Below are 113,976 nucleotides of genomic sequence, written 5' to 3'. Positions count from 1 at the left end.
CATGGCTCAGTTTGCAGTAACGCGCCAGCGCCCACATCGGAAAATACAACCCGTACCCCGGGCAAGTCATTTTTTATACGCGCATTGCGCTTAAAACTGCGCCCTTGCAGCAGTGACTGACTGCCTTCCGCTTATTGCCGGTCCCGCAGATAACGCGCGAGCCCCTTGACGAAGTTTCGCCAATAGGTTTTGATTGGTTACGTTATCTTTCGAATCGAAACTTACCAGCCCATGTCGAAGCGCAATACACCACAACGTCGCCATAACATCCTCGTTTTGCTCAATGAGCAGGGTGAAGTGAGCGTGGATGAGTTGGCCAAACGTTTCGAAACCTCGGAAGTTACGATTCGCAAGGATCTGGCGGCACTTGAAAGCAATGGTCTGTTGCTGCGCAGGTACGGTGGCGCGATCACCATGCCACAGGAACTGGTGGCGGATCTCGGCCAACCGGTTTCCAAGTACAAGCAAGCCATCGCTCGCGCCGCCGTCACGCGGATTCGTGAGCATGCGCGCATCATCATCGACAGCGGCAGCACCACGGCGGCCATGATCCCGGAACTCGGCCAGCAACCCGGCCTGGTGGTCATGACCAATTCGCTGCACGTGGCCAACGCCTTGAGCGAATTGGAGCACGAACCTGTGCTGTTGATGACCGGCGGCACCTGGGACCCTCATTCCGAATCCTTTCAAGGGCAGGTCGCCGAGCAGGTACTACGCTCTTACGACTTCGACCAGTTGTTCATCGGTGCCGATGGCATCGATCTGGTGCGTGGCACCACCACCTTCAACGAATTGCTGGGCTTGAGCCGTGTGATGGCTGAAGTCGCCCGGGAAGTGGTGGTGATGGTGGAGGCCGACAAGATCGGCCGCAAGATCCCCAACCTGGAACTGCCCTGGAGCAGCGTCCATACCCTTATTACCGATGATCGCCTGCCGCTGGAGGCACGGGATCAGATTCAGGCTCGCGGTATCAACTTGATTATCGCGGCTGTCAGTCAGGAGAAATAGCATGTGTGGAATTGTCGGCGCAGTCGCAGAACGTAACATCACCGCCATCCTGCTCGAAGGTCTGAAGCGCCTGGAATACCGTGGCTACGACAGCGCCGGTGTGGCGGTCTTCACTAACGACGGGATCCTCGATCGCGTTCGTCGTCCGGGCAAGGTCAGCGAGCTGGATCAAGCCCTGGCGGAGGCGCCACTGATCGGTCGCCTGGGCATCGCCCATACCCGTTGGGCAACCCATGGCGCCCCTTGCGAACGCAACGCCCACCCGCATTTCTCCGGGCAGAACCTGGCCGTTGTGCACAACGGCATCATCGAGAACCACGAAGCCCTGCGTGAGCAATTGAAGGCTCAGGGTTATGTGTTCACCTCGGATACCGATACCGAAGTCATTGCCCACCTGCTGGCGCACAAACTCAAGGATCTGCATGACCTGACCGTGGCCCTCAAGGCGACCGTCAAAGAATTGCACGGTGCTTACGGCCTGGCGGTGATCAGTGCTGATCAGCCCGATCGTCTGGTCGCCGCGCGCAGTGGCAGCCCGCTGGTGATTGGCCTGGGCCTGGGGGAAAACTTCCTCGCTTCCGACCAACTGGCCCTGCGTCAGGTCACCGACCGCTTCATGTACCTGGAAGAAGGCGATATCGCCGAGATCCGCCGCGACAGCGTGCAAATCTGGGACATCGACGGTAAAGCCGTCGAGCGTGAAGCCGTGCAGTACGGCGACAATGCCGAATCCGCTGAAAAGGGCGAATACCGCCACTTCATGCTCAAGGAAATCCACGAGCAGCCTACGGTCGTGCAACGTACGCTGGAAGGGCGTCTGAGCCAGCAACAAGTGTTGGTGCAGGCCTTCGGTCCGGAAGCGCCCGAGTTGTTCGCCAAGGTTCGCAACGTACAGATCGTTGCCTGCGGCACCAGCTACCACGCCGGTATGGTCGCCCGTTACTGGCTCGAAGAGCTGGCCGGAATCCCGTGCCAGGTCGAAGTCGCCAGCGAATTCCGCTATCGCAAAGTCGTCGTTCAGCCTGACACCCTGTTCGTGACCATCTCCCAGTCCGGCGAAACCGCCGACACCCTGGCCGCCCTGCGCAACGCCAAGGAGCTGGGTTTCCTCGCCAGCCTGGCGATCTGCAACGTCGGCATCAGCTCGCTGGTGCGTGAATCCGACTTGACCCTGCTGACCCAGGCCGGTCGCGAAATCGGCGTGGCCTCGACCAAAGCCTTCACCACTCAGTTGGTCGGCCTGTTGCTGCTGACTCTGTCCCTCGGTCAAGTGCGCAATACATTGGCTCCCGGCGTCGAAGCCACGCTGGTGGAAGAACTGCGTCGCTTGCCAACCCGTCTGGGCGAAGCGCTGGCGATGGACAGCACCGTGGAAAAAATCGCCGAACTGTTCGCCGACAAGAACCACACCTTGTTCCTCGGTCGCGGCGCGCAATACCCGGTAGCGATGGAAGGGGCCCTGAAGCTCAAGGAAATCTCCTACATCCACGCTGAAGCCTACCCGGCCGGTGAACTGAAGCACGGTCCGTTGGCGCTTGTGGATAACGACATGCCAGTGGTCACCGTGGCGCCGAACAACGAACTGCTGGAGAAGTTGAAATCCAACCTCCAGGAAGTCCGCGCCCGTGGCGGAGAGCTGATCGTCTTTGCTGATGAAAAAGCCGGCATGACCAATGGCGAAGGTACCCACGTGGTTCAGATGCCGCACATCCACGACATCCTGTCGCCAATCCTCTACACCATCCCGCTGCAGTTGCTGTCGTACTACGTGGCGGTGTTGAAAGGCACCGACGTTGACCAGCCGCGTAACCTGGCGAAGTCGGTGACGGTGGAATAAGTTATCCACAACTGATGCAGAAGTGGTTTTAGAGAATTAAAACTGTCGCAGGACCTGGTGAGGCCATCACGACGGTCTCCTGCGACAGTTTTGACGCTCTAGGGCATCATGCCTGGCCAGCGTTTTGGCTGACAGAGACAGCCCTGCGCTTCCTTCATCGAAGGCTCAAACCTAAGAATTCCGAGTATCAAACTGTCCTCAGTTCATGACTGATGGCTCGGGCGAGACGTTGCTGGGCTACAGCAAATGGTCCAATCCTGCTGCTGAGTCTTTCGCCGCCACAATCAGCCTCTCTTCCTCCCATCCCTCCCGTGCCGCCGCCGACAGACCGAGCATCGTTACGGCGACATAGTCCACGATCCGCTTTGGCTCCGGGACGTCGCTCGCTTTGAGAAAACTCAACACCCGGTCACGGTTTTCGCCCGCAATCTGTGTAGCAGCGGTGCCCCATTCCGTTGTCCCAGCCTTGGCGTGTTCGAGAATGAAGCAGCCCCGCCGATCAGGATGGGCGGCGTAAGCATGCGCGGCAGCCACAAGCATGTCGCCCAAGGCAATCCTGGGCGATTGGCCGGGGATCAGGAAGCGATCCAGCGGCACTACGGTGGCGGAGTAGTGTTTCAACGCGCCCTTGAAAAAAGCTGATTTGCTGCCGAACGCAGTATAGAAGCTGGGCGCAGTGATCCCGATTGCCTCAGTCAGCTTGGCGACGCTCACATTTTCGTAGCCGTACTGGTGAAACAGATGCTGTCCGACTTGGATCGCCGCGTCGAGCTCGAACTCGCGCGGCCGGCCACGGGATCGCTTAATTACGTTAGTGTCCATTACAAAAACCCTTTACTTCTGATGGCTCGCATTAATATAGTGGTTAATAACGTAAATAACCACTTCCTCCATAGCCAAGGCTTCAGGCGGGGGATTCCATCAGATTTAAAGGCGGATCATGAAACAGTCCTCATCACTAATCCCGATCGAAAGGACAGCCAATAAAAGCTCGGCCCTGCCCGTCTCGGCATTGTCCGGTCTCGCAGCCAGTGGCTTCCTCTGCATCGTTACCGAGACGCTCCCCGCAGGCCTGTTGCCACAGATAGCCACCGGCCTCCGGGTCTCTGAAGCTATCGCAGGGCAGCTTGTTGTTATCTACGCGATTGGATCGCTGTTGGCAGCGATCCCACTCACGAGTTTGACGCAAGGCTTTCGTCGAAGACCGGTGCTGCTCGCCGCGATCATCTGCTTTGTGATCGGCAATACGTTGACAGCGCTGTCCGAATCTATTGGCGTGGTGTTAATTGCGCGCTTTATCGCTGGGTGTGCAGCGGGGCTCGCATGGGGAATGCTCGCTGGCTATGCGCGCAGCATCGTGCGTCCGGATCAGACTGGACCCGCAATGGCGGTAGCCATGGTGGGGGTCCCATTGGCGCTGGCGCTGGGTGTTCCTATGGGCACGTTCTTGGGGGGCTTGGTAGGCTGGCGCGGATCGTTTTTAACCCTTACAGCGTTGGGTGTCATGTTGCTCGCGTGGATCATCGCGAAAGTACCCGACGCTGCGGGTCGCACTGGCGACAATCGCCCCTCGATACTTAGCGTCATTGGTACGAAGGGCATCATACCGATCCTGCTCGTCATTCTGACCTGGATGACAGCTCACAACATTCTCTACACCTACATTGCGCCCTTCGCAACAGCTGCTCATTCGCGCATAGATCTCGTCTTGCTTGCATTCGGAGTTAGCTCGCTGCTCGGCATTTGGATCGTCGGTCGCCTGGTAGATCGCATGCTCCGCCGAATGACACTTCTAGCGATCGGCTCGTTCGCCCTGATTGCAGCCCTCCTGAGTATTGCAGGAGAACAAAGCACCGTTGTCTACGCCGCTTCCGTTATCTGGGGCCTGGGCTTTGGTGGGGCTGGGGCGATGATGCAGACGGCGTCGGCAGACGCGGCCGGCGATGGCGTGGACTTGGCGCAGGCAATGGTGACAACTGCGTGGAATTCTGCGATCGCAGCCGGTGGAGCGCTCGGCGGAATGTTGCTCACGAGCGGGGGGACACCCATGCTGCCGCCCGCTGTATCTGCACTCGCATTGCTCGCCTTCGTGATCGCCCTGTTGGCACGTCATTTCGCCTTTCCCCCTGGTCATCGCGCTCAGGCACGCCGTTGACCTGGTCCAGATTTATAGTCCAACAGAAGGCAAAAAACGTATGAAGAAGAATGCGATCGCGCTTGCATTTGCCCTTTCGGCATTTGTCACTGTCGTTGCGCCGATTCAGGCTGCACCGCACCCAATCAAAGCTGTCGCACAGGAGGAGTTTCCGATCCCCGACGGGTTTACCGGAGGATACGAAAAGGTTGACGGAGTGAATTTACATTTTGTGCGCGGGGGTAAAGGCCCGCTCGTCCTGCTTGTCCACGGATTTGGACAAACATGGTATGAGTGGAATCGCCTGATGCCGCAGCTTGCGGAGCACTATACCGTCGTAGCAGTCGATCTGCCTGGTCTTGGGCTGTCAGATCCACCGCAAACGTCTTACACCGGCGTGGACATCTCAGAGTATCTCCACAAACTCGCCAAACGTTTGAGTCATGACAAGCCCTTCTACCTTGTTGCCCACGATATAGGCATCTGGAACAGCTATCCGATGGTCGCGCGTTATCCGATGGATATTGTTAAGGCGGCCTTCCTCGAGGCGACAATTCCTGACGACACGCTTTACTCGCTCCCAGCGTTTGTCTCGACCGGAGAGGCCCCGGGCTGGCACCACAGTTTCTTCGCGGCCTCCGATCAACTGGCTGACGCGATGGTTAAAGGGAACGAGAGGTTGTTCCTCACACATTTCATCCGTCACCATGCGAGCAATCAAGAGGTGTTCACCGATGACCTGGTAGACAGTTATGTACGCTCATACTCGAAGGCCCAGACCTTCCACAGCGCGTTTGAATATTACCGAGCGCTACCTCGGTCGATTGTGCAGAACCAGGAACTGGCGAAAACCAAGGTAACGATGCCCGTTCTTGCCGTTGGTGGTGGCGGTAATGGCGGATTCGGCGACCAGCAGCCGGAGAACATCCGTCGGTACGCTGCCAACGTTGAAGCGCATGTGTTACCCGGCTGTGGCCACTGGATTCCAGAGGAATGCGCGCCAGCGCTGAACCCTTTGATCAAGTCGTTCTTGGCGCGGCCATGAGGGAGTAAGTAGCGGCGGTATCAACAGGGCCTAAGTGGGCCTGTACTCCTCGTTGATGATTCATGTCCCGCCGGCGGAGTTGGTCAACGTAGCTCAAAGCCTTGTCGTTCCTGGCTGCGACAGTTTTAATTCTCTGAATCCACTTATAGAGGTCGCTGCGGAGTGCCTGATGACGGCTGTTAAACACAGCCGCTCAGGGCACAAATTCCACCCGCAGCCCTCTGCTCGCACTGCGACCCTGATCATCGCTGACGCGCAATTGATACATCCCGGACTTGCCCGGCCGCCAATTCAGCGCGGTCTGCGGCGGGCCTTGGCCGATCAGCGTCTGATCGGCAAACCAATAGAGATTTAACGCATCACTGGCTGCATTGGCGCTCAGGGAGATGCTGTCCTGTGGCTGGGAAAGACGCAGCTGATAGCTGACCTGGGTGAGGGGCGACCTGATTTGTGGCGCCTCGCTCTGATCGCTGACGGCGTTGGGTTGGCAGTTTTTGACCACGTTGGGCGGGGCGCGCCGGGGCAAACCGGCGGCGCGGTACAGGCGTTGCACGTCGCTGGGCCAGAACTCGAAGACTTCTTCGCGGGTGTACTGCGGATCGAATGGCGCGCAGGCGGCTTTGCCGGTGCGGGTGTCGATCAGCATCGGGCGGTGCAGGTTGGACACGCGGATTGGAGAGACGCCGGGGATGTACCAGGTTTTGCGGGTCGATGGGCACCAGCGGTTGGGCAACTCACCGGACGCGGCGCAGATGTCGATTCGTGTCAGCCCGGCAGGCGGTTTGTCGACTCGATCCGCCACCGTCGGCAATGCCAAGGGCAGGGCGTCGGCGATGCGAAAGAACAGCGGTGCAGCGGTTTTCGCACCAATGAACGCCGGGTTGGGGCGACCGTCGAAGTTACCGACCCATACCACCAACACGTACGGCCCGACGATGCCCGCGCTCCAGGCATCATGGAACCCCCATGACGTGCCGGTTTTCCACGCGGTACGCCAGTGACGGCCGCGACTGTCGGCGGGTAAACCGTCGGGGCGCGGGTTGCGTCTGAGCATGTCACGCACCATGAACGCGGATTGCGGTGTCAGCAACGCAGCCCCGCTGCTCTGGGGTTGTTCGTTCAGATAACGCAGCGACCGCAAATGGCCGTCGCCAGCCAGCATCAGGTACAACCGCGCCAGCTCCTCGGCGGTCATCTCGCCGCCGCCCAGGGCCAAAGCCAGACCGTAATGACTTTCTCCGCGCAGCCCTTTGATCCCGGCCTGTTGCAAAAAACCATACAACGACGGGGATTTGACCTGGCCGGCCAGCCAAACCGCTGGAATGTTGCGGCTGCGAATCAACGCATCGCGCGCGGTCAGTGGGCCGACAAAACTGCCGTCGAAATTTTCCGGCTGGAAGTAACCGAAGCTACTCGGCATGTCCTTGAGGATGCTCATCGGGTGGATCAGTCCCTGGTCCAGCGCCAACCCATAGAGAAACGGCTTGAGGGTCGAGCCGGGAGAGCGCCGCGCCAGTATGCCGTTGACCTGTCCATGCAGGGCTGTGGATAAGTAGTCCGCCGAGCCGACCAGTGCCTTGACGCTCTGATCGCGGCTGTCCACCAGGATTGCCGTGGCGTTTTCGACGCCGGTGCTTTTGCGCTCAGCGATAAAACCTGAGATCAGACGTTCCAGCAACTGCTGCAAAGGCAAACTAAGCGTGCTGTTGAGCTCGTTGCCAGCCTGGGAGGCCAGCAACTGTTCGCTCAGGTGGGGTGCCAGAAATGGAATCTGCGAACGGTTGCGCGCCTCCAGCGGCAGCTCCAGCAAACTGCTGTTGCGCGGATCGTCCGGATAGGCCTCGCGCCAATCCGCCATCAATCGCAAGCGCGCGTTCTGCAGCGATGGCCCGAAACTGGCGCGGCGTCCCGGTTGCTGGGGAATCACCGCCAGCGCCAGGGCTTCGGACAACGACAACTGCGCCGCCGCTTTGCCGAAGTAAATCCGGCTGGCCGCTTCGGCGCCTTCGATGTTTCCGCCCATCGGTGCCAGATTGAGGTAGGCCTCCAGAATCTCGTGTTTGCTGTAACGCGCCTCCAGCCACAAGGCCAGGGCCATTTGTTGCAGCTTGCCGGGGATCTGCCGGGTGTTGAGGTCCCACAGGCGTCGCGCCAGTTGCATGCTCAACGTCGAACCGCCCTGACGCTGACCCCCGCTATAAGTGGCCGTGGCCGCGCGCAGCAGCGCCGGAGGATTGATCCCCGGATGCCAGTAGAAGTTGCGGTCTTCCTTGAGCAGCAGCGCCTCGACCAACGACGGCGAGATGCGCTCCAGTGGCAGCCAGAGTCGATACTGGCCGTCGGCGGCCAGGGTCATGCGCAGCAGCGATCCGTCGTCCGCCAGCACTTGGCGCGATGAGGACATCGCTTCGGCCAGCAGTGCATGGGGCCACACTCTTAGCCCCAGCAAAACCACCCCCACCGCTAATCCAATCGCCAGCAGGGGTTTGAATCGTCGCACCGGGTTGCTCAAGGTTTGACGATTTCAAGCTGACCGACTTTGCCACGGCCTTGCAGAGTGGTCTCGTACATACCTTCGGCGTAGGCCGGTGGCGTGTTGAAGGTCCCGGCATTGGTGGCACGCACACGGTAGACGAAGGTGCCGACATCGCGTCGCGCCGTACCGTAGAACACCACGCGATCATCGCGCACGTCGATGTAGTCCGGATGCCAGTCACTCAACGCGCTTTCACCGACAGGAGGCTGCCAGGCTTCGGATTCTTCGCTGTCTTCGGAGTATTGCGACTCCTCGTCTTCCTCGCTGGCCGCTTTTGGCTCCGGTGGCAGGCGATACACCGGCTCGACCCCACCCGGCAGCAAATCGACGATCGCCACTTGCTGGACTTGATCACGGTCGGTGGCGCGCAGTCTTAGGCGCACCAGGAACTCATCGCCGACACTCACTTTGCTGACTGCTTTGCCGTCCAGGTCGAGGTATTCGTGGATGATCTCCAGGCCATTGTTGATTGGCTTGAGGGTGCCGCGATCAAACCCGGCCTCGCTGAACATGTAGAACGCGGCCGGGCCGTCGGTTTTTTCCATCAGCAGTTTTTTCGTGCCGACCGGTACGGCAGCGCGAGGCGGCTGACCCGCCATTTCCAACAGTTGTTGCTGCTTGTCGCCCAACCACGCCGAGGCCTTGAGGGTCATGTCGCTTTGCGCGCGCTGGCCGTAGTTGTCCAGGCCTCGCAACAACAGCGCGGCGGACAGCGAGTTGTAACGCTGCTCGTTGAGGCGCTTGCCGAGTTTATCCAGCAGGTTCACCGGTACATCGTCGAGCAACTCCGGGAAATGGCGGCTGAGCAAATGCAGGTGCTCGGCGTCGTGCACCAACGGGTCGTAATACAAACCGTCGCTTTCCCAGCCGTCGGCGATGGTGCGCCACGGGATCTTGCGGAACAGCGCATCGGCCTGACTGTCCTGCTTGAGCAATTTGTAGCTGGCGGCGAGGTATGCGGCGCCCAAATCGTTTTTCCAGGTGTCCTTGAAGTAGGTTTGGTAACGCTCGCGTATATCGCTCAAGGCGCCACTGGCCAGAATCCCCTGGCGGCTCAACAAGTAACTGGCGTACGCGCGGTTGCGCAACTCCGACCGGCCTTCGCTCGGGCCGTTGGCCAAGTCGGTGAGGTAGGCGTTGGCGCGCACCAGCAGGTCTTCCGGTACCGGCAAGCCACGCTCCTTGGCTTCGATCAGGAAGTCGGTGGCGTACAGGCTGGCGTATGGCGCGACGTCCGGGCTGGCCGCCCACAGGCCAAAACCGCCGGCCTGATTCTGCCGCTGACGGAGCATCCGCACCGCGCCGGCAAAGGCTTGTTCCGCTTCGGGTGCCGTGCCGCCCCAGATCAACGCCGGCATCGCCTTGGACACCAACTGCTCGGTGCAGGCGTAACCGTAGTCATCCAGGTAATGCTTGAGGCCATTGGCCCAGACCAGCGGCGAGGCGGCGACCCCCACTTGCACATTGCGCAGTTGCGGGAACAGGTCGCGGGTGAGTTTCAGCTCTTTGCTGGCGCTGTCGAAACGGCCGAGGCTGAGGGCCACCCGGTGCTCGCTCAACGGCCGGATCGAGGTGGTTTCCGCGACCTGGATACGTTTGCCGTCCGGCAGCACCGCGATAAAGCGCAAATCCGCCGAGCCGAGGTTTTCCAGGACCTTGATGCGGAACTCCGCCACGCCTTCCTTGCGCGGTTGCAGCTCCAGGGTGTTGTTCTGAGCGCCTTCGACTTTCAGCCCGCTGCTGGTTTGCAGCTCGAATTTCACCTTGGCCGCCGTGTCGAGGTTGCTGAACACGCCGGCGCTGACGCTGAACACATCGCCGGGCGCAACAAACGCCGGCACGTTCGGCGTGATCACCAGTGGCCCGCGCACATCGGTGGTGGCTTCACTGACGCCGACGCTGTCGGCATCCACTGCAACGGTAAACAGATGCAGCTTGCCGTTGAAGCTGTCTGGAACCTGGTAATGCAGAACGGTTTCCCCGGCCGGCAAGTCGACCAACCCTGACCACCAGGCCACGGGTGGCTGGTGTTTGCGCTTGAACGGGTTGAGGTGAGAAGCCAAGGCGTTTTCGGTATCGCCGCCCGGCGCTGCGCCACTGAGCAAGCGGCTGAATTCCGGCAGGATCAGGTCAAGAATCTGACTGGTGCCGACTTCCAGCGCGCGTTTCTGGAAGAAGTGACTCAGCGGGTCCGGCGCCTTGTAGCGCGCGACTTGCAGGATGCCTTCGTCCACCGCGTAGACCACGGCGCGGGAAGGTCGGTCAGCCGTGACTTTGATATCCAGCACTTGCCCCGGCTCGATTTTCGTCGGGCCTTCGACCTTCAGCGCCATGCGCCGTGCATCGAGGTTGATGCTGAACGGCACCACGCCGTAGGACAGTGGGCTCATATAAACCTCGGACGAACCGATGTCCCGCACGAACTGCACGTTGATGTAGGCGTTGCCTTCAATCCCGGCGGGCACACGGATGTGCTGCACGCTGTTGGTGCTGTCGGCCTTGAACCATTGCTGGGTGTAGACCTTGTCACGCTCGATGGTGATCAAACCGGCACCGGTGTAAGGCGCGCGAATGCTGATCGCAATCTCTTCGCCAGTGGCATAGCTGCGCTTGTCCAGGCGCAATTGCAATTCAGCGTTGCGCTCCAGGGAACGCGAGGTGTTGGCGCGCCCGGCGACGCTGTAGTCGATGGCGTTGAGGACGTTGCCGTTGGGGTCCTTCAATTGCAGGGTGTAATCGCCGGGGGTGGCGGTGTTAAGCGTCTGTTGGGCGCCGCCCTTGCCCAAGGCCAGGGGCGCGGCAGGTTGGCTGATGTTCTTGACCCGGGACTCGTATTTGTAGGTGCCGTTGGCTTGTTTGATCAACACCGAGACATAGCGATGTTCCACCAGTTCGGTGCTCAGACCATCCACTGCCCGTGGCGAGAGGTCCGGCGCGATGGCCAGCCATTGCACTTGGCGCAGGGTGTCCTTGGCGACGTAGCCGAGGGCATCCTGGCTTCTCACGCCCACCAGATAAGGCGCGGAGGACACCAGCAGACTGCTTTGGGCCGCGACGTTACGGCCACCTTCGGCTTCATAGACCTGGGTCATGACTTGCAGGCGATAGGTGCTGTTGGCAAAGCGTTGCAGGTCGAGGTCGAGCACTGCCTGGCCGTTATCGTCGGCCTCGGCCTCCGCCAAGTCCTCGGAACTGGCTTCTTCCAGGGCATCGCGTAGGTGGAATCGATAATCGGGGTAACGATCAAACGCCGCCGCTGTGGGGTTCAGGGACATTTTTGCTGTCACACGGCGACCCGCCGCCGGGGCACCGAACAGGTGCAGGGCGGTGACCTTGGCCACCACTTGGTCGGGCGGAATCCAGCCGACAACCGGTGTGTCATGCAGGGTCAGGCTGACCTTCATGCGGTCCGGCTCGAAGTCGCGAACCTTGAAGCTGACGCTGCCCAGGTCGGTGCGCGACTGCTTCTCACCGATCAGTTGCAGGGTCGCGGTGTAATCTCCCGCTGGCGCGACTTCGCTGCTGGCGAAATCAAAGCTTTCAAAACCTGAGGCCGACAGTTTGAGGGGCTGGCGAATGACTTCCATGCCCCGTGGGTCGAGGATTTTCAGCTCCACCGGCAGGCCTTGCAAACCTCCTTTCCAGTTGCCGCTGCGCACGATCATGCTCAGGTGAGCCGTTTCGCTGGGGCGATAGAGGCCACGGTCGGTAAACAGGTAGGCGCTCAAGCGCTCGGTGGCGCCGTCTTCTTCCAGGCCGCCGACGTCGAAACGTGACAGGTCCAGTTGCTGGGACTGGCGGGCAATCGGCAGGAAAGACTGGTCGTTGCCGCGGGTCACCACGTACATCAGCGGGGTTTTCTCACGGCGCAACTCATCGAGTTTGGCGAAGTGCACATGGCCGTCGGCGTCGGTTCTGCCGCTGCTCACCGGCAAGCCGTTGCGGCCAATGATGTCGACCTGGGCCTCGGTCACGGGCGAGCCATTGCCGATGGATTGCACGTAGACATCATGGCTGCCGTCGCTGGAGCGTTTGGCGATGATCCCCAGGTCGGTCACCACAATGAAGCGCAGGTCGTCGGTGGTGTTGCGTGAATAGCGGTCGAAAGTTCGTTCGGACGGCTCGTCCTGCGAACTCAACTTGAGCACGAAAATACCCCGGCGCCCGCCATTGGCGTTGAGGTAGCGGCTGAGGTCGACGTTGTCGTAAACGGTCTTCGACGGGTCGGCGGCGGACAGTGGAATGTCCAGCGACATGCGTTCGACCATCCGGTCGAAATAGTCATTGCTGAAGTTGGGCCGGGCGAAGCTGCCGCTGCTCTGGTCCACCAGGTGTTGCAACTGGTTGGGCAGCAAACGGGCGATTTCCACATGGGCGCCGGGTACGCCACGGGCCATGAAGCCCAGGCGTTTCTCGCCGTTGAGGCTCAGCAGTGCGCCGTCGGACATGAACTGCAACGTGCGCGGGTAGGCCGGCATGCTTACCAGGGACGCCGTTGGATTCTTCGCCAGATAACCGCCGATGGCTTCGAGGTTGGCCGGGACGCGCACGTACAACGCACGACCCGCCGGCGCCTTGAACTTGAAGGCGTGCTGGGTGTTGAGTGGCTCGATGCTCGGCACGTGGGTCAGCGTGACCTTGGTGCTGCGGGCCAGCAGTTTTTCGTCGATATCTTTGGTGTACCAGGGCGTTTGATCGTCGGCGAGTTTTTCCGGCAGCAGCCAGGCTTGCACCTTGCCGGCCAGCATTTCGTCGGCCACGGCGCTGGAACTGCTGAACATGATCACGGGTTCAGGCTCGCCACGGTCGTTGTCGACGAACAGAACCTCGGCATTGCCGAAGGTCAGGCGATAGCGACCCGGCACGACGACTTCAGTGATTAGCGGTGCAGGGCTGACGTTGCCGCCGTCCCGGGCCTTGATGCCTTCATCGAGCTTGATCATCACTGAAACGCTTTCCAGCGGTGTCGCGAGGGCGGCGGAGCGGATGTAGGCGTTGAGTTTGTGTTCGTCGAAGCTGATCTCAGGCTTGTTCGGGGCCTGGGCATCGCGATAAGCCAAGCCTTTACCGAGGGTGACTGTCACGCGTTTACGCAAGCTTTCTTCGTCCACCGGGTGGGTGAAGCGAAAGGTCGCGACGTGCTGTTTCAGCGTCGGGTTGACCGGATCTTGATACAGCTCGCTTTGGGTCAGGCGGCCGCCAAAGGATGAGGTGGTCACCTTGCTACTGTATTGGTTCAGCAGCACGCCATCGGCCAGCAGGTTTTTCTTCGCGAGGTCGAGGCTGTACTCGGCGTTGATCGGCCAGTCCTGATCCGGTACGAACACCAGGTTGCGATCATCGGCCCAGCGCCAGTTACCTTTGACGGCGGGTTTGAGGATGATGCCTTTGGTGACCGGTTTACCGATGTCCTGCAACGGCGCCACGGATTCATTGAAGCGGATTTGCAGGTGATCGATGGTGGGCGGCGTTTCGGTGTAGACCGTCAGGTTCGGCGAGTGCACCGAATAGGTCACGGTGTGCGGTTGCGGCAGGTTGGAATACCAATGCCAGCCGTAAAACCCGGCGGCCACCAGCAGCGCCAGTCCCAGCCCGGCACCGGCAATCTGCTTTGGATAAGGCCGCGCCTTGTGCCCCAGCGCTACCAGACGTTTGCCAAGGGCCGGCAGCCAGGCGGGCGGCTGCCATTGACCAAAGAGCGATTTAAGCAGCCAGCCCAAGAGGCTGAAAAGCGCACCCATGACTGTTAAAAAAACACCGAAAAAACGGCGGCTGGTTTTTTTGAACGAGTCGAACATGATGCGCATCCTTGGCAAAGTGCGCATATCCTACACGCGAACCTCCAAAGTGTTGCGAGGCTTTTATCTCAAGGCTTTCAGGTCCACCAATACCGCACCAAATGAAAGAAAATCGGCGCTGCAAAGCACACTGAATCCAGCCGATCCAGCATGCCGCCATGCCCTTCGATCATGTGCCCCCAATCCTTCACGCCGCGATCACGCTTGATCGCCGACATCACGATGCCGCCGGCAAAACCCAGCAGGTTGATCAGCAGCGCGATCAAGAACGACTGCCACGGGTTGAACGGCGTGGTCCACCACAAGGCTGCGCCGATCAGCGACGACAGGAGCACGCCGCCGACGAAGCCTTCGACGGTTTTTGACGGTGACAGGTTGGGTGCGATTTTGTGTTTGCCGAACAGCTTGCCGCACACGTACTGCAGCACGTCCGACAGCTGGACCACGATCACCAGGTAGGCGATGAGCAAGAGGTTGCGACCTTCATAGCCGACGATGTCGAGGGTCAGCAGGGCGGGTACGAACGACACGCAGAACACTGCGATCATCAAGCCCCACTGCACTTTCGAGGCGCGTTCGAGGAAGTGCGTGCTGTCGCCGCCCAGCGAGGCAAGGATCGGCAGGAGCAAGAACACGTACACCGGGATGAAGATCGAAAACAGCCCGTACCAGTCGAAATAGATCAGCAGGTATTGCAGCGGTAGCGCCAGGTAAAACGCCGCCACCAACGCGGGATAGTCGCTGCGCCGGGTCGGCGTGAGGGTGAGGAATTCACGCAGGGCGTAGAACGACACTGCGTAAAACAGCAGGATCACCGCGCCGGTGCCCAGCCAGAAGGCAATGCCGATTACCACCACCATCACCCACCAGGCGTTGATGCGGGCGTTGAGGTTGTCGACCACCGCATTCGGCGTGCCGCGGGTGCGCAGTTTGAGAATCAGGCCAATCAGCGAGGCCAGCACCAGAATCATGCCGATCCCGCCGAACAGCATCAGGGTTTGTCGATCCATGTCAGGAATGCTCCGGGGCGAGGGCCAGCAGGGCGTCGCGGCTGCGGGTCAGGAAGTGCTCTTTGCTCTCGTCTTCTTCCAATTGCAGCGGAGCACCGAAACTGGTGGTGCACAGCAGCGGCAATGGCAGCACCCGGCCTTTGGGCATGACTCGATTGAGGTTGGCGATCCACACCGGAATCACCTGGGCCTGTGGGTAACTTTTGGCCAAGTGGTACAGGCCGCTTTTGAATGGCAGCAAGCCGTCCTCCAGATTGCGCGTGCCTTCGGGAAAAATGATCAGCGAATCGCCGTTTTCCAGGGCATCGAGCATCGGCTGCAACGGGTTATCCACAGGGTCCTTGCGTTCGCGATCGATCAACACGCCGTTAAACACCCGGCTGATGATGTAGCGGCGCACGGCGCTTTTATTCCAATAATCGCTGCCGGCCACCGGTCGCGTCAGTTTGCGCAGGGCCGGAGGGAGCGAAGCCCACAGCAGCACGAAATCGCCGTGGCTGCTGTGGTTGGCGAAGTAAATCCGTTGCACCGGTTCCGGCGCGCAGCCCATCCACAGGCTGCGGGCGCCGGTGACGGTGCGGGCCATGGAGGTGATGAGGGTGGCGACCACAGGTTCGAACATGAATGATTTCCTTATCCGGCGAAGGACAGCCAAGGGCTGGCCAGGATGACCGCCAATGCGGGCAGTACCTGCGCGAGCAGTAGGACCGCCTGGTTACGCAGCAGTTTCAAAGCCCCGCGTTGACGTTCGGCCCAAGGCCGGCCGGCGCGGCTGGCCGGTTGCAGTCCGAGGCTTTGCAGGGCCTGGTCGAGGGCTTGAGTGCGGTCTTGCGGTGCGTCAGCGTCGCGGGCGATAAGCGCAAACAGGTCAGCATCGAAGGCCACTCGAAACGCCCAGTATTTTTGCAACAGACCCACGACGATCAGCCAGGCACTGAGGCTCACGCCCAGCGTCACCGGGGTGATCAGCAGCAGTTGCAGCAATCCGAACAACAGCCCCAGCACGGTCAGCCATGTGGATAACTGATCGAGGGTGCGGCCCCGGCGCAGCAGGCTGGCAACCACCTGCAATTCCATATCAACCGGCATAGGCGTTCTCCAATGCTTGGCGATGGGCCGGGTGCAACACCACGTTCGGGCGTGCGGCGCGGATCATCGCGACGGCGGCATCGACGTTGGTCGCTCGACCGCTGTGCAACAACCACGCGGCGACCGCCGTGGCGCTGCGCGAATAACCCAACGCGCAGCAGACCAGCAGCGGGCCTTGCTGGCGCAGTTGTTCAATGGCTTGGGCCGCGGCGAGGCATTGCTCGGCATTCGGTGCCGTCAGGTCGAGGACCGGGATGCTTTGATAGGCGCGGCCTCGTGGATTGAGCGGCAGCTCGGCGCAGAGATCGACCACGGCTTTGAACGGCGCCAACTGATCCGCGTCGGGCAGCCTGCCGAGCCAAACGTTATCCACAACCTCATTGGGTTGTGGATGTTTGCGGGTCCACAGCCGTGAATTGATCCACGCCGCCGCGACGTAAGGCGCGAACAACCAACGGGCGGCCGGGCTCAGGCGTCCGTCGGCGCGTTTCTGAAACCCGGCAGCGTCGAACAGTGCGTAGTTCAGCGCCACCAACAGCAACGCGACGGCAGGCCAGATCAGCCACAACCATCCACCGCCGAGGGCAAAGGCTGGAATCGCGAATATCGCGGCACCCACGCCGTAACGCAGGGCCAGCCGCCAGCGCTTCGAATCCTGGGCCAGTCGCAGGCTGCTCAAGGGACTCGGCCGATCCAGCGGCCACAGCCACACGCACAGCCAGCCGGCGAGGGCGCCTGTGGGTAAGTCGATAAAGTGATGTTGATAAGTGGTCAGCACCGAAATCCCGATCAGCGCAAACCAACCGTGCACCAGCCAGCGCCACACGCCTTGCGAGTGCCGTTGGTACATGACCCACAGAATCACCAGCAGCGCGATGTGCAGCGACGGCGCCTGATTGAACGGTTTGTCGAACCCCGCCAGCACTGCGAACAGCCAGCCGAATACGCCGTCCAGTTCCGGCCGCTCGAAGGTGAAGCGCAACGGCCACAGCAGGAAGCAACTGACCGAAATCACCTGAGCGCTGAGCAGGCGCAGCGCGTGGCGCTTGAGTTCATGGCGGCTGTCGGGCAGCAGCAGCGAAAAGCCGTACAGCAGATCAATCGTCCAGTAGGGCACGATGGTCCACGCCCAAAAAGGCATGGCGCTTTCCCAGTCGAAAACGAAAGTGCCGACGTCGCTGCGCTGGTTCGTCACCCAGGTGGCAAAGCCGTAGCTGGCGAAAAACAGCGGCGCCAGCAACAACAGCCAAAGCACGGCTGGTTTGAGCAAACCCGGTTCTCGGGGGGCCGCCACCATCATTGCACCCGTTGCGCGAGAGACACGGTAAAGATCCCCCATTCATCCACACGCTGGGTGATTTTGCGGAAACCCGCGGCTTCCACCAGTTGATCCATTTCCGCCTGGCTGCGCCGACGCATGACCCACGCCTGTCCCTGACGGTGACTGGTGAGGGCGCGGGCGATCAATTCCAGCTGCGGGTGCCACGGTTGACCGGTGTAAACCAGATAACCACCAGGCTCCACGGCTTCGGCCAGACCGGCCAGGGAGCCGCCGACCATCGTGTTGTCGGCAAACAATTCATACAGCCCCGAAACCACCGCCAGTGTTGGCTTGGGTTCCAGCGCCGCCAGATCGGCGCGGTCGAACGCATCGCCTTTGACGAATTGCGCAATGTCGGCCAAGCCTTTATCGCGGATCAGCGCACCGCCGTCCCGTACGTTAATGTCGCTGTAATCGCGCAGCAGGATCGATTCCGGCAACGGATTGACGCCTTGCAAGGCTTCAAGAATGTAGCGGCCATGGCCGGCGGCGATGTCGACGATGCGCACCGGGCGGCCTTCGTCGCGCAGTTTGCCCATGGTCAGGCGCAGCAATTCTTCGACGTTGAGTTTGCGCTGGCGAATGCCACGCCAGCCGATGGAGTTCAGGTAGTTCTGATCAATCATCCGCCCGAGCCCGCCCTTGCCGGTGGGCTGGTTGCGGTACACGTAATCGAGGGTGCTGCCGGAGTCGAAACCGGTGTCGAAGCCCAATTTCACGCCATCGGACAATTTGCTGCCCAGACGCATGCTGGCGCGGGTCATGCGCCAGTACAGATCACGCAACGAGTTGTGCGGCAGTGGGGCGGCGAGGGATTCGGATTCGGCGCAGGTCAGGCCGATTTTGTCAGCGTCGAGCAAGGACGCGCGGTCCAGCGGGTAGTCGAAGTTTTGCAGGATAAAACGCTTGGCGCTGGCCACGGCCACGGCGCGATCACGCTCACCGAGGGTGTCGTGGAAGAAGCCCGGGAGGATGTGTTTTTCCTTTTTCAGGCTGCCCAGGCGTTCGAAAAACTGTTCCTGGGGTTTGCGGTGGACCACAAAGTCCGAGCCGGAAATCAGCAATTGAGTCGGCACCTGAATCGCCTGGGCGTCAGCCACCACACGGTCGGCGGCTTCGTACAAGCCGAGCAGCACATTCACCGAAATCGCCTTGGTGATCAGCGGATCGCTGTCGTAGGACGACACGCGTTCCGGGTCGTGGCTGAGAAACTTCGCCTTGACGTAGCTGTTGACGAAAAAGTTGCCGCGAAACTTGCGCATCAGCGCCAGGCCCGGGCGGGCGAACGGCACGTAGAGCTTGACCTTGAACGCTGGCGAGGCGAGCACCAGTGCACGAATGCGCGGCGCGTAGTCGTGGACCCAGGTTGAGACGATCACCGCGCCAACGCTCTGGGCGATCACCGCCATGTTTTCTTCGTCGATCTCGTAAGTCGCGCTCAGGTGATCGCAAAAGGTCTGCACGTCACGCACGCTGGTGGCGAAACTCGGGCTGTCGCCGCGCGCACCAGGTGATTGGCCATGGCCACGGGCGTCCCAGGCAAAGAAGTCGAAACCCGGCAGGTCCAGTTCTTCCACCAAGTGGGCGATGCGCCCGGAATGTTCATGGCCGCGATGAAACAGCAGCACTGCCTGGCGCGGTTCGCCCGGCGTGGCGCCGGTGGCCGGCCAGTGACGATAGAACAGCTCGACGCCGTCGTGGGTGGTGAAGGTCTGCTGCTGGGTTTCGCGCATTGCATGCTCCATATGCTAGAGGGTCCATCTGCTGGGGACGGCTTTACGCCGAGGGAACGTTTTCCTGCACTTCTTTAAGGCCCTGACGGACCCGGTTGACCAAGGTGTAAGCCAGCAGGACGGCGACCACCCCAAACACAACGTTAATCCACAACGCGCTGATCCAGCCAATAGCGATGCCGGTGGCCAGGACGCCCAGGACAAATGCCCGATCGCTTTTGCCCATCGGGCCGTCATAGCGCCGCGACGCGCCGACCATTGGCCCGAGGACGCCACTGTACTCGCTGAACAATGCCAGCAGCGTGACCGACAGCACAATCAATACGCTCACGTCGGCAATCAGCGCAAACGGCAGGATCAGCGCGCAGTCGGCGACGATATCGCACAGCTCATTCAGGTAGGCGCCGAGACGCGACTGTTGGCCGAATTCCCGGGCCAGCATGCCGTCGATGGCGTTCAGCGCCATGCGCAGGATCATCCACACGGGAATCAGCACGAACACCCACAGGTGCTGGGCGAAACAGGCAATTGCGACGCCCACCACTACCGAAATCACCCCGGCCAGCACGGTAATTTGATTGGCGGTGGTGCCGTTATCGAACAAGCGTTGCACCAGCGGTCGCAACAGATTCTGGAACGCCGGTTTGAGTTGGTAAATGGAGGGCATCGGGGGATGGTCTCGGCAATTGAAAGCGTGAACGTTCAGGGTTATACGTCACAATAATCAGAATGCCACTAAAACCCGTCTTTCAGCGAATCCAGGGCCTGTCGGAAATCCTCGGTCCCGCGTTTTTCAGTGCTCAGGAGTCAACCGATGGACCGATTCCAGGAAATGCAGGTATTCGCCGCCGTCGCCCAGGCGCAAGGCTTTTCGGCGGCGGCGCGGCGTCTGGGGATGTCGGCGGCCAGCGTCACCCGCGCGGTGGCGGCGCTGGAGAAACGCATCGGCACGCTGCTGCTGACACGCACCACCCGCAGCGTGCATTTGAGCGAAGCGGGCCAGCGTTACCTGGAGGATTGTCGGAGAATTCTGGCCGAGGTGCAGGAAGCCGAGGATTCGGCGGCGGGCAGTCATACCCAGCCGCGTGGGCAACTGACGGTTACCGCGCCGGTGTTGTTCGGTGAGATGTTCGTGACGCCGCTGATGGTGGGTTATCTCGATCAATTTCCTGAAGTCACCATCAACGGCGTGCTGGTCGATCGTGTGGTGAGCATGGTCGAGGAGGGAATTGATGTCGCTGTGCGCATTGGTGAACTGCCGGACAGTAATCAGCACGCGATTCGGGTCGGCGAGGTGCGGCGGGTGATTTGTGCGTCGCCGGCCTACCTGAACGCTCATGGACGGCCTCGGCATCCTGAAGAGTTGTCCGGAGCGCGGGTTGTCGCCCCGTCGTCCATCGGCCAACAACGTAGCTGGCCCTTTCTCGATAAAGGCCAGTCGTTGAGCGTTCGTCCTGACCCGCAACTGGTGGTCACGACCAACCAGGCCGCCATCAATGCCGCTTGCGTGGGCCTGGGGTTTACCCGCGTCCTGTCCTATCAAGTGTCGAGCAAAGTCGCGGCCGGTGAGCTGGAAATCGTGTTGGCGGACTTTGAATTGCCAGCGCTGCCCATTCACGTGGTGTACCAGGGCGGGCGCAAGGCCCCGGCGCGGATTCGTAGTTTTGTCGATTTTATGGTCAAGGCACTGCGCGAACATCCGGCTTTGGGCTGATGGCACAAACCCCTCTGGGAGCGGGCTTGCTCGCGAAAGCGGTGGATCAGCCAACATCCCTGTTGAATGAAAAATAGCATTCGCGAGCAAGCCCGCTCCCACAGGGATGGTCATGCAGGCTTGGCTTTATTGCACTGACTGAAATAATGGATTGCGAATGCTGGTTATTCTGTTGTTTTAGTGACAGGTAGATGATGGCTGCCATCGGTGCTGATCAATCTTTGAACGGCACCACCACCCAGCGGAGTCGATCATGCACGCCATCAAACTCTACAACTTCCCTCGTTCCGGCCACGCTCACCGTGCGGAGCTGATGCTGTCCCTGCTGCAACTGCCGACCGAGCTGATCCTTGTCGATCTGGCTAAAGGCGCGCACAAGCAGCCGGAATTCCTGGCGCTCAACTCGTTTGGCCAGGTGCCGGTGCTGGACGATCAAGGCGTGGTGCTGGCCGACTCCAACGCCATCCTGGTGTACCTGGCGCAGAAATATGGCAACGGCCGCTGGCTGCCGACGGATCCGGTCGGTGCAGCAAAGGTTCAGCGCTGGTTGTCGGTGGCGGCCGGGCCGATTGCTTTTGGTCCCGCCAGAGCGCGGTTGATCACGGTGTTTGGTGCGTCCTTCAACGCTGATGAAGCGATTACGCGTTCACATGACCTGCTCAAGGTGATGGATCAGGAACTGGCCCACAGCGAGTTTCTGGTGGGCAATGAGCCGACCATCGCTGACGTTTCCGCTTACAGCTACATCGCCCATGCACCGGAAGGCAATGTGTCGCTGGCAGATTACGCCAACGTGCGCGCCTGGCTGGCGCGGATCGAAGCCTTGCCCGGGTTTGTCGGCATGCCGCGCACCGCCGCTGGCCTACAACAAACAGCCTGATAATCGCTTTCGTTAACGCTGCGCCTTGGGTGCAGGGGAGAGGCCGTTATGGAACATTCACCGTGGCATGCCGGCGAGAGACAACTGCAGGAACACGTGGGTGTCGCCGAGCGAATGGACACCCTGGGTCGTAGGGTGATTCGCAGCGAGATGCCGGACCAGCACCGTCAGTTCTATCAGCAACTGCCGTTCATGCTGTACGGCGCAGTCGATGCCGACGGTCATCCCTGGGCCAGCATTCTCGAAGGCCCACCGGGTTTCGCGCATTCTCCTGCACCCACTGGGTTGCAGTTCGAAAGTCTGCCGGCCGCCGATGACCCTGCGCAATTGCGCGATGGGGCTGCTATCGGCTTGCTGGGCATCGAATTGCACACCCGACGGCGCAACCGCCTGAATGGCCGGGTTGGTGCCATGACCGCGAGTGGCTTCGGTGTCACGGTGGAACAATCCTACGGCAACTGCCCGCAGTACATTCAATTGCGCCAGTTTCGTTCGGTGCCGCTGGCGGACCCGGCAACCCGCATCGCCGAGCACCTCGGCGAACTGGATGACGCGGCCAGAGCGGTGATCGCCCAGGCCGACACGCTGTTTGTCGCCAGTTATGTAGACGTCGATGGCCAGCGCTCGGTGGATGTGTCCCATCGCGGTGGCCAGCCTGGTTTCGTGCGCATCGAAGGCAATCGCCTGACGATCCCGGATTTCGCCGGCAACCTGTTTTTCAACACCTTGGGCAACCTGCTGATTAATCCAAAGGCCGGTTTGCTGTTTATCGATTTCAATTCGGGTGACTTGCTGCAACTGAGCGGTCGTGCCGAAGTGATTCTCGAAGGCCCGGAGATCGAAGCTTTCCAAGGCGCCGAGCGGTTGTGGACGTTCGAGGTTGAACGTCTTGTGCGGCGCCCGGCGGCGTTGGCCCTGCGCTGGCGTTTCGACGGCATGTCGCCGAACAGCTTGATGACCGGCAACTGGGAACAGGCCGCCGCGCGCTTGCAGGCCCAAGCCCTGGGTGACGCCTGGCGGCCGCTGCGGGTGGTGCGCATCGAAGCGGAAAGCCAGAACATCCGCTCGGTCTATCTGGAACCTGCCGATGGCGCCGGGTTGCCGGTGTTCCAGGCCGGGCAGCATTTGCCGTTGCGCTTTCACATTGGCGGCGAAACGCACATCCGCACCTACAGCCTGTCGAGCGCGCCGTCCGACGACTTTTTCCGTATCAGCGTGAAGCGTGACGGGCTGGTGTCGTCCCACGTGCATGAACAGATTCGCGTTGGCGATGTGCTGGAGGCCCGCGCGCCTCAGGGGCATTTCACCGTGGTGCCTCACGAGCGTCGGCCACTGGTGCTGTTGGCCGCCGGGGTCGGCATCACGCCGTTGCTGTCGATGGTGCGCGAAGTGGTTTATCAAGGCTGGCGCACACGGCGCATCCGGCCGACCTGGTTCTTCCAGAGTTCGCGGACCTTGGCGGACCAACCGTTTCGCCAAGAGCTGGACCGCTTGCTTGAAGGTGCCGGCGATACGGTTCGGGTGCTGCGCCTGCTCAGCCAACCGGAACCCGAGGCGCGGGAGGGCGAAGATTTCGACGTGACCGGGCGTATCGACACGGCGTTGCTGCAATCGATCCTTGAGGTGGAGGACTACGACCAGTTGGACTTTGTCCTCTGCGGTCCGGGAAGTTTTACCCAGGCGCTGTACGACAGCCTGCGGGAATTGGACATCCGCGATTCGAGGATTCACGCCGAGACGTTTGGCCCGTCGACGCTGCGCCGGCGCCTGGACCCGGACGCTGTCGTCATCGAACAGCCGCCGGCCGCTACAACCTCAGTGCCGGTAGTGTTTCAGCGTTCGGCCAAAGAGGCGCGCTGGCAACCCGACGGCGGCAGTTTGCTGGAGTTGGCGGAAAGCCGTGGCCTGCGCCCGGAATTCAGTTGCCGCGGTGGGTCGTGTGGCACCTGCAAAACCCGCTTGATCAGCGGTCAGGTGAATTATCCACAGCCGCCGGCGGAAGTGCCGGATGAGGGGCAGGTGCTGATTTGTTGTGCGATTCCGGCGCAAGGTCCGCAGCCACTGGTGCTCGACCTATAACCACCACAAAAACCCCTGTGGGAGCGGGCTTGCTCGCGAATGCGGTGTGTCATTCAACGATGATGTTGGCTGATCCACCGCCTTCGCGAGCAAGCCCGCTCCCACAATTGATTCGCGGTGTCTTCAGAACAGGGTTCAATCCCACGCCAGTCAGGCATAGGACAGGGATTTTCCTTCCAGCAACTCCTGATACAACGCCGTCCACTTGCGGCCCATTTCGTCGGCGGTAAACAGCTGCCGATACCGCGCTTCCGCCTTCACCCCCATTGCCGCCGCGCGAACCGGGTTTTCCCACAGGGTACGCATCGCTTCGCGGAACGCCTGTGGATTACTCGGCGGCACCACCAGCCCGGTTTCGTTGTGGATGTTGATGTAGCTGGTGCCGGTGCCGATCTCGCTGGAGATCATCGGCTTGCCATACATCGCGCCTTCCAGCAGCGAAATGCCGAACGCTTCGGAACGCAGGTGCGAGGGGAACACGATGGCGTAGCTCAGTTGCAGCAGCGCCACTTTGTCTTCGTCCCCCAGTCGCCCGAGGAAGTGAATATTGCGCAGACCCAACGCCTGGGCCTGGGCGTGCAGCTCTTTTTCCAGCGGCCCGGCGCCGACGATCACTACCGGGTAATCCACGTCTTTCAAGGCGTCGAGCAGGATGTGCAGACCCTTGTAGTAACGCATCACCCCCACGAACAGAAAAAACTTATCCCCAAGCTTCTGCCTCCAATGGGCCATGCGTTCGTTGTCAGGCTGTGGATAACCGGCCTTGTTCAAACCGTAGGGAATCACGCGGGTCTTGTCCTGAAACTGCTGCAACACTTCACTGGTGTGCAGGTAGTTGGGCGAGGCTGCAACGATTCGGTCGGCGCTGGCGAGGAAGCGGTTCATCAGTGGCCGGTAGAGTTTGAGCAGTTGTTTCTGGCGAATGATGTCCGAGTGGTAAGTGACCACGCAGGGCTTGTTCATGCCGCTGGCGAAGTGCACCAGGTCCATGAACGGCCAGGGGAAGTGGTAATTGACCACATCCGCTTCTGCCGCCAGTTCGCGAAACTGTTTGAACACGCTCCAGGAGAACCCTGTGGAAGCGAACTGAATGTCGAGTTTGGCCCGGTGCACTTCGTGATGGCCGAGTCGCACCACCGGCGGTGTCGGGTCGCTGCTCAGCGTCAGCACCTGGCCCTCGATGCCGTGATTCGCGCCGCTTTCGCAGAGCTGGAAGATCACTTGTTCGATGCCGCCCACCGAGTCAGGCAGGTACGTCTTGAAAAAATGAAGTACGCGCATTTAACCTCCCAAAGCCTGACGGTAGGCGCGGGCTGTGATCTTCGCGCAACGCTCCCAGGAAAAAAGCTTCGCTTGTTGTAGTCCCGCTTCTCGGCATGCCTGCCAATGCGTTTTATCGTCGATCAATCGGCTCATGGCGTCGCGCAAGCCTTGTGGATCGTCCGCCTCAATGTAGTTGCCCGCCGCACCGGCGACCTCTGGCATCGCCGAATGCCGCACCAGGATCACCGGCGTGCCGCTGGCCATGGCTTCCAGTACCGGCAGGCCGAAGCCTTCATAGATCGATGGAAAAATCAGTGCCCGGGCCCCGGCCAGCAGTTGCGCCACTTGCTCGTCGGGCAGGTAACCGAGCAAACACACATGCCCGGCGGCCAGTGCCTGGCGCAGTTCTTCGCTGAATTGTTCGTGTTGCCAGCCGGCCATGCCGACGATCAACAGCGGAAACTGTTGGCGCTGCGCCTCTGGCAGCAGGGCATGAGCGCGCAGGGCCAGGGTCAGGTTTTTGCGTGGCTCCAGGGTGCCGACACACAGGAAATATTCCCGCGCCTCGACCCCATGGGCCTTGAGGACCGCGTCGATCTCCGCGCTTTCACGGGGATGAAAGCGCGCCGCAACACCCAGCGGCGCGACGATGAAACGCTCGGCCGGCAGTGCGAAATAGTCCCGGGCCTCGTCGGCAATGAACTGCGAGTCGGTCAGAATCAGCCGCGCCTGTTGCACGCCGTCGGCCAGGCGCCGTTCGATCTCGCGCAAGCGTGCCGGCGGTTGCGTCTCGGGGTAATGCAGGTGCGTCAGGTCATGCAAGGTGATGATCGTCGGGCCGTCGAACGACAGCGGCCACAGGCTCGGCTCGTGATAGAGGTCGATGGCCCGCGAGCGGCCTTGATCGAAGCGTTTCTGCGCCAGCCAGCGGCGTGCCTGGTAGGCCCCGGGAATTTGCCGCAGCAACGGCGACAGTCGCGAGTAGCCGGGCATCGCCGCTTCGGGCAGCGAAGTGCTCCAGCCCCAGCCGTGGAACAGCGACAGCTCGACGTCCGGTTCGCAGGCGAGGGCACCCACCAGTTCGGCGACGTAATGGCCGATGCCGGTGCGCGGGGCCTGGAGTATCCGGGCGTTAAGGGCAATTCGCATGCTGACTCTCAGGCTCAGGATTTTCAGGCACTGAAACCGGACTGCTCAGGTTGCGTTCGATCCGCTCCACCAATTGCGCACTCGCCTCACGCCAGCTCAGCCAACGCCAGTGCTCCAAGGCCAGCGGTGCCGGAAACACCCCGGTGCGCTCCATGTCGATCACCAGATCGGTCAGGCTTTGCGGGTCCATCAGATCGAAATACGCCATGTAGTCACCGCCGATTTCCCGGAACACCGGAATATCGCTGCCCATCGCCGGCAGGCCACGCTGCATGGCTTCCACCAGCGGCAGCCCGAAACCTTCGACATAGGACGGGAACACCAGCGCCGTGGCGTGGGAGTAGGCGTGCTCCAGACTCTTGTCCGAAAGCGAGTTGAACATGAACAAGCGGCGGTTCAGCTCGGGATGCTGGCGGATGCGCTCGACCAGTGCGTCACACTTCCAGCCAATCTTGCCGGCAATGCACAACCTGGCGTTGGACCCGGCGGCCCAGGCGCGTTCAAAGGCGTCGAGCAGGTAGGCATGGTTTTTCCGTGGTTCGATGGTGCTGACCATCAGGAACACGGGTTTGGGTGTCTTGAACATTTGCAGCAAGCCGCGATCGACTTCCGAGTCGGCGTCACTCAAATCCAGTTCGGAACCGAGGTGGAAATAGTCGAACCAGCGCTGCTGCACGTGTTGCGCGCCGATGCGGCGCAGCATTTCCTCGCGCACCTGATCGCGGATGGTGGTGGAAATTGCCACGTACCCATCGGCGGTACGGGCGATCCAGTCGAACCAGTCGTTGAACACCTTGACCAGCCCGGCGTCGCAAAACTGTGGGTGGGTCAGCGGGATCAAGTCGTAAATCACCGACACGATGCCCACCCCGTCACGCTTGAGTTGCTCGGCCAAGGGGAAAAAATTGGCGTGCCACGACGAGTCGAGCAACACCAGTTGATCACCGGCCCGATGCTGCAACGGCACGCAGCGCTCAGGGACTGGCTTGCCCTTGAGCACGCGGTCGAGCAGGCGCATCGGCAGGCTCAGGCAGGCAAACGCGAGGAGGCGACAAATGACGTACAGCACTCGCCGGGCGAAGTGCGACTGGCTGAACGGGCGACGCCGCTCCACTGCGCGGTGGCGCAGCCAGAACAGGTTGGCCCACTGTTCGAGCTTCACCCGCAGGCTCGTCAGATTAACTTTTGGCGTCTTCAGCGGCGCCAGGCTTTTCACCTCATACAGCGCGCCATCAAGCATCACCACGGGAATGCATTCGCGCTGTGCGTCGGCCTCTGGCAGTTGCTGGATGACGTTGCGCACCACTCGCTGGATGCCCGAGTTGGCGTTTGGATGTTCGAAGACGTAGGTGCACTCCACCAACAATCGGGTCATCGCGACACCTCCGGGTCTGCCGTTTGCACAACGGTTTCGCTGGAACGGCTGATGGTGGTTTGTGCCTCCAGCCACGAGCAACCGACGAAATCTTCCTGGCGATTGTTGATCACGTGGAACACCAGTCCGTAGTCGCGCCATTCGAAGTTGCGATCCAGGTGCGAGTCCAGGCGCGACAGGCTCAGGGCGATCGAGTAATTGCCCTTGCCCAGGCGCATGTCGAAGGCGAAACGGAAGGTCACGCGCTCGCCGGCACTCAGGTCGGTGATGGCTTTGTCCAGGCGATGAGTGTTGATCCCGTAAATCGCCTGGCCGAGCCGATCCTTGATCATGAAACCCAGGATCAGGCGTTCGATGTCCTTGCGAACTTCGGTCTGCACTTCCAGCACCATCGGCTGGCCGACCTCCGCCACTTCCACGGAACGGCCCTGGGCATCGAGCAGGCGCACGCTGACAATCCCCGCCTCGCCGGTGCCGGAAATGGTTTGCACCTGACCGTTGGCGAGCATTTCCTGGCGCACGGTCTGGCCTTCGCGCTGGGCGAGCATGGCGTTGTAGTAGTCCATGACTTCTTCGGGTTTGCCGCGCATGGCCATGCGTCCGCCTTCCAGCAGGATCGCGGTGTCGCAGATCGACTGAATGGCCGAGCGGTCATGCGACACGATCAGCAGGGTGGTGCCGGCCTTGCGGAAGTTACGGATGCGGTCGAAGCTTTTGTGCTGGAAATAGGCGTCGCCCACCGACAGCGCTTCATCGACGATCAGGATGTCCGGGCGCCGCGCCGTGGCGACGCTGAACGCCAGGCGCATCTGCATGCCGCTGGAATAGGTGCGCACCGGGTGGTCGATGGCTTCGCCGATTTCGGCAAAGCTTTCGATTTCCGGCATCAAGGCTTCGATCTCTTCAACCTGCATGCCCAGCAACTGGCCGGCCATGAAAGCGTTCTGCCGACCGGTGAAGTCCGGGTGAAAACCCATGCCCAGTTCCAGCAGTGCGGCGACTCGACCCTCCAGTTGAATCTGCCCGCAGGTCGGCTGGGTGGTACCGGTGATCATCTTCAGCAGCGTGCTTTTGCCCGCGCCGTTGACGCCGACGATGCCCACGGCTTCACCGGGCTGGATCTCGAAATCGACGTCTTGCAGGATCCAGTGCAAGTGATGACGGGTGCCGGAAAACGGCACCATCCATTCGAGCAGGCGGCTCCAGCGATTCGGGTACTGTTTGTAGGCCTTGCCCAGGCCTGTAATGCGGATATGCCCCATCAGAGTTCGTCCACCATTTCACCGACACGCTGACGGAACATTCGCAACGCCAGGCCGCAGAACAATAGCCCGATCACCAGCAGCGGGATCAGCGAGTGCCAGTTGGGCCATTGGTTGTAGAGGAAGACGTTCTGGTAACTGGTCATCAGCGCGGTCATCGGGTTGAGTCCGATCACGTGCTGGATGCCTGGCGGCAGGATCGAGATCGGGTACACGATCGGCGTCAGCCAGAACCAGAATTGCAGGAGGATGCCGAAAAACTGCCCGACATCGCGAAAGAACACATTGAGAATGCCGAGGATCATCCCCAGCCCGGCGGCAAAGATCACTTGCAGGATCAGCAGCGGAATCAGCGCCAGTAAAGCCATGCCCGGCAAGCGTCCGCTGATCAGCAGGAAGCCGAAGAACAGCCCAAGGATGATCCCGAAATTGATGCCGGCATTGAGCAGGGCGATCACCGGCAGGCAGATGCGCGGGAAGCTGATTTTCTTCAGCAGGTTGGCGTTTTCCAGAAACATGCTCTGGCTGCGGCTGGTGATTTCCGAGAACAGGCCCCAGGTCAGCAGGCCGGCGCACAGGTAGACGCTGTAGGCCAGGCCATCGTCCACGCCCGGCAAGCGGGCGCGCATGATCTGGGAAAAGATCACCGTGTACACGACGATCATCGACAGCGGATTGAGCACGGTCCACAGGGCACCGAACAGCGAATTGCGATACCGCGACTGGAATTCCCGCTTGACGCTGCCGAGGATGAAGCCGCGGTAATTCCACAGCGAGCGGTACAGATTAAGCAGCATTCAAACCGTCCTGCCGTATTGATCTTCGAAGCGGACGATATCGTCCTCTCCCAGGTATTCGCCGCTTTGCACTTCGATGATCACCAGATCGATGACCCCCGGGTTTTCCAGGCGATGCTTGTGTCCGGCGGCAATGAAAGTGGATTCATTCTTCGCCACCAGATGCGTGCCGGTGCCGTTGTTGGTGACCTTGGCCATGCCTTCGACCACGACCCAGTGTTCGTTGCGGTGGTGGTGCATTTGCAACGACAACTTGCCACCCGGCTTGACCACGATGCGCTTGATCTTGAAGCGCGTGCCTTCCTCCAGCACGGTGTACGTACCCCATGGCCGGCTGACGGTGCGGTGCAGGCGATAGGCTTCGTGCTGTTTGTCCTTGAGCTGCTTGGCCACCCGGCGCACATCCTGGGCGCGGTCGGCGTGAGCCACCAGCACGGCGTCGGCGGTGTCGACGATGATCAGGTTATCCACACCCACGGCGGCCACCAGCCGACCTTCGCTCTGGACGAAGTTGTTGTGGCTGTCGACAAAGATCGCGTCGCCGCTGGCGCGGTTGTTTTGCGCGTCCGGCGGTATCAAAGCGGCCAGCGCACCCCAGGAACCGATGTCGCTCCAGTCGAAACCGGCGGGCACCACCACCACTTTGTCCGAGCGCTCCATCAAGGCGTAGTCGATGGAGATGTCAGTAATCTCGGCAAACAGCGTCGGCGACAATTCCTGTTGCAGGCAACCGCCGGTTTCCACGGCTGGACTCTCGGCCATGCAGGCGCGGGTCTGTTCCAGTAAGTCAGGGGCGTGGATTTGCAGCTCGGCCAGCAACGTGGCCACCGAGAAGCAGAACATCCCCGAGTTCCACAGGAAGTTGCCGCTTTCCAGGTAATGGGTCGCGGTTTGCAGGTCGGGTTTTTCGACGAAACGCTGGACCTTGGCCGCGCCTTTGTCGTCCAGCGGTGCGCCGGTCTCGATATAACCGAAGCCGGTTTCCGGCGCCGTCGGCACCACGCCGAAGGTCACCAGGTGACCGCTCCTGGCCAGTGTCACGGCGTGCTCGACGGCATTCTGCAGGGCATCGACATTGACGATCAGGTGATCGGCCGGCATCACCACCATGATCGCCTCGTCACCGTGCAAGGCTTGCAGCGACAGCGCCGCTGCCGCGATGGCCGGGGCGGTGTTGCGGGCCGTCGGCTCAAGCAGGAAGTGGCCGCGATGACGGGCCATCTGCGCGTCGTGGTAGTGATCCTTGCTCTGGAAGTAATACTCGCGATTGGTCACCGTGACGATGTCGCCCCAGCCATCGAGCAGGCCCGCCGCACGGCGATAGGTCTTGCCCAGCAGCGACTGGCCATCGGGCAACAGCATGAACGGCTTGGGGTGTCCTTCGCGGGACACTGGCCACAAACGGGTCCCGGCACCGCCGGAGAGGATCACAGGAATCAGCATGGCCTACTCCTTGGCGACGCGTTTCATGTCCGCATCCATCATCATGCGGATCAAGGTATCCAGATCGGTTTTTGGCTTCCAGCCCAGTACGCGCTGGGCCTTGGCCGGGTTGCCGAGCAATACGTCGACCTCGGCCGGGCGGAAGAATGCCGGGTCGATCTTCACGTAATCGCGGTAGTTCAGTCCAATGTGATCGAAGGCGATCCGGCACATTTCGCGCACGGTGGTGGTCACGCCCGTGGCGACCACGTAATCGTCGGCCTTGTCCTGTTGCAGCATCAGCCACATGGCTTCGACATAGTCGCCGGCAAAGCCCCAGTCACGCTTGGTGTCGATGTTGCCCAGGCGCAGCTCGTTCTGTTTGCCTTGCTTGATGCGCGCGGCGGCGTCGGTGACCTTGCGGGTCACGAACTCGATGCCGCGCAGCGGGGATTCGTGGTTGAACAGGATCCCGCTGTTGGCGTGCAGGTTGAAGCTCTCGCGGTAGTTCACGGTGATCCAGTGGCCGTAGAGCTTGGCCACGCCGTAAGGGCTGCGCGGGTAGAACGGGGTGTTCTCGTCCTGCTGCTCGGCCTGGATCAGGCCGAACATTTCGCTGGTGGACGCTTGATAGAAACGCGTGTGCGGACTGAATTGGCGGATCGCTTCCAGCAGGTGTGTCACCCCCAGGCCGTCGACGATGCCAGTGGTCACCGGCTGATCCCACGAGGCGGCAACGAAACTTTGCGCCGCGAGGTTGTACACCTCGTCCGGCGCCGACTTGATCACCGCGCGCTGCACCGAGCAGGCATCGGCCATGTCGCCGTCCAGGTAAACGATGTCGCCCTCGACCCCCATTTCGCGCAGGCGCCAGCGTGAGTCGCTGCTGCGCCGGGCCACCAGGCCATGGACCTTGTAACCCTTGTCGAGCAGCAGTTTTGCCAGATAAGCGCCGTCCTGGCCGGTGATACCTGTGATCAGTGCACTTTTTGTCATTCTTCTTTCACTCGTTTCTCCCAGTCGGACAGGATCGCCCGCAGGGATTGTTGTGTTGTGATTTCAGGTGTCCACCCTGTGGTCTGGGCGAGCCTGGCATGGCTGCCACAGACGCGACGCTGATCCGCGCGGCGAAGACGTGCAGGGTCCTGAATCAATTGCATGTCGACCTGAGCGAGGTCCCCCAGCTGTTCAATCAAACTGCGGATGCTTTGCTCGCGCCCCGAGCAAATGTTGTAGACCTGACCCGGCGTGCCTTTTTCCAGCAGCGCCAGGTAAGCCGAGATCACGTCGCCGACATCGAGGAAATCGCGGGTGACGTCGATGTCGCCGACTTCCAGTTGCGGTGCCTGCAGGCCTTGTTTGATTCGGTTGATTTGCCGTGCGGCGCTGGCGATGACGAAGCTGTCTTTCTGCCCGGTGCCGATGTGGTTGAACGGACGCGCCACCAACACTGGCCAGCCCTCGCTCAAGCCCCATTGCAGGCTGAGGAATTCCGCCGACAGTTTGCTCACGGCGTATGGGTTGCGCGGGCAGGGTGGCTGGAGTTCGGTGATCGGCAACTGGGCTTCGCTGACCTGGCCGTAGACGTCGCCGGAGCTGACGTAGAGGAAGGTGCCGCTGAAGCCGCGCGTCTTGAGCGCTTGCAGCAGGTTCAGGGTGCCGAGCAGGTTGATGTTCAACGTGCGTGCCGGATCTCGGAAGGCTTCGGGAACGAAGGTCTGGCCGGCCAGGTGAATGACCGCGTCAGGCATCTCGGGCCACAGGCCTTCGAGGCTGTCCGGGTCGCCGAGGTCATACCGGGAAGGGACAGGCAGTAGCGCCCATTCCGAGGTATCCGACTCCAGACGTGACTGGATGTGTTGTCCTACGAATCCACTCAGACCCGTAACGAACAGACGCTTTTTCAAACAGCAGCCCCTTGGTCATACATTTCGTCCTATCCCCACAGGCTTTAAGGAGATGTCTTACAGACCGGGTGGATTCATTGGTCGAAAGACAGGCGAAATGCTTTGTTGTAGTTGTTTGGTAGCCAATCTGTGCCAATTGCTCGGCAATTTCAACAGGTCCAACCGTGACTGGTCAGTTCTCGTTAGCGTAGCCCGATTTATTCTCGTCGGGCGGTTCACGAATACGCGACGGATGTGTTTAGAATGCCCCTCGTCACGATTATCCAGAGTTCGTCCGGGGTGTTACGAAAGTTGTCCCAGTCCCCGCGAAGCTGACCATTAAAACAAGAACGTAGACGGGCAAGAAGACGATGGACGACGACCGGCAGACGCCGACTCGATCCGTGGCTTTGCCGTCATAGTGTGGGGCTGCCGGGACGGCGGTTTCATCGTGGGATGCCATGAATTTCATTCTTTACTCTGACGTCAACGACGGCTCCATCAGCCAGAGCCTCGGACGTCCCGAATACAGTTACTACTTCGTGCTCAAGGCCTATCGCCCGGTGCTCGAAAGTCTTGGTCGGGTGCATGTGGTGTCGTCGTCTGCCGAAGTCGACCCGCTGTACCGGCAACTGCAACAGGCCGGTCAGGAGTGCCTGTTCCTCTCGTTCTCCCCTCCGCATAAAACCCCGACCGACCTGCAATGCCCGATGGTGTGCGTGATTGCCTGGGAGTACGACTCGATCCCGACCGAGGACTGGGACAGCGATCCGCGACATGACTGGAGCCAGACCCTGGCACGTCATGGCCGGGTGATTACCTTGTCCAGCCACACTGCCCAGGCCATCCGCCGGGCTCTGGGTGAAGATTTCCCGGTGTTGGTGCTGCCGACGCCGTTATGGGAACGCTTCGCCGAAGTGCGTGAGCAGTATCCGAGTACGCCGGTCAATCCGGGCAGCACCTTGCAGATCAAGGGCTGCATCATCGACAGCCGGTCGATGGGCTTGTCGGCCGATGGTTTGATCGCGCCGATATTCAATGAGCAGGAACTGGAAACCCGCGGCCTGAGTGTTGAAGAGCCGGAACCCGAGCCGGAACCAGAACCCGTGGCGCCACCGCCACTGACCCTGCAGCGAAGGGCGTTCATCACCAAGCATTACTTGCGTGAAGGCTACCGGGCCGTGACCAGCGAATCCGAGCATTCGCCGCTGTTTTTGCTCAAACACAACCTGCTGCTGTGGTATCGCGAAGCGGTGCGCGATCTGGTGCCGGTCGCTGCCCGCAAACAGCTTTACCGGTTGCGCACGCCAGAGTCATTGCCCGAACCAGCACCAGAACCACAATCAATCCCCGAACCATTGCCGCTGGCGACCACCGTCAGCGAAGCGATGGAGCAGGCCGAGCACCCGCAAGCCTTGCTGCCCGACACCAGCGAACGGGTCGAGATCGAGGTCAGCGGCGTGGTGTATGTCAGCGTGTTCAACCCCGAAGACGGGCGCAAGAACTGGCATCACCTGATCACCGCATTCTGCTGGGCCCTGCGCGACGCCGAAGACGCCACGCTGGTGCTGAAGATCACCCAGAACGACTTGTCGACCTACTACGTGCACTTGATCACGCTGCTGTCGCAACTCTCGCCGTTCGCCTGCCGGGTAGTGGTCATGCATGGCTATCTGGAAGACGAAGAATTCGCCCGGCTCTACGGCGCGGCGAGTTTCTACGTCAACGCGTCGCGCTGCGAAGGTTTGTGCCTGCCGTTGATGGAGTTCATGTCCTGCGCCCGGCCGGTGATTGCGCCGAACCACACGGCGATGGGCGACTACATTGATGAGCGGGTCGGGTTTATCGTCAAGTCCAGCCATGAGCCGACGATCTGGCCGGAAGATGCGCGCATTCTCTATCGCACCCTGCGTCATCGCCCGGACTGGGGCTCGTTGAAAGCGGCCTATGCAGACAGTTACGCCATGGCCAAAAACCAGCCGCAGGATTATCAGGCGATGGCCGCTGCGGCGAATGAACGCATGCGCGATTACTGCGGTTTTGCCCCGGTGCAGCAGCGACTTTCAGAGTTTTTCGGGCTGACACCGGGCAGCGCAACCACGCCGTTGAAAGCCGAGGCGGGGACCGCATCATGCTGATCATCATTCATTCGGAAACCAACAAGAGCAACATCCAGCAGAACCTCGGACGGCCGGAGTACAGCTATTACTTCGTGCTCAAGGAATTCCGCCCGGTACTGGAGCGACTCGGGCAAGTCATCGAAGTCAGCAACCCCGACGAACTGGTCGATCGCTTGTATTTCGACTGCTTGAGCCGTGGCGAGGACTGCATTTTCCTGTCGTTCTCACCGCCCCATCGCACGCCGATTCATTACGCCTGCCCGACCGTGCCGTTGTTCGCCTGGGAGTTCAGCACCATCCCCACCGAAAGCTGGCAGGGCGAACCCCGCCACGACTGGCGGGTGGTGTTGGAGGCGTGCGGCATGGCGATTACCCATTCGACCTTCACCGTCAACGCCGTGCGGGAAGTGATGGGCGCCGACTACCCGATCTGCGCCATTCCCGCTCCGGTGTGGGACCGCTTTGCGGCGCGGGGCGAGCAACTGGCCAAGCGCGCGGTGGTCGAGCCGGTGCAACTGAACTTGCGCGGCTTGTTGATCGACAGCCGCACCGTGGATTTGCGCGCTTACGGCCCGCCCGCGTTATGCGAAGGCACCCCGCTCTCGTTCGATGGCCCGCCCCGGGACTGTCAGTTGCAGCTCGAAGGCGTGGTCTACACCTCGGTGTTCAATCCCTACGACGGGCGCAAGAACTGGCAGGACATGCTCAGCGCGTTCTGCACCACGTTCCGCGACACGCCCGATGCGACGCTGGTGTTGAAACTCACCCACCATGACATCGCCAACGCGCTGAACGACATGCTGCACCACCTCTACAAGAACCAGTCGTACCAGTGCCGGATCGTGCTGATCCACGGTTATCTGGCCGATGTGGATTACGAACGCCTGGTCGAGGCCACCAGCTACGTGGTGAACAGCTCGTTCGGCGAAGGGCAGTGCCTGCCGCTGATGGAGTTCATGTCCTGCGGCAAACCGGCGATTGCGCCGCTGAACACGGCGATGGCCGATTATGTCGACAGCGACAACGCGTTCATTGTCGAATCCACCGACGAACTGACAGCCTGGCCTCACGACCCTCGCGCGGCGTACCGCACCCTGCGTTACGTGACCGATTGGGATTCGTTGTGCACGGCTTATCGCGTCAGTTATGACGTGGCGAAAACCGATGCCGAGCGTTATGCGCGGATGTCGGCCCACGCGGTGCGCAGCCTGCAGCGATTCTGCAGCCAGGCCAGCACCGAACAGCGTTTGCGCACCTTCTTCGAACAGCGGCTGGAGCGTGCCAAGACGCTGCCCGTGGAAGCCTCGGGCGCATGATCCGGCGCTTGCTCGCACGCCTCTGGCCAGCGCCGCTGCCGGCGCCCGTCCCAGCCCCAGCCCCGGTCGCCAGTGTGTCGCCACGGGATATCGGACTGCATGACGCGATCCTCGACGGCTGGTTCTTGAACGACACTGGCGAACTGCTCAAGGGCTTTGCGATTACCGCAGACGACACCCTGCTGGACGTCGGTTGCGGTGAAGGCGTGGCGACGTTGTTTGCGGTGCGCCAGGGCGCGTCGGTGATTTTCACCGACAGCGAACACGACAAGGTCCGCGACCTGGCCCGGCAAGTGGACGCGCAGTCGGATAAACAAAATCTGGGACTGGTGAGCAACAGCTTGCCATTGCCGCTTGCCGACGGTTGTGCGAGCAAAGTCGTGTGCATGGAAGTGCTCGAACACATCGATCAGCCCGAGCCGTTCATGGCTGAACTGGTGCGCATGGGCCGCCCCGGGGCGTTGTATCTGCTGAGCGTGCCGGCCCCGGTGGGCGAGCATTTGCAAAAGGGCATCGCGCCCGCCAGCTATTACCAGTCACCCAATCACGTACAGATTTTCACCCCCGAGCGGTTTGCCGCGATGGTGGAAGACGCCGGGCTGGTGATCGAGCATCGCCAGGCCAGCGGGTTTTTCTGGGTCATGGGCATGATCTTTTTCTGGGCCAGCGAGCGTGCGGCCGGGCGCGACCTGAGTGGTGCGGTGCGCGACCGGATTCAGGCGCCATACCCGCCGTTGATGGAGAGCTGGGCGAAAACCTGGCAGGACTTGCTGGCGCAACCCAACGGTCTGGCGATCAAGCAGATGCTCGATCAGTTCATGCCCAAGAGCCAAGTGATCATCGCCCGCAAACCGCTGGATGCCGACGACGCGATGGGGAGAAGTGCATGAGCAGTAGACGCATCATGGACATCGAGTTGTTGCGCGGCATTGCGGTGCTCGGTGTGTTGTTCCACCACCTGCAAGGCAGCTTGTTCACCGACATCGTGCCGTCGCTGGAACGCATCCATGCCTGGGCGCAGCCGTGGTGGGGCGTCGATCTGTTTTTCGCGATCTCGGGTTTCGTGATTGCCCGTAGCCTGATCCCGGCCTTGCAAGGTTGCAGCACCCGTCAGGAATACTGGCAGCAGACGCGCAACTTCTGGTTGCGTCGGGCCTTTCGATTACTGCCGTCGGCGTGGCTGTGGCTGGCGCTGATGCTGCTGGCTTGTCTATTTATCAACCAGTCCGGGGCGTTTGGCACGTTGCACGCCAACTTGCAGGCGACGCTGGCCGGGGTAGCGCAGTTTGCCAACTTCCGCTTTGCTGACAGCTTCTATCGCTATGAATACGGCACCAGTTTCGTCTACTGGAGCCTGTCGCTGGAGGAGCAGTTTTACTTGCTGTTCCCGCTGCTGATCCTGGTCTGTCGCAAGCACTTGGTCTGGGCCTTGCTGGCGCTGGTCGCGGTGCAATTGTTTACCTTGCGCACGCCGATCCTGATGGTGGTGCGCACCGACGCATTGGCCCTCGGGATCCTGTTGGCGATGTGGAGTGCGCGGCCGGGTTATGCGCGCTGGGAACCAACCTTCTTGCGCCGGCCGTGGGCGGGCGTGTCGGTTTTGTTGCTCGTGGCGCTGGCGCTGAGTGTGATGGCTACCGATCGCTTTACCTTCACTAATTACCGGATTGGCGCGATTGCCGTGCTCAGTGCGGTGCTGGTCTGGGTCGCGTCTTACAACCGCGATTACCTGATGCCAGCGGGTGTGCTGAAGAATCTGATGGTGTGGATCGGCAGTCGCTCCTACGGGATTTACCTGATCCACATCCCGGCTTATTTGCTGGTGCGTGAAATGATTTTCCGCTTGCAGGCGGCCGGTTTGCCGAGCCCGGCTGGTCACCCGATCCTGACGATCCTCATCGCGGGCGGGTTGATCTCCCTGTTGAGCGAATTCAATTACCGCTTCGTCGAAATGCCCATGCGCAATCGCGGCGCCTCGCTGGTGCAACGTCTGAGCACGTCCCGAACCGCCGTCCCATCCTCTGGAGCTACCTCATGCTGAGGCTTTTGAAGAAACTCACGGCGGGCACGCCCGCTCCTGTTCCTGCCGCCTCGCAGCCCGAGGCGCCGGTTGCGCCGGTCGCGAACAAGGTCGACCCGTACATGCTCGGCCTGCGCGATGCGGTGCTCAGCGGCTGGTTCAACCAGCAAACCGGCGAGTTGTTCACCGGTTTCCCGGTCACCGTCGAGGACACGTTGCTGGATGTCGGCTGTGGTGATGGCGGCAACGTGCATTTCTGCGGCATGCGCGGGGCGAAGATCATCATTGCCGACATCGACGCGGCCAAGGTCGAAGCGACCCGCCAGCGCCTGGGCGATACGCCGGCCCGGGACGTCGAATGCCACGTCACCGACTGCAATCCGCTGCCGATTGCCGATGCGACCGCCACCCGCGTGGTGTCCACCGAAGTCATCGAGCACGTCGACGACCCGGCGCAGTTCCTCGCCGAACTGGTACGGGTCGGCAAGCCGGGGGCGCTGTATCTGCTCAGCGTCCCGCATCCGAGCTCCGAAGACCTGCAAAAAGACATCGCCGCGCCGGAGTACTTCCAGAAACCGAACCACATTCGCATCATCAGCGAAGAGCAGTTCAAGGCAATGGTCAGCGATGCCGGGCTGGAAGTGCTGAGCCACAGCCAGTATGGGTTTTACTGGTCGATGTGGATGTTGTTGTTCTGGGAAGCCAAGGTCGATTTCAGCAATGCCGACCACCCGTTGCTCAATCACTGGGCGGATACCTGGCATGCGATCCTCGAATCACCACGGGGCGCGCAGATCAAACAATCGCTGGATGCGGTGGTGGCGAAAAGTCAGGTGATCATCGCCCGCAAGCCTTGAGCCGATTCACTGTGGGAGCGGGCTTGCTCGCGAAGAGGGAGTATCAGTCACCGTAAATGTTGCCTGACACACCGCATTCGCGAGCAAGCCCGCTCCCACAGGGTTTTGTGTACGCTGTAGGCCTGTGTTTGTAGGGTCAGGGATGTCATGCCGTTCTTTTTTCGCCTGTGGGCACTGTTTGCCGCGTTGACCGTGCTCAACGGCTGCAACCAACCCGACGCACCACCACTCGACCAACAACTTTACGTCTGGCAACGGCAATGGACCCCGGCCCATGAAGCCGCGCTGCGGGACAGCCGCGCCGATTTCTCGACCTTACGCGTGCTGGCGTTGCAGGCCTTTCCCCAGGACGGCTGGCGCCGGGCGCGGATTGATCCACTGCTGCTCAAACGCGATGGTCGGCCGCTGATTGCGGTGATTCGTCTGGATGGCCAGCTCAAGACGCTGGATCAGGACGAGGTCATTGCGCAGATCCAGCAACTGCTCGGTGATTGGCAAACCCAAGGCCTGACCCTGGCCGGGGTGGAGATCGATCACGATGCCGGCAACGCTCGACTACCGGCTTATCGGACCTTTCTCACGCAGTTGCGCAGCGTGTTGCCGGCGACGTTGCCGCTGAGCATCACTGCATTGCCTGCCTGGCTCGATAGCCCTGAATTGCCCGGGTTGTTGGCGACGGTCGATAGCAGCGTGTTGCAGGTGCACGCGGTGAGTGACCCGCGCCGAGGCTTGTTCGACGCGGACCAGGCCAAGCAGTGGGCCAAGGCCTGGAGCCGGATCACCACCAAACCCTTCTATCTGGCGCTGCCGGCCTATGGCGTGGCGTTGTTGCCAGAGACGGGCGGTGCGCCGGTGGTTGAAAGCGAAGTGACCATTGAGCGCGCAGGCAAGCGCCGAGAATTACTCGCCGATCCACAGCAATTGAGCACGCTCGGCAGCGAGTTGCGTCAGCATCCACCGGCCCATCTGGCCGGGCTGATCTGGTTCCGCCTGCCGCTGGCCGGCGACCGTCGGGCCTGGAGCCTGACGACGTTGGGCGCCGTGGCTCGCGGTGATGCGTTAAGCAGTCATCCGCGCTTGCTACTCTCCGAACAAAACGGCCTCTATGACATCGCCGTCACCAATCAGGGCAATCTCGACAGCGCCTGGCCCGAGCGCCTGACGCTGGCGGTGCAAGGGTGTGACGGCGCCGATGCGCTGGCTGGTTATGCGTTGCAACAAAGCCCGGATCTGCTTACCTTCACCCGCCTGCGCGACGGTCGAATGCCAGCCGGCGGACAGCGCGCCATCGGTTGGGCGCGTTGCACACATATTGATCAAGGAGGTTCGAATGTTCACCCGTAACTGGCCACGCCATCTGCTCTGCCTGAGCCTCAGTTTTCCACTGGGTTCGGCGTTGGCCTGTGGGCCGGACTTTCCGATGCGCCTGCTGGATGACCGGGAGCAGTCACTCGCGGAGCTGCCGGAAAGTAACTTCCGCTTCGAGGTCAATCGCCTAGGACACGCCATCGCCGGGTTGAAAAATGCAACGGTGGCGACCAATACCCCGGGCGACAGCTACGGCGATGAGCCGTCTTACACCGATCAACGTGACAAGGCTGAACAGACTGGTTTGACCGCTGAGCAGCAAGCGCTGGTCAAGCAACTGCGCACATTGACCGATGCTCATCAGGTGGAGATCGAGGGTGCGAGCCTGCCGGTTGATCTGCGGCTGTACCTGGCGGGCGCCGTAGCGTTCAACGCCGAGGATCATCAGCTCGCCGCTGAATACTTCCAGAAAGTCCTGGCGCTACCCGCCAGTCAACGACCGTTGCGCAGCACCTGGGCGGCGTATTCACTGGGCCGGGCGCTGTATGAAATGAGCGCCGAGGCGGGCGCCGGGCCGGATCTGTTGGCTCAGTCGCAGAAAGCTTTCGAGCAGACCCGCCAATTCAGCATCGACGGCTTCAGCGACCCGTTGGAGCTGGGCATCGCCAGCCTCGGTGAAGAGGCCCGGGTGGTGCGTACGGCGGGCGACTGGAACCGTGCGATCGAACTCTACGCCACGCAAACCATTCACGGTTCGCCGGTGGGTTACTCCTCGCTCAAGCAGTTGATGGCCGAACTCACGGCGCTGCCCGATGATCAATTGGCCGTGTTGCTCAAGGGCAAAACGGTGCAGCAATTGGTCACGGCTTCTCTGATCAGCCGCGTCGGCTGGTCATTTGGTGAACAACCGCCGGGCGAGAAAAAACTGATCGCGCTGCTGCAAAACAGCACCCGCGGCAGCTTGGATAACGCCGATCGGCTGGCTGCGGTGAATTATCAGCAGGGCGACTACGCCAGCGCCAAGGCCTTTGTCGAGCACGCGGGCGACGGCGGCCTGGCCTGGTGGATACGCGCCAAACTGGCGCTGCGCGAGGGCGACAAAACCGCTGCCGCCGCAGCCTATGCGAAAGCGGCCCAAGCGTTCCCGCAAAGTGAAGCCTGGGGTGAGGCACGCATCCCGGAATGGGACTACAACGATGTAGTCGTTAAGCCCAATTGCCGGGTCGAGGGTGAAAGCGCGATCCTCGCCCTGCAACGCGGTGAATATTTGCAGGCTTTCGATCAGCTCTATCGCAGCCAGGGCGTGTACTGGCTCGACGCGGCAACGGTCGCCGAGCGGGTGCTGACCGTTGATGAACTCAAGCATTACGTCGACACCCAAGTGCCGGCAGTACCGCCGCTGACTCAGCAGGATCGCGACAACTATGTGCCGTTGCCGGTGGCGGCGAAGCTGCGCGATTTGCTCGGGCGGCGGTTGTTGCGCGAAGAGCGTTACGACGAGGCGCCGGGCTATTTTGATAACGCCGATCTGCAAGCGAAGGCCAGGTTTTACGGGCAGATGCGTCAGGAAGCCGAATCCAAATGGTGGCCGACCCGCCGTGCGTTCGCTTACTACCAGGCCGCGAACACGGCTCGCCACGATGGGATGGAGCTGTTGGGCTACGAGATGTCCCCGGATTACGCGACCTTCGACGGCAATTACAGCCTGGAGATTCCCGAGCTCAAGGTCGGCCCGTTAATCGCCGAGGGCGAGGTGCAGCGCCAGCAGGCCACGCTGGCGAAACCGGATGAGCGCTTCCATTACCGCTATGTCGCGACGGCCCTGGCCAGCAAAGCCGCTGATCATCTGCCCCACAGCAGTCAGGCGTTTGCGGCGGTGCTGTGCAAGGCGTCCAACTGGGGCACCAGCCTGGAAGAGCAAAGCGCGCTTTATCAACGCTATGTCGAGCAGGGTCCGTATGTGATCTGGGCCGGTGATTTCGGGCATCAATGCCAGGAACCGGACTTCCAGAACACCGACAAACGCTACGTGACCCAGTTCATGGACAGTCTGCGTTCGACATTGCGACCGTACAAACGGGCGCTGCAAATTGCTGGCGTGTTGCTGGTGACGGCGGTGGCCCTGTTGCTGATCAATCGCCGGCGTCGTCGCCAAAACCAGTAAGGCTCATGCCTGTTGAACGAAGGTCAGCCGCAGGGCGAAACCGATCAACAGGCTGCCAAACAGCCATTGCTGTACGCGTTGGGCCGATGGACTGCGTTGCAGCCAACGGCCGAGCGCGGCGCCGACCAGTGCGTAGGCGCTGTCGAACAGCAAACCGACGCCGACCAGCGTCACGCCGAGGATGGCGAATTGTGCGAGCACCGGGCCGGCCTGAGGATTGATGAACTGCGGCAGCAACACCGAGCAGAACAGCAGTGCCTTGGGGTTGAGCAGGTTGGTCAGCAAACCGCGCTGGATTGATTCGCGCCAGCGCGGTTTTTCCAGCGTTGCGCCGGTGCCATTCAGGTTCGGCAGCATCGTGGTGCGCAGGCACTGAATGCCGATCCACAACAAGTACGCGGCCCCGGCCAGGCGCACCACATCGAAGGTCCAGGGCGCTGCCTTGAACAACGCTGCCAGCCCCAGCGCCGCCAACGCCACATGACAACCCCTTGCGATCCCGAGGCCAATCGCCGTGGCCAACGCCGCGCCTTTACCCTGGCGGGCGCCGGTTTGCAGCAGCAGGATCATGTCCGGGCCGGGCAACAGATACACCACCGCCAGCGCCATGAAAAACAGCCAGAGACCTGCCATGTTGCACCCCGTTCGTTGTCGATTTGGTAGGAGCAGTCTAGGGCGGGAGGGCAGGGCAGGTGCTTGCGTAGTTCACTTCTAAAACCTTCTCGATTGGCATAACCTGCCACGTTATGACGTGAACACCATCAGGATCTGCCAAGCCATGAAACTGGACGCCTACGACCGCAAGATTCTCGCCGCCCTGCAACGGGACGGTCGCCTGAGCAATGTGCAACTGGCTGACGAGATCGGACTGTCGGCGTCGCCGTGTTTGCGCCGGGTGCGGATGCTCGAAGAGGCGGGGGTGATTCGCGGCTATCAGGCCAATCTCGATCGAGACGAAGTGGGGCTGGGGCTGACGGTGTTTGTCGGGGTCAAGGTTGAACGCCATAACGATGAACAGGCCGAGGCGTTTCGCCTGGCGGTGACGGCGTTGCCCGAGGTGATTTCGGCGTTCCTGGTGTCCGGTGAATCGGATTTCCTGCTGCAAGTGGTGGTGCCTGATCTGCGCGCCTATGACCGGTTTCTCACCGGGCGATTGCTGAAATTGCCGGGGGTGAGTGATATCCGCAGCAACTTTGCGATTCACACGGTGAAGACGCCAGGGGCGTTGCCTCTGGAGCATTTGCCGCTTTAGACCGCGTCGCCTGCTTCGCGAGCAAGCCCGCTCCCACACTGGATCTGTGGCATGCACAAAACCCATGTGGGAGCGGGCTTGCTCGCGAAAGCGGCCGAACTGGCGACCTATATCTATGAGACTGCCAGCTACATCTGCGTCGCCATCCCCTCCACATTCATCGCCGCCTGGCGCAACGCCTCGGACCGCGTCGGGTGCGGGTGGCAGGTCAGCGCGATGTCCTCGGCCGAGGCGCTGAACTCCATGGCCACGCAATATTCGCCAATCATTTCACTGACACTCGGACCGACCAAATGCACGCCGAGGATTTCGTCGGTGCGTTCATCGGCCAGCACTTTGGCGAAGCCTTCGGTCTCGTGGTTGATCTTCGCCCGGCTGTTGGCGGTGAACGGGAATTTGCCGACTTTGTAGGCACGGCCCTCGGCCTTGAGCTGTTCTTCGGTCTTGCCGACGCTGGCCAGCTCCGGTCGGGTGTAGATCACGTTGGGAATCAGGTCGTAATTGACCTCGCCGGCCTTGCCGATGATCTGCTCGACGCAGGCCATGGCTTCGTCTTCAGCCTTGTGCGCGAGCATCGGCCCGGACGTGACATCGCCGATCACCCAGACGCCAGCGGCTTCGGTGCGGTGACCCTTATTGGCGAGCATGCCGCGTTTATCGGTGGCGAGGCCGACGTTCTCCAGCCCCAGGCCTTGGGTGTAAGGCCGGCGCCCGATGGCCACTAGCACGTAATCGGCTTCGAGCAATTCGGCGGTGCCACCGGCGGCGGGTTCCACGCTGAGCTGCACGCCGTTGGCCGAGGTGGTGGCGCTGGTGACTTTCGAACTCAACTTGAAGCTGATGCCTTGCTTGGTCAACGAGCGTTGCAAGGTTTTGCCGGCCTCGCCGTCAACGCCGGGGCAGATCCGGTCGAGAAATTCGACCACCGTCACCTGAGCGCCCAAGCGCCGCCAGACCGAGCCCAGCTCCAGGCCGATCACTCCGGCGCCGATCACCACCAGATGCTTCGGTACTTCGGCCAGGGACAACGCGCCGGTGGAGTCGAGGATGCGCTTGTTATCAATGTCTACGCCGGGCAGGGGAGTGGGCTCGGAGCCGGTGGCGATGATGATGTCCTTGGCGCTCAGCTCGGTCTTGCCGCCCGCGCTGTCGGTCACGGTGACCTTGCCCGGCCCGTCGATATGGCCCCAGCCCTTGATCCAGTCGACTTTGTTCTTGCGAAACAGAAACTCGATGCCTTTGGTCAGCCCGGTAACGCTTTCATCCTTCTGCTTCATCATTTGCGCGAGGTTAAGCGTTGGTTTGACCTCGATCCCCAGGTTGGCGAATTCAGCGCCCATGGCCGCGTCGTAGAGTTCGGAGGCATGCAGCAGCGCCTTGGACGGCATGCAGCCGACGTTAAGGCAGGTGCCGCCGAGGGTGGCGCGGCCTTCGACGCAGGCGGCTTTGAGGCCCAATTGGCCGGCGCGGATCGCTGCGTTGTAACCGCCCGGGCCTCCGCCCAGAATCACGACGTCATAAGTGCTCATGGATGTACTCCTGGATTGAAAAGGGCTGGATCGATAAACCTAGCTGCTGGTAAAAATTACGAACGTAATATGTGCGTTCCGAAGCATTTCGGTCAAGGCTTCAGCTAAGCGACAGGTTGCGCATCTTTAGATACAGCTATTTAGAACGGAAATTTCACCACTATCGTTATAAGGTAACGAGATGTGACGGGGTTCGACGTCAGCAACGATAAACACTGGGGTGGTATGCAAGTCGATCTTGATGTCGATGGAACGCAAGTAGCCGGGTTGCCGCGCTTTCAGCAGGCGCTTTTTCACGGGCGGCGATTGCGTCAGTACGCGATTGGCTTGAGTGCCTTGGCCGCGGTGGGGCTGGTGCTGGCGTTTTTTGTCGCGCTGTTTGCGCCGCAGTCGTTGTGGGGCGCGCTGCTGGTTAACCAAAGCGCCGGGTTACTGGTGCTGGTCGCCGGCCTGCAATCGGCCTGGTGGGTAACCGAATGGCGTGCGCGGGCGATGAGCCCGATTGTGTCGGTGCCGGTTATCGTCGAGGAAGAAGCTGTCGCTCCGGTGGGTTGGTACGAACGCTTGCTGGATCGCATCAGTCAGCGCTGGGTGCACCTGCTGGCGCAGATTGGTGCGTCGACGTTCTGGCTGATCGGCTGGGCAGTGTTGACGTTGTTCAGCATCGAGCAAGTCTGGAATCTGGCCCTGACGCCCGCCATGCTGGGCTTGTCCGCCAGTGTCGGCGCTGCGCTGTCATTGCTGCTGGCCTTCGGTTTGCTGGTGCTGGAGCGGCAACTGGCGCAGGAAAATATGGCTGAATGGCCCGAAGCCGGTTCGTTGGCACAGTTGACCCGTGTCGCGATTATTTGTCTGGTACTGAGCGCGCTGTGTCTGTTGTTTGGCAATGACACCTCGGTCTGGCCCGTGCGTCTGGCGGTGTTGATCGGATTGCTGCCGGGGTTGGTGGCCGTCGAGTTGTTGCTGCGTGCGCTGTTGTCGCTGTTCAGTCCGCAACGTGAAAACCTTGAGCCGGCGTTGCTGGCGCGCAGCTTCGTCGCCGATATGCTGCGCTGGCCGCCACAACCGTTGCTGGCGTTGCAGCACGAATTGCACAACCGCTTCGGCATCGACCTGCGGCAAATCTGGGCGTTCACCTACATGCGCCGGGCATTTTTTCCGGTGCTGGCGGTGGTGGCTATTGTCGGTTGGTCGCTGACCGGCGTTCACGAAATCCCGTTGCAAGGGCGTGGCATCTACGAACGATTTGGCAAACCGGTTGAGGTCTTCGGCCCTGGTTTGCACGCAGGTTTGCCGTGGCCGTTGGGTCGGGTGTTGAGCGTTGAAAACGGAGTGGTTCACGAGTTGGCCACCAGCGTCGGCGAAGCGTCGGCGCCCGTGGTCGCTGAACCTGCTGAAGGCCCGGCCCCGGCGATTGCCAATCGCTTGTGGGACGCCAGCCATGTGAACGATAAATCCCAAGTCATTGCCAGCAGCCGCGCCGACAAGCAGAGCTTCCAGATCGTCAACATGGACGTGCGTTTTGTCTATCGCATCGGCCTGAGCGATAAAGACGCGCTAGCCGCGACCTACAACAGTGCCGATGTCCCCACGCTGATTCGCAGCACAGCCAGCCGGATTCTGGTGCATGATTTTGCCTCGCGCACCCTCGACGGTTTACTCGGTGAAGACAGGGTAGGGCTGGGCGACGAGATCGGTCGGGCAGTGCAGGGCGACCTGCAAAAACTCGACAGCGGCGTGGAAATTCTCGCCACCGTGGTTGAGGCGATTCACCCTCCGGCCGGTGCCGCCAATGCATATCACGCTGTGCAAGCTGCGCAGATTGGCGCCCAGGCATTGATCTCCCGCGAGCGCGGCGCGGCAGCAGAGGCGACCAACCAGGCGCAGTTGCAGGCCAGCATCGCCCGCGATCAAGCCACCGCCAACGCGCGTGAAATCAACGCGACGGCGCAGGCTTCGGACTTGCGCTTCAGCGCTGAGCGCAAAGCCTACGCCAGTGCCGGCCAAGCCTTTGTGCTGGAGCAGTATTTCAGTCAACTGACCCAGGGCCTGGCCAACGCCAAGCTTTTGGTTCTCGATCATCGCCTGGGCGGCAGCAACAACGCGCCGACCATCGACCTCCGTACATTTACGCTGCCGGCTGACCCTGCGTCGCCGCGTAACACCGCTCAGCCAGGAGCCACCCATTGAGCCAGTCGCATACTCACGATCACGATGACCACACTGGCCACGATCACGGCCACGGCGGGCATCACCACGGTCATCACCATCACCACCACGGTGCTCCCGAAGAGGCCGGTCCATTCCCGTGGCGTCGCATGGGTTGGGCGGCGTTGCTGGTGGCGTTCGCCATCGCTGCCGCCAGCCTGGTGCAAGTGCGCTCGGGGGAGGCGACGGTGATTACCCGTTTCGGCAATCCGTCGCGGGTGTTGCTCGAACCGGGCCTGGGCTGGCGTTGGCCGGCGCCGTTCGAAGCGGCGATTCCGGTGGATCTGCGCTTGCGAACGACCTCCAGCGGTTTGCAGGATGTCGGCACGCGGGACGGTTTGCGCATCATCGTTCAGGCTTACGTGGCGTGGCAGGTGCAGGGTGATCCCGACAACGTGCAGCGCTTTATGCGCGCCGTGCAGAACCAGCCGGATGAAGCGGCGCGGCAGATTCGCACGTTCGTTGGCTCGGCACTCGAAACCACCGCCAGCAGTTTTGATCTGGCCAACCTGGTGAACACCGACGCTAACCAAGTGCACATCGCCGATTTCGAAGCGCAGTTGCGTCAGCAGATCGATCAGCAGTTGCTCACGACTTACGGTGTACGCGTGTTGCAAGTGGGCATTGAGCGTTTGACTCTGCCGTCGGTGACACTCACCGCCACCGTCGATCGCATGCGCGCTGAGCGTGAAACAATCGCTACCGAACGCACAGCCATCGGCAAACGCGAAGCCGCGCAAATCCGTTCTGCCGCCGAGCGTGACGCGCGCATCGTTCAGGCCGATGCCACGGTGAAAGCTGCCGACATTGAGGCCCAATCCCGAGTCGAGGCCGCGCAGATTTACGGCCGTGCCTACGCCGGATCGCCGCAGTTGTATAACTTGCTGCGCTCGCTCGACACCTTGGGCACGATTGTTTCACCGGGCACAAAACTGATCTTGCGCACTGACGCGGCGCCATTCCGCGTGTTGGTTGACGGTCCGCCGAGCCTCGAAAACAAGTCCGGGTCTCAGCCATGAAATTAGTTCCACGTGGAACAAATGAGTTAAGCAGTCCCTGGATTCAGGCTGGGCGCTTGGCTTTTCTGGCGCTTTACGCGGTCACGGTGCTGGCTGCTTTGGCTTGGGCGTTCTCCAACGTGCGGCAGATTGATCCGCAAAACCGTGCCGTGGTTTTGCACTTTGGCGCGCTGGATCGCATTCAGAATGCGGGCCTGTTGTTGGCTTGGCCGCGCCCGTTCGAGCAGGTAATTTTGTTGCCAGCGGCGGATCGGGTGATCGAACGCCGAGTGGAGAATTTGCTGCGCAGCGATGTGGCGTTGCAAGCGGATCGGGTGGCGACGTTTGCCACGCCGCTCAGTGATGCGCTTGCCGGCTCCGGTTATTTGCTGACCGGTGATGCCGGCGTGGTGCAACTGGATGTGCGGGTTTTTTACAAAGTCACCGAGCCGTATGCCTTCGTTCTTCAAGGTGAACATGTATTGCCGGCACTGGATCGGTTGGTCACCCGCAGCGCATTGGCGCTCACCGCCGCGCGAGATCTCGACACCATTCTGGTGGCCCGCCCCGAGCTGATCGGCGCCGACAACAAAGCCGCCGAACGTCGTGAACGCTTGCGCGGCGATCTGGTGCAAGGCATCAACCAACGCCTGGCCGAACTGACCACAACGGGGCAGGGGATCGGCATTGAAGTCGCCCGGGTCGATGTGCAATCGAGCCTGCCCGGCCCGGCGGTGAACGCGTTCAACGCGGTTCTGACTGCCAGTCAGCAAGCCGACAAAGCCGTGGCCAATGCCCGCACCGAAGCCGAGAAACTCACTCAGACCGCCAACGAACAAGCCGACCGAACCGTGCAGGTCGCCCATGCTCAAGCCAGCGAACGACTGGCCAAAGCTTCGGCAGATACGGCAACGGTTTTGAGCCTGGCCAAGGCGACCGACCCGCAAATGCTGCTGCGGATTTACCGTGAGCGGATGCCGAAGATTCTCGGGCAGGCTGGTTCGGTGACCACGGTCGATCCGAAAGACGATTCCCGCCTGATCATTCAGGGAGCTGCACAATGACCGCCCAAACCGCCGCCGCACCGAGCATGTTGTCCTCGGCCGAGCAACGTAGCGCTGCGCGCCAACTGACTTTGGCGATGCTCGCTCTTGGCTTGCTCGGTCTCGGATTGATCTGGCGTTGGATATCGCCGGAGCAGACCGGTGTCAGCCAGTTGCTGCTGGGCTTCGCTTCGTTGCTGGTCGCCGTGCCGGTGATGCGCTCGGCCTGGTACAGCTTGCGCTATCCGAGCTTGCACGGGATCACCGATCAACTGATCGCCCTGGCGATGCTCGGTGCTTGGGCGACGGGTGATCTGCTCACTGCAGCGTTGCTGCCGATCATCATGATCTTCGGCCACGTGCTGGAAGAGCGCAGCGTGATCGGCTCGCAAGAGGCGATTCATGCCCTCGGCAAACTGACCCGCAGCCACGCGCGCAAGGTTCAGGCTGACGGCACTGTGATTGAAGTCGATAACGGCACGCTCAAGTCTGGCGACATTGTGGAAGTGCGCGCCGGCGATCGAGTGCCGGCGGATGGTCGGGTGTTGTCCGGTCAGGCGAGCCTCGATACTGCGTCGATTACCGGCGAGTCGGTGCCGTTGGAGGCTGTGGTCGGCATGACGGTTTTTGGCGGTGCGATTAACCTTGATGGCCTGCTGCGCATTGAAGTGACCCGCACCGGCAACGAATCGACCCTCGGCAAAGTCATCGCGTTGATGCAAAGCGCCGAGCGTTCCAAGCCACCGATCACCCGTCTACTTGAGCGTTACGCCGGCAGCTACATGGTGCTGGTGTTGCTGCTCGCCGCCGTGACCTGGTTCATCACCAACGATGCTCAAGCTATGTTGGCGGTGTTGGTGGCCGCGTGTCCATGTGCATTGGTGCTGTCGGCGCCGGCCACGGCGATTGCCGGAGTCGCGGTGGCGGCACGTCACGGGATTCTGATTCGCAGCTCGGCGTTCCTCGAAGAACTGGCGGACCTGACGTCGCTGGTGGTGGATAAAACCGGGACGCTAACCTTCGGCACGTTGCGCCTGCAATCCATCGACAGTCCGTTGGAGGACCGTAGCCATGTGCTGAAACTTGCCGCCAGTCTTGGTTCTGCGAGCAGTCATCCGGTCAGTCGGGCGTTGGCGAGTCTGGTGACTCAGGAACATTTTCTGCTGCTGTCCGATATTCACGAACGCCAGGGGCTGGGCGTGGTGGCGATGACGGAGCAGGGCGAGGCAGCGCTCGGGCGGCCGGAGTTGTTCGCGCAGTTGGGTATCGCTACTTCGGCCGTTCCAGAACACGACGGACCGATTGCCGGGCTGGCGCTGAACGGTGAGTTTCTCGCCTGGCTGTTGTTGGCGGACACGGTCAAACCTGAAGCGCGGTTTGCCTTGAATGAATTGCGCGAGCTCGGCTTGGGTCGGCAGTTATTGCTTACGGGTGATCGGCAAAGTGTCGCACACACATTGGCTCGCGATGTCGGTATCAGCGACGTCGAAGCCCAGGCCTTGCCCGAAGACAAACTCAATCGCGTGCTGACGGAAATCGGCAGCGGCTTCCGGCCGATGGTGGTCGGCGACGGCATCAACGATTCCTTGGCCCTGAAGGCTGGCGTTGTCGGCGTGGCGATGGGCGCTGGCGGGGCGGATATCGCGCTCGCATCAGCGGACATCGTGCTGATCGGCAGCGATCTGCGTCGGCTCGGGACGTGTGTGCGGCTGAGCCGCCAGTGCCGCCAGACATTGCAGGTCAACGTGATCATCGGCCTGGGCTGGACGCTGGCGATTGTCGCCTTCGCGGCATTCGGTTGGCTCGGCGCGGCGGGGGCGATGATTGCTGCGTTGCTGCATAACCTGAGCACGTTGCTGGTGTTGGGGAACGCCGGTCGTCTATTGCGGTTTCAGGAGCCGTTGCTCAAGTTGAAGGACGAGGCCTGAAACGGCTCTAAACCGGGGAGATCACGGCGAAACCAACTTTTTAGAACTGTATGCAATTTTCGTAGTCATCTAGGGTGAAGGCCATCACTTTGCAGATTCACGACGGCTGGTTGAAGCGCCGCGAGTTATAGAAAAACGCTATTAAATCGATAGCCAGCTATTTTTCTAATGATGGTCTACCCTCACATCAGACGTCTGAAACAAGGGGGATAAACCATGCTCGCGCAACTTCCACCGGCCTTACAGAATCTGCAGTTACCGCTACGCCTGCGACTCTGGGACGGCCATGAATTCAATCTGGGGCCGACGCCCAGCGTCACTATTGTGGTCAAGGACCCACAAATGGTTACCCAGTTGACCCACCCAAGCCTGGACGCACTGGGGGCAGCGTTTGTTGAAGGCAAACTTGAGCTGGAAGGCTCAATCAGCGATGTGATCCGCGTCGTTGATGAGTGGAGCCTGGCACTACTGGGTGATAACACCAGTCAGCCGGTGCGCCTCGTCCACGACAAGGAAACCGACGCCAAAGCGATTTCCTACCACTACGACCTTTCCAACGCGTTTTATCAGCTGTGGCTCGACAGCGACATGGCGTATTCCTGCGCCTATTTCGAGACCGGCAGCGAAACGCTGGAGCAAGCCCAACAAGCCAAATTCCGTCATCTATGCCGCAAGTTGCGTCTGCAACCGGGCGACTATCTGTTGGATGTTGGTTGCGGCTGGGGTGGACTGGCGCGGTATGCCGCCCGGGAGTTCGGTGCGAAAGTGTTCGGCATTACCCTCAGCAAAGAGCAGCTGGCCCTGGCCCGTGAGCGGGTTAAAGAGGAAGGCCTGGAAGACCTGATTGAACTGCAACTGCTCGACTACCGCGATCTGCCTCAGGATGGGCGTTTCGACAAAGTGGTCAGCGTCGGCATGTTCGAACACGTCGGCCACGCGAACCTGGCCGAGTACTGCAAAATCCTGTTCGGCGCGGTGAAAGAGGGCGGCCTGGTGATGAACCACGGGATCACCGCCAAGTACACCGATGGCCGTCCCGTAGGACGCGGTGCCGGTGATTTCATCGAGAAATACGTGTTCCCCAACGGCGAGTTGCCACACCTGTCGATGATCTCTGCGCAGATCAGCGAAGCCGGGCTGGAGATCGTCGATGTCGAGAGCCTGCGCCTGCATTACGCGCGCACCCTCGACCACTGGAGCGAACGCCTCGAAGACAATCTGGAAGCCGCCGCCAAAGAAGTACCGCAGCAAGCTTTGCGGATCTGGCGGCTGTACCTGGCCGGTTGCGCCTACGCCTTCGCCAAGGGCTGGATCAACCTGCACCAGATCCTCGCGGTGAAAGCCCATCCGGATGGCAGCCATGAACTGCCCTGGACTCGGGACGACATCTACACGCCTTAAAGGATCGGTGAAATAAGCCGGGCGACCCGCATGCCAATCTGTTGCAGGCGGTGGGTCTCCCGGCTTTCTTCTTTGGCGATCTCGTGGGCCTGGGCGAAGTCGTCGTTGAGCATGTGTTCCACCTCGGCGGCGAACGCGCTGTCGACGGTCAGCAACATCACTTCAAAATTCAGCCGGAACGAACGGTTGTCCAGATTGGCGCTGCCGATGGCGCTGATTTCGCTGTCGATCAACACCACTTTCTGATGCAGGAAACCCGGCTCGTAACGGAAGACGCGCACGCCTGCGCGCACGGCTTCGAAGGCATACAGGCTGGACGCGGCGTAGACGATCCGGTGATCCGGTCGCGACGGCAGCAGGAGCCGCACATCCACACCGCGCAGTACCGCCAGGCGTAACGCGGCGAACACCGCTTCGTCTGGTATGAAGTAAGGGCTGGTGATCCACACCCGTTCCGTCGCCGCGTGAATGGCTTCGACGAAGAACAGTGAACAGGTCTCGTAGGAATCTGCCGGGCCGCTGGCGAGCAACTGGCAGAGCACGCCGTCGTCCGGGTACACGTCCGGCAGGATCAGCGGTGGAAGCGTACGGGCGGCCCAGAACCAGTCTTCGGCGAAAGATTCCTGCATGCAGGCCACCACCGGCCCGCGCACCTGAACATGGGTATCGCGCCACGGCGCAAGGGGCGGTTTCTCGCCCATGTATTCGTCGCCAACGTTGTGCCCGCCGACGAAGCCCAGCACGCCGTCGACCACCACGATCTTGCGGTGGTTACGGAAGTTGACCTGAAAGCGGTTGAGCCAGCCGCTGCGGGTGGCAAACGCCTTGACCTCAACGCCGGCGTCGCGCAACGGCTGCACGTAGCTATGGGGCAACGAGTGGCTGCCGATGCGGTCGTAAAGTAGATAGACCGCCACGCCTTCGGCGGCTTTCTTCAGCAGCAGCGCTTGCAGGCGTTGGCCGAGCCGGTCGTCGTGGATGATAAAGAACTGGACCAGCACTGCTTCCTTGGCGTGGCTGATGGCGTCGAAAATCGCTTCGAAGGTCTCCGTGCCGTTGATCAGCAGGTGCACTTCGTTGTTCGCCAGGCACGGCATGCGCCCCAGTTTTGGCATCGCCCTTAATGAGGCGTAGGCGCTGGATGCGCGGGCGGTCAGGGCTTCTTCGACCCAGGGCCGCCAGTTCAGCTCGGAGATCGCCTTGCGCATTTCTTCGTTGGCCTGGCGCCGCGCCTTGATGTAACCATCGAAGGTGCTGCGGCCGAAGACCAGGTAAGGAATAAGCGTCAGGTAGGGAATGAACAACAGCGACAGGGCCCAGGCAATCGAGCCTTGGGCGGTTCGAACGGTCAACACGGCGTGGATGGCGGCAATCAGGCCCAGCGTGTGCAATAGCGCGATCAGATAACCGAAAATGTGCGGTCCAAAATAATCCATGGGGCAACCTTGCTCCTGAAGATTCAATACGTAAAAGACCATGTTCCGTGCAGAATGTCGCTATTTAATTGGCCCATGAACCGAAGCACATGGCTGACGTCTAACGGCCACTAATGATCAGGAGTTACTCGATGAACGTTCGTCTGCTGGGTTTGGCCATGGCCCTTGGTTTGTCCCTTCCTGTGGCTGCTCAGGCGCAGATGCTGCAACCGGGTCTGTGGGAATTGACCACAAGCAACATGAAAGTCGATGACCAGAACCTGCCGGATCTGCAATTGATCCTCGGCCAGTTGCAAGGCCAGATGACCCCGGCACAGCGCGCGCAGCTGGAGAAGCAGGGCATCACCATGGGCGGCAAAGGGATTCGTGCGTGTCTGACTCAGGCTCAGGTTGCATCGGACAACATTCCGCTGACGGACCCGCAATCGGGCTGCAAGCAGGAAATTACCGACCGTACCGGCAACCAGTGGAAATTCCGCTTCAGCTGCCCGAAAGCGCAAGGTGCGGGTGTTGCTACGTTCCTGAGTGATCGTGAGTTCACCACCAAGGTTAACGGCACTTTCAACGCGACCGGCATTCAGCAGAAGGGTAGCCTGGATACCCGTGCGGTGTGGCTGGGTCAGGATTGCGGCACGGTCAAGCCGAGGGCTTAAAAGCTTCGCGGGCAAGCCTCGCTCCTACGGGCGGTGATACCTGTAGGAGCGAGGCTTGCTCGCGAAAGCGTCCATTCAAACGCCGAGATCCTTCGGGTGTAAAAACCCACACACCTCATCAATCCGCATCCGCCCGAAATCCTCCCCGCTGCAACTGCGCACGCTGACAAACCCGCCATGCTTTTCTTTCTCTCCGACCACCAACAGATACGGCACGCTGCGCTCGCTGTGCAGGCGAATCTTGTAGCCGATCTTCTCGTTGCGCAGATCGACATGGGCGCGCACGCCACTGCGTCGCAGCTCCTCGGTCACTGATTGGGTGTAGGCAATTTGGCGCTCATCGATGTTCACCACCATCACTTGCGGCGGTGAGCGCCAATGTTCGAGCTCGTGTTGGCTCGGCCAGCATGTCCCATAGATCCGTTGCAGCGAGGTGCCGCCGACATGATCCAGGGCGAAGGCTTGCAGCACTCTGGTGGCCGGCACATGCGGCCCCTTGGTCAAGTATTCGCCGTCGCCCATGCGGTACACCGAATGCTGTTCGGTTGAGGACAGTGGCCGCTGTCGGATCGAGTGATTGCCCGCCGCGAGCATGTGCATGCGCACTTCAATCGGGGTCAGGTCCGCCAGGGTTAACGCCCGTTGCAATGCGAACTCATAGAAGAAGCCATCACCCAGTGCCGAGCCCTTCAACAGCAGGACACTCGGGTGCAGCTGCTTCACCGCCATGGCCAGCATCAGCGCACAGGAGCGGCGCAGGATCTCCAGGCCATCGGGTTCCTGAGGCGTGACGATACTGACCCGGGCATCGCCGTGGATCATGAATCCACAGTCCACCAATACTCCGTCCACCCGACCGGCCACCGCCGCTTTGGCCAACGCGAGCCCGATACTGGCCGCCAGCTCATACACGGAAAGTGGCTGGTCGTATTCGCGCAGTGAGCCGTCGGGCAGGGTGATATGGATCATGGTCACTGGTCTCGGGAATGGAAGCGTTAGCGCATGAAGCGCAGGGGTAATCCCTGGCAGCTGTCATGTAGACGATTGGCGTGCCAGGCAATTTGCCCCGACACCAGTGTGGTGCTGACGCTGTGGCGAAAACAATGGTGGACGAAGGGCGTCCAGCCGCACTGCGAGAGAATCGGTTGCTGGGAAACGGCGACGCCTTCGGGCTCGGGTTGGATCAGTACCAGATCGGCCCAATAGCCTTCGCGCAGATAACCACGATCAGGAATCGCGAACAAATCGGCGACCCGGTGACTGGTCTTGGCGACGAGGGTGGTGATCGGCAGCACTTCATCCGCGACCAATTCCAACAGCGCGGGGAGGGCGTGTTGCACCAGCGGCAGACCGGACGGCGCCTGACTGTAGGGCCGCTGTTTTTCCGCCCAGGTGTGGGGCGCATGATCGCTGCCGATCACATCCAGCCGATTGCTCAGCAAGGCTTGGCGCAAGGCATCACGGTCGCTCTGGAACTTGATCGCCGGGTTGCATTTGATCAGGTTGCCCAAGCGTGGATAGTCGCGATCATCGAACAGCAAATGATGCAGGCAGACTTCGGCGGTGATGTGTTTCTGGGCCAGTGGTTTGTCTTCGAACAGCGCAAGTTCCGCCGCCGTCGTTAGGTGCAAAACATGCAGTCGAGTGCCATGACGTTTGGCCAGGTCCACGGCCATCGATGACGAGCGAAAGCAGACCTCGGCATTGCGGATCAGCGGATGGGCCGCCGCAGGAATCTGTTCGCCGTACAGCGCTCGCAAGGTTGCGGCATTCGCGTCGATGCTGGGCGTGTGTTCGCAGTGGGCCAACAGGATCGTCGGTACCTCGGCGAACAACCGCTCGAGAATCCGCGGATCGTCCACCAGCATATTGCCGGTGGAGGCGCCCATGAACACTTTCACCCCGGCGACTTCGCAAGGATTGAGCGCGGCAACGGTGTCGAGGTTGTCGTTGCTGACGCCGAAGTGAAAGCCGTAGTTGGCCACCGAGTTGATCGCCGCCCGGCGCTTTTTGTCGGCCAAGGCGTCGAGGGTGAGGGTAGCCGGATTGGTGTTGGGCATGTCCATGAAACTGGTAATGCCGCCGGCCACCGCCGCCCGGGATTCGGTATAGAAGCTGCCCTTATCCGGCGCCCCGGGATCACGGAAATGCACCTGGTCATCGATCATGCCCGGCAACAGCCATTGACCCCGGGCATCGATTTCCACGTCCGCGGTTTCGCCTTCGATGCTGCTGGCGATCTTGACGATGCGGCCATTGCTGACCAACAGATCGCCGTCAGACACACGGCCTTCGTTCACCAACCGGGCGTTGCGAATCAGCACGCTGCTCATGGTCAGAACTCGTTCTGCAGGGCTTTGTAGCCGCGCACCAGATCGACGTTGGTGCGCGCCACGTCCTCGGAAAACTCCGAGGCGCTGATGCTTACCGGCGGGAACTGCGACAGGTCGGTGCCTGGGCCAATACGTGTAGTGGACGGCACGTAGAAGGCATCGGGCAAGTCCCGGCCGTCGACTACCGAGTTGTGTCGAACCACGCAGCCGTTCCCGACCGAGCAGTTGAACAGCACGCTGTTGAAGCCGATGAATACCCGGTCGCCGACGGTGCACGGGCCATGCACGATTGAGCGGTGGGCGATGGAGCTGAACTCGCCGATGGTCACCGCCGCGCCGGACTTGGAGTGGATCACCACACCGTCCTGAATGTTTGAGTTGGCGCCGATGGTGATCGGCTCCATCTCACCCGAGGCGTCGACTTCGTCAGCACGAATCACCGCGTAGGGACCGACGAAGACGTTCTCGCCGATCACTACTTTGCCGCAGATGATCGCGGTTTTATCCACGTACGCGGACTCCGCAATCACCGGCAGATCACCTGAAGGATTCTTTCGGATCATGGTTTGCTCAACGCGTCGTAAAGGGTGTTGAGGTTGTATTCGAACAGGCCGGCGAAGGTGCTGGCCGGGCCGGTTGCCGCGAGCGCATCGGAGTAAAGCGTGCCGCCAATGTGCGCGCCGCTTTCATCGGCAATCTGCTTGAGCAGGCGGGCGTCCTTGATGTTTTCCATGAACACAGCTTTGACCTTGGCCTGGCGAATCTGGGTGATCAACTGCGCCACTTCCGCGGCCGACGGTTCACGCTCGGTGGACAGACCTTGAGGGGCCATGAAGTCGATGCCGTAGGCCTGGCCCAGATAGCCGAACGCGTCATGCGACGTCACGATTTTGCGGTTACCCGGTGGCAGCGAACCGAGCTTGGCCTTGGCTTCGGCGAGCAGGGCGTAGATCTGTTTCAGGTAAGCCTGACTGTTACGTTCGTAGTCAGCCTTGTTCGCTGGGTCGGCAGCGATCAGCGCTTTGGTGATGTTGGCGATGTACAGCTCGGTGTTCGCCAGGTTGTGCCAGGCGTGCGGGTCGGGAACGGTTTCGCCGTCTTCATCCAGCGAGCGCGGAATCACGCCGTGACTGGCGCTGATCACCGGCGCTTTGGTTTCGGTGCTGGTTACCAGACGATCCAACCATGGCTCAAACCCGAGGCCGTTCTTGATGATGAGCTTGGCCTTGAGCAAGGCTTTGGCATCGTCCGGGGTCGGCTCGTAGGTGTGCGCGTCGGCGTCCGGGCCGACCATGTTGGTGATCTGGATATGCTCGCCGCCGACCTGATGGGTCATGTCGGCAAGGATGCTGAAACTGGTGACCACCTGGAGTTTTTCTGCGGCAGACAGCGACATCGACAGCATCAAACTGAACAGCACGAGTAAAGCGCGCATCGGGAAACACCTCATTGGGATGTGAGCAAAGGCGGGCGGCGCAGCAAGCCGTGCACCGGACCGAACACCACGGACAGCAGATACAAACCGCCAGCCACCAGCACGATGGCCGGGCCGCTGGGCAGCGAGTAATAGAACGACAGCAACAAACCGAACCACACCGAGAGGCAACCGAGCACGGCGGCGATGGCCATCAACACCGGCAAGCGACGGCTCCAGAAGCGCGAAGCGGCCGCCGGCAACATCATCAAACCGACCACCATCAGCGCGCCGATGGCCTGGAAACCGATCACCAGATTCAGCACCACGAGGGTCAGAAACACCCCGTGAGCGAGCGGCCCGAGACGGCTGACGGTTTGCAGGAAGAGCGGGTCGAGGGTGTCGAGCAACAGCGGTTTATAGATCAGGGCCATGGCGATCAGGCTAAAGCCGGAAACCCAGAGCATGCCGGTGAGGGTGGGGCCATCGACTGCCAATGCCGAGCCGAATAGCAGGTGTAATAAGTCCAGGCGTTTGCCGGCGATGCCGAGGATCAGCACGCCGCTGGCCAGGGAGATCGGGTAGATTGCGGCCAGGCTGGCGTCTTCGCGCAGGCCAGTGCGACGGGTGATCCAGGCGGCAAGTCCGGCCATGCTCAGGCCGGCGCCGAGGCCGCCGATGGTCAGTGCGGGGAGGCTGAGTCCGGCGAACCAGAAGCCCAACGCTGCGCCGGGCAAGATGCCGTGAGCAACGGCGTCGCCGATCAGGCTCATGCGGCGCAGGATCAAAAACACGCCAAGTGGTGCGGTGCTGCACGCGAGCACCAGACCGCCGAGCAATGCCCGGCGCATGAAGACGAACTCGTGGAACGGTTGCCAAAGGTGGGCGGCGGCGATCATCAGGCCACCTGCGTTTGCGGTTGTTGGCGGATCAGTTCGATGCTGGGTCCGAGGGTGCATCCGCTGCTTTTGATCAGCAGGGTTTGTGGAATGTGTTGGCGCACGGCGGCGAGGTCATGGCACACGACGACCAGCGTTCGACCTTCGGCGTGCCACGCGTGGATGTGTTTCCACAGCAGCTCCTGGCCAAGTTCATCGAGGGCGGCGTGGGGTTCGTCGAGCAACAGCAAAGGCGCTTCGGCCAAGCTCAAACGGGCGAGCAGGGCGCGTTGTAATTCGCCGCCAGAAAGCGCCATCAGTGGTCGGTGTTCCAGGCCTGACAGACACCAATCATCCAGAACGGCTTTGAGTTTTTGGCTGCAGGCTTCAGGCGTTTGCTTGCTGCCCCAGAATCCGGCCGCTACCAACTCTTGCAGGCTGATGGGGAATTGTCGGTCCAGGTGTTGTTGCTGGGGCAGGAATGAGAGGCCGCCCTTGCGTGGAACATCCAGTACGATTTTGCCGGTCAGTGGTTTTTGCAGGCCGGCGATGACTTTCAACAGGCTGCTTTTGCCCGAGCCATTGGCGCCAATGACCGCAGTCAGACTGCCCTTGGGCAATTCGAAATCCACCGCGGGCGTAAGAGGTTGGCCGGGTGCGCCCCAGCGTAGGGATTGGCAGCGGATCATTGTGCCTCCCAGTTGTGGCGACTTTCGGCGACTGCGTCGTGGGCGTGAAGGCTCTCGGCGTGCACGACTCGTATGTGGAAAGCGTTGATGCCGGGGGAGCGTTTCAGGGCCAGATTCAGGCGTCGTGCGGCGTCTTCGCAGAACATCAGGTTCTGACCATTGGCCAAAGCGAAGGCTTGTTCATCGGCGCGTTTCACCGCTGTTTGCACGGCTGTGCCGAGGGCGGCTTCGGCGTCGTTGATGACGGCGATCAGAGGCAGGTCGTCGAGATAATCGTCCAGGTGCAACTGTAAGTGCGCAGTGCTGCGTTGACTGTGTGGTGTGGCGACGATGCCTTTTGTCGAGCCGAGCCAAGCCAAAACATCGGCATGTTGCAGTGGCTTGTTGGCGAAATCGTCGACGAATTGCTGTTGGATAAGTTGTCGCGACAACGCTGCGGAACACGGGCACGTCGAGGAATAAGCAACGTCGATTTTTAGTTCCACGTGGAACATATCGTTTTTCAATCGTGCTTCGATGCTCGCTGGATAGGTTTTCCAGCCAGCCAATGGGCTTACAAGCGCTGGTCGTTTGAGCAGTAAATCGACGTGAATTTTCAGGTAAGCGCTGGTGGACAATCCTTCGTGGCTGTCGAGAAAACGCTGCAAAACACGGCGTAGTAATCCTGGTGTGAGGTTCTCCTGTTCAAGCACTTCCAGCGCCAGATACAGCCGCGACATATGAATGCCGCGCGCTTCGCCATCGTCCAGGCTGACGCCGGCATCAGCCTTGGCGCTCAGTCGTTGGCCATCGAATAAAACAGGAAGAGCAATGCCGCACATGCCCACCCACTCGAGTGGCAAGGCTTGGCGTGAGGCCTGCGCGGCGATATCCGGCAGAGTCAGCGCATTCATGAGCAGGTCCATCGTGGGAGTTGATTTGGCATGTTATATTATTACACTAACATCGACGATGCCTTTTTCGCCAGCGGGCTTTCACCATGCACAGACGTCACTTGCTCAACCTGATTCTGGCCAGCGCGGCCTTCGCTTTACCCTTTGGTGTTTCGGCCACGCAGATTCGCAACGCGCGGCTCTGCCGTTCGGATGACAAGTTGCGACTGGTGTTCGATCTGAGCGGGCCGGTGCAATTCAAGACGTTCACCCTGAGTTCGCCCGAACGGCTGATCATCGATCTGAGCGGCGCTAGCCTCAGTGGTGATTTCAGTCAGTTGGCGCTGAACAACACGGTGATCCGCTCAATCCGTTCCGGCCACTACGGTCAGGGCGACACCCGAATCGTCCTCGACCTTAGTGCGCCAGTGCAGCTCAACAGTTTTCAACTGCCGCCCCAGGACGGGCAGGGCCATCGACTGGTGCTCGATATGAAGACCGCTGTGCCGATGCAGATTGCAGCGGCGCCAACCCCTGAGCCGATCATCGACAAGGCTCACCCCAAACGCGACATCATCGTGGTCGTCGACCCCGGTCACGGCGGCAAAGATCCCGGCGCGGTCGGCGCCAAAGGTGAGCGGGAAAAAGACGTGGTGCTGTCGATCGCACAGTTGCTGGCCAAACGATTGAAACGCGAGAAGGGCTACGACGTGAAACTGGTGCGCAACGACGACTTCTTCGTCCCGCTGCGCAAACGCGTGGAGATCGCCCGCAAGCACAATGCCGACATGTTCATCTCAGTTCATGCGGATGCCGCACCACGGCTTACCGCGTCCGGCGCATCGGTGTATTGCCTGTCCGAAGGCGGCGCGACCTCGGCCACGGCCCGTTTCATGGCGCAGCGGGAGAACGGCGCCGATCTGCTGGGCGCCACTAGCCTGCTCAATCTCAAGGACAAGGACCCGATGCTCGCCGGGGTGATTCTCGACATGTCGATGAACGCGACCATCGCCGCCAGCCTGCAACTGGGCAGCACCGTACTCGGTAGTTTGGCGGGCATCACCACGTTGCATCAGAAGCGCGTGGAACAAGCCGGATTCGCGGTGCTGAAGTCGCCGGACGTGCCATCGATCCTGGTGGAAACCGGCTTCATCTCTAACGCCCGCGACAGTCAGCGGCTGGTGACGGCGCGGCATCAACAGGCTGTGGCTGACGGATTGTTCGAAGGTCTGCAGCGCTATTTCCAGAAGAATCCGCCGCTCAACAGCTACGTCGCCTGGCAGCAGGAACAGAAAAAAGCCCAGGTCTAGCAGCCGGCAATCCGGCTGCAGGTGAATTTGCCGCTGCTACCGCCGGAGCTGGAAAACCGATTGATGGTGGTCCAGCCAACTCGGCGGGTGTAGCCAATCCAGGCTTCGCCGTCGGAGGCGAGCCCGGTGAAAAACGTCAGCTGCCCGTAGCGGCTGCTGGTCTGCGCCCAATAGCGTTTGCCCACCACTTCAAAGCCTCGCAGATAGATCGTGCTACCGACGGTGTTGACGCTGTAGGCGTTCCCGTCGGGGTCGACACACGCGAGCAGATTGGCGCTGCGGGTGCATTTCGCCAGTGTCGGGATTTGGCCCCAGGCATCGACGGCGACCAGTAGCGAAAGACTCAGCAACGAATACTTCAGGACGTTTTCCATGGCGTTTCTCAAGGGGCGAACAGGTTCAAGCATCGGGCCCTTTGTCGTGGCGAGCAAGAGGGGAGTGGCTTATTTGCACTGTTATACTATAACATAAATTAACGCTTTCCCCTGTGCCCCAAGAACATGAAGAGCTGCGCGAACGCCCTCAGCTGGCGTTCGACCGGCCACATCCTGTGAGGAATACCTGATGCCCAATCGTCTCCCCGTGACCGTCCTGTCGGGCTTTCTCGGCGCCGGAAAGAGTACGTTACTGAATTATGTACTACGTAATCGCGACAATTTGCGAGTCGCCGTGATCGTCAACGATATGAGCGAGATCAACATCGATGGCAGCGAAGTCCAGCGCGATGTCAGCCTGAACCGCGCCGAAGAGAAACTCGTGGAAATGAGCAACGGCTGCATTTGCTGTACGTTGCGCGAAGACTTGCTGGAAGAAGTCAGCAAACTCGCGAAGGACGGTCGATTTGATTATTTGTTGATCGAATCCACCGGGATTTCCGAACCGCTGCCCGTTGCGGAAACTTTCACCTTCCGCGACGAAGAAGGCCAAAGCCTGGCCGACATCGCCCGGCTCGACACCATGGTCACCGTGGTCGATGGCATGAACTTCCTGCTCGACTACCAGGCCGCCGAAAGCCTCGCCTCCCGTGGCGAAACCTTGGGAGAGGAGGATGAGCGTTCGATTACTGACCTGCTGATTGAGCAGATCGAATTCGCCGACGTGATCCTGATCAGCAAGATCGACTTGATCAGCAGTAGCGAGCGCCAGGAGCTGATCGCGATCCTCGAACGGCTCAATTCCCAAGCGGAAATCATTCCGATGGTCATGGGTGAAATCCCGCTGGAAAAGATCCTCAACACCGGCCGCTTCGACTTCGAAAAAGCCGCCCAGGCACCGGGCTGGTTGCAGGAGTTGCGTGGCGAGCACGTGCCGGAAACCGAAGAATACGGCATCGCTTCCACGGCCTATCGCGCGCGCCGGCCATTCCATCCTCAGCGCTTTTTCAGATTCATCGACCGCCCGTGGGTGAATGGCAAACTGCTGCGCTCCAAAGGGTTTTTCTGGCTGGCCAGCAAGCACATGGACGCCGGTAGCTGGTCTCAGGCCGGCGGTTTGATGCGCCATGGTTTCGCCGGTCGCTGGTGGCGTTTCGTGCCGAAAACCCAATGGCCGCAGGACGAGGAAAGTACCGCCGGGATCATGGAAAACTGGACCGCGAGCACCGGCGATTGCCGTCAGGAGCTGGTGTTCATCGGCCAGAACATCGACTTCGCGCAACTCACCGCCGAACTCGACAATTGCCTGCTGACCGACGATGAAATGGCCCAAGGCATCGAAGGCTGGCGCCTGCTGCCAGACCCGTTCGGCCCCTGGCACGAAGAGGCGGCCTGATGCTCACACTTAACCCTGTGGGAGCGGGCTTGCTCGCGAAGGCGTCCGTCCGGACACCACGCCAACATCATGGAACCAACCCGAAAGTCCTGACAAAGATCCTCCACGACGACGCCAATCTCGCCGTCTGGCAGCGCCAACTCCCGGTACACATCGCCGATTTCGCCAGCCTGTTGCTGTCGCTGAACGAACCCTTGGCCGAGGCGTTGTCCCTGGAAATGCTCACCGAAGACGCCGAGCCAAACCTGCGCGGATTGGCTTCTGGCTTCAGCGATCTGGAAGGTTATGAAGGCTTTATCACCGACGTTTCCTGGCTGGTCAGCGCGTTCGCCTGCTTGCTCGGTGCCAAGCGCGTCGGCCTGCGTTTGCGGGTGCTGGACAAGGCCATGTGCCCGCGCTTCCACGTCGATCACGTGCCGGTGCGATTGATCACCACCTATGCCGGCGTCGGCAGTCAGTGGCTGAAGGAAGGGGCGATGGATCGCCGGCAACTGGGCAATCCCGAGGCCGAACCGCCGTCGTCGATCCAGCAAATCAACAGTGGCGACGTGGCGTTGCTCAAAGGCGAGAAATGGCACGGCAACGAAGGTTTCGGCTTGATCCATCGCTCGCCGCAACCAGCGACAGGCGAGCGTCGATTGATCCTGACCCTCGACTGGCTGAGCTGACGGCTCAGGGTTTGAGCCAGTTTCCCTGGCTCTGTGCTTCGCAGAACGGCTTCAGATACGCTGCATCGGTGGCCACGCCGTAATAGTGAATATCCTGGCGGTAAGGCATATTGGCGACTTGGGCGTTGCTGCACACGCCGAAAGCGCCGGTGGGGCATTGGTCGACGTATTGCACTTCGACTTTCTGACCGGGCAGGTTCGGCTGGCAAAAACCGTCGGCGAACAGTTTTTCCGGGATGTTGCGATTCTGTTGGCAGACCTTCACGTCGAGCCGTTCCGCCTGGCTATGGACCACGCACGCTTGGGCCCGCGCCTCGCCCGACGTCAGCGCCAACAGCAACGACAATCCCATCAACCGCATCCTCTACCTCCTCAGAAACTCTCGACCATGTTGCAGAACATCCCCACTCACGTCATCGCCGGCCCGTTGGGTGCCGGCAAGACCAGCCTGATCAAGCACCTGTTGGCGCAGCGGCCGGCGCATGAGCGCTGGGCGGTGCTGATCAACGAGTTCGGCCAGATCGGCCTCGACGCCGCGCTGCTGACTCAGGACGTCGATGGTATCGCACTGGGTGAAGTGGCCGGGGGCTGTTTGTGTTGCGTCAATGGTGCGCCGTTCCAGATCGGCCTCGGGCGGTTGCTGCGCAAGGCGCGGCCGGATCGGTTGTTTATCGAACCTTCCGGGCTGGGCCATCCGGCGCAGTTGCTGCGACAGTTGAGCGAGGCGCCGTGGCTTGGGGTGTTGGCGGTTCAGCCGTGTGTTTTGGTGCTGGATGCCCAGGCGATTGCGGCCGGGAAACCGCTGCCGGCGGCGCAACAGGAGGCACTGAAAAGCGCGGGTTTGTTGCTGCTGAACAAGTCGGAAGGTCTTGATGATGGCGATCGCCAGCGGATCAAGGCACTGCTGCCGATGCGTCCGTTGTATTGGACACAGCAAGCGGTTTTGCCGTTGAGCGAATTGCCGGGGCTTGAGGCTCGAGGTGTCGCGGGTGTGGATAACTTGGTCGTCCCCAAAGGCTTGGCGCAGATGCCGGCGATCTGGACTGATCACGCGTTTCCGATTTGCTTGAGTCAGGAGCAGGAGGGCGGTTGGAGTATTGGCTGGCGTTGGCATCCGAGTCAGACCTTTGATTCGGCACTCGTTACGTGGTGGCTTGAAAGCCTTGCCTGGCGGCGCGCGAAGCTGGTTATCCACAGTGGCGAGGGTTGGGTTTCAGCGAATGCGGTGGATAACTCGGCGTTGGCGTGGCAGCGGAGTGAATGGCGGCAGGATTCGCGGATTGAGCTGATCTTCAGTGAACCGCAGGATGTCGATGCGTTGCAAAGAGGTCTAGCTGATTGCCGGCTGAGTTGAAGATCAAAAGATCGCAGCCTTCGGCAGCTCCTACATTTGGAATGCGATCCCTGTAGGAGCTGCCGAAGGCTGCGATCTTTTGCTTTTAATTCAAGGCCGCCATTTAGTGTGTTCCTGACGCCACTGGCTCATCTCAATCACTTCACCACGCGGCTTCACCACTTCAACCACCGGCGGCGTGTCGTCGAACGGCATCGGATAAGGCGCCAGTTCAATCTGCGCGCTGTGCGCCCCGAACTGGGTGATCGTCCCGGTGTGACGCGTTTCGCCCGTCACGGTGAATTCGAAGTTGTACACCCGCGCCAAACGTCGACGGCCGTTGGCATCTTTGATAAAACCGATTTTTTTCAGCGCCACGTTGCCGTCGAGCAACTCGATTTCGAGTTTGGCGCAATGCTGCTTGACTCGCTCCAGCGCACGCTCGCGCAAGCCGTGGTTATGCCACAGCCACGCGGCGCCAGTGGCCAGCAGCATTAGCACGAAGATATTTCCGAGGGTCAGCATCAACAAAGTGCTCCAACAAGATAGTGCCAGCTTAACTGTGTCGCCGGTCTGTCGTACAGGCTGCGTTTAGTCGCATACTGCGCGGCTCGAATTTCAATCGTTTTACGGAAAACTCACCGCATGAAACGTACGCCCCATCTGCTCGCCATCCAGTCCCACGTGGTGTTCGGCCACGCTGGCAACAGCGCCGCGGTTTTCCCGATGCAGCGGGTCGGGGTGAATGTCTGGCCGCTCAACACTGTGCAGTTCTCCAACCACACGCAATATGGGCAGTGGGCGGGTGAAATATTGCCGCCGCACCAGATTCCCGAGCTGGTGGAAGGCATCGCCGCGATTGGTGAACTGGGCAACTGCGATGCGGTGCTGTCGGGCTACCTCGGCAGTGCGGCCCAGGGCCGGGCGATCCTCACGGGGGTGGCGCGGATCAAGTCGATCAACCCCAAGGCCCTGTATTTGTGCGACCCGGTGATGGGCCACCCGGAAAAAGGTTGCAGCGTGCCGACCGAGGTCAGCGATTTCCTGCTGGAAGAAGCCGCTGCCGTGGCGGACTTCATGTGCCCGAATCAGCTGGAGCTGGACAGCTTCTCGGGACGCAAGCCGCAGTCGCTGTTCGATTGCCTCGCCATGGCGCGAGCGCTGCTGGCGCGTGGGCCGAAGGCGGTGTTGGTCAAGCATCTGGACTATCCCGGCAAACCTGAAGAGGTTTTCGAGATGCTGCTGGTGACGGCTGAAGGCAGCTGGCATTTACGTCGGCCGTTGTTGGCGTTTCCGCGTCAGCCGGTGGGCGTGGGTGACCTGACGTCCGGGTTGTTCCTCGCCCGCGTGCTGTTGGGTGACAGCCTGGTGGCGGCGTTTGAGTTCACGGCGGCAGCGGTGCACGAGGTGTTGCTGGAAACCCAGGCCTGCGCCAGTTATGAGCTGGAACTGGTGCGGGCGCAGGACCGGATTGCCCATCCTCGGGTGCGGTTCGAAGCGACGCCGATCAGTCTTTAAAAGCTTCGCGGGCAAGCCTCGCTCCTACAGGTCCGAGTCGCTCGCATAGTGCGTGTACGGCTCGGACCTGTAGGAGCGAGGCTTGCCCGCGAAAGCGATCCAGAGACCGAACAACGCGTCAGGCGTCGCCCTTGATCTCCTGATAGCGCTTTTCCAGTTCCTGACGAATCTGCCGACGCTGCTGGGCCTGGATGAAGCGGCGCTTGTCTTCGCTGTTCTGCGGTTGCAGCGGCGGGACGGCGGCCGGTTTGCGCTGGTCATCCACCGCGACCATGGTGAAGAAGCAGCTGTTGGTGTGGCGCACCGAGCGCTCGCGAATGTTTTCGGTCACCACCTTGATACCCACCTCCATCGAGGTGTTGCCGGTGTAGTTGACCGAGGCCAGAAAGGTCACCAGCTCGCCGACATGAATCGGCTCGCGGAAAATCACCTGATCCACCGACAAGGTCACCACGTAGCGGCCGGCATAACGGCTGGCGCAGGCGTAGGCCACTTCGTCGAGGTACTTGAGCAGGGTGCCACCGTGGACATTGCCAGAGAAGTTGGCCATGTCGGGAGTCATCAATACCGTCATCGACAGTTGGGCGTTTCCGGGTTCCATAGCGTTCTCACGGGTCAAGGCAGGATTTCGGGAGCGCACCTCTGCGGGTGCGTAGCGGGCTTTTCAAACCAACCTATATCGGGACGCCGGGCAGGTGGCTGTCGTCACGCCCTGATCGATCTGTTTCCATATATTGCACCGCCTTTCTGTCGGAAGTCGCGGTGTTACGCTCCGAAGAGTCGATCTCAAGGAGCCCCATACCATGCATGCCATCAGTTTCATCCAGGATTTGGCAGTGATCATGTTGGTCGCGGGCGTGGTGACCGTGCTCTTTCATCGCTTCAAGCAACCGGTGGTGCTCGGCTACATCGTCGCCGGCTTCATCATCGGCCCGCACACGCCGCCGTTCGGCCTGATCCACGATGAAGAAACCATCAAGACCCTCGCTGAGCTCGGGGTGATTTTCCTGATGTTCTGCCTGGGCCTGGAGTTCAGCCTGCGCAAGTTGTTCAAGGTCGGGGCCACGGCGTTTATCGCGGCGTTCCTTGAGATCGTGCTGATGATCTGGATCGGCTACGAAATCGGCCGCTGGTTCGACTGGAACACCATGGATTCGCTGTTCCTCGGGGCGATCCTGGCGATTTCCTCGACCACCATCATCGTCAAGGCGCTCAACGACCTGAAGATGAAAAACGAGCGCTTTGCGCAGTTGATCTTCGGTGTGCTGATCGTTGAAGACATCCTCGGTATCGGCATCATCGCCTTGTTGTCGAGCATCGCGGTCAGCGGCACCGTCAGTTCCGGCGAAGTGTTCTCCACGGTTGGTAAGCTCTCGCTGTTCATGATTGTCGCGCTGGTGATCGGCATCTTGCTGGTGCCGCGATTGCTGGCCTATGTGGCCAAATTCGAAAGCAATGAGATGCTGTTGATCACCGTGCTGGGCCTGTGTTTCGGCTTCTGCCTGCTAGTGGTCAAGCTCGAATACAGCATGGTCCTCGGCGCCTTCCTGATTGGCGCGATCATGGCCGAATCCCGCCAATTGCTGAAAATCGAGCGCCTGATCGAACCGGTTCGCGACCTGTTCAGTGCGATCTTCTTCGTTGCCATCGGGCTGATGCTCGATCCGTTGATCCTGCTGCAATACGCCTGGCCCATCGCGGTGATCACCGTGGCGGTGGTGCTCGGCAAGATGTTGTCCTGCGGCCTCGGCGCCTTTATCGCCGGCAATGATGGACGCACCTCACTGCGGGTCGGGATGGGGCTTTCACAGATTGGCGAATTCTCCTTCATCATCGCCGCGCTGGGCATGACCCTGCAGGTCACGAGCAACTTCCTTTATCCAGTGGCGGTGGCGGTTTCGGTGATCACCACGCTGCTGACGCCGTACCTGATTCGCGCCGCCGATCCGCTGTCGATCAAGCTGGCGGCGGTCATGCCGGGGCGCCTGAGTCGCGTGTTGGGGATGTACGGCGAATGGCTGCGCAGCATTCAGCCTCAGGGCGAAGGCGCACTGCTGGCGTCGATGATCCGGCGGATTTTGTTGCAGGTGGGGGTCAATCTGGCGCTGGTGATCGCGATTTTCTTTTCGGGCGCATTTTTCGCCGAGCGCATGTCCGAATATCTGCAAGGCTGGATCAGTGACCCGAGCTGGCAGAAAGCGTTGATCTGGGGTGGGGCGCTGCTGGTGTCGCTGCCGTTCCTGATCGCCGCCTACCGTAAGCTCAAGGCGCTGTCGATGCTGTTGGCAGAGATGGGCGTGAAGCCGGAGATGGCTGGCCGCCACACGCAGCGAGTGCGTCGGGTGATCGCCGAAGTGATCCCGATCCTCTCGCTGCTGGTGATTTTCCTGCTGCTGGCAGCCTTGTCGGCCAGTATTTTGCCGACCAACAAGTTGCTGGTGCTGATCGCTGTGGTCACCGCCGCTGTGGCGGCGCTGCTCTGGCGCTGGTTCATCCGCGTGCATACGCGCATGCAGGTGGCCTTGCTGGAAACCCTGGACAACCACAAGGAATCGTCCGGGCATTGAAGCCTCTGTAGCAGCTGGCGCAGCCTGCGTTCGGCTGCGCAGCAGTCGTAAACCCGGAAAACCCGGTCAGCCTGGAACACCCCATTGCCCGATTTGCGGCTGCTTCGCCGCCGAACGCAGCCTTCGGCAGCTGCTACACATGGATCCGCAGGGTTCTATCAGCTTTCCAGCCAGACGTCCCGCGCCCAGTGCCACACCGATTCCCAGGTTTCTTCGGCAATCAGTTCTTCTTCGGCTTGCCACAACACCACGGTGCCGTCTTCTTCGACAAGGTAGTAGTCGTCACCGTCCTGGCAGATCGGGATCATGCTGCGATCAACGCCAGCGTCCCAGGCGTTGGCGGCAACGTCCGGCAGGTAGGTGTGGGATTGCGGGTCGGTCACAGTGACCGGCTCCAGGCTGCCGTAGACCACGTCGCTGACGGTCAGCAAAAATTCTCTGAAGACAAACGGGATGTCGATGAACAGCTGTTCTTCGATTTCCACGATCTGATCTTCGTCGGGCAACTCCAAGGGGACCGGTACCGGTTCGTTGGCTTCACGCAGTTGTTCGATGATTTCTTCCACGTCCGGGATCCTCTTGCTGATGGCGCGGTTTAGTTGGGGCGGTTTATACAGTAGCTCGCTATAGATGCAACCGCGAAATAGAAAACCCCGGCCGAGGCCGGGGCTTTTTACAGGGATAGCATTGCGACAGGTTTAACGCGAGTCGGTTCAGCCGTTCTGGCGGATACCGGCGACCAGCCAAGGCTGGTTCTCGCCCTGTGGACGTTCCATGTTCCAGCTTTCGCTGAACACTTCGCCCTGGTCGAAACGCGAGGTCTTCGACACGCCGCTGAAGGTCAAAGTGGCGATGGTCTTGTCGGCACGATCATCCACGCCGTCCAGTTGTACCTGGAGGTTATCGATGTACGTGGACTGGAAACCGTCGCCCAGATCAGCACGTTCGCGCTTGAGGAACTCCAGCATTTGCGGGGTCACGAACTCGGCGATCTTGTCCATTTCGTTGGCGTCCCAGTGCTGCTGCAGGGACTGGAAATGGTTGCGGGCCGCTTCGAGGAAGTTCTGTTCATTGAACCAGGCTGGCGCGTTGATCACCGGACGAGCTGCGGCAGGTGCCGCCGAGCCGCCGAAGATGGAACCGCCGGCAGGTTGGTTCTGGAACGTTTCACGCTGCATCGGCGCACCGGCCGGAGCCAGGTGGTCCTGCTGCTTGCGGCGACGGGCGGCGATGAAGCGGAAGATCAGGAACGCAATGACGGCCATGATCAGGATGTCGAAGATCTGCATGCCCTGGAAGCCACCGCCCATGAACATGGAGGCCAGCAGGCCACCGGCCGCGATACCGGCCAGAGGGCCGAGCCAGCGCGAAGCACCGCCGGCTTTGGCCGCAGCGCCAGCGGCACCGGCAGCACCCGCAGTGGCCGCAGCGCCGCCTGCGGCAGAAGAAGGCGCCATTTGGCTGGTCTGGTGGGTCGGCGCAGCGCCGGCGCTTTTACCGCCACCAAAGCGCTTGGCGTTGGCGTCGAGGCTCATCGTCAGGCCGATACACAAGGCCATGGCGATGCTAAGAAAACGTTTCATAAGGGGAATTCCCATTTGTGGATTGCACGCGAGCCATGTTGCACAGCTGAAGTGTTACTGGCTAGCGGCAGAGTGTTTCGGGCTTTTGCCTGACAGGTGATGTTCAGCTTCAGTCAGCGCAATAAGGCTTGTTACTTTGGTCCGTAGGACGAGTGGATAAGTCTTGTAGGAAAGATACCTAGCGTCGTAGCGCCAGCATGACTACACCGGCGGTAATCAAACCGATACCACCCCATTGGCGCAGGTCGAGCTTCTCGCCCAGCAGAATTACGCCGAGCACCGCCACCAGCACCACGCTGAGCTTGTCTACCGGAGCGACCAGAGAGGCCGGGCCGAGTTTCAGCGCGCGGAAGTAGCAAATCCATGAGGCGCCGGTCGCCAGTCCTGACAACAGCAGGAACAGGTAGCTCTTGGCCGAGATCGATCCTAATGATTGATATTGGCCCGTTGCGTACAAAATCAAGGCCAGGCTGACGAGCACCACCATCGTGCGCAGGAGGGTGGCGAAGTCGGAATTGACGTTTTCGATGCCAATCTTGGCGAAGATCGCGGTCATGGCGGCGAATGCCGCCGATAACAGGGCCCAGAATGTCCAGGAGGAAAAGAAGCCTGAGCCCATGGTTTGCATCCTTATAAGATCAACCACGACAGTTGGAGTCTGTGGGAGGCGAGCCTGCTCGCGAATGAAAGCGCCGCGAAGTATCTGATAAACCGCGGCGCGACTATTCGCGAGCAGGCTCGCTCCCACAGAAAAGCTGACAGCTTTAGATTGCTTCCAGCTTCGCATACCCCAACATCAGCCACTTGCTGCCTTCACCGAAGTTCACCTGCACCCGAGCCTGTGCCCCGGCGCCTTCGAAGTTCAGGATCACGCCGTCGCCAAACACCGAATGCCGTACCGCCTGACCCAGGCTGAAACCGGTGTCCGGGATTTCGCTGCCGCCGAACAAACTGCTGGAACTCTGCTGCTGACCACCGCCGAACGGGCGGCTGACACTGTTGGACAAGCGCACTTCCTGGATCAGACCTTTCGGCACTTCACGTACGAAACGCGACACCTTGTTGTAAGTCTCGCTGCCGTACAGGCGACGGGTTTCAGCATAGGTCATCACCAGATTCTGCATGGCCCGGGTGATACCGACGTAGGCCAGGCGGCGTTCTTCTTCAAGACGACCCGGTTCTTCCAGGCTCATCTTGTGCGGGAACAAACCTTCTTCCATGCCCACCAGGAACACGTAAGGGAATTCCAGGCCTTTGGCGCTGTGCAGGGTCATCAACTGAATGCTGTCTTCGTGCTCGTCGGCCTGGGTGTCGCCGGCTTCCAGCGAGGCGTGGCCGAGAAACGCCGACAGCGGCGTCAGGTCTTCGTCTTCTTCCGCGTTTTCGAAGTTGCGCGCGGCGCTGACCAGTTCCTCAAGGTTTTCTACCCGAGCCTGGCCTTTCTCGCCTTTTTCCGCTTCGTGGTAGGCAATCAGCCCCGACTGCTCGATGACGGTCTGGGTCATCAGGTGCAGCGGCATGTCCATGCACTTGGCGGCGAGGTTCTCGATCAGCTCGATAAACGCCCCGAGAGCGCCGGCCGCACGACCGGTCAGGCCCTTGTTCGCTACCAGCAGGCGCATGGCTTCCCACATCGACACATCGCTATGACGGGCATGGTCGCGAATCGCTTCGACAGTTTTCTCGCCGATGCCACGGGCCGGGACGTTGATCACCCGCTCGAGTGCCGCATCGTTGCCACGGCCCTCCAGCAAGCGCAGGTAAGCCATGGCGTTCTTGATTTCCGCCCGCTCGAAGAAGCGCTGACCGCCATAGATGCGGTACGGAATGCGCTCACGCAGCAAGGCTTCTTCCAAAACGCGGGATTGGGCGTTGGAACGGTACAAAATCGCGATATCGCTGCGGGCCAAGCCGGTTTTCAGCGCGCTTTCGATGGTTTCCACCACATAACGCGCTTCGTCGTGTTCATTGAACGCGGCGTACAGATTGATCGCTTCGCCTTCGCCGCCGTCGGTCCACAGCTCTTTGCCCATGCGCCCGGTGTTGTTGGCAATCAGGGCGTTGGCAGCCTTGAGGATGCCGGCGGTGGAGCGGTAGTTCTGCTCCAGACGAATAGTCTCGGCATCCGGGAAGTCGTCGGAGTACTGATAGATGTTCTCGATTTTCGCGCCACGCCAGCCGTAGATCGACTGGTCGTCGTCGCCGACCACCATCAGGCTGTCGCCGCCCTTGGCCAGCAGACGCAACCAGGCGTACTGCACGGCGTTGGTGTCCTGGAACTCGTCCACCAGAATATGGCGGAAGCGCTTCTGATAGTGCGCCAGCAAACCCGGGTGATCGCGCCACAGGTCGAGGGCGCGCAACAGCAATTCGGAGAAGTCGATCACGCCCGCGCGCAGGCACGCAGCCTCATAGGCTTCATAAATGCTGCGCATGGTCGCCAGGAACAAATCGCCGCTGGCCTGAATGTGTTGCGGACGCAGACCTTCGTCTTTCTGCCCGTTGATGAACCACTGAGCCTGACGAGCCGGCCAGCGTTGCTCGTCCAGGCCCAGCTCGCGGATCACCCGCTTGACCAGGCGTTGCTGGTCATCGCTGTCGAGAATCTGGAAGGTCTGGCTCAGCCCGGCTTCCTGCCAGTGCGCCCGCAGCAAGCGGTGCGCCAGGCCGTGAAAGGTGCCGACCCACATGCCGGCCGGGTTCAACCCCATCAACTGCTCGATGCGATGACGCATCTCCGCAGCGGCCTTGTTGGTAAAGGTCACCGACAGGATGGAGTGGGGCGAGGCGTTCTCGACCTGGATCAACCAGGCGATACGGTGCACCAGCACTCGGGTTTTACCGGAACCAGCACCGGCCAGGACCAACTGACGACCCACGGAGGCAGCTACGGCCTGGCGTTGGGCATCGTTGAGGGAGTTCAGCAGAAGGGAGAGATCATCGCGCATCGGGGCATTCTAGGGGGCGGCGCCACACCGGGCAAACCCCGCTTTGATTTAGCCGATGAAAGATCTGCGGAGGACGACCGGTCGGTCACTGGCTGCAAGCGGCGGCGGGGCTCGCTTGGAGGCTTTTATATCGATGCCGGCGGTCGATACTTTGGTCTACTTTGTGATCTGGGGCAGTTTGGTCCCGGCCCATGCTTGTGTATGCTCCGTGCACAATTCGGGCTCACCACGCTCATTATAAGAACAAGAATATTGACTACGACCCTCAGCTCCGACCTGTCGGGCCCCTCTGTGGAGCCCCGGGTTATCCGCAAACAGTACGCCATGGAAATGGCGGTCGAACGCACGCGCCTGCTGTACCAGGGCTCGTTGTTGCCGACGCTGTTCATGCTGATCAATGGTCTGGTCTGCGCCGGCCTGCTCTGGAGCCCGCAGCGCTACTTCCTGGTCAGCGTCTGGCTGGTCTGGTTGTTGTCGCTGGTGGCGCTACGCGTGATTCAAGTGGCAGCCTTCGATTCGGCGATCCCCAACCGCCAGGCCCATCCGATCTGGATCCGCATGTTTCTGCTGGGCTCGGCCATGACCGGCCTGACCCTCGCTGGCGCCGGCATCGCGCTGGTCCCTGCCGACACCTTTATCCAGCAAGCCTGGGTCTTCGGCCTGATCGGCGCCGCAGCGCTCTCGGCCAGCGTGGCCTACGCGGTCAGCCTGCCTGCATTTCTATCCTTTACCTTGCCCTGTCTGTTGCCGGCCATCGGCTATATGTTTTGGGGCGGCGACGAGCAGCAGCAAGGTTGGGGCTGGTTCGGACTGATCCTGCTGGGCGCCTTGAGCGTGGTGGCCTGGCAGGTCAATCGGTTGATTGATCGCGGCTTGCTTCGGCGTTTCCAGAACCAGGCGCTGATCGAGCATTTGCAGCTCGCCCAGACCAAGAGTGACCAGCTCAATTACGAACTGGCCAAGGAAATCGACCAGCGCCGCCATGCCGAAGAAGAGCTGCGCGAAGCCCAGGTCGAACTGGAAAATCGCGTGGCTGAGCGCAGCCAGGAACTGAGCGCCGCCACCCAGGCCCTGAGCAAGAGTGAAGCGCGCCTGGCGTTGGCGTTGAAGGCCAGCGAATTGGGGTTGTGGGACTGGAACCTGCAAACCGATGAGGTCCATCACACCCAGATCCAGGAGTTGTTCGGCCTGGCGCCGGAGTATGTGACGGCCATGCTCAGTCACCTGCGGCCGCGCCTGCATCCGGACGACGTGCCGTCCCTCAAACGCGCGCTGGTCGAGCACTTGAAGGGCCGCAGCGAGGATTACCAGATCGAATACCGCGTACGGCATGGCGATGGCCACTGGGTCTGGATCGAAGACCGTGGCCGCGCAGTGGAGCGCAGTGAAAGTGGCCGGGTGATTCGCATGGTCGGCACCCGTCGCGACATCAGCGCCAGCAAAGGTCAGGAAGAACAGCGACAACTGGCGGCCACCGTGTTCGAGGCCGCCAGTGAAGGCATCGTGATTTTCGACCCGGATTACGCGCTGATTGCGGTCAACCAAGCCTTCAGCCGGGTGACGGGCTACGACATCGAAGACATGCTCGGGCGCAACGTTGTCGAGTTGCCGTGCAGTCGCGATGCCCGTCGGCATTATGGGGCGATTCATCAATCCCTGGAGCAGCACGGCAGTTGGCAAGGCGAACTGGTGGAAACCCGCAAGAACGGCGAGCTCTACCCGCAATGGCTGCAACTCAACGCTGTGCGCGATTCTCGGGGAAAGGTCAGTCATATCGTGGGCTTCTTCGCCGATCTTTCCGCACGGCGCGAATCCGAAGAACGCATGCGCTACCTGACGCATTACGACGAACTCACGGGCCTGGCCAACCGTTCGCTGTTCCGCGAACGATTGCGCGAAGCCCATCAACGAGTTCGGCAGGGCGGGCGGCGCAGTCTGGCGTTGCTGCACATCAACCTCGATCGTTTCAAGCTGCTGAACGACAGCCTTGGGCATGAAATCGCCGATCAGTTATTGCAGAAAATGGCCCGGCGGCTGGTCAACGCATTGCCTGAGGCGGACACCATTGCGCGGCTGTCCGGGGATGAATTTGCGGTGTTGTTCGATGCTTACGGCAACCTGTCGAGCTTGGCGCGAGTGGCGACCCGCCTGTCGAGCAAATTGCGCTTGCCGGTGACGGTGGATGGCCATGAACTGGTGGTCAGCGCGTCCATGGGCATCAGCTTGTTGCCAGACAACGCCCGGGAAATTTCCGCGCTGGTCAGCCAATCGAACATGGCCATGCAGCACGCCAAACACTTGGGCGGGAATAATTTCCAGTTCTATACCGAAAGCCTGCAAGCCAGCACCCTTGAGCGTTTGCAGCTGGAAAACCAGCTGCGCAAAGCCATCGAAGAAAAACAGCTGAAAGTGTTTTACCAACCGAAACTGTGCCTCGACACCGGCCGTCTGAATGCTGCCGAAGCCCTGGTGCGCTGGGACCATCCGAGCATGGGCCGGGTGCCGCCCAACGATTTCATTGGCTTGGCTGAGGAAACCGGGTTGATCGGCCCGATCGGCGAGTTCGTGTTGCGCCAGGCCTGCTGGCAGGCTTGTGAATGGCAGCGCCAAGGGCTGGCGCCGATTCGGGTCTCGGTCAACCTGTCGGTGCATCAATTGCGCCAGGGCAAACTGGTCAGTCTGGTGCGTCAGGTGCTGGAAGAAACCGGTCTGGCGCCGCATTTCCTGGAGCTGGAGCTCACCGAAAGCCAGTTGCTGGACAGCGTCGAACACATCATCGCGACCTTCCAGCAGTTGCGCGACCTGGGCGTGAAACTGGCGATCGACGATTTTGGCACCGGGTATTCGTCTCTGAGTTATCTAAAGCGCATTCCGGTGGATTACGTGAAAATCGACCAGGCGTTTATCCGTGGTTTGGGGGAGGGCAGCGAAGATGCGGCGATTACCCGGGCTATCATCGCCATGGCGCATGGCTTGTCGCTGAAAGTCGTGGCCGAAGGTGTGGAGCGGGAAGAGCAGCTGGCGTTTTTGAAAGGCGAACGCTGTGACGAAGTGCAGGGATATTTGATCAGTCGTCCAGTGGAAGCGACTGATCTGGCCGAGCTGTTGCGCAACGACGCCAACCCTTTGTAGCAGCTGCCGAAGGCTGCGTTCGGCTGCGAAGCAGTCGTGAATAGGCGTTATGCGGTTTAACAGGAAAATTTGGTATTCAGGTTTCACGACTGCTTCGCAGTCGAACGCAGGCTTCGCCAGCTGCTACAAAGGCCAAAGGTGCTACATGGAGCGCATAACGCGTGGAATGGGGATATCGAGTTACGCATTGAGCAGGCAAAAAGCCGATTCATGTAGTATAACTACAAGCGTGCTACATCCCCGGCAACTGCCAATAACAAAGAGTCGAACCCTTTGAATCTGCTGCAACACATCGCCCAGTCACGCCACCTGTTACGCAAGTCGGAGCTCAAGGTCGCCGACCATGTGCTGCTTGATCCTGCGGCGGTGATGCACAGTTCCATGGCCGACCTGGCCCACAGCGTGGGGATCAGCGAGCCGACCATCGTGCGGTTTTGCCGCGCCATCGGTTGCTCCGGTTTCCAGGATTTGAAGCTGAAGCTGGCGCAGAGCCTGGCGGCCGGTGCGAGTTTTGGGCAGTTCGCGATTCATGAAGACGATTCGGTCGCTGACTACAGCCTGAAAATCTTCGACACCACGCTGCACACGTTGATGGAGGTTCGCGAGAAGCTCGATCCGGTGGAGTTGCAGCGGGCGGTCTCGCTGATGTCCCAGGCGCAGCGGGTCGAGTTCTACGGCTTCGGCGCGTCGGGCGCAGTGGCGGCGGATGCGCAGCACAAGTTCTTCCGCTTGCTGCTGACGGCGGCGGCGTATTCCGACCCGCACATGCAGGCGATGTCGGCGGTAACGTTGAAGCCGACCGATGTGGCGATCTGCATATCCCAGTCCGGGCGCTCCAAGGATTTGTTGATCACCGCGAATCTGGTCCGTGAAAGCGGCGCCTCGCTGATCACCTTGTGCCCGAGCCAGACGCCGTTGGCCGAGTTGTCGACCGTCAATCTGGCGATCGATGTGCACGAAGACACTGAAATCTATACGCCGCTGACCTCGCGAATCGCCCACCTGGTGGTGATCGACGTGTTGGCGATGGGCGTGGCCATGGCCCGCGGCCCGAGCCTGGTCAACCACCTCAAGAGCGTCAAGCGCAGCCTGCGCAGCTTGCGGTTGTCGCCTAAATCGGTGAAAGCGCTGGACGACTGACGTCGTCGTAAGGTCGTACCGACCTTAATCGCGAGCAGGCTCGCTCCCACATTGGAATGCGATTCCCCTGTGGGAGCGGGCTTGCTCGCGAATACTTACTCAAAAACGCCACATCTCCCGGCAATATTCACACCTCTGTAACCCACCCGCCGCCAAACCGTCATCCCCAGCGTTCATCGTGTAACTCCCGTACTCGCCTTGGGAGACCCGAAATGGCCCAGCCCTACGAAGAACGCAACAGCGCCCTCAGAACCCGTCGCCAGCAAGAAGATCAGCGCCGCATGGAATTCCGCCGCGCTATCGAAGATCGTTGCGAACGCCGCCAGCTTCTGGCTGAGATCGGTGATTTCCCCGAGGATCTGGAACTCAACTACTGGCAGGCAGCACCGGCAACTTCCCGTCGAAACGCTCAACCAGCGCGCTGATCTGCACCCGTTCGCTGCGGATAAACGCAAGGAATGCGTGCGCTACCGGTGACAGGCGTTTTGCCTTGGCCTGCACCAGGCACCAGCTGCGATACAACGGCAGCTCTTCGACCGGCAGCTCAATGAGTGCGCCGGTCGCCAACTCAAGGTTCAGGGCATGGCGCGTCAACAAGGCCAGGCCCAGACCCGCTAACACACACTCACGCTGGGCTTCTGCCGACGCGACCTCCTGGGTCTGGGTGAAGTGCACGCGTTTCTCTTTGAAATATTCTTCGCAAGCCATCCGCGTGCCCGATCCCGGCTCGCGCATCAACAGCGTGTAAGGCTCCAGATCCTGCAAACGAAGTGGTCCCATGTGGCACAGCGGATGATCCGGCGGTGCCACGGCGACGATCGGGTTGTTGAGGAACGGCAGGAATTCCAGGCCCATGTCTTGTGGCACCATCGACATGATCACCAGATCATCGCGGTTGTCCGACAGGCGTCGGATCACCTGGCCACGGTTGACCACCGTCAGGTGCAGGTTCACTTCCGGGTGTTGGCGCTTGAACGCGGCAAACAGGTGCGGCACGAAATACTTGGCGCTGGATTCCACCGCCAGTTTCAGCTGGCCCTGCAGCGATCCCTGCATGTCCGACAACTGCATGTCGAGGTTTTCCAGGCGCCCGAAAATGTCTCGGCTGGCGCGTTGAAGGGCTTCGGCAGCTTCCGTCATGTAGAGTTTTTTGCCGACGTAATCGAACAAAGGCTGACCAATCAGCTCCTCGAGTTGACGAATCTGTAGGCTAACGGCAGGTTGTGTGAGGGACATTTCGTCAGCCGCGCGGCTGTAGGACCGCAAATCACAGACTTCATTGAAAATCTGCAATTGACGCAATGTCATACGCATCAATGACTTACGCATTTTTGGCGGGCTCCGGCCACAGGCTGATACGCCAACTATAAGTCTTTACTTATGCCTGACCCAATTATTAATCATTTTTGTTAATCCCTTGTGAGGGCTAGTGTGGGGCTGCGACTAAATCGAAACATTTAGTCACGCGTCGACCTGGTCTAGCAGGTCGTGGGTACCACCGGCTCAAGGGAACCTCCAAGTGATAACAAAGATCCTGATCGCCAACCGTGGTGAGATTGCCGTACGAATCGTGCGTGCCTGCGCCGAGATGGGCATTCGCTCGGTCGCGATCTATTCCGACGCCGACCGCCATGCCTTGCATGTGAAGCGTGCGGACGAGGCCCACAGCATTGGTGCCGAGCCACTGGCCGGTTACTTGAATGCGCGCAAACTGGTGAATCTGGCCGTAGAAACCGGTTGTGATGCGTTGCATCCCGGCTACGGATTCCTCTCGGAAAACGCTGAACTGGCCGACATCTGCGCCGAGCGCGGCATCAAGTTCATTGGCCCGTCGGCTGAAGTCATTCGCCGCATGGGCGACAAGACTGAAGCACGTCGCAGCATGATCAAGGCCGGCGTGCCGGTCACGCCGGGCACCGAAGGTAACGTTGCGGACATCGCCGAAGCCTTGGTCGAGGGTGACCGTATCGGTTACCCAGTCATGCTCAAGGCAACTTCCGGTGGTGGTGGTCGTGGTATCCGTCGCTGCGACAGCCGCGAAGAGCTCGAACAAGCCTTCCCGCGAGTCATTTCCGAAGCGACCAAGGCCTTTGGTTCGGCGGAAGTGTTCCTGGAAAAATGCATCGTAAACCCGAAACACATCGAAGCGCAGATCCTCGGCGATAGCTTTGGCAACGTGGTGCACCTGTTCGAACGAGACTGCTCGATCCAGCGCCGCAACCAGAAGCTGATCGAGATCGCCCCGAGCCCGCAACTGACCCCGGAACAGCGCGCCTACATCGGCGACCTGTCGGTGCGCGCAGCCAAGGCCGTGGGTTACGAGAACGCCGGCACCGTGGAGTTCCTGCTCGCCGAGGGTGAGGTGTACTTCATGGAAATGAACACCCGGGTGCAGGTGGAACACACTATCACCGAAGAAATCACCGGCATCGACATCGTGCGTGAGCAGATCCGCATTGCGTCCGGCCTGCCGCTTTCAGTGAAACAGGAAGACATCCAGCACCGCGGTTTCGCGCTGCAATTCCGGATCAACGCCGAAGACCCGAAAAACAACTTCCTGCCGAGCTTCGGCAAGATCACCCGTTACTACGCACCCGGCGGCCCTGGCGTGCGTACCGACACGGCGATCTACACCGGCTACACCATTCCGCCGTTCTACGACTCCATGTGCCTGAAACTGGTGGTGTGGGCGTTGACCTGGGAAGAGGCGATGGACCGTGGCTTGCGCGCCCTCGACGACATGCGTCTGCAAGGGGTCAAGACCACCGCCGCGTACTACCAGGAAATCCTGCGTAACCCGGAATTCCGTAGCGGCCAGTTCAATACCAGCTTCGTTGAAAGCCACCCTGAACTGACCAACTACTCGATCAAGCGCAAACCCGAAGAGCTGGCCCTGGCCATCGCCGCCGCCATCGCCGCCCACGCAGGCCTGTGAGGAATAAAACAATGTCCAAGAAAATCCACGTAACCGACACAATCCTGCGCGACGCCCACCAATCGCTGCTCGCCACCCGCATGCGCACCGAAGACATGCTGCCGATCTGCGACAAGCTCGACAAAGTCGGCTACTGGTCGCTGGAATGCTGGGGCGGCGCGACGTTCGACGCCTGCGTACGTTTCCTGAAAGAAGACCCGTGGGAGCGTCTGCGCCAACTGCGCGCGGCGCTGCCGAACACGCGTCTGCAAATGCTCCTGCGTGGCCAGAACCTGCTGGGCTATCGGCATTACAGCGACGACGTGGTCAAAGCCTTCGTCGCTAAAGCCGCGGTCAACGGCATCGACGTGTTCCGCATCTTCGACGCCATGAACGACGTGCGTAACCTGCGCGTGGCCATCGAAGCCGTGAAAGCTGCAGGCAAACATGCCCAGGGCACCATCGCCTATACCACCAGCCCGGTGCACACCATCGACGCGTTCGTGGCCCAGGCCAAACAAATGGAAGCCATGGGTTGCGACTCGGTGGCGATCAAGGACATGGCTGGCCTGCTGACCCCGTACGCCACTGGCGAACTGGTTCGGGCGTTGAAAAGCGAGCAGTCGCTGCCTGTGTTCATTCACTCGCACGACACCGCTGGCCTGGCCACCATGTGCCAACTCAAGGCCATTGAAAACGGCGCCGATCACATCGACACCGCAATCTCCAGTTTCGCCTCGGGCACCAGCCACCCTGGCACCGAATCGATGGTCGCTGCCCTTAAAGGCACCGAGTTCGACACCGGCCTGAACCTGGAACTGCTGCAAGAGATCGGCCTGTACTTCTACGCCGTGCGCAAGAAGTACCACCAGTTCGAAAGCGAGTTCACTGCCGTCGATACCCGCGTGCAAGTCAACCAGGTGCCGGGCGGGATGATCTCCAACCTGGCTAACCAGTTGAAAGAGCAGGGTGCCCTGAACCGCATGGCGGAAGTGCTGGCCGAAATCCCGCGGGTGCGTGAAGACCTCGGCTTCCCGCCGTTGGTGACTCCAACCTCGCAAATCGTCGGCACCCAGGCGTTCTTCAACGTGTTGGCCGGCGAGCGCTACAAGACCATCACCAACGAAGTGAAGCTTTACCTGCAAGGTGGCTACGGCAAGGCGCCGGGCACCGTGAACGAAAAACTGCGTCGTCAGGCCATCGGCAGCGAAGACGTGATCGACGTTCGCCCGGCCGACTTGCTCAAGCCGGAAATGACCAAGCTGCGTGCCGAAATCGGCGCCGTGGCCAAGTCGGAAGAAGACGTGCTGACCTACGCCATGTTCCCGGACATCGGCCGCAAGTTCCTCGAAGAACGCAACGCCGGCACCCTGACCCCTGAAGTGCTGTTGCCGATTCCTGAAGCAGGCGGTGTGGCTTCTGCCGGTGGCGAAGGCGTACCGACCGAGTTCGTCATCGACGTCCACGGTGAAACCTACCGCGTCGACATCACCGGTGTCGGCGTCAAGGCCGAAGGCAAGCGTCACTTCTACCTGTCCATCGACGGCATGCCGGAAGAAGTGGTGTTCGAACCGCTCAACGAATTCGTCAGCGGCGGCAGCAGCAAACGTAAACAAGCCACGGCACCGGGCCACGTCAGCACCACCATGCCGGGCAACATCGTTGATGTGCTGGTCAAGGAAGGCGACACCGTGAAAGCCGGCCAAGCCGTGCTGATCACCGAAGCGATGAAGATGGAAACCGAAGTCCAGGCTGCCATCGCCGGCAAAGTCACCGCTATTCATGTAGCCAAGGGCGACCGGGTGAATCCGGGCGAAATCCTGATCGAGATCGAAGGTTGATTTAACAGCCTCGATACACCGCTTTAAACCTCGGGGGGGCATGTGCTCCCCTTTTTTTTGCCCGTCGTTTTGGGGCCACCACATACCTTTGTAGGAGCGAGGCTTGCCCGCGAAGAGGCCAGAACATTCAACATTTGTGTTTGTTGACACACCGCCTTCGCGGGCAAGCCTCGCTCCTACAGGTATTTGCGGTGTTTTTGGTTAGAACGCCATCCGCCACTGGCCCATTACGCCGTGATTGCGGCTGTCACTGCCGATCTCGCCGTTGAGGCCAACGCCCACGGTATGGTTGGTCGTAACCCCAAGATCCAGGCCGGCATCTACCGGAAGGCTGTTGCGATCCAGCTCCACGCCGTAAACGTTGTAGTTGCTGCCGCCCGTGACCAGTCGTTGGCGAGTGTGGGTGTAGACGTCGCCATAAGTGTGCTTCCAGCCGGCACTGAAGCGCGGGGTCAGTCGCATCCCGTTGTCCAGGATGTCGACCTTCGCCAGACGCAAGCCAACCGTGCTGTTCATGTTGTTCTGGGCCTGGTCCTGGACCTTCAGCGCCGCAGCTCCACCTTTTTCGGTGTAGCCGTCGCGCTGATAGCGTTGATAGCCGAGGCTGGCGAACGGTTCGATGCTGATGTTGGCGCGGCCCAGGTTGTAACCCACTTCGGCGAAGGCTTGTTGGGTACTGGCGTCGTAGCTTCCTTTAGGGCGATCGCTGAAACCGGTGAACGCTACCCGGCGTGCTGTGTTGCCGTCGTGGCTGCTGTAAGTCGCGCCGAGACGAAGTGACATCGGACCGTTCTGACGCAATGCATAAGCGCCCAAGTGCCAGCTGTCGAGATTGCCCTCGAGTTCGCGGCTGTCCATCTGAGTCTGGGATTTGCCTCCCATGACCCCCAGCCGCCATTCCTCATCGATGCTCCAGTCGGCGCCCAGCAGCAGGCCCTTGGTCGAGTGCTGCAGGGGGGAAACGTCGCGATCCAGTTTCCCGCTGTGGCCAAGAGCTTGCAGCCAGACTCTGCCATTGTCCTCGCTTCCAGCTGCAACCCTTGGCGCATTTTTTCGATCGCGCAGGTTGCCGCTGCCGTGAGTGTTGCCCAGTTGGCGCATGGCCGAGAGCATGCTGCCACTGACCGGATCGACGCTGCTCAAGGTTGCTTTGGCCAGATTGGCGTTACTGGAACCGGCGAGTTGCTCGAGGGCCAGCGAGGCGGTTTGCTTGTTGGAGGCGAGCAGGGCGTCGATGGCGGCGTTTGTCGTGGCGGGTGGTTTTTGATCGGTGGCGGAAGCGTTTGCGGTGGTCGACGGCTTTGGAGCTGCGCCGGAGATGTCAGCGATGGGGGATGGTTGTTGCGTATTATCGGAAGCGTCGGCGACGACGGCTGGGAGTGGTGCAGGGTCGGAAGTTTCGGCGGCGGCGGAAGTATCCGCGATGCCGGAGCTCACGGTTTCAGAAAGTACTTCGGCTTCGGGGATGGGTTGTGGCTCGGTGATATTTTTGGCGAACTCGCGTCCGTTGTCGGAAGTGGCAAGGCTCTCGAAAGGCACATCGTTACGGGTGTAGGTCAGGCCAACATTCTTTTTGGTGTACTCGAGCTTGGGGTCCATGAAGGCCAGGTCGTTGAGGACTTCACCAAATTCGCCTTCGACCTTTTTAGCCTCGATGAGAGTGTGTTGGCTGCTTTGCGGATAGTCGCCCGGCATCGTGACGATTTTCAGCGTGGAGCCACCGAGGCTGGCAGTGCCACCTACTTTGATCGTTTCTCCTTGGCCATCGGGATTGATCTCGTAGGCCAAGACGCCTGTTTTGGACAGGCTCAAGTTGCCTCTGACCGTTGGGGCGCCGTGTAATCTGTTGACGTTGACTTGACCGTGCACGTTCAGGCTGCCGACGGTGCCAGCACCCGCGAAAGTGCCACCTTCTTCGACGTCGACGCCGCCCCTGATTTCGCCATTGTTGATGAGTTGTCCAACCGCAATCGCTCGACCGAGGATCTTCCCGTTGTTAGTCAGGATGCCGTCGTTCAGCACCGCCACGCCTTCCTTGAAGTCGCTTTTACTGGTCAGCGTCCACGAGCCCTGAGAACTGAAGAGGCCAGCGAAGTTTCGTGTGTCTCCCAACTCGCCACCGTCAGAGGCATCAAGATGGATGACGTTCGTGCCTTTGCCACCTTCAGCGCGGTCTTTGAAGCTGCCACCGTTCTTCACGACGATAAGGTCGTCGGCGTCTCTTCCTTTTACAACATTTTCAGGTGAGTCAATTTCTTTGGGAACAGTGCTGTTGTTCTCGATGAACGCTTGAAAAACACCCCGCAGATCACGTTTTGACTCAACCCTCGGCACCTCCTTTGCATCGGCGGGGGCAGGCAATTCGGTATGAGCAGACAGATCTTGAGCGTTGGTAAACTCAGCGCAACCCAGCGCCAGCGCAATCGCCAGCGTGAGGTGTTTGGGTCGGAACGTGTGTTGATCGGACATCGGGTTTGGCCTCTTTTGCAGGGAGGCCAAACTTTAAAAGCCGAAGCAATTTCAGGATGCCGGGCATTTCCGCGTGTTTTGAAAGGCGTGGATCCTTTGCTTGTAGCCGAATCTGCCGTGGGCCTGAAACAGGTCCGGTTTCACCGATCATCAACAGTTTTTCCCTACAACAATCCCGGAATCTTCGATTGGCGAAAACTCAGAAACTCATCTGCCACTGTCCAATCAACCCATGGTTACGGCTATTGCTGCCAATCTCACCGCTGTAGGCAACCCCCACGGAATGCCGCGCCGAAATCCCCAGGTCCAGCCCGGCCTCAAGCACCATGCTGTCGCGATCCAGTGAACTGCCGTCGACACTGAACGCCGTGCCGCCGACCACAAAGGCCTGACGCGTCGAGCTGCTGACATCGCCATAGGTGTGCTTCCAGCCAGCGCTCATGCGCGGAGTCAGGCTCATACCGTTGTCCAGAGTGCTCAGGTGCGCCAGGCGAACGCCGAAGGTACTGCTGAAATTGTCCTGGGTTTGTTCCTCGACCTGCAACGCCGCGGCGCCGCCCTTTTCCTGGTAGCTGTCGCGGTGGTAACGCTGGTAGCCGAGGTTGGCGAAGGGTTCGGCGCTGAGGCGACCGCTGCCCATGGCATAACCCAGTTCAGCGAAGGCTTGCTGGCTGTCAGCGTCGTAATCGCCTTTTGGCCGATCACTGAAACCGTTGAACGCGACCGTACGTTTGCTTTCACCCTGATGGCCGCTGTAGGCCGCGCCGAGACGCAGCGCGAACGGGCCGCTTTGGCGCAGGGCGTAGACCCCGGCGTGCCAGCTCTCGACATTGCCATCGACGCCAGTGGCATCCAGATCGGTTTTCGAATAACCACCGAGCACCCCCAGGCGCCATTGCGGATTAAGCGCCCAGTCGGCACCCAGCACGCTGCCCTTGGTGCGTTGTTCCAGACCGCTGTTGCCGTGTTCGCCGTCGAGCTTGCCGTAACCGCCGATGGCTTGCAGCCACAGACGACCTTGCGCATTCGGATCGTTGAGGTTGCGCGCTTCCGCCGGCACGCCGGTGGACGCGAGGACCGGCGTATCCCGTTGATCGAGGCCTACCAACAAGCCTGAACTGCCGCCCATGTGTTGCATCGCTGAAAGCATGCTGCCGCCAATATGGCTGCTCGCGCTAAGGGTGGCGCTGGTCAGGTTGGCGTTGCTCGCGCCAGCCAGTTGTTCGATAGCCGCGCCTGCCGTGGCGGTGGTGGTGTTGAGCAACGCGTTGTAGAGCGCATTGTTTTTGCCGATCGAGGCCAGGCTGTTGGCGGCGTTGCTGCCGTTGCCGGTGGCGGCTAATTCGTTGAAGGCGATGTCGTTGCGGGTGTAGGTCAGATCGACCTGGGTCGGGGTGTACGCGAGGGTCGGCGTGAGGAACGCGTAATCGCTGGTGACCTTGCCGAACGTGCCATTGACGCTCGCGGCTTGCAGCACGGTGTAATGGCTTTGCCACGGATAGGTGCCGCTGCCGGGGTTCACCGCCAGGGTCGCGCCATTCAGGTTGGCGATGCCACCGACCCTCACTGGGGCGCTGCTGCCATCGGCATTCACGCCATAGGCCAGGGTGGCGCCGCTGCCAAAGGTCAAATCGTGAACGACGCTCGCGGTGCCCAATTGCGTGTTGGTTTGCAGCGTACCGTTGACCAACAGATTGCCCACCGAACCACCGCCGGCATAGAGGCCGCCCTGATCCACGGTAAGCGAACCGGCAATGCCGCCCTGGTTGATCAGCGTCGCGCCATTGCGCACCGCGCCGCCGTCGCTGAAATCGCCGATGCCGGTCAGCGTCCAGGCACCTTGCTTGACCTCCAGCCATTCGAAATTACGACTGGCGCCGAAACTGCCGCCCGCCACATCGTCCATCATCACCCGGTCATAACCGCTGCCGCCATCGACTACGCCGACGAAGCGGCTGCCGTTGCGCAAGGTCAGGTTGTCGTTGCCGCCACCGAGGTCGAGCGCCAGACCGTTGCTGCCGCTGATGGTCCCGCCGTTGATCACGCTGTCGGCGAACTCACCGACGAATTTCACACCGAACCCGTCGAGGCCCTGAATGGTGCCGAAGTTTTGCAGCGCCGTCGCCGCCACGCCCGAACCGCCGCTGCCGTCATCCACCAGGATTGCACTGTTGGCGCCGCTGATCAGCGCACCTTTGGCGTTCAAGATTGTGCCGCCGCCCAACGCGATGCCTTCACTGCCGTTGGCGAAACCACCCTTGTCCACGCCACCCGCGCCGACGCCCTGGATGGTGCCGTAGTTTTCGATGTGGGCGATGTTGTCGATGTCCACACCATCGCCGTCACCGTTGGGTTGCAGCCCCGAGTAGGCGCCGGTGATCGTGCCGTGGTTGATCACGGTGCCGTCACCATCGGAGCCGAAGCCCGAACCGTTGCGGCCGGTGATCTGCCCGTAGTTGACCAGTGTGGCGCCGAGGTCGGTGGTGATACCGTGACGGCCACCCGAAATAGTGCCGTAGTTGGTCACTGTCACGCCGGTCGCGGTATCAATGTCGATGCCATCGAATTTCTCGTCGACGTTGTGAGAATCGCCCGTCGAAATCTCGCCGTAGTTGGTGATCGTCGCATTTGCGCCGGTCTTCATGCCGTCGCTGGCGTCACCGCGAATCAGCCCGCCCGCGCGGTTAATGATGGTGGTTTTGACGCCGTCGCTGCGCAAGGCATCCAGGTCCAGCCCCTGGCCGGTGGTGGAGCGAATGATGCCGCTGTTATCGATCAGCAAACTGCCGCTGGCGAAATTGCTGTCGATGCGCAACGCGTCGTTGAACCCGAGAATCTGCCCGCCGCTGCGGTTATAGATGCTGTAGTTGCGCGCCTTGGTCAGATCGCCGCTGCTGTCGATCGCCCGGCCACCGGTGGAAACGATCTTGCCCGAGTTATCGATCACCACACCCGCACCGCTGGCGCTGTCCTTCAGGCTCACGGTCTTGCCGCTGTTGGTGATACTGCCCGGTGCCGAGATCGTCAACGTGTCGCTACCGCCGAGTGTTTGCGCGGCGGTGGTGGCGGTGTCGATTTGCACGTTTTTGGCGTGGGCGGCGGTGGTGCTGATCAACAGCGCAATGGTCAGGGCGAGACGCTGGGGCGAGAAGGGCATGGGTGGACAGCCTTTTTGTTATAAGCGGGCCGTCTTGTATAGCGGAGGGTTTTTACAGAATGATGTCGTTGGTTAAGTGCAATCTTTTGCAGATATTTCGGAGTTCGACGCATCTATGCGCAATTTAATGCGTACCTGGACAATGTAGGAGCTGCCGAAGGCTGCGATCTTTTGATCTTTCTATAGTGCGGCTTGCGAGAGATCAAAAGATCGCAGCCTTCGGCAGCTCCTACCGGGTTTCGTATTTCAGCTTAGCTACGACTTAAATACGCCTTGCCGTAATGCCGTTCCATCCGCGCCTGGATCAGCTCCAGCCCAATCGACATCACCCAATAAATAATCGCAGCCGTCGTCAGCATCTCGATGTAGCGATAGCTCGAGCGCCCATACGACTGTGCCAGAAACATCACTTCCCAAACCCCCATCACCGAGATCAGCGACGAGTCCTTGAGCATGGAGATGAATTGGTTGGTGGTCGGCGGGATGATGGTGCGCATGGCCTGGGGCAGGGTGACGCGCCAGAAGATTACGGTTTCGCGCATGCCGAGCGCCAAGGAAGCTTCGCGTTGGCCGTGGGGGACGCCGAGGATGCCGGCGCGGAAGATTTCGCTGAGGTAAGCGCCGTAGTTCAGTGACAGGGCGATGATCCCGGCGGCGATGGCGCCCGGTACGACGCCCAGTTGCGGCAGGCCAAGGTAGATCAGCAGGATCTGGATCAGCAGCGGCGTGCCACGAAAGAATGACGCGTAGAAACTCGCAATGCCGAACGCCACGGCGCTTTTCGAAAGTCGTCCCAGTGCGGTGATAAAGCCCAGCAGCGATGACGCGATGATTGAGCAGGCGCAGAGAAACAACGTCAGCGCCGCGCCTTGCAGAAAGCCATTCGGCGCAAGGTGCAGGCCGACGAGGTTGGGCAGCTTGTCGAGGATGATCGAGAACTTCAGGTCGAAGCTCAGGAAGAAACTGGCGAACAAGCCGAACATCGCCGCCCAGGTCAGGTACAGCCGCGTGCGGAATCCGAAGATCCGTTGCAGGCGTGACTCAGCCACCGGTTGCGGTGGCTGGGGAGGTGTCGGGAAAGAAGTCATTGGCTGATGTCGGCGCCGATCCATTTTTGCGAGAGCTTGGTCAACGTGCCGTCCTGTTTAAGCTGGGCGAAAACTTCACGGACTTTGCTGTCCCACTGCGCGTCACCCTTTTCGATGGCCACGGAGTTCGGCTCCGAGTACAGCGGGTCGCCGGCGAGTTTGAAGCGTTTGTCCTCGTTCAGGCGCGGTTGCGCGGTCACCAGGTTGGTGAGAATCGCGTCCAGTCGAACACCGGCGCCGAGGCCCAGGTCCTGGAACGCCACGTTATCGGTGTCATACGGAGCGATCTGCACGTCCTCGAACGGGTACTGCAACTGCGTGTCTTCGGCGCCTTCGATCACCAGGTTTTTGTTCAGGTAGCTTTCGTAGCTGGAGGCGCTGGTGAGGCCGACTTTTTTGCCGCTCAGGTCCTTGGCGTTGTGGATGCGGTCATCCTTGGCGTTGACCACGATCACGGCAGGCGAGGCGTAGTACTCAACCGGGAAATCGAAGACTTCGGCGCGGGCCTTGCTCGGGGTCATCGAGCAGATGCAGATGTCGTAACGACCGCTCCAGCGGCCAGCGGCAATCACGTCCCATGACGGGGTTTCGAGACGCAGTTTGACGCCGAGTTTCTCGGCCACGGCTTTGGCCACATCGACGTCGAAACCGTCGAGTTGGTTTTGGTCATTGAGGAAGGAGAACGGTGGATAACTTTCCATCAGCACGCCCACCAGTTCTTTCTTTTGCTCGACGCGATCCAGCGTGGCGCCGCCAAAGGCTTGGGTGGAGGCAGCCAAAATCGTCAGGCCCAGGGCCAGTAGCGGTTGGAATTTCACAGGCGATCCCTGATAAAAAAGAGGTTGTTATTAACCAGATGTTACGTATTAAATAGTTATAAGAACGACTCTGATAGTGAGTTATTTTCATAAGCTTATGAGTGAAAAGCATATGGGCGCAGGAAGCACAGTAATTCTGGACGGCGGCATGGGCCGTGAGCTGCAGCGCCGAGGTGCGCCGTTCAGACAGCCCGAGTGGTCGGCGCTGGCCTTGAGTGAGGCGCCGCAAGCGGTCGAGGCGGTGCACGCGGCTTATATCGAAAGCGGTGCCAACGTCATCACCAGCAACAGTTATGCGGTGGTGCCGTTTCATATTGGCGAGGAGCGTTTTGCCGCCGAGGGTCAGGCCCTGGCCGCACTGGCCGGTGAACTGGCGCGGCGCGCGGTAGACGCTGCAGGCAAACCGGTACGCGTGGCCGGCTCGTTGCCACCGCTGTTTGGCTCCTACCGACCGGACCTGTTCGACGCTGCCCGAGTGACAGAATTGCTGACACCACTGGTGAGAGGCCTCGCGCCCCACGTTGACCTGTGGCTGGCGGAAACCCAGAGCTCAATCGTCGAAGCGCGGGCGATCCACGCCGGTCTGCCGAAGGACGGCAAGCCGTTCTGGCTGTCGTTTACCTTGAAGGATGAAGACACCGACGACGTGCCGCGTTTGCGTTCTGGCGAGCCGGTGGCTGAAGCGGCGGCAGTGGCGGCAGAGTTGGGCGTCGAGACCTTGCTGTTCAACTGCAGCCAGCCGGAAGTGATCGGCGCGGCCATCGATGCGGCGCGGGAAACGTTCGAGCGCCTGGGTGTGAACATTCACATCGGCGCGTACGCGAATGCCTTCCCGCCGCAACCGAAAGAAGCCACGGCCAACGACGGGCTCGACCCGTTGCGCGAGGATCTTGATCCACCGGGTTACCTGCATTGGGCGGCGGATTGGCAGCAGCGTGGTGCCAGTCACTTGGGCGGGTGCTGCGGGATCGGGCCGGAGCATATTGCGGTTTTAGCCCAGAAATTGGCGTGAGGCTATTCGCGGGCAAGCCTCGCTCCTACAGGTTTTGGGTTGTCCGCAAGATAGGGATCAACGCATCACCCTGTAGGAGCGAGGCTTGCCCGCGAAGGCGTCCGTCCAGACGCTAAATATTTACCCGCGGCACTCAGCCAAGGTTTTCACCTGCCCCGAATCCGTCTGGTTTTCATCAGAAAGCCACCGCTCAAACCCCGCCCCAATCGCCGGCCATTCCGAATCCAGAATCGAATACCACGCCGTATCGCGGTTCTGCCCTTTCACGACCATGTGCTGGCGGAACACCCCTTCAAAACTGAAGCCCAACCGCTCGGCCGCATATTTGGAGCGGGCGTTGCCGTTGTTGCACTTCCACTCCAGACGCCGGTAGCCCATGGCAAACGATTCTTTGGCCAGCAGGTAAACCGCTTCGGTGCTTTTCGGCGAACGCTGCATCGGTGCGCCGAAGGTCACGTGGCCAATTTCGATACGGCCCTGAGCCGGGACGATCGACATCAGGCTGAGGATGCCCTGCACATCACCGCTGGCACGATCGATCACCGCGAAGAAATACGGGTCGCTGTTGGCCGCGTGGTTGTTCAGCCAATCGTTGAACACGCTGCGCTCCGGGAAGGGGCCGTAAGGCAAGTAATCCCAGAGTTTCGGATCGGCGCCGGGCCCTTGCAGGGCTTTGAACAAGCCATCGGCGTGGCGCGCAGGATCGAGTTTTTCCAAGCGAATAAAGCGCCCTTCGATCAGTTGAACCGTGGGGGCCGGGGCGCCTTTCCAGTCCGCGAGTGAAGTCGACATTGTTGTTCTCCTTGAACCTTAAAGGGCTTTGCGAAACTGAATGAGACCGGGGCGTTCAGCGATGCGCTCGTAGAGCTGGATCGCGGTGGCGTTGGTTTCGTGGGTCAGCCAGTGAACCTTGCAGCAACCGTCTGCCTTGGCGGTGGCGTAGACGAATTCGATCAGCTTGCGACCGACGCCGGTGCCCCGGGTGTCCTCCGTTACCAATAGGTCTTGCAGGTAGCAAGAGTTTTCGATGCTCCAGTTCGAGCGGTGGTAGATAAAGTTCACCATCCCCACGGCTTTGCCATCGGCCCAGGCGAGGGCGGAGTGGGTTGGCTCGTTCGGGTCGAGCATGCGCAGCCAAGTGCTTGGAGTCACAGCGTCGGGCAATTCGGTGTTGTAGAAGCGCAGGTAGGCTTGCCACAACGGCAACCATGCGGCGTGGTCGTCGGCGCTGACCTGGCGGATCTCGATCTGACTCATGTTCATTCCTTAACGCATCAAGTGGGCGAGTGCCTGGTCCTGCGCGTCGGGGCTGGCGGCCAGCCCTTCGCGCACACCGGCGATGTCTGCGGCGCTGCGGTTCTGGCTCAACTTGCGTTTGCCTTCCAGGCGCTCGATCGGCAGGGCGAAACCGACGATGGCCCGGAGCATGCCGGCGATGTAGTCGGCCGGGGCGTCAGCGACTTTCCATGGCTGAGTACGATCCGCTTCGTGGCGATCAGTGAGGGCGCTGACCAGATTGCGCAGGCGATCAGCGTCGGTGAACACTTCAGCCACGCCGTAAGCGTGAACGGCGACGTAGTTCCAGGTCGGCACGACTTTGCCGTGCTCGGCTTTGGCCGGGTAAAAGCCAGGGCTCACGTACGCGTCGGCACCGGCAAAAATCACCAGCGCCTCGGCGCCGTTTTGCAATTCCTTCCATTGCGGATTGGCCTTGGCCAAGTGTCCGTAAAGGGTGCCATTGGGGCCTTGTTCGGCATCCAGCAGCAACGGAATATGGCTGGCTTGCAAGCCTTGCTCGCCATGGGTAACCAGCATGGCGAGGCGGGTAGCGAGTATCTGCTGATGCAAGTCCTGCAAATCGTCGATGGCAAAGCTGCTTGGCGTGTACATGGAAATTTCCCTTGGCGAATGGCTTCATCCTAGGCAGGCTATTGGTCTGTTGTAAGAGCCATTCAAGACCAATTTCATAGGTCCATTGTGATGAAGGATGCGCCGCTTTCCTTGTCCTTCAACCCGGCCGGCATCGAACTCGATCCGCGCCAGGGGTTGAGTCGTCAGCTCTATCAGGCGTTGCGGGTGCGCGTGCTCGACGGCCGACTGGCCAGTGGCACGCGATTGCCGGCCAGCCGAGATTTGGCGGCGGCGCTGTCGATTTCCCGAAACAGCGTGGTCCGTGCCTACGATCAGCTCTACGCCGAAGGCTTTATCGAAGGTCGGGTGGGCGACGGCACTTACGTCGCGCAATTGCCGCAAACCGCGATACCGACGAAAAAACTATCCACAAAAGTATCCACAGGGTTGTCAACAGGGTTACCCACAGCCTTATCCACAAATTGGCTGGATTTACCTGTGATTCCATCCAGTAAAGTTATCCACAGTGGCGCGTTGGCGCGGGTTGAAAAGAACCATTTGGCCCTGCCGCCGAGTGGCCCGCCGAAGGCTTTTCGGGTGGGTGTGCCGGCTTTCGATCTGTTTCCGTTCGAGGTGTGGGCCAAGCTGAACGCGGCTTTCTGGCGCAAACCGGATTTGCAGCAGCTGTGTTATGGCGACCCGGCAGGCGATGAAAGATTGCGCGGAATGATTGCCGCGTATCTGCGCAGTTCCCGGGGCATGCAGTGCTCGGCTGAGCAAATTGTGATCACCAGTGGCGCGCAGCAGGCAATTAGCCTTTGTGCACAGCTGCTGGTAGAGCCGGGCGATGGGGTGGCGATCGAGAATCCGGGGTATCGCGCGGCCGGTCATGCGTTCGCCGTGGCCGGTGGCAAATTGCACGGCGTATCGGTGGACAGCGAGGGCATCAATTGCGCCGAACTGGAAGGGCTGGAGGATTGCCGACTGGCTTACGTCACTCCGTCTCATCAGTACCCGACCGGGGTGATCATGAGCCTGGCGCGGCGCCTGGAGTTGTTGGCGTGGGCCGAGCGCACCCAAGGCTGGATCGTCGAAGATGACTATGACGGCGAATACCGTTACAGCGGCGCGCCATTGGCACCGTTAGCTGCGCTGGATCGGCAGGGGCGGGTGTTGTACGTCGGGACGTTCGGCAAAGTAGCGTTCCCGGCATTGCGCCTGGGTTATCTGGTATTGCCGCCGGGTCTGGTGGATGCGTTCTCCCGTCGGCGTGCGGTGGATGTGCGGCACTCGGAAGTCAGCACTCAGGCCGTGATGGCCGAGTTCATCGCGGCGGGGCATTTCCAGCGGCATATTCGGCGCATGCGTCGTGCGGCGCTGAGTCGGCGTAATACGTTGCTGGCCGGTTGGCCGAAGGACATTCCCGGCGTGGGCAACCTGCCCAGTGTGGCGGCGGGGCTGCATTTGACGGTGTCGGTCGAGAGCGTGGTCCGCGAGTCTGAACTGGTGGCCCAAGCGGAAGCGGTGGGGGTTGAGATCAATGCGTTGAGCGGTTATTGGCTGCCCGACTCGACCCGGCCAGCGGATGAGCGTGCGGGGTTGGTGCTGGGGTTTGCTGCGGTGCCGGAGACTGACATTGAGTCGGCGTTGCTAAGGTTGCGTTCTGCCTGGTGTCGCTGATCAACCAATCACCGATATCCCTGTGGGAGCGGGCTTGCTCGCGAAAGCGGTGTGTCAGCCAACGATGATGTCGACTGACACTCCCTCTTCGCGAGCAAGCCCGCTCCCACAGATTCTGTGTCTTCCACAGGTTCTGTGGGTTAGCTGATGGACCTACCCATCAAGTCCCGGACTTAATCTTCGTCCACGCCCGGGTCCGCGCTCGCTCGGCATCTCGCGGCAGCGGTTGCAGGGTGTAGAGCGTACTCATCGCTGACTCGGTCGGGTACAGGTTCGGGTTGTTGCGGATCGCCGGGTCGACCAGTTCCGTGGCGTCCTTGTTCGGGTTCGGGTAGCCGACGAAGTCGCTGACCGGCGCAATCACCTGGGGTTGCAGCAGGTAGTTGATGAAGGTGTAGGCGTCTTCCGTGTTCTTTGCACCTTTAGGAATCGCGAGCATGTCGAACCAGATCGGCGCGCCTTCTTTCGGCAGGCGCATATCCACGACCACGCCATTCTTGGCTTCTTTGGCGCGGTTGGCAGCTTGGGAGAAGCTGCCGGAATAGCCGACCGCGACGCAGATGTCGCCGTTGGCGATGTCGGCCATGTACTTGGACGAGTGGAAGTACGTGACGTACGGCCGGATCTTCATCAGCAGCGCTTCAGCCTTGTCGTAGTCCGCAGGCTTTTTGCTGTTCGGGTCCAGGCCGAGGTGTTGCAGGGCTAGCGGCAAGATCTCCGACGGCGAGTCGAGCAGGGCGACGCCGCACTGCTTGAGCTTGCTGATGTTCTCTTCCTTGAAAATCAGGTCCCAACTGTCCACCGGCGCATCGGCGCCCAGCGCAGCCTTGACCTTGTCCGGGTTGAAGCCGATCAGGATGGTGCCGTACATGTACGGCACGGCGAATTTGTTGCCGGGATCGTTGGCTTCGATCAGCTTCATCAGCTTGGGATCGAGGTGATTCCAGTTCGGCAACTTGCTGCGGTCCAGGGGCTGAAACACGCCGGCTTCGATCTGCTTGGCGAGGAACACGTTGGACGGCACCACCACGTCATAGCCGGAGTTGCCGGTCAACAGCTTGGCTTCCAGCGCTTCGTTGGTGTCGAAAATGTCGTAGACCAGTTTGGTCTGGGTGTTCTGGGCCTTGAAGTCTTCGAGGGCTTTGGGGGTGATGTAGTCGAACCAGTTGTAGACGCGCAACGTTCGGTCTTCGGCGTGAACGGCACCGCTAAGTACCGTCGCGCATAGCGCTGGAGCGATAAAACGCTTGAGTCTGTTCATTCTTCTAATTCCTCATTGGGCGCTTTCAAAACCTTCGAGAACGTTCACGGCGTTGATGCCGATTTCTTCTACCGCGTAACCGCCTTCCATCACGAACAGCGTCGGCTTGCCGAGCTTCGCGATGCGCTCGCCCATGGCCAGGTAATCCGGGCTGTCGAGCTTGAATTGCGAGATGGGGTCGTCCTTGAAGGTATCGACGCCCAGGGACACGACGACGATGTCGGCCCCGTACTTCTCGATCTCTTTACACGCCTGATCCAGCGCTGCGCTCCAGGTTTCCCAGCCCGAGCCGGCGGGCAAAGGGTAGTTGAAGTTGAAGCCTTCACCGGCGCCTTCACCCAGCTCATCTTCGTAGCCGAGGAAGAACGGGAATTCGGCTTCCGGGTGGCCGTGGATCGAGGTGAACAGCACATCGCTGCGCTCGTAGAAAATCGATTGGGTGCCGTTGCCGTGGTGGTAATCGACGTCGAGGATCGCGACCTTTTTGTGGCCCTGATCGAGGAACGCCTGGGCGGCGATGGCGGCGTTGTTGAGGTAGCAATAACCGCCCATCAAATCACTGGCGGCGTGGTGTCCCGGCGGACGGCACAGCGCGAAGGCACTGCGGGCGCCGCGCTGGATGGCGGCTTGGGCAGTCAACGCCACTTGCGCTGCGCTGTACGCCGCTTGCCAGGTGCCGGCGGTGATCGGCGCGCCGCCGTCGAAGCTGTAATAGCCGAGCTGGCCGTGCAGGCTGGTGGGTTTGATCCGGCGCAGAGTCCGCGCCGGCCAGGTGTAGGGCAGCAAGTCGCCGTCGGTATTGAACTCGGTCCAGCGTGCCCAGGCACCTTTGAAGAAGTCGAGATAGTCGTGGTCGTGAATGCGCTGGATCGGCTCCAGGCCAAAATCCTGCGGCACTTCCACCGGCCCGAGGTCGCGGTCTTGCACGCGCTGTAGAACATGGTCGGCGCGCGAAGGCATTTCGAAGCAGGGCATCAATTGCCCGTCCATCAATTCGCAGCGGCCGTGGTGCAGGTGGTGATCGTCCGAGTAGATCGTCAGCATTTTCTTGTTCTCCGCAAGCTGATTCGGTTGAACACAGTCTTGCGGGGCGAGGCGTTTGGGAGAACGGCAGGAAAGGCCAAAAGGGGATCGATATGGCCAAAACATTTGACCGAAATTCGCCCCTTATTGGCGCATCGGCGCCCTGGCCTTGGGCATGGAATACAAAACCTGTGGGAGCGGGCTTGCTCGCGAAAGCGGTGTGTCAGTCAAATCAATGTCAACTGACACACCGCCTTCGCGAGCAAGCCCGCTCCCACATTGGGATATCAGTGGGGCCGGAACTGGCTGGGGGCCACGCCACTCCAGCGTACAAACGCATGCCGGAAGCTCGCGGTCTCGCTGAACCCCAGCGCTTCGGCGATTTGATAGATCGGCAGTTGATCCTCGCAGAGCATCTGCTTGGCCTGCTCGAACCGCAGTTCATCCAGCAGCTCTTGATAGCTGCAGCCCAAATCCTTGAGATGCCGGCGCAAGGTGCGCGGCGAACACTTCATCTGCTCAGCCAGCCCTTCAAGCCCCGGCGCGGCATGCAACTGCGCGCTGAGCAACTGGCGAATCCGGCCCAGCCACGCCTGGCGGCCGGTGAACTCGGTGTTCTGCTTGCGGCAGCGTTCGGCCATGGCTTGATGGGTGATCACATCGGCCAGAGGTAACGGTTGGTCGAGCCACTGTCGGTCGAAGGCAAACGCGTTGTCCCGCGCCTCGAAGCTCAAGGGGCAAGCGAAATGCTCGGCGTAGGTCGCCTGATAATCCGGCGCCAAATGTTCAAACCGCGCGGCCAGCAGCGGCAGTGGATGGCCGAGCAGGTCGTCGCAGATGACTTTCAGCGAGACCAGGCAGAACTCGGCATTGAACACCGCCAGCGCCGGGTTCTCCCGGTAATCGGCGGCGACGAACCAGATGCGTTCGCCATCGTCTTCCAGGCTCAGCTCGAAAAGTGTTCCCAGCAGCGCCGGATAACGTATCGCCAGGCGCAAAGCGTCACCGAAGGTGGCACTGGTGAGCAGCGCATAACCGAGCATGCCATAGGACGAAACATGCATCCGACGGCCCAGCTCCAGGCCGATATCGCGCTTGAGCGCGACCGCATTGGCGCAGACCTGCATCTCCTGATTGGTGGTGATGCGCGTGTCGGCCCGGCTCAGATCCGCTGCGCTGATGCCACTTCCCGCGAGCAATGCCTCGCTGGACAAGCCTTCAGCCTTGAAGGTATTGAGCACCAGGGAGACGGCGTTGAGAGTGGTGAGGTGGGAGTGGAGCATGCTCGCGTCCGTTCATGAAGTCTGCTTGAAGGCAGCAAGTTGTATGCCGCTGCTGCTGGTGCTGGCTTGCCGACAAAAGCCGATTGGTGCAACCTGCCTGCCATTCACCCTCCGGGTGGTGTCGCAAACAACCATAAAGGATTAGGTATGACTTTCACTCCCTCGCGCCACATTATCCTGGCCTCCAGCTTGTTGCTCAGCTCGCTGTGCTTTGCCGAGGGCGAGCCGGCCAACGACAGCAGTATCAAGGACTCGGCCAAGGCAGCGGTCTCTTCGGCGATTTCGGCCGGCAAAAACCTGTTGGGCGGGGTCAGTGAAGGGGTGCTTGACGGGCGTCAGTCGGCCCAAGGCGTTGACGGTGCTTCGATCATTTCCTCGCGTGAGCAAATGAAGGACCGCATCGATGTTCAGGTGTTGAAGACCGAGGCCGTCGGCGACACCTTCAATGTCACGCTGGGCTTCAAGAACAGCAGCGACAGCCAATTGCGCCTGATCAACCTCAAGCAGGCCGGCGCTTTGCTGGCGATCGATCAGGACGGGTATGCCAACGGGCTGACAGCCAGCCTGGAAAACCCGGATGACGTTACCGTGCCGCCGAAAGCCGCGGTGCGGCAGAAATTCATTTTTGAAGGGCCGATCGAGACGTCCACCACGGTACGGGTGTGGGGCCAGGATTATCAGGTCAAGAAGTAATCTTCGCGGCCAGCCGGCTCCTGCGACATCTCGGGAGCCGGCGGCAGGCGATGGATCAGCTCAATTCACCACACAGATCCAGCTCGACCAGGCGCCGTACTTCGGCGTTTTCCAGACCTGCGCCCAGCAATGCATGCAACTTGCCGAACGCCGCTTCACGGGTCATGCCGCCACCCGACAGCACGCCAACACCACGCAAGCGACTGCCGGCCTCGTACACATCCAGCTCGACGCCACCTTCATGGCATTGAGTGACGGCTACCACGACAACAGCGTTATCGCGCGCCCGCTCAAGGCTGGCGAGAAACTCAGGATTGTCGCTCGGCCCAGTGCCGCTGCCGTAGCACTCCAGCACCAAACCCTGAGTGCCGCTATCTAGCAGGCCGTTCAGGACTTCGGCGCCAATGCCGGGGAACAGCGGCAGTACGGCGACTTTCGCCAGTTGCTTGGGCTGGTTGTAGGTCAACGGCGCTGGCAGCGAAGTCGCCTTCACACCGCCGCCCTGACGCTCAAGTCGCTTGAATGGATGGCGACCAAAGCTGCGCACTTTCGCGCAATGGGTCGGGTCCAGCAGTTCGCCGTGGAAGTACAGATGCACGCCCGGCGCCAAGCCATGGCCGAGGGCGACCAGCGCGCCGCTGAGGTTTTCCCAGGCATCGCTGTCGGTCACGCCGGCCGGCAGCATCGAGCCGGTAAAGCAGACGCGCGCATGCAGGTCGAGCAATTGAAAGCTCATGGCCGCCGCGCTGTAGGCCAGGGTGTCAGTGCCGTGCAGGATCAGCACGCTGTCGCAGCCCTGGACATCAACCGCATCGACCACCGCTTCACGCAGTTGCTGCCAGTAGGCCGGGGTCATGTTGGCGCTGTCGATCAGCGGGCTCATCTCGCGAAAGCGCCACTGTGGCACCACCAGTTCAGGCTGGCTGTGCAGGTAGTCGCGCATCCGCGCTTCAAAACCGGACGCCGGGGCCAGGCCATGGGCGCTGGCTTGCATGCCGATGGTGCCGCCGGTGTAGAGCACCATGACGTGCTGGGCGGCAGGATAGGTCGAGGAATTCATGGAGGTTCTCCGGAGAACGACGAGTTCCTGTGGGAGCGGGCTTGCTCGCGAAAGGGCCAGCACATTCAACATCAATGTTGACTGGGCAACCGCTTTCGCGAGCAGGCTCACTCCCACAGGGTACTTCGAACTTTAACCGATCAGCGTTGCGCTGCGGGTACGCCTTTGAGCTCAGCTTCGGCCTTGGTGGCGGCGGCTGGCGGGTTGGCAGGCCAGGCTTGCAGGTCCAGGTCCAGGTCCGGGAACTTGCTCGAATCGAACACCGGAGTCTTGATGCCGGCAGAACGCTGGTCATCGTAGTCACGCAGGATGCGCATGCCGACCTTGAACAGCAGGAACAGCGCGATCAGGTTCACGAACGCCAGCATGGTCATGGTGATGTCGGCGAAAGCGAACACCGTGCCTAGGTTTTCGATGGCACCCCAGAAGATCAGCACCAATACCAGCGCGCGGTAACCGATCAACGCTGCGCGGTTTTCACCGATCATGAAGCGCAGGTTGCTCTCGCCCAGGTAGTAGTTGTAGAGGATCGAGGTGAACACGAACAACGACAGGGCCACGGAGATGAAGCTGCGACCCCAGTCACCGACCACGGCGGCCAGGGAGTTCTGGGTCAGGGCAATGCCGTCGCCTTCGAAGCCCGGAGTGTAGAAGCCCGAGAGCAGGATCAGCAACGCGGTGCAGGTGCAGATCACGAAGGTGTCGAGGAACACGCTGAACGCCTGAACCACGCCTTGTGCCACCGGGTGCTCGACCGACGCGACCGCCGCCACGTTTGGCGCACTGCCCAGGCCGGCTTCGTTGGCGAACACGCCACGTTTCACGCCCATGACGATGGCGCTGCCGATCAGGCCGCCAAAGGCCTGGTCGAGACCGAAAGCACTTTTGACGATGGTCATCAGCATCGCTGGAACGTGGTCGAATTGCAGCACGATCACGTAGATGGTTACGCCGATGTACACCAGGGTTTTCACCGGTACCAGCAGATCAGCGACCTTGGCGATACGCTTGATGCCACCGATGAACACCAGGCCCAGCAACACGGCCAGCGCAGCGCCAGTGTACGTTGGGTCAAGGTCGAAGGCGTTCTTCAGCGAGTGAGTCACTGCGTGGGATTGCAGGCCGTTGAAGGCGAAGCCGAAGGTGATCAGCAGCAGGAACGCCATGATCATCCCCAACCAGCGTTTCTGCAGGCCGTGCTGGATGTAATAGGACGGGCCGCCGCGATAAGTACCGTCGGAGTCGCAGCGCTTGTAGAGCTGGCCGAGGGAGCATTCGAAGAAGCTGCTGGACATGCCGACCAGCGCGGTCACCCACATCCAGAACACCGCACCTGGCCCGCCGAGGGTCACGGCGATGCCGACACCGGCGATGTTACCTGCACCGACACGGCCGGCGAGGCTGAGCATCAGGGCCTGGAACGAGCTGAGTTGACCGGCGCTGCTTTTGAGGCTGTCGCGGAATACCGCGAACATGTGGAAGAAGTGGCGCAATTGAACGAAACGCGAGCGGATCGTGAAGTAGCTACCGAGCCCGACAATGAGCACGATCAGTACTTTCCCTGAGAGGAAGTCGTTAATGACTTCGAGCATGGATTATTCCTCGCTGTTTTTTGTTTAAGCAAATGCTGGAGGGGTAGAAACATCGCGTTACACCGGCTTGCGCGTGGCATGGCAGGTGAGGCGAAGTTCGTCCCGGTCCATATCGCGGGTTGTTATTAGGTCGGGTTTCGCATGGGTTTGGGCCTCGTTACCGACGACCGCTCACGCGAAGAGGGGCGGCACTATACCTATCAGTGCGTTGCCCGTCTGCACGATTGTGGTGCAAGCGACGGTACGAAGCTTTGAAACACCCGACGTTACCGGCGTCGGGCTTATGTGAAAGCTGTTTCATGTGGGAGTGGTCTTGCTCGCGAATACGGTCTTGGATTCACCATTTCTGGTCACTGACACACCGACTTCGCGAGCAGGCTCGCTCCCACATTTTTCAGCGTTCAAACATTCTGTTGTTGCCGCAAAAGAGTTAAAAAAAAGGGCTTGGAGAACGAATCCCCAAGCCCTCAAAAGGTGAGAGGTGTCTAGTCCCTCGACCTGGTGAGCGTGCAGCGTTCGATCAAGCCTTGAGCGGGACCAGACGCGGAGCAATCATGTTTTCCGGGCGCAGGATGTCGGCGAGCATTTCGTCGTCGAGCAAGCCTTCTTCGCGCACCAGTTCCAGCACGCCGCGGCCGCTTTCGAGGGCGATACGGGCGATGCGGGTGGCGTTTTCATAGCCGATGTACGGGTTCAGCGCGGTGACCAGGCCGATCGAGTGCTCGACCAGTTCGCGGCAGCGCTCTTCGTTGGCGGTGATGCCGACGATGCAATGCTCGCGCAGCATGTCCATGGCGCGTTGCAGCAGGCGGATCGAGTCGAAGATTTTGAACGCGATCAGCGGCTCCATCACGTTCAGTTGCAGTTGGCCGCCTTCGGCCGCGATGGTCAGGGCCAGGTCGTTACCGATGATCTGGAACGCCACTTGGTTGACCGCTTCCGGTATCACCGGGTTGACCTTGCCGGGCATGATCGAACTGCCTGGCTGACGCGCCGGCAGGTTGATTTCGTTGATGCCGGTGCGTGGGCCGCTGGACAGCAAGCGCAAGTCGTTGCAGATCTTCGACAGCTTGACCGCGGTGCGCTTGAGCATGCCGGAGAACAGCACGAAGGCGCCCATGTCGGAAGTGGCTTCGATCAGGTCGGCGGCTGGCACCAGCGGTTGACCGCTGATCAGGGCCAGGCGCTCAACGGCCAGGTGCTGGTAACGCGGGTCGGCGTTGATGCCGGTGCCGATTGCGGTGCCGCCCAGGTTTACTTCAGTCAGCAGTTCCGGGGCCAGCGTCTTCAGACGGGCCAAGTCTTCGCCCAATGTGGTGGCGAAAGCGCGGAATTCCTGGCCGAGGGTCATCGGCACAGCATCTTGCAACTGGGTGCGGCCCATTTTCAGGACGTGAGCGAATTCCTGACCTTTGGCGGCGAACGCCTGGATCAGGCTGTCGAGGCTGGCCAGCAGCGCGTCGTGACCCAACAGCAGACCCAGACGGATCGCGGTCGGGTAGGCGTCGTTGGTCGACTGCGCCATGTTCACGTCGTTGTTCGGGTGCAGGTATTGGTATTCGCCTTTCTGGTGACCCATGGCCTCCAGCGCGATGTTGGCGATGACTTCGTTGGCATTCATGTTGGTCGAAGTGCCAGCGCCGCCTTGAATCATGTCCACCACGAACTCTTCGTGGAAATCGCCGCGGATCAGTCGTGCACAGGCTTCGCTGATGGCAGCGTGCTTGGCTTCGCTCAGATGACCCAGCTCGCGGTTGGCGTCAGCAGCGGCTTGTTTAACCATGGCCAGGCCGACAACCAGCTTCGGGTAATGCGAAATCGGAACGCCGGAGAGACGGAAGTTGTTCACCGCTCGCAGGGTCTGGATGCCGTAATACGCTTGAGCGGGTACTTCGAGTACGCCAAGCAGGTCTTTTTCTGTGCGGAAAGATGCAGCGGAGGACATGATAGAAATCATCTCGATATGGACCCGGTCTGTGCCGGAACGCTGCAAATGCTAGGCTTGTGAAGAATTTTGGGCCAATGCTGTTAAGCGCTGGCCTATGCACATTCGGCATAATGCCCATGTGACGCCGTGTGTGCGGCGAGCGTGTGACCTAATTTGGTGCGTGTCCGGGAGGGCGTGATGAATCTGGAAAGTAAATGGCTGGAGGACTTTAGCGCCCTGGCCGCCACCCGCAGCTTCTCCCAGGCTGCGGAACGGCGCTTCGTGACCCAGCCTGCATTTAGCCGGCGGATCCGCAGCCTTGAAGCCGCATTGGGGCTGCAATTGGTCAACCGCTCGCGCACGCCGGTCGAGCTGACAGCGGCGGGGCAGTTGTTTCTGGTGACGGCGCGCACGGTGGTCGAGCAGTTGGGCGAAGTGTTGCGCCATCTCCATCACCTGGAAGGCGGGCAGGGCGAAGTGATGCAGGTGGCGGCGGCTCACTCGCTGGCACTGGGCTTCTTCCCGCGCTGGATCGCGCAGTTGCGTAATGAAGGCCTGAACATTGCCACGCGGCTGGTGGCGACCAACGTGGGTGATGCCGTGCATGCCCTGCGCGAAGGCGGTTGCGATTTGATGCTGGCGTTCTACGACCCGGACGCGGCGATGCAGATGGACCCGGAAATCTTTCCGTCGCTGCATTTGGGCCAGACGGAAATGCTGCCGGTGTGCGCGGCGGATGCCGAGGGCAAGCCGCTGTTTGATCTGGAAGGCGAGGGCAGTGTGCCGTTGCTCGCTTACAGCGCCGGCGCGTTTCTGGGTCGTTCGGTGAACCTGCTGCTGCGCCAGCGCGCCCTGCGATTTACCACCATTTATGAGACCGCCATGGCCGACAGCCTGAAAAGCATGGCGCTGGAAGGGCTGGGGATTGCCTGGGTGCCGCAACTCAGCGTACGCGCCGAACTGGCTCGCGGTGAACTGGTGGTGTGCGGCGGCCCGCAATGGCACGTGCCGCTGGAGATCCGTTTGTATCGCTGTGCGCTGGTCAGGAAGGCTAACGTGCGGTTGCTGTGGCGCAAGCTGGAAGGTGGGGCAGCGGCTGGAGCGTGAAGGTGTTGCAGGTGCTGCAGGTGCGAGAAGTATCTCGCGCCTGCGGCAGGTGTTAGTACAGACTGTCAACGTACGCTTTTATGCGCTTTCCGTTTCCTTCACTGAATACATAGCAATTCGATCTCAGTGGCAGGGGTTCGAACATAAAGGTTTCACACCACCATCCGTTATAAAGTACTTCGCCTTCTTCATGGACAGCATTAAATGTATGCCCCAGTTCGTGACCTACTATCTGCTTGAAATCAAGCGAAGCAATGGCAGAGTTCCCAGGCTGGGTTGCGATGCCTCCCATTCCTCCAAAGAGCGGACTGCCGTTTATGAAGTCGTTGGTGATTAAAAGGACTCGATCGTTACGGGAGAAGCGGAACTCATTGCTGTCATGTCGTTCTTTTCTATAGTTCCATGTCAGTTCATTCCAGCGGTCAAACATGGCTTTAGGCTCTTCAGCTTTGTAATGGAAGTTTGTATACGGTGGCCGGCTTCGATCAAAGACTGGGTGGATTTTACGGCTGGTTATTTTTTCAAATTCCGTCGTAAAGGGACGGATATTCTCAACATAGGCTGTACTTCGTTTTGATTCTGGAACGTCGTCGTGGAAAAGGACGAAGAGTCGAAAAGGGTTGTCACGATCGTCGATAAGCCCGACCGGTTTATTGAGTGCGTTGGCACTGATGCTGAACATCAATGTGATGGTAAGTGCAAATAGCCTGAGTAAAATGGGCATAGGTAGTTCTCAAGGAGAGGAAGCTCTCGATAGGGTTGCAAGTTAGAGTTTTAGCTTAAGTTACAGTTGTTCTTTCTGGTGCTGTTTCGATATATACCATGCGAGTGCCTGTAGTGTTTGTTTGAGCACTCGTGGATGTATTGCGCAGTATGTTTTGGGGAGAAATGAGCAGGGAGCTTAGTTGAGGTCTTTTGATGTTTCGCCAGAGTTGCATGTCGAATCAAAATCAGTTGTGATCCTTTGACTTTCGAGTCAGCAAAGACGCCTTTCTGCGGCACATGACAGATGGTCGCTACGGGGGCTGTTTATCTGCTTCATTGAGGTATACTGCGCGGCCTTCGGCCGGTTCGTCCGGCCATAATTCGTACAATCAAGCCACGCATTTTGCGTGGCTTGTTGTTTTTTGACGCGCCTGCGGGCGCCCAGAGAGAAGAGGCACGACGATGAGTGCACTGGTTGGCGTGATCATGGGCTCCAAGTCCGATTGGTCCACCCTTAGCCACACCGCCGATATGCTGGAAAAGCTCGGCATCCCTTACGAGGTGAAAGTGGTCTCTGCCCACCGCACCCCGGACCTGCTGTTCCAGTATGCCGAAGAGGCTGAGGCGCGTGGCATCGAGGTGATTATCGCCGGTGCCGGTGGCGCGGCTCACCTGCCTGGCATGTGTGCGGCCAAGACCCACCTGCCGGTGCTCGGCGTACCGGTGCAGTCGTCGATGCTCTCGGGCGTCGATTCGCTGCTCTCGATCGTGCAGATGCCAGCGGGCATCCCGGTTGCCACCCTGGCCATCGGCAAGGCTGGCGCGATCAACGCGGCGTTGTTGTCGGCGAGTATCCTGGGCGCCAAGCACCCGCAGTTCCACGCCGTGCTGAAAACTTTCCGTGCTGAACAGACAGACAGCGTCCTGGACAATCCAGACCCACGCATCGCCTGAGGTTGTTGACGATGAAGATCGGTGTAATCGGTGGCGGCCAGTTGGGCCGCATGTTGGCGTTGGCGGGCACTCCGCTGGGCATGAACTTCGCTTTCCTGGATCCGGCACCGGATGCCTGTGCCGCCGCGTTGGGCGAGCATCTGCGGGCCGATTACGGCGATCAGGATCACCTGCGCCAACTGGCCGATGAAGTCGACCTGGTGACTTTCGAGTTCGAAAGTGTCCCGGCTGAAACCGTGGCCTTCCTGTCGCAGTTCGTCCCGGTCTACCCGAGCGCCGAAGCCCTGCGCATCGCCCGCGATCGCTGGTTCGAGAAGAGCATGTTCAAGGACCTGGGGATTCCTACCCCGGCGTTCGCCGACATCCAGTCGCAAGCCGATCTGGATGCTGCTGTCGCTTCGATCGGTCTGCCGGCCGTGTTGAAAACCCGCACCTTGGGTTACGACGGCAAGGGCCAGAAAGTCCTGCGCAAACCGGAAGACGTGGTCGGCACCTTCGCCGAGCTGGGCAGCGTGGCCTGCCTGCTGGAAGGCTTCGTGCCGTTCACCGGTGAAGTCTCGCTGATCGCCGTGCGTGCCCGCGATGGCGAAACACGCTTCTATCCGCTGGTTCACAACACCCACGACAGCGGCATCCTCAAGCTGTCCGTGGCCAGCACCGATCACCCGCTGCAAGCCTTGGCTGAAGACTACTCCAGCCGTGTGCTCAAGCAGCTGGAGTATGTCGGCGTGATGGCGTTCGAATTCTTTGAAGTCGACGGTGGCCTCAAGGCCAACGAAATCGCCCCGCGCGTGCACAACTCCGGGCACTGGACCACCGAAGGCGCCGAGTGCAGCCAGTTCGAAAACCACCTGCGGGCCATTGCCGGTCTGCCGTTGGGTTCGACGGCCAAGATCGGCGAGAGCGCGATGCTGAACTTCATCGGCGTTGTTCCGCCGGTAGAGAAAGTCATCGCCATCGACGACTGCCATCTGCACCACTATGGCAAGGCGTTCAAGGTCGGCCGCAAGGTCGGTCACGCCAATCTGCGGTGTGCAGATCGCGAGACGCTGGCGGCGCAGATACTCAAGGTCGAAGCCCTCATCGCCGAATAGTTTCATGTGGCAGCGGCGGAACCTTCAGTGTCCGCCGTTCTCTGATGGCAGGATGCCAAAGTCTGTCTAGGCTTTCGCATAACCAACCAATCAGAGGGAAATGCCATGGGAATTATCGGAACCATCTTTATCGGCTTGATCGTCGGCCTGCTGGCACGGTTCCTGAAACCGGGCGATGACAGCATGGGTTGGATCATGACCATCCTGCTCGGTATCGGCGGTTCGCTGGCGGCCACTTACGGCGGCCAGGCGCTGGGCATTTACCAGGCTGGCCAAGGCGCTGGCTTCATCGGTGCACTGGTCGGTGCGATCGTGTTGCTGGTGGTCTACGGCCTGATCAAAAGAAACTGATTCAAGCGACAAAGTCCTCTCGGCTGCGCAGGCCGAGAGGGCTAGAATGCTCGCCATTCCATCGACTCTCCCTTTGCCGAGCATCTCCATGCGCCGTCTTCTGTTGACCCTTTTATTCCTGGGCTCGGGCCTTGCCCATGCCGGCGAACTGCCGGAAACCGACTGGCTGGAACTGATGCCCAAGTCGGACCAGAAAGCCCTCGAAGCCATGCCCGAAATCGACCACAACACCCCTGAAGGCGATGGCACCTTTACGTCAAAGGGTGGCATGAAGCAGGGCAAGGGTTTGCCGGCGGTGATGTACTCGACTAAAACCGTGCCGTCGATGAACGACAAGAACATCCGCATCGGTGGTTACCCGGTGCCGCTGGAGTCCGATGCCAAGGGCCGCAGCACGCTGTTCTTCCTCGTGCCCTACCCGGGCGCCTGCATCCACGTGCCGCCACCGCCGCCTAACCAATTGGTGCTGGTGCGTTATCCGAAAGGCTTGAAGCTGGACGATATCTACACACCGCTGTGGGTGACCGGCACGCTGAAGATCGAAAAGGTCAACAACGAACTGGCCGACGCGGCGTATGCGCTGGATGCGGCGAAGGTGCGGGTGGTGAAAGAGTCGGATTTGTAGCGTTTGGTGGATCGATTCGCGGGCAAGCCTCGCTCCTACAGGATATGCGCTGACCTGTAGGAGCGAGGCTTGCCCGCGAAGCTTTTAAAGTGGTTTGCTACCGATGCTCACGCCCAGTGTATGACTGGCACCCGCCGCCAGGTTCACCACATCGTCCATCACATTCGCCGTCTCGATGCATAGCATGCGCTGCCAGCCATCTTCGGCCATGTCGCTGAATGCTGCTGCGCGATCAATCCACGGATTCCAGATCACCGCCGTGCGCGAACCGCTGCTGGTCAGCTCGATGCGCCGTTCCCAGGCCGGGTCGACAATGCTCAGCTTCGCCGGAACATTCAGGTAGATGCGGTCGGTCTCGCCGGTAAAAGCCAGATCGCCGGTCTGCGTGGCCGTGGCCCAGTCCTTGGTCGTATCGATGTAACTCAAGCCATCCAGCCCTTCGACTTGCACGTTGCGCACATCGCTGACGGCGAAATAACTGTGCAACGCCTGGCTGATCGTCACGGTTTCTGTGCCGCGGTTGTGACTGGTCAGGCTGATGTGCAGTTGTTCATCCAGACGAATGCTCAGCTTCAAGTCCACCTGATGCGGCCAGCCCGGAAAACCGCCTTCGGGGTAGGGCAGGATAAATTCTACCTTCAGGCTTTCACCCTCGGCTTCGATGCCACCCAGTTCCCAATCTGTCGCCCGGACAAAGCCGTGAGCGGCAGCGGGTTCACTGCTGACGCGCATCGCCTGCACGCTCTGGGGGTTGCGCGGGAAGTTGCCGAACCACGGCCAGCACACCGGCACACCGGCGCGGATGCTCTTGCCGGTCTTGAACACTGCCTCGTCGTTGAGCCAGATCAGTGGCGGTTGCCCGGCCAATTGATAACTGAGGATGTGCGCGCCTTGCTGGGCCACCAGCAGTTCGGCCTGACCGTGGCGAATGCGCCAGCAGTTCAGTTCATCCAGTTTGACGGCTTCAACGTTTGGCGTGCTCATGGGGACAACTCTCAATTTGGAACAGGACTGCAATGGACCGCGAAATGCGCGCTGTGTTTAGCGCGCTCTTGGCGGGCACGAACGGGTGCGACCGCTGCCGTCGATGGCGACAAACACAAATACCGCTTCAGTCACTTTACGCCACTCACTGGACAGCGGATCGTCGCTCCAGACCTCGACCATCATCTGGATCGAGCTGCGGCCGATTTCCAGGGCCTGGGTATAGAAGGAGAGCTGAGCGCCCACCGCCACCGGAACCAGGAACGCCATGCGGTCGATCGCAACGGTCGCGACGCGGCCACCCGCGACTTTGCTGGCCATTGCGGTGCCGGCCAAATCCATCTGCGCCACCAGCCAGCCGCCGAAAATATCGCCAAAGCCGTTGGTTTCGCGTGGAAGTGCAGTGATTTGCAGGGCCAGGTCGCCTTGCGGGATTGGATCTTCTTGTTCGAGCTCTATCATGCCGGGGGTGCCTCTTACCCGTGACTCTACGTTGGTCTTTCAGGTGAATAGCCGTCTTCAAGAAAAACGATTCAGCCCGAACATACTACGTTCGTTACGTTTTTCGTAAGGCGCCTAAAGGGAAACTCTGCGAAATCGCCTGTGAAGCCCGGCAGGCGTTTTCGCACAGCAACCCTTACAAACTGTTGCAAGATTGCGAGTATATCGGTCGGTAGACTCCGAGACGACCGTCCGGTTCTCATTTCGACCGTCAAATACGCACCTCTATGTGCTTTTTCGAACAATTTGCTATCGTGCGGACCTGCCCAAGCCTCCGCCAGCGTTGTTGGGGTTGCAGATCCGACTATAAGAGAAGCCCTTGCCATGACCACAGCGCCCTCGAGCACTGCGCAGCCAACGCAATCCGCACGTCCGTTGACCCGCAACGATTACAAGACCTTGTCGCTGTCCGCCCTGGGCGGCGCGCTGGAGTTCTACGACTTCATCATCTTCGTGTTCTTCGCCACCGTGGTCGGCAAGTTGTTCTTCCCGGCCGACATGCCCGAGTGGCTGCGCCTGATGCAGACCTTCGGCATCTTCGCCGCTGGCTACCTGGCGCGTCCGTTGGGCGGCATCGTCATGGCGCACTTCGGCGACCTGCTGGGGCGCAAGAAGATGTTCACCTTGAGCATTTTCATGATGGCTGTGCCGACCCTGATCATGGGCCTGCTGCCAACCTACGCGCAGATCGGCATGTGGGCGCCGATCCTGTTGCTGCTGATGCGGGTGATTCAGGGCGCGGCGATTGGTGGTGAAGTACCCGGCGCCTGGGTCTTCGTTTCCGAACACGTGCCCCAGCGGCACATCGGCTACGCCTGCGGCACCCTGACCAGCGGTCTGACGGCCGGCATCCTCCTGGGTTCGCTGGTCGCCACGGCGATCAACAGCATTTACACCCCGGTGGAAGTGTCGGATTACGCCTGGCGGATCCCTTTCCTGCTCGGCGGCGTGTTTGGCCTGTTCTCGGTCTACCTGCGCCGCTGGCTCCACGAAACCCCGGTGTTCGCCGAACTGCAACTGCGCAAGGCCCTGGCCGAAGAAGTGCCGCTGCGCGCGGTGCTGCGCGACCATCGCGGGGCGATCGTGATTTCCATGCTGCTGACCTGGCTGCTGTCCGCCGGGATCATCGTGGTCATCCTGATGACCCCGACCGTGCTGCAGACTGTCTACCACTTCACCCCGACCACCGCGTTGCAGGCCAACAGCCTGGCAATTGTGTTCCTGAGCCTGGGTTGCGTGGCGTCCGGGGCGCTGGCTGATCGTTTCGGCGCCGGTCGGGTGTTCGTGTTCGGCAGTGCGTTGCTGCTGCTGAGTTCGTGGACCTTCTACCACAGCCTGTTCGATCACCCGGATTGGCTGTTCCCGATGTACGCCGTGACCGGTCTGCTGGTCGGCACCATCGGCGCCGTGCCGTACGTGATGGTCAAAGCCTTTCCGGCGGTGGTGCGCTTCAGCGGCCTGTCGTTCTCCTACAACCTGGCCTACGCGATCTTCGGCGGCTTGACCCCGATGATCGTGACGTTGCTGCTCAAGGAAAGCCCGATGGGGCCTGCCTATTATGTGGCGATCATTTGCGGGGTCGGGATTCTGGTGGGTGCTTATCTTTGGAAGAAGGGGCGTTAAGGCGACTCTTTGCGCTTTTGGTGCTGACGCCTTCGCGAGCAAGCCCGCTCCCACATTGAAATGCGGTCAACTGTGGGAGCGGGCTTGCTCGCGAAGAACGATGACGCGAATTATCCCGCAATAAACTGAATGCTGGCCTTTCATCCAATTGTCATATTTCAGCCATAGAGTGTTCATACGGCCCGCTGATACTTGGCCCCGACTTAACACACCCTATCTGCTAGGAGTAAGGCATGAAACTGAAGCGTTTGATGGCGGCAATGACTTTTGTCGCTGCTGGCGTTGCGACTGCCAACGCGTTCGCCGCTGTTGACCCTGCTATCCCGAGCTACACCAAAACCACTGGTGTGTCGGGCAACCTGTCCAGCGTCGGCTCCGATACCCTGGCCAACCTCATGACCCTGTGGGCTGAGAACTACAAAAAAGAATACCCGAACGTAAACATCCAGATTCAGGCCGCTGGCTCTGCCACTGCGCCACCTGCGTTGACTGAAGGCACCTCTAACCTGGGCCCGATGAGCCGCAAAATGAAGGACACCGAACTGGCTGCCTTCGAGCAGAAGTACGGTTACAAGCCAACCGCTATCCCGGTTGCCGTGGACGCCCTGGCGGTGTTCGTGCACAAAGACAACCCGAT

At 60.6% G+C, this 113,976-nt stretch carries 94 protein-coding genes and 1 pseudogene (1 of these 95 running past the window's edge); 42 read left to right on the top strand and 53 right to left on the bottom strand.

All coding sequences use genetic code 11. From position 1 onward, the window contains the following. The first annotated feature begins 231 nt into the window (after positions 1-231). A complete protein-coding gene (locus LOY68_RS31965; protein WP_054617142.1) occupies positions 232-1,008 on the top strand; it encodes a DeoR/GlpR family DNA-binding transcription regulator in 777 nt (258 codons plus the stop codon). Position 1,009: 1 nt separating this feature from the next. Beyond that, positions 1,010-2,845 (top strand): glutamine--fructose-6-phosphate transaminase (isomerizing), encoded by a 1,836-nt coding sequence (glmS, locus tag LOY68_RS31960; protein WP_163910539.1) that lies wholly within the window; start codon positions 1,010-1,012, stop codon positions 2,843-2,845. 237 nt (positions 2,846-3,082) lie between these two features. Here glmS and LOY68_RS31955 read toward each other — a convergent pair whose 3' ends face one another. Then, on the bottom strand, positions 3,083-3,667 hold the full coding sequence (locus tag LOY68_RS31955) for a TetR/AcrR family transcriptional regulator (protein ID WP_265042028.1): 585 nt from the start codon (positions 3,665-3,667) through the stop codon (positions 3,083-3,085). A gap of 118 nt (positions 3,668-3,785) precedes the next feature. Here LOY68_RS31955 and LOY68_RS31950 point away from each other — a divergent pair, with 118 nt between their 5' ends. Then, the gene (locus LOY68_RS31950) at positions 3,786-5,000 is read left to right on the top strand and encodes an MFS transporter (RefSeq protein WP_265042026.1); all 1,215 of its coding nucleotides are present in this window, start codon (positions 3,786-3,788) and stop codon (positions 4,998-5,000) included. 40 nt (positions 5,001-5,040) lie between these two features. Further along, positions 5,041-6,024 carry an alpha/beta fold hydrolase gene (locus LOY68_RS31945; protein WP_265042024.1) on the top strand — a complete coding sequence of 328 codons (984 nt, stop codon included), beginning with the start codon at positions 5,041-5,043 and terminating at the stop codon, positions 6,022-6,024. A 193-nt stretch (positions 6,025-6,217) separates the two neighbouring features. Here the strand turns inward: LOY68_RS31945 and pbpC are convergent, their stop codons facing one another. The 8 genes from pbpC to LOY68_RS31905 form a co-directional block, all read right to left on the bottom strand. After that, on the bottom strand, positions 6,218-8,428 hold the full coding sequence (pbpC, locus tag LOY68_RS31940; protein ID WP_265045850.1) for a penicillin-binding protein 1C: 2,211 nt from the start codon (positions 8,426-8,428) through the stop codon (positions 6,218-6,220). A 104-nt stretch (positions 8,429-8,532) separates the two neighbouring features. Next, a complete protein-coding gene (locus LOY68_RS31935) occupies positions 8,533-14,358 on the bottom strand; it encodes an alpha-2-macroglobulin family protein (RefSeq protein WP_265042022.1) in 5,826 nt (1,941 codons plus the stop codon). A gap of 77 nt (positions 14,359-14,435) precedes the next feature. Next, complete coding sequence (locus tag LOY68_RS31930) at positions 14,436-15,368, bottom strand: phosphatidate cytidylyltransferase (protein WP_163910545.1); 933 nt, start codon at positions 15,366-15,368, stop codon at positions 14,436-14,438. 1 nt (position 15,369) lies between these two features. Beyond that, positions 15,370-15,990, bottom strand: a complete 621-nt coding sequence (locus LOY68_RS31925; protein ID WP_054617125.1) for a lysophospholipid acyltransferase family protein — start codon at positions 15,988-15,990, stop codon at positions 15,370-15,372. Between the two features lie 11 nt (positions 15,991-16,001). After that, a complete protein-coding gene (locus LOY68_RS31920) occupies positions 16,002-16,457 on the bottom strand; it encodes a hypothetical protein (protein WP_265042020.1) in 456 nt (151 codons plus the stop codon). Continuing rightward, positions 16,447-17,757: a phosphatase PAP2/dual specificity phosphatase family protein gene (locus LOY68_RS31915; RefSeq protein WP_265042018.1), complete on the bottom strand. Its 1,311-nt coding sequence runs from the start codon at positions 17,755-17,757 to the stop codon at positions 16,447-16,449. Before LOY68_RS31915 ends, LOY68_RS31920 begins: the two co-directional genes overlap by 11 nt. Then, the gene (locus tag LOY68_RS31910; protein WP_265042016.1) at positions 17,754-19,511 is read right to left on the bottom strand and encodes a bifunctional alpha/beta hydrolase/class I SAM-dependent methyltransferase; all 1,758 of its coding nucleotides are present in this window, start codon (positions 19,509-19,511) and stop codon (positions 17,754-17,756) included. Before LOY68_RS31910 ends, LOY68_RS31915 begins: the two co-directional genes overlap by 4 nt. 43 nt (positions 19,512-19,554) lie before the next feature. Next, positions 19,555-20,178 carry a CDP-alcohol phosphatidyltransferase family protein gene (locus tag LOY68_RS31905; protein ID WP_054048184.1) on the bottom strand — a complete coding sequence of 208 codons (624 nt, stop codon included), beginning with the start codon at positions 20,176-20,178 and terminating at the stop codon, positions 19,555-19,557. A 147-nt stretch (positions 20,179-20,325) separates the two neighbouring features. Between LOY68_RS31905 and LOY68_RS31900 the strand changes: the two genes are divergently transcribed. The 3 genes from LOY68_RS31900 to LOY68_RS31890 all read left to right on the top strand — a co-directional run bounded on the left by LOY68_RS31900 (position 20,326) and on the right by LOY68_RS31890 (position 24,184). Further along, a complete protein-coding gene (locus LOY68_RS31900) occupies positions 20,326-21,225 on the top strand; it encodes a LysR family transcriptional regulator (protein ID WP_265042014.1) in 900 nt (299 codons plus the stop codon). Between the two features lie 253 nt (positions 21,226-21,478). Further along, the gene (locus tag LOY68_RS31895; protein ID WP_054048188.1) at positions 21,479-22,105 is read left to right on the top strand and encodes a glutathione S-transferase family protein; all 627 of its coding nucleotides are present in this window, start codon (positions 21,479-21,481) and stop codon (positions 22,103-22,105) included. A gap of 48 nt (positions 22,106-22,153) precedes the next feature. Further along, positions 22,154-24,184 (top strand): pyridoxamine 5'-phosphate oxidase family protein, encoded by a 2,031-nt coding sequence (locus LOY68_RS31890; RefSeq protein WP_265042013.1) that lies wholly within the window; start codon positions 22,154-22,156, stop codon positions 24,182-24,184. A 15-nt stretch (positions 24,185-24,199) separates the two neighbouring features. On the opposite strand, the pseudogene LOY68_RS31885 reads toward LOY68_RS31890, so the two are convergent. From LOY68_RS31885 to LOY68_RS31845, 9 genes and pseudogenes are all read right to left on the bottom strand, one after another. Then, positions 24,200-24,292: pseudogene (locus tag LOY68_RS31885) on the bottom strand (metal ABC transporter ATP-binding protein); the annotation flags it as partial. Between the two features lie 42 nt (positions 24,293-24,334). After that, on the bottom strand, positions 24,335-25,465 hold the full coding sequence (locus LOY68_RS31880; RefSeq protein ID WP_265042011.1) for a glycosyltransferase family 4 protein: 1,131 nt from the start codon (positions 25,463-25,465) through the stop codon (positions 24,335-24,337). Further along, positions 25,466-26,596: a glycosyltransferase family 4 protein gene (locus LOY68_RS31875; RefSeq protein ID WP_265042009.1), complete on the bottom strand. Its 1,131-nt coding sequence runs from the start codon at positions 26,594-26,596 to the stop codon at positions 25,466-25,468. It abuts the gene before it with no gap. After that, positions 26,580-27,971: a glycosyltransferase family 4 protein gene (locus LOY68_RS31870; protein ID WP_265042007.1), complete on the bottom strand. Its 1,392-nt coding sequence runs from the start codon at positions 27,969-27,971 to the stop codon at positions 26,580-26,582. The genes LOY68_RS31875 and LOY68_RS31870 overlap by 17 nt, the downstream gene beginning before the upstream one ends. Next, complete coding sequence (locus tag LOY68_RS31865) at positions 27,968-29,233, bottom strand: ABC transporter ATP-binding protein (protein ID WP_265042005.1); 1,266 nt, start codon at positions 29,231-29,233, stop codon at positions 27,968-27,970. The genes LOY68_RS31870 and LOY68_RS31865 overlap by 4 nt, the downstream gene beginning before the upstream one ends. Beyond that, positions 29,233-30,030: an ABC transporter permease gene (locus LOY68_RS31860; protein WP_054048199.1), complete on the bottom strand. Its 798-nt coding sequence runs from the start codon at positions 30,028-30,030 to the stop codon at positions 29,233-29,235. Before LOY68_RS31860 ends, LOY68_RS31865 begins: the two co-directional genes overlap by 1 nt. After that, positions 30,031-31,473 (bottom strand): mannose-1-phosphate guanylyltransferase/mannose-6-phosphate isomerase, encoded by a 1,443-nt coding sequence (locus LOY68_RS31855; RefSeq protein ID WP_265042003.1) that lies wholly within the window; start codon positions 31,471-31,473, stop codon positions 30,031-30,033. Positions 31,474-31,476: 3 nt separating this feature from the next. After that, positions 31,477-32,448 (bottom strand): GDP-mannose 4,6-dehydratase, encoded by a 972-nt coding sequence (gene gmd / locus LOY68_RS31850; RefSeq protein WP_054048203.1) that lies wholly within the window; start codon positions 32,446-32,448, stop codon positions 31,477-31,479. Then, positions 32,445-33,359 carry a GDP-mannose 4,6-dehydratase gene (locus LOY68_RS31845; protein WP_265042001.1) on the bottom strand — a complete coding sequence of 305 codons (915 nt, stop codon included), beginning with the start codon at positions 33,357-33,359 and terminating at the stop codon, positions 32,445-32,447. Before LOY68_RS31845 ends, gmd begins: the two co-directional genes overlap by 4 nt. Before the next feature lie 440 nt (positions 33,360-33,799). On the opposite strand from LOY68_RS31845, the gene LOY68_RS31840 reads away from it, so the two are divergent. From LOY68_RS31840 to LOY68_RS31810, 7 genes are all read left to right on the top strand, one after another. Continuing rightward, entirely contained in the window at positions 33,800-35,476 is a 1,677-nt protein-coding gene (locus LOY68_RS31840; protein WP_265041999.1) for a glycosyltransferase, read from the top strand. After that, positions 35,470-36,774, top strand: a complete 1,305-nt coding sequence (locus LOY68_RS31835; RefSeq protein WP_265041997.1) for a glycosyltransferase — start codon at positions 35,470-35,472, stop codon at positions 36,772-36,774. The genes LOY68_RS31840 and LOY68_RS31835 overlap by 7 nt, the downstream gene beginning before the upstream one ends. Beyond that, positions 36,771-37,664: a class I SAM-dependent methyltransferase gene (locus LOY68_RS31830; protein WP_265041996.1), complete on the top strand. Its 894-nt coding sequence runs from the start codon at positions 36,771-36,773 to the stop codon at positions 37,662-37,664. The genes LOY68_RS31835 and LOY68_RS31830 overlap by 4 nt, the downstream gene beginning before the upstream one ends. Continuing rightward, complete coding sequence (locus tag LOY68_RS31825) at positions 37,661-38,815, top strand: acyltransferase family protein (protein WP_265041995.1); 1,155 nt, start codon at positions 37,661-37,663, stop codon at positions 38,813-38,815. Before LOY68_RS31830 ends, LOY68_RS31825 begins: the two co-directional genes overlap by 4 nt. Then, the gene (locus LOY68_RS31820) at positions 38,809-39,651 is read left to right on the top strand and encodes a class I SAM-dependent methyltransferase (protein WP_265041993.1); all 843 of its coding nucleotides are present in this window, start codon (positions 38,809-38,811) and stop codon (positions 39,649-39,651) included. Before LOY68_RS31825 ends, LOY68_RS31820 begins: the two co-directional genes overlap by 7 nt. 147 nt (positions 39,652-39,798) lie before the next feature. After that, positions 39,799-40,995, top strand: coding sequence for a DUF3142 domain-containing protein (locus tag LOY68_RS31815; protein ID WP_265041992.1), 1,197 nt, complete (start codon positions 39,799-39,801; stop codon positions 40,993-40,995). Next, positions 40,982-43,123 carry a hypothetical protein gene (locus tag LOY68_RS31810; protein WP_265041990.1) on the top strand — a complete coding sequence of 714 codons (2,142 nt, stop codon included), beginning with the start codon at positions 40,982-40,984 and terminating at the stop codon, positions 43,121-43,123. The genes LOY68_RS31815 and LOY68_RS31810 overlap by 14 nt, the downstream gene beginning before the upstream one ends. 3 nt (positions 43,124-43,126) lie before the next feature. On the opposite strand, the gene LOY68_RS31805 is transcribed toward LOY68_RS31810, so the two are convergent. Continuing rightward, positions 43,127-43,756, bottom strand: a complete 630-nt coding sequence (locus LOY68_RS31805; protein WP_054617107.1) for a LysE family translocator — start codon at positions 43,754-43,756, stop codon at positions 43,127-43,129. Between the two features lie 145 nt (positions 43,757-43,901). On the opposite strand from LOY68_RS31805, the gene LOY68_RS31800 reads away from it, so the two are divergent. Beyond that, the gene (locus tag LOY68_RS31800) at positions 43,902-44,375 is read left to right on the top strand and encodes an Lrp/AsnC family transcriptional regulator (RefSeq protein ID WP_038980472.1); all 474 of its coding nucleotides are present in this window, start codon (positions 43,902-43,904) and stop codon (positions 44,373-44,375) included. A 128-nt stretch (positions 44,376-44,503) separates the two neighbouring features. Here LOY68_RS31800 and lpdA read toward each other — a convergent pair whose 3' ends face one another. Further along, positions 44,504-45,904, bottom strand: a complete 1,401-nt coding sequence (lpdA, locus tag LOY68_RS31795; protein ID WP_265041987.1) for a dihydrolipoyl dehydrogenase — start codon at positions 45,902-45,904, stop codon at positions 44,504-44,506. A 225-nt stretch (positions 45,905-46,129) separates the two neighbouring features. On the opposite strand from lpdA, the gene hflK (LOY68_RS31790) reads away from it, so the two are divergent. The 5 genes from hflK (LOY68_RS31790) to cfaB all read left to right on the top strand — a co-directional run bounded on the left by hflK (LOY68_RS31790) (position 46,130) and on the right by cfaB (position 53,482). Beyond that, positions 46,130-48,094, top strand: coding sequence for a protease modulator HflK (gene hflK, locus LOY68_RS31790; protein WP_265045849.1), 1,965 nt, complete (start codon positions 46,130-46,132; stop codon positions 48,092-48,094). Beyond that, the gene (gene hflC / locus LOY68_RS31785; RefSeq protein ID WP_054048226.1) at positions 48,091-49,131 is read left to right on the top strand and encodes a protease modulator HflC; all 1,041 of its coding nucleotides are present in this window, start codon (positions 48,091-48,093) and stop codon (positions 49,129-49,131) included. The genes hflK (LOY68_RS31790) and hflC overlap by 4 nt, the downstream gene beginning before the upstream one ends. Beyond that, positions 49,128-50,174, top strand: coding sequence for a protease modulator HflK (gene hflK, locus LOY68_RS31780; protein WP_265041984.1), 1,047 nt, complete (start codon positions 49,128-49,130; stop codon positions 50,172-50,174). The genes hflC and hflK (LOY68_RS31780) overlap by 4 nt, the downstream gene beginning before the upstream one ends. After that, entirely contained in the window at positions 50,171-52,081 is a 1,911-nt protein-coding gene (locus tag LOY68_RS31775; protein ID WP_265041983.1) for a heavy metal translocating P-type ATPase, read from the top strand. The genes hflK (LOY68_RS31780) and LOY68_RS31775 overlap by 4 nt, the downstream gene beginning before the upstream one ends. A gap of 216 nt (positions 52,082-52,297) precedes the next feature. Beyond that, the gene (gene cfaB, locus LOY68_RS31770) at positions 52,298-53,482 is read left to right on the top strand and encodes a C17 cyclopropane fatty acid synthase CfaB (RefSeq protein ID WP_163910569.1); all 1,185 of its coding nucleotides are present in this window, start codon (positions 52,298-52,300) and stop codon (positions 53,480-53,482) included. On the opposite strand, the gene cls is transcribed toward cfaB, so the two are convergent. Then, positions 53,479-54,918 carry a cardiolipin synthase gene (cls, locus tag LOY68_RS31765; protein ID WP_265041981.1) on the bottom strand — a complete coding sequence of 480 codons (1,440 nt, stop codon included), beginning with the start codon at positions 54,916-54,918 and terminating at the stop codon, positions 53,479-53,481. The genes cfaB and cls overlap by 4 nt on opposite strands. Positions 54,919-55,049: 131 nt before the next feature. Between cls and LOY68_RS31760 the strand changes: the two genes are divergently transcribed. Next, complete coding sequence (locus LOY68_RS31760; protein WP_054617102.1) at positions 55,050-55,571, top strand: DUF3617 domain-containing protein; 522 nt, start codon at positions 55,050-55,052, stop codon at positions 55,569-55,571. A gap of 75 nt (positions 55,572-55,646) precedes the next feature. Here the strand turns inward: LOY68_RS31760 and LOY68_RS31755 are convergent, their stop codons facing one another. Genes LOY68_RS31755 through folE2 form a run of 7 tightly spaced genes read right to left on the bottom strand, consistent with a single transcriptional unit; the run spans position 55,647 to position 61,778 of the window. Then, the gene (locus tag LOY68_RS31755) at positions 55,647-56,540 is read right to left on the bottom strand and encodes a His/Gly/Thr/Pro-type tRNA ligase C-terminal domain-containing protein (protein WP_163910571.1); all 894 of its coding nucleotides are present in this window, start codon (positions 56,538-56,540) and stop codon (positions 55,647-55,649) included. Positions 56,541-56,566: 26 nt separating this feature from the next. After that, on the bottom strand, positions 56,567-57,904 hold the full coding sequence (locus LOY68_RS31750) for a dihydroorotase (protein WP_265041978.1): 1,338 nt from the start codon (positions 57,902-57,904) through the stop codon (positions 56,567-56,569). A 2-nt stretch (positions 57,905-57,906) separates the two neighbouring features. Next, the gene (locus tag LOY68_RS31745) at positions 57,907-58,467 is read right to left on the bottom strand and encodes a DapH/DapD/GlmU-related protein (protein WP_054048242.1); all 561 of its coding nucleotides are present in this window, start codon (positions 58,465-58,467) and stop codon (positions 57,907-57,909) included. Beyond that, positions 58,464-59,339: a metal ABC transporter substrate-binding protein gene (locus LOY68_RS31740; protein ID WP_163910574.1), complete on the bottom strand. Its 876-nt coding sequence runs from the start codon at positions 59,337-59,339 to the stop codon at positions 58,464-58,466. The genes LOY68_RS31745 and LOY68_RS31740 overlap by 4 nt, the downstream gene beginning before the upstream one ends. 11 nt (positions 59,340-59,350) lie before the next feature. Continuing rightward, complete coding sequence (locus LOY68_RS31735; RefSeq protein ID WP_265041973.1) at positions 59,351-60,217, bottom strand: metal ABC transporter permease; 867 nt, start codon at positions 60,215-60,217, stop codon at positions 59,351-59,353. Further along, positions 60,217-60,885, bottom strand: coding sequence for a metal ABC transporter ATP-binding protein (locus LOY68_RS31730; RefSeq protein WP_265041971.1), 669 nt, complete (start codon positions 60,883-60,885; stop codon positions 60,217-60,219). The genes LOY68_RS31735 and LOY68_RS31730 overlap by 1 nt, the downstream gene beginning before the upstream one ends. After that, positions 60,882-61,778, bottom strand: a complete 897-nt coding sequence (folE2, locus tag LOY68_RS31725; RefSeq protein WP_265041970.1) for a GTP cyclohydrolase FolE2 — start codon at positions 61,776-61,778, stop codon at positions 60,882-60,884. The genes LOY68_RS31730 and folE2 overlap by 4 nt, the downstream gene beginning before the upstream one ends. A gap of 86 nt (positions 61,779-61,864) precedes the next feature. On the opposite strand from folE2, the gene LOY68_RS31720 reads away from it, so the two are divergent. Continuing rightward, positions 61,865-63,067: an N-acetylmuramoyl-L-alanine amidase gene (locus tag LOY68_RS31720; protein ID WP_265041968.1), complete on the top strand. Its 1,203-nt coding sequence runs from the start codon at positions 61,865-61,867 to the stop codon at positions 63,065-63,067. Here LOY68_RS31720 and LOY68_RS31715 read toward each other — a convergent pair. Continuing rightward, positions 63,064-63,441 carry a glutamine synthetase gene (locus tag LOY68_RS31715; RefSeq protein WP_265041966.1) on the bottom strand — a complete coding sequence of 126 codons (378 nt, stop codon included), beginning with the start codon at positions 63,439-63,441 and terminating at the stop codon, positions 63,064-63,066. The genes LOY68_RS31720 and LOY68_RS31715 overlap by 4 nt on opposite strands. Positions 63,442-63,631: 190 nt before the next feature. On the opposite strand from LOY68_RS31715, the gene zigA reads away from it, so the two are divergent. Then, positions 63,632-64,837, top strand: coding sequence for a zinc metallochaperone GTPase ZigA (gene zigA / locus LOY68_RS31710; RefSeq protein WP_265041964.1), 1,206 nt, complete (start codon positions 63,632-63,634; stop codon positions 64,835-64,837). Then, the gene (locus LOY68_RS31705; RefSeq protein ID WP_265041963.1) at positions 64,837-65,505 is read left to right on the top strand and encodes a DUF1826 domain-containing protein; all 669 of its coding nucleotides are present in this window, start codon (positions 64,837-64,839) and stop codon (positions 65,503-65,505) included. Before zigA ends, LOY68_RS31705 begins: the two co-directional genes overlap by 1 nt. A 4-nt stretch (positions 65,506-65,509) precedes the next feature. On the opposite strand, the gene LOY68_RS31700 is transcribed toward LOY68_RS31705, so the two are convergent. Then, the gene (locus LOY68_RS31700; RefSeq protein WP_265041961.1) at positions 65,510-65,866 is read right to left on the bottom strand and encodes an NADH:ubiquinone oxidoreductase; all 357 of its coding nucleotides are present in this window, start codon (positions 65,864-65,866) and stop codon (positions 65,510-65,512) included. Between the two features lie 27 nt (positions 65,867-65,893). On the opposite strand from LOY68_RS31700, the gene LOY68_RS31695 reads away from it, so the two are divergent. After that, positions 65,894-66,859, top strand: coding sequence for a CobW family GTP-binding protein (locus tag LOY68_RS31695; protein ID WP_265041959.1), 966 nt, complete (start codon positions 65,894-65,896; stop codon positions 66,857-66,859). Positions 66,860-66,949: 90 nt separating this feature from the next. On the opposite strand, the gene LOY68_RS31690 is transcribed toward LOY68_RS31695, so the two are convergent. Next, entirely contained in the window at positions 66,950-67,363 is a 414-nt protein-coding gene (locus tag LOY68_RS31690; RefSeq protein ID WP_054048264.1) for a DUF3301 domain-containing protein, read from the bottom strand. A 120-nt stretch (positions 67,364-67,483) separates the two neighbouring features. Here LOY68_RS31690 and pdxY point away from each other — a divergent pair, with 120 nt between their 5' ends. Further along, positions 67,484-68,356 (top strand): pyridoxal kinase PdxY, encoded by an 873-nt coding sequence (gene pdxY, locus LOY68_RS31685; protein ID WP_054617088.1) that lies wholly within the window; start codon positions 67,484-67,486, stop codon positions 68,354-68,356. Positions 68,357-68,474: 118 nt separating this feature from the next. Here the strand turns inward: pdxY and LOY68_RS31680 are convergent, their stop codons facing one another. Then, positions 68,475-68,957: an acyl-CoA thioesterase gene (locus tag LOY68_RS31680; protein ID WP_094469908.1), complete on the bottom strand. Its 483-nt coding sequence runs from the start codon at positions 68,955-68,957 to the stop codon at positions 68,475-68,477. A gap of 202 nt (positions 68,958-69,159) precedes the next feature. On the opposite strand from LOY68_RS31680, the gene LOY68_RS31675 reads away from it, so the two are divergent. Continuing rightward, positions 69,160-70,923, top strand: a complete 1,764-nt coding sequence (locus LOY68_RS31675; RefSeq protein WP_054048270.1) for a cation:proton antiporter — start codon at positions 69,160-69,162, stop codon at positions 70,921-70,923. A 158-nt stretch (positions 70,924-71,081) separates the two neighbouring features. Here LOY68_RS31675 and LOY68_RS31670 read toward each other — a convergent pair whose 3' ends face one another. The 4 genes from LOY68_RS31670 to uvrD all read right to left on the bottom strand — a co-directional run bounded on the left by LOY68_RS31670 (position 71,082) and on the right by uvrD (position 75,454). Next, complete coding sequence (locus tag LOY68_RS31670; protein WP_007943369.1) at positions 71,082-71,489, bottom strand: SMI1/KNR4 family protein; 408 nt, start codon at positions 71,487-71,489, stop codon at positions 71,082-71,084. A gap of 147 nt (positions 71,490-71,636) precedes the next feature. After that, complete coding sequence (locus LOY68_RS31665) at positions 71,637-72,506, bottom strand: Tim44 domain-containing protein (RefSeq protein ID WP_054048272.1); 870 nt, start codon at positions 72,504-72,506, stop codon at positions 71,637-71,639. A gap of 178 nt (positions 72,507-72,684) precedes the next feature. Continuing rightward, positions 72,685-73,125, bottom strand: a complete 441-nt coding sequence (locus tag LOY68_RS31660; protein WP_054617085.1) for an EamA family transporter — start codon at positions 73,123-73,125, stop codon at positions 72,685-72,687. Positions 73,126-73,270: 145 nt separating this feature from the next. Beyond that, a complete protein-coding gene (gene uvrD / locus LOY68_RS31655) occupies positions 73,271-75,454 on the bottom strand; it encodes a DNA helicase II (RefSeq protein ID WP_054048276.1) in 2,184 nt (727 codons plus the stop codon). Between the two features lie 201 nt (positions 75,455-75,655). On the opposite strand from uvrD, the gene LOY68_RS31650 reads away from it, so the two are divergent. The 3 genes from LOY68_RS31650 (at position 75,656) to LOY68_RS31640 (ending at position 80,151) form a co-directional block, all read left to right on the top strand. Then, positions 75,656-78,586 (top strand): EAL domain-containing protein, encoded by a 2,931-nt coding sequence (locus tag LOY68_RS31650; RefSeq protein ID WP_265041951.1) that lies wholly within the window; start codon positions 75,656-75,658, stop codon positions 78,584-78,586. Between the two features lie 273 nt (positions 78,587-78,859). Continuing rightward, a complete protein-coding gene (gene hexR, locus LOY68_RS31645) occupies positions 78,860-79,726 on the top strand; it encodes a transcriptional regulator HexR (protein WP_008027445.1) in 867 nt (288 codons plus the stop codon). Between the two features lie 212 nt (positions 79,727-79,938). Further along, positions 79,939-80,151 (top strand): PA3496 family putative envelope integrity protein, encoded by a 213-nt coding sequence (locus LOY68_RS31640; RefSeq protein ID WP_082356652.1) that lies wholly within the window; start codon positions 79,939-79,941, stop codon positions 80,149-80,151. Here LOY68_RS31640 and LOY68_RS31635 read toward each other — a convergent pair. Continuing rightward, positions 80,093-81,055: a LysR family transcriptional regulator gene (locus tag LOY68_RS31635; protein WP_054048279.1), complete on the bottom strand. Its 963-nt coding sequence runs from the start codon at positions 81,053-81,055 to the stop codon at positions 80,093-80,095. The genes LOY68_RS31640 and LOY68_RS31635 overlap by 59 nt on opposite strands. A gap of 190 nt (positions 81,056-81,245) precedes the next feature. Here LOY68_RS31635 and LOY68_RS31630 point away from each other — a divergent pair, with 190 nt between their 5' ends. Together LOY68_RS31630 and oadA are read left to right on the top strand one after the other, a co-directional pair. Continuing rightward, positions 81,246-82,661: an acetyl-CoA carboxylase biotin carboxylase subunit gene (locus LOY68_RS31630; RefSeq protein ID WP_008030739.1), complete on the top strand. Its 1,416-nt coding sequence runs from the start codon at positions 81,246-81,248 to the stop codon at positions 82,659-82,661. Positions 82,662-82,672: 11 nt separating this feature from the next. Continuing rightward, positions 82,673-84,481: a sodium-extruding oxaloacetate decarboxylase subunit alpha gene (oadA, locus tag LOY68_RS31625; RefSeq protein ID WP_265041946.1), complete on the top strand. Its 1,809-nt coding sequence runs from the start codon at positions 82,673-82,675 to the stop codon at positions 84,479-84,481. A 201-nt stretch (positions 84,482-84,682) separates the two neighbouring features. Here the strand turns inward: oadA and LOY68_RS31620 are convergent, their stop codons facing one another. From LOY68_RS31620 to LOY68_RS31605, 4 genes are all read right to left on the bottom strand, one after another. Further along, positions 84,683-86,950, bottom strand: coding sequence for an autotransporter domain-containing protein (locus tag LOY68_RS31620; protein ID WP_265041944.1), 2,268 nt, complete (start codon positions 86,948-86,950; stop codon positions 84,683-84,685). Between the two features lie 199 nt (positions 86,951-87,149). Beyond that, positions 87,150-90,107 carry an autotransporter domain-containing protein gene (locus LOY68_RS31615; protein ID WP_265041942.1) on the bottom strand — a complete coding sequence of 986 codons (2,958 nt, stop codon included), beginning with the start codon at positions 90,105-90,107 and terminating at the stop codon, positions 87,150-87,152. 251 nt (positions 90,108-90,358) lie between these two features. Then, on the bottom strand, positions 90,359-91,195 hold the full coding sequence (locus tag LOY68_RS31610; protein WP_265041940.1) for an amino acid ABC transporter permease: 837 nt from the start codon (positions 91,193-91,195) through the stop codon (positions 90,359-90,361). Further along, positions 91,192-92,013, bottom strand: coding sequence for an ABC transporter substrate-binding protein (locus tag LOY68_RS31605; RefSeq protein WP_054048293.1), 822 nt, complete (start codon positions 92,011-92,013; stop codon positions 91,192-91,194). Before LOY68_RS31605 ends, LOY68_RS31610 begins: the two co-directional genes overlap by 4 nt. A 112-nt stretch (positions 92,014-92,125) precedes the next feature. Between LOY68_RS31605 and LOY68_RS31600 the strand changes: the two genes are divergently transcribed. Continuing rightward, entirely contained in the window at positions 92,126-93,025 is a 900-nt protein-coding gene (locus LOY68_RS31600; protein ID WP_265041937.1) for a homocysteine S-methyltransferase family protein, read from the top strand. A gap of 120 nt (positions 93,026-93,145) precedes the next feature. On the opposite strand, the gene LOY68_RS31595 is transcribed toward LOY68_RS31600, so the two are convergent. The 3 genes from LOY68_RS31595 to LOY68_RS31585 are packed head-to-tail and all read right to left on the bottom strand — an operon-like array spanning position 93,146 to position 94,915. Continuing rightward, the gene (locus tag LOY68_RS31595) at positions 93,146-93,817 is read right to left on the bottom strand and encodes a GNAT family N-acetyltransferase (protein ID WP_265041936.1); all 672 of its coding nucleotides are present in this window, start codon (positions 93,815-93,817) and stop codon (positions 93,146-93,148) included. A gap of 18 nt (positions 93,818-93,835) precedes the next feature. After that, complete coding sequence (locus LOY68_RS31590) at positions 93,836-94,282, bottom strand: GNAT family N-acetyltransferase (protein ID WP_265041935.1); 447 nt, start codon at positions 94,280-94,282, stop codon at positions 93,836-93,838. Between the two features lie 9 nt (positions 94,283-94,291). Beyond that, positions 94,292-94,915, bottom strand: coding sequence for an FMN-binding negative transcriptional regulator (locus LOY68_RS31585; RefSeq protein ID WP_265041933.1), 624 nt, complete (start codon positions 94,913-94,915; stop codon positions 94,292-94,294). Positions 94,916-95,005: 90 nt separating this feature from the next. On the opposite strand from LOY68_RS31585, the gene LOY68_RS31580 reads away from it, so the two are divergent. Then, the gene (locus LOY68_RS31580) at positions 95,006-96,556 is read left to right on the top strand and encodes a PLP-dependent aminotransferase family protein (RefSeq protein ID WP_265041932.1); all 1,551 of its coding nucleotides are present in this window, start codon (positions 95,006-95,008) and stop codon (positions 96,554-96,556) included. A gap of 160 nt (positions 96,557-96,716) precedes the next feature. Here LOY68_RS31580 and LOY68_RS31575 read toward each other — a convergent pair whose 3' ends face one another. The 3 genes from LOY68_RS31575 to LOY68_RS31565 all read right to left on the bottom strand — a co-directional run bounded on the left by LOY68_RS31575 (position 96,717) and on the right by LOY68_RS31565 (position 100,123). After that, positions 96,717-97,817: a polyamine ABC transporter substrate-binding protein gene (locus tag LOY68_RS31575; RefSeq protein ID WP_054617076.1), complete on the bottom strand. Its 1,101-nt coding sequence runs from the start codon at positions 97,815-97,817 to the stop codon at positions 96,717-96,719. Positions 97,818-97,829: 12 nt separating this feature from the next. Beyond that, the gene (locus tag LOY68_RS31570; protein ID WP_265041930.1) at positions 97,830-98,861 is read right to left on the bottom strand and encodes a histone deacetylase family protein; all 1,032 of its coding nucleotides are present in this window, start codon (positions 98,859-98,861) and stop codon (positions 97,830-97,832) included. Between the two features lie 266 nt (positions 98,862-99,127). After that, entirely contained in the window at positions 99,128-100,123 is a 996-nt protein-coding gene (locus tag LOY68_RS31565) for an AraC family transcriptional regulator (RefSeq protein ID WP_265041928.1), read from the bottom strand. Between the two features lie 147 nt (positions 100,124-100,270). Between LOY68_RS31565 and LOY68_RS31560 the strand changes: the two genes are divergently transcribed. After that, positions 100,271-100,816: a hypothetical protein gene (locus tag LOY68_RS31560; protein WP_265041926.1), complete on the top strand. Its 546-nt coding sequence runs from the start codon at positions 100,271-100,273 to the stop codon at positions 100,814-100,816. A gap of 55 nt (positions 100,817-100,871) precedes the next feature. Here LOY68_RS31560 and LOY68_RS31555 read toward each other — a convergent pair whose 3' ends face one another. The 3 genes from LOY68_RS31555 to aspA form a co-directional block, all read right to left on the bottom strand. Next, positions 100,872-101,876 carry an asparaginase gene (locus LOY68_RS31555; protein WP_265041924.1) on the bottom strand — a complete coding sequence of 335 codons (1,005 nt, stop codon included), beginning with the start codon at positions 101,874-101,876 and terminating at the stop codon, positions 100,872-100,874. Between the two features lie 140 nt (positions 101,877-102,016). After that, positions 102,017-103,468 carry an alanine/glycine:cation symporter family protein gene (locus LOY68_RS31550; protein ID WP_054048313.1) on the bottom strand — a complete coding sequence of 484 codons (1,452 nt, stop codon included), beginning with the start codon at positions 103,466-103,468 and terminating at the stop codon, positions 102,017-102,019. A gap of 520 nt (positions 103,469-103,988) precedes the next feature. Then, the gene (gene aspA / locus LOY68_RS31545) at positions 103,989-105,413 is read right to left on the bottom strand and encodes an aspartate ammonia-lyase (RefSeq protein WP_008150027.1); all 1,425 of its coding nucleotides are present in this window, start codon (positions 105,411-105,413) and stop codon (positions 103,989-103,991) included. Positions 105,414-105,593: 180 nt separating this feature from the next. Here aspA and LOY68_RS31540 point away from each other — a divergent pair, with 180 nt between their 5' ends. Next, on the top strand, positions 105,594-106,502 hold the full coding sequence (locus tag LOY68_RS31540; protein ID WP_163910603.1) for a LysR substrate-binding domain-containing protein: 909 nt from the start codon (positions 105,594-105,596) through the stop codon (positions 106,500-106,502). A gap of 52 nt (positions 106,503-106,554) precedes the next feature. Here LOY68_RS31540 and LOY68_RS31535 read toward each other — a convergent pair whose 3' ends face one another. Continuing rightward, entirely contained in the window at positions 106,555-107,226 is a 672-nt protein-coding gene (locus LOY68_RS31535) for a hypothetical protein (RefSeq protein ID WP_265041922.1), read from the bottom strand. Between the two features lie 443 nt (positions 107,227-107,669). On the opposite strand from LOY68_RS31535, the gene purE reads away from it, so the two are divergent. The 4 genes from purE to LOY68_RS31515 all read left to right on the top strand — a co-directional run bounded on the left by purE (position 107,670) and on the right by LOY68_RS31515 (position 110,231). Further along, positions 107,670-108,161: a 5-(carboxyamino)imidazole ribonucleotide mutase gene (purE, locus tag LOY68_RS31530; RefSeq protein ID WP_019694319.1), complete on the top strand. Its 492-nt coding sequence runs from the start codon at positions 107,670-107,672 to the stop codon at positions 108,159-108,161. 11 nt (positions 108,162-108,172) lie between these two features. Further along, positions 108,173-109,255, top strand: coding sequence for a 5-(carboxyamino)imidazole ribonucleotide synthase (locus tag LOY68_RS31525; protein ID WP_265041919.1), 1,083 nt, complete (start codon positions 108,173-108,175; stop codon positions 109,253-109,255). Between the two features lie 105 nt (positions 109,256-109,360). After that, complete coding sequence (locus LOY68_RS31520; RefSeq protein WP_054048319.1) at positions 109,361-109,606, top strand: GlsB/YeaQ/YmgE family stress response membrane protein; 246 nt, start codon at positions 109,361-109,363, stop codon at positions 109,604-109,606. An 88-nt stretch (positions 109,607-109,694) separates the two neighbouring features. Further along, positions 109,695-110,231, top strand: a complete 537-nt coding sequence (locus tag LOY68_RS31515) for a DUF3299 domain-containing protein (protein ID WP_265041916.1) — start codon at positions 109,695-109,697, stop codon at positions 110,229-110,231. 84 nt (positions 110,232-110,315) lie between these two features. Here LOY68_RS31515 and LOY68_RS31510 read toward each other — a convergent pair whose 3' ends face one another. Both LOY68_RS31510 and LOY68_RS31505 read right to left on the bottom strand, forming a co-directional pair. Further along, positions 110,316-111,215: a D-hexose-6-phosphate mutarotase gene (locus LOY68_RS31510; RefSeq protein ID WP_265041914.1), complete on the bottom strand. Its 900-nt coding sequence runs from the start codon at positions 111,213-111,215 to the stop codon at positions 110,316-110,318. A gap of 57 nt (positions 111,216-111,272) precedes the next feature. Beyond that, positions 111,273-111,677 carry an acyl-CoA thioesterase gene (locus LOY68_RS31505; protein ID WP_054048323.1) on the bottom strand — a complete coding sequence of 135 codons (405 nt, stop codon included), beginning with the start codon at positions 111,675-111,677 and terminating at the stop codon, positions 111,273-111,275. 363 nt (positions 111,678-112,040) lie between these two features. Between LOY68_RS31505 and LOY68_RS31500 the strand changes: the two genes are divergently transcribed. After that, positions 112,041-113,339, top strand: a complete 1,299-nt coding sequence (locus tag LOY68_RS31500; protein WP_054617070.1) for an MFS transporter — start codon at positions 112,041-112,043, stop codon at positions 113,337-113,339. Positions 113,340-113,572: 233 nt separating this feature from the next. Further along, positions 113,573-113,976 carry the 5' portion of a phosphate ABC transporter substrate-binding protein PstS gene (locus LOY68_RS31495; RefSeq protein ID WP_054048327.1) on the top strand. Its footprint extends 598 nt past the window's final position, so 404 of the gene's 1,002 nt are visible here — the first part of the coding sequence; the start codon lies at positions 113,573-113,575; its stop codon lies beyond the right edge, outside the window.

It is taken from the genome of Pseudomonas sp. B21-053, from assembly GCF_026016365.1.
In the GTDB taxonomy this organism is placed as follows: domain Bacteria; phylum Pseudomonadota; class Gammaproteobacteria; order Pseudomonadales; family Pseudomonadaceae; genus Aquipseudomonas; species Aquipseudomonas nunensis.
This window is presented reverse-complemented; position numbering and strand designations above follow the sequence as displayed.

What these genes read in the sequence shown, in the direction of transcription:
- LOY68_RS31965 (WP_054617142.1), top strand. Translation starts at nt 232, where the DNA reads ATGTCGAAGCGCAATACACCACAACGTCGCCATAACATCCTCGTTTTG.
- glmS (WP_163910539.1), top strand. Translation starts at nt 1,010, where the DNA reads ATGTGTGGAATTGTCGGCGCAGTCGCAGAACGTAACATCACCGCCATC.
- LOY68_RS31955 (WP_265042028.1), bottom strand. Translation starts at nt 3,667, where the DNA reads ATGGACACTAACGTAATTAAGCGATCCCGTGGCCGGCCGCGCGAGTTC.
- LOY68_RS31950 (WP_265042026.1), top strand. Translation starts at nt 3,786, where the DNA reads ATGAAACAGTCCTCATCACTAATCCCGATCGAAAGGACAGCCAATAAA.
- LOY68_RS31945 (WP_265042024.1), top strand. Translation starts at nt 5,041, where the DNA reads ATGAAGAAGAATGCGATCGCGCTTGCATTTGCCCTTTCGGCATTTGTC.
- pbpC (WP_265045850.1), bottom strand. Translation starts at nt 8,428, where the DNA reads ATGTCCTCATCGCGCCAAGTGCTGGCGGACGACGGATCGCTGCTGCGC.
- LOY68_RS31935 (WP_265042022.1), bottom strand. Translation starts at nt 14,358, where the DNA reads ATGTTCGACTCGTTCAAAAAAACCAGCCGCCGTTTTTTCGGTGTTTTT.
- LOY68_RS31930 (WP_163910545.1), bottom strand. Translation starts at nt 15,368, where the DNA reads ATGGATCGACAAACCCTGATGCTGTTCGGCGGGATCGGCATGATTCTG.
- LOY68_RS31925 (WP_054617125.1), bottom strand. Translation starts at nt 15,990, where the DNA reads ATGTTCGAACCTGTGGTCGCCACCCTCATCACCTCCATGGCCCGCACC.
- LOY68_RS31920 (WP_265042020.1), bottom strand. Translation starts at nt 16,457, where the DNA reads ATGCCGGTTGATATGGAATTGCAGGTGGTTGCCAGCCTGCTGCGCCGG.
- LOY68_RS31915 (WP_265042018.1), bottom strand. Translation starts at nt 17,757, where the DNA reads ATGATGGTGGCGGCCCCCCGAGAACCGGGTTTGCTCAAACCAGCCGTG.
- LOY68_RS31910 (WP_265042016.1), bottom strand. Translation starts at nt 19,511, where the DNA reads ATGCGCGAAACCCAGCAGCAGACCTTCACCACCCACGACGGCGTCGAG.
- LOY68_RS31905 (WP_054048184.1), bottom strand. Translation starts at nt 20,178, where the DNA reads ATGCCCTCCATTTACCAACTCAAACCGGCGTTCCAGAATCTGTTGCGA.
- LOY68_RS31900 (WP_265042014.1), top strand. Translation starts at nt 20,326, where the DNA reads ATGGACCGATTCCAGGAAATGCAGGTATTCGCCGCCGTCGCCCAGGCG.
- LOY68_RS31895 (WP_054048188.1), top strand. Translation starts at nt 21,479, where the DNA reads ATGCACGCCATCAAACTCTACAACTTCCCTCGTTCCGGCCACGCTCAC.
- LOY68_RS31890 (WP_265042013.1), top strand. Translation starts at nt 22,154, where the DNA reads ATGGAACATTCACCGTGGCATGCCGGCGAGAGACAACTGCAGGAACAC.
- LOY68_RS31880 (WP_265042011.1), bottom strand. Translation starts at nt 25,465, where the DNA reads ATGCGCGTACTTCATTTTTTCAAGACGTACCTGCCTGACTCGGTGGGC.
- LOY68_RS31875 (WP_265042009.1), bottom strand. Translation starts at nt 26,596, where the DNA reads ATGCGAATTGCCCTTAACGCCCGGATACTCCAGGCCCCGCGCACCGGC.
- LOY68_RS31870 (WP_265042007.1), bottom strand. Translation starts at nt 27,971, where the DNA reads ATGACCCGATTGTTGGTGGAGTGCACCTACGTCTTCGAACATCCAAAC.
- LOY68_RS31865 (WP_265042005.1), bottom strand. Translation starts at nt 29,233, where the DNA reads ATGGGGCATATCCGCATTACAGGCCTGGGCAAGGCCTACAAACAGTAC.
- LOY68_RS31860 (WP_054048199.1), bottom strand. Translation starts at nt 30,030, where the DNA reads ATGCTGCTTAATCTGTACCGCTCGCTGTGGAATTACCGCGGCTTCATC.
- LOY68_RS31855 (WP_265042003.1), bottom strand. Translation starts at nt 31,473, where the DNA reads ATGCTGATTCCTGTGATCCTCTCCGGCGGTGCCGGGACCCGTTTGTGG.
- gmd (WP_054048203.1), bottom strand. Translation starts at nt 32,448, where the DNA reads ATGACAAAAAGTGCACTGATCACAGGTATCACCGGCCAGGACGGCGCT.
- LOY68_RS31840 (WP_265041999.1), top strand. Translation starts at nt 33,800, where the DNA reads ATGAATTTCATTCTTTACTCTGACGTCAACGACGGCTCCATCAGCCAG.
- LOY68_RS31835 (WP_265041997.1), top strand. Translation starts at nt 35,470, where the DNA reads ATGCTGATCATCATTCATTCGGAAACCAACAAGAGCAACATCCAGCAG.
- LOY68_RS31830 (WP_265041996.1), top strand. Translation starts at nt 36,771, where the DNA reads ATGATCCGGCGCTTGCTCGCACGCCTCTGGCCAGCGCCGCTGCCGGCG.
- LOY68_RS31825 (WP_265041995.1), top strand. Translation starts at nt 37,661, where the DNA reads ATGAGCAGTAGACGCATCATGGACATCGAGTTGTTGCGCGGCATTGCG.
- LOY68_RS31820 (WP_265041993.1), top strand. Translation starts at nt 38,809, where the DNA reads ATGCTGAGGCTTTTGAAGAAACTCACGGCGGGCACGCCCGCTCCTGTT.
- LOY68_RS31815 (WP_265041992.1), top strand. Translation starts at nt 39,799, where the DNA reads ATGCCGTTCTTTTTTCGCCTGTGGGCACTGTTTGCCGCGTTGACCGTG.
- LOY68_RS31810 (WP_265041990.1), top strand. Translation starts at nt 40,982, where the DNA reads ATGTTCACCCGTAACTGGCCACGCCATCTGCTCTGCCTGAGCCTCAGT.
- LOY68_RS31805 (WP_054617107.1), bottom strand. Translation starts at nt 43,756, where the DNA reads ATGGCAGGTCTCTGGCTGTTTTTCATGGCGCTGGCGGTGGTGTATCTG.
- LOY68_RS31800 (WP_038980472.1), top strand. Translation starts at nt 43,902, where the DNA reads ATGAAACTGGACGCCTACGACCGCAAGATTCTCGCCGCCCTGCAACGG.
- lpdA (WP_265041987.1), bottom strand. Translation starts at nt 45,904, where the DNA reads ATGAGCACTTATGACGTCGTGATTCTGGGCGGAGGCCCGGGCGGTTAC.
- hflK (WP_265045849.1), top strand. Translation starts at nt 46,130, where the DNA reads ATGCAAGTCGATCTTGATGTCGATGGAACGCAAGTAGCCGGGTTGCCG.
- hflK (WP_265041984.1), top strand. Translation starts at nt 49,128, where the DNA reads ATGAAATTAGTTCCACGTGGAACAAATGAGTTAAGCAGTCCCTGGATT.
- LOY68_RS31775 (WP_265041983.1), top strand. Translation starts at nt 50,171, where the DNA reads ATGACCGCCCAAACCGCCGCCGCACCGAGCATGTTGTCCTCGGCCGAG.
- cfaB (WP_163910569.1), top strand. Translation starts at nt 52,298, where the DNA reads ATGCTCGCGCAACTTCCACCGGCCTTACAGAATCTGCAGTTACCGCTA.
- cls (WP_265041981.1), bottom strand. Translation starts at nt 54,918, where the DNA reads ATGGATTATTTTGGACCGCACATTTTCGGTTATCTGATCGCGCTATTG.
- LOY68_RS31760 (WP_054617102.1), top strand. Translation starts at nt 55,050, where the DNA reads ATGAACGTTCGTCTGCTGGGTTTGGCCATGGCCCTTGGTTTGTCCCTT.
- LOY68_RS31755 (WP_163910571.1), bottom strand. Translation starts at nt 56,540, where the DNA reads ATGATCCATATCACCCTGCCCGACGGCTCACTGCGCGAATACGACCAG.
- LOY68_RS31750 (WP_265041978.1), bottom strand. Translation starts at nt 57,904, where the DNA reads ATGAGCAGCGTGCTGATTCGCAACGCCCGGTTGGTGAACGAAGGCCGT.
- LOY68_RS31745 (WP_054048242.1), bottom strand. Translation starts at nt 58,467, where the DNA reads ATGATCCGAAAGAATCCTTCAGGTGATCTGCCGGTGATTGCGGAGTCC.
- LOY68_RS31740 (WP_163910574.1), bottom strand. Translation starts at nt 59,339, where the DNA reads ATGCGCGCTTTACTCGTGCTGTTCAGTTTGATGCTGTCGATGTCGCTG.
- LOY68_RS31735 (WP_265041973.1), bottom strand. Translation starts at nt 60,217, where the DNA reads ATGATCGCCGCCGCCCACCTTTGGCAACCGTTCCACGAGTTCGTCTTC.
- LOY68_RS31730 (WP_265041971.1), bottom strand. Translation starts at nt 60,885, where the DNA reads ATGATCCGCTGCCAATCCCTACGCTGGGGCGCACCCGGCCAACCTCTT.
- folE2 (WP_265041970.1), bottom strand. Translation starts at nt 61,778, where the DNA reads ATGAATGCGCTGACTCTGCCGGATATCGCCGCGCAGGCCTCACGCCAA.
- LOY68_RS31720 (WP_265041968.1), top strand. Translation starts at nt 61,865, where the DNA reads ATGCACAGACGTCACTTGCTCAACCTGATTCTGGCCAGCGCGGCCTTC.
- LOY68_RS31715 (WP_265041966.1), bottom strand. Translation starts at nt 63,441, where the DNA reads ATGGAAAACGTCCTGAAGTATTCGTTGCTGAGTCTTTCGCTACTGGTC.
- zigA (WP_265041964.1), top strand. Translation starts at nt 63,632, where the DNA reads ATGCCCAATCGTCTCCCCGTGACCGTCCTGTCGGGCTTTCTCGGCGCC.
- LOY68_RS31705 (WP_265041963.1), top strand. Translation starts at nt 64,837, where the DNA reads ATGCTCACACTTAACCCTGTGGGAGCGGGCTTGCTCGCGAAGGCGTCC.
- LOY68_RS31700 (WP_265041961.1), bottom strand. Translation starts at nt 65,866, where the DNA reads ATGCGGTTGATGGGATTGTCGTTGCTGTTGGCGCTGACGTCGGGCGAG.
- LOY68_RS31695 (WP_265041959.1), top strand. Translation starts at nt 65,894, where the DNA reads ATGTTGCAGAACATCCCCACTCACGTCATCGCCGGCCCGTTGGGTGCC.
- LOY68_RS31690 (WP_054048264.1), bottom strand. Translation starts at nt 67,363, where the DNA reads ATGCTGACCCTCGGAAATATCTTCGTGCTAATGCTGCTGGCCACTGGC.
- pdxY (WP_054617088.1), top strand. Translation starts at nt 67,484, where the DNA reads ATGAAACGTACGCCCCATCTGCTCGCCATCCAGTCCCACGTGGTGTTC.
- LOY68_RS31680 (WP_094469908.1), bottom strand. Translation starts at nt 68,957, where the DNA reads ATGGAACCCGGAAACGCCCAACTGTCGATGACGGTATTGATGACTCCC.
- LOY68_RS31675 (WP_054048270.1), top strand. Translation starts at nt 69,160, where the DNA reads ATGCATGCCATCAGTTTCATCCAGGATTTGGCAGTGATCATGTTGGTC.
- LOY68_RS31665 (WP_054048272.1), bottom strand. Translation starts at nt 72,506, where the DNA reads ATGAAACGTTTTCTTAGCATCGCCATGGCCTTGTGTATCGGCCTGACG.
- LOY68_RS31660 (WP_054617085.1), bottom strand. Translation starts at nt 73,125, where the DNA reads ATGGGCTCAGGCTTCTTTTCCTCCTGGACATTCTGGGCCCTGTTATCG.
- uvrD (WP_054048276.1), bottom strand. Translation starts at nt 75,454, where the DNA reads ATGCGCGATGATCTCTCCCTTCTGCTGAACTCCCTCAACGATGCCCAA.
- LOY68_RS31650 (WP_265041951.1), top strand. Translation starts at nt 75,656, where the DNA reads ATGCTCCGTGCACAATTCGGGCTCACCACGCTCATTATAAGAACAAGA.
- LOY68_RS31640 (WP_082356652.1), top strand. Translation starts at nt 79,939, where the DNA reads ATGGCCCAGCCCTACGAAGAACGCAACAGCGCCCTCAGAACCCGTCGC.
- LOY68_RS31635 (WP_054048279.1), bottom strand. Translation starts at nt 81,055, where the DNA reads ATGCGTAAGTCATTGATGCGTATGACATTGCGTCAATTGCAGATTTTC.
- oadA (WP_265041946.1), top strand. Translation starts at nt 82,673, where the DNA reads ATGTCCAAGAAAATCCACGTAACCGACACAATCCTGCGCGACGCCCAC.
- LOY68_RS31620 (WP_265041944.1), bottom strand. Translation starts at nt 86,950, where the DNA reads ATGTCCGATCAACACACGTTCCGACCCAAACACCTCACGCTGGCGATT.
- LOY68_RS31615 (WP_265041942.1), bottom strand. Translation starts at nt 90,107, where the DNA reads ATGCCCTTCTCGCCCCAGCGTCTCGCCCTGACCATTGCGCTGTTGATC.
- LOY68_RS31610 (WP_265041940.1), bottom strand. Translation starts at nt 91,195, where the DNA reads ATGACTTCTTTCCCGACACCTCCCCAGCCACCGCAACCGGTGGCTGAG.
- LOY68_RS31600 (WP_265041937.1), top strand. Translation starts at nt 92,126, where the DNA reads ATGGGCGCAGGAAGCACAGTAATTCTGGACGGCGGCATGGGCCGTGAG.
- LOY68_RS31595 (WP_265041936.1), bottom strand. Translation starts at nt 93,817, where the DNA reads ATGTCGACTTCACTCGCGGACTGGAAAGGCGCCCCGGCCCCCACGGTT.
- LOY68_RS31590 (WP_265041935.1), bottom strand. Translation starts at nt 94,282, where the DNA reads ATGAGTCAGATCGAGATCCGCCAGGTCAGCGCCGACGACCACGCCGCA.
- LOY68_RS31585 (WP_265041933.1), bottom strand. Translation starts at nt 94,915, where the DNA reads ATGTACACGCCAAGCAGCTTTGCCATCGACGATTTGCAGGACTTGCAT.
- LOY68_RS31580 (WP_265041932.1), top strand. Translation starts at nt 95,006, where the DNA reads ATGAAGGATGCGCCGCTTTCCTTGTCCTTCAACCCGGCCGGCATCGAA.
- LOY68_RS31575 (WP_054617076.1), bottom strand. Translation starts at nt 97,817, where the DNA reads ATGAACAGACTCAAGCGTTTTATCGCTCCAGCGCTATGCGCGACGGTA.
- LOY68_RS31570 (WP_265041930.1), bottom strand. Translation starts at nt 98,861, where the DNA reads ATGCTGACGATCTACTCGGACGATCACCACCTGCACCACGGCCGCTGC.
- LOY68_RS31565 (WP_265041928.1), bottom strand. Translation starts at nt 100,123, where the DNA reads ATGCTCCACTCCCACCTCACCACTCTCAACGCCGTCTCCCTGGTGCTC.
- LOY68_RS31560 (WP_265041926.1), top strand. Translation starts at nt 100,271, where the DNA reads ATGACTTTCACTCCCTCGCGCCACATTATCCTGGCCTCCAGCTTGTTG.
- LOY68_RS31555 (WP_265041924.1), bottom strand. Translation starts at nt 101,876, where the DNA reads ATGAATTCCTCGACCTATCCTGCCGCCCAGCACGTCATGGTGCTCTAC.
- LOY68_RS31550 (WP_054048313.1), bottom strand. Translation starts at nt 103,468, where the DNA reads ATGCTCGAAGTCATTAACGACTTCCTCTCAGGGAAAGTACTGATCGTG.
- aspA (WP_008150027.1), bottom strand. Translation starts at nt 105,413, where the DNA reads ATGTCCTCCGCTGCATCTTTCCGCACAGAAAAAGACCTGCTTGGCGTA.
- LOY68_RS31540 (WP_163910603.1), top strand. Translation starts at nt 105,594, where the DNA reads ATGAATCTGGAAAGTAAATGGCTGGAGGACTTTAGCGCCCTGGCCGCC.
- LOY68_RS31535 (WP_265041922.1), bottom strand. Translation starts at nt 107,226, where the DNA reads ATGCCCATTTTACTCAGGCTATTTGCACTTACCATCACATTGATGTTC.
- purE (WP_019694319.1), top strand. Translation starts at nt 107,670, where the DNA reads ATGAGTGCACTGGTTGGCGTGATCATGGGCTCCAAGTCCGATTGGTCC.
- LOY68_RS31525 (WP_265041919.1), top strand. Translation starts at nt 108,173, where the DNA reads ATGAAGATCGGTGTAATCGGTGGCGGCCAGTTGGGCCGCATGTTGGCG.
- LOY68_RS31520 (WP_054048319.1), top strand. Translation starts at nt 109,361, where the DNA reads ATGGGAATTATCGGAACCATCTTTATCGGCTTGATCGTCGGCCTGCTG.
- LOY68_RS31515 (WP_265041916.1), top strand. Translation starts at nt 109,695, where the DNA reads ATGCGCCGTCTTCTGTTGACCCTTTTATTCCTGGGCTCGGGCCTTGCC.
- LOY68_RS31510 (WP_265041914.1), bottom strand. Translation starts at nt 111,215, where the DNA reads ATGAGCACGCCAAACGTTGAAGCCGTCAAACTGGATGAACTGAACTGC.
- LOY68_RS31505 (WP_054048323.1), bottom strand. Translation starts at nt 111,677, where the DNA reads ATGATAGAGCTCGAACAAGAAGATCCAATCCCGCAAGGCGACCTGGCC.
- LOY68_RS31500 (WP_054617070.1), top strand. Translation starts at nt 112,041, where the DNA reads ATGACCACAGCGCCCTCGAGCACTGCGCAGCCAACGCAATCCGCACGT.